The organism is Synechococcus sp. UW106, from assembly GCF_900474015.1.
Taxonomy (GTDB): domain Bacteria; phylum Cyanobacteriota; class Cyanobacteriia; order PCC-6307; family Cyanobiaceae; genus Parasynechococcus.
The window spans coordinates 1-113405 of record NZ_UCNV01000003.1; the positions used below are offsets into that span (position 1 = coordinate 1).

General features: G+C 57.1%; 113 protein-coding genes, 1 tRNA gene and 2 pseudogenes (1 of these 116 running past the window's edge). 51 read left to right on the plus strand and 65 right to left on the minus strand.

Annotated elements, in window-relative coordinates; translation table 11 throughout:
- The first annotated feature begins 162 nt into the window (after positions 1-162).
- Both DXY30_RS01305 and DXY30_RS01310 read left to right on the plus strand, forming a co-directional pair.
- Positions 163-1017 (plus strand): YihY/virulence factor BrkB family protein, encoded by an 855-nt coding sequence (locus DXY30_RS01305; protein WP_244281196.1) that lies wholly within the window; start codon positions 163-165, stop codon positions 1015-1017.
- A gap of 53 nt (positions 1018-1070) precedes the next feature.
- Positions 1071-1421 carry a hypothetical protein gene (locus DXY30_RS01310; protein ID WP_115093063.1) on the plus strand — a complete coding sequence of 117 codons (351 nt, stop codon included), beginning with the start codon at positions 1071-1073 and terminating at the stop codon, positions 1419-1421.
- On the opposite strand, the gene DXY30_RS01315 is transcribed toward DXY30_RS01310, so the two are convergent.
- The 8 genes from DXY30_RS01315 to DXY30_RS01345 form a co-directional block, all read right to left on the minus strand.
- Positions 1397-1750, minus strand: coding sequence for a DUF2834 domain-containing protein (locus DXY30_RS01315; protein ID WP_115093064.1), 354 nt, complete (start codon positions 1748-1750; stop codon positions 1397-1399). The genes DXY30_RS01310 and DXY30_RS01315 overlap by 25 nt on opposite strands.
- Positions 1743-2012: an exodeoxyribonuclease VII small subunit gene (xseB, locus tag DXY30_RS01320; protein ID WP_115093065.1), complete on the minus strand. Its 270-nt coding sequence runs from the start codon at positions 2010-2012 to the stop codon at positions 1743-1745. The genes DXY30_RS01315 and xseB overlap by 8 nt, the downstream gene beginning before the upstream one ends.
- Entirely contained in the window at positions 2012-3175 is a 1164-nt protein-coding gene (gene xseA / locus DXY30_RS01325; RefSeq protein WP_115093066.1) for an exodeoxyribonuclease VII large subunit, read from the minus strand. Before xseA ends, xseB begins: the two co-directional genes overlap by 1 nt.
- Positions 3165-3341, minus strand: a complete 177-nt coding sequence (locus tag DXY30_RS13825; RefSeq protein WP_170952086.1) for a hypothetical protein — start codon at positions 3339-3341, stop codon at positions 3165-3167. Before DXY30_RS13825 ends, xseA begins: the two co-directional genes overlap by 11 nt.
- A gap of 111 nt (positions 3342-3452) precedes the next feature.
- Entirely contained in the window at positions 3453-3593 is a 141-nt protein-coding gene (locus DXY30_RS01330; protein WP_115022585.1) for a chlorophyll a/b-binding protein, read from the minus strand.
- A 96-nt stretch (positions 3594-3689) separates the two neighbouring features.
- Positions 3690-6194, minus strand: coding sequence for an ATP-dependent helicase HrpB (gene hrpB, locus DXY30_RS01335; RefSeq protein ID WP_115093067.1), 2505 nt, complete (start codon positions 6192-6194; stop codon positions 3690-3692).
- A gap of 220 nt (positions 6195-6414) precedes the next feature.
- Entirely contained in the window at positions 6415-6798 is a 384-nt protein-coding gene (locus DXY30_RS01340; RefSeq protein ID WP_115093068.1) for a hypothetical protein, read from the minus strand.
- A gap of 33 nt (positions 6799-6831) precedes the next feature.
- Positions 6832-7104, minus strand: a complete 273-nt coding sequence (locus DXY30_RS01345) for a DUF2973 domain-containing protein (protein ID WP_115022579.1) — start codon at positions 7102-7104, stop codon at positions 6832-6834.
- A 140-nt stretch (positions 7105-7244) separates the two neighbouring features.
- Here DXY30_RS01345 and DXY30_RS01350 point away from each other — a divergent pair, with 140 nt between their 5' ends.
- On the plus strand, positions 7245-8378 hold the full coding sequence (locus DXY30_RS01350) for a trypsin-like peptidase domain-containing protein (protein WP_170951086.1): 1134 nt from the start codon (positions 7245-7247) through the stop codon (positions 8376-8378).
- A gap of 17 nt (positions 8379-8395) precedes the next feature.
- Here the strand turns inward: DXY30_RS01350 and DXY30_RS01355 are convergent, their stop codons facing one another.
- Positions 8396-8584, minus strand: a complete 189-nt coding sequence (locus DXY30_RS01355) for a hypothetical protein (protein ID WP_115093069.1) — start codon at positions 8582-8584, stop codon at positions 8396-8398.
- A 113-nt stretch (positions 8585-8697) separates the two neighbouring features.
- A complete protein-coding gene (locus DXY30_RS01360) occupies positions 8698-10422 on the minus strand; it encodes an ATP-binding cassette domain-containing protein (protein WP_115093070.1) in 1725 nt (574 codons plus the stop codon).
- Between the two features lie 70 nt (positions 10423-10492).
- On the opposite strand from DXY30_RS01360, the gene DXY30_RS13830 reads away from it, so the two are divergent.
- Positions 10493-10669 carry a hypothetical protein gene (locus DXY30_RS13830; RefSeq protein ID WP_170951087.1) on the plus strand — a complete coding sequence of 59 codons (177 nt, stop codon included), beginning with the start codon at positions 10493-10495 and terminating at the stop codon, positions 10667-10669.
- Here DXY30_RS13830 and DXY30_RS01365 read toward each other — a convergent pair.
- A complete protein-coding gene (locus DXY30_RS01365) occupies positions 10647-10877 on the minus strand; it encodes a hypothetical protein (protein WP_115093071.1) in 231 nt (76 codons plus the stop codon). The genes DXY30_RS13830 and DXY30_RS01365 overlap by 23 nt on opposite strands.
- A gap of 47 nt (positions 10878-10924) precedes the next feature.
- Positions 10925-11224, minus strand: a complete 300-nt coding sequence (locus DXY30_RS01370) for a hypothetical protein (RefSeq protein ID WP_115093072.1) — start codon at positions 11222-11224, stop codon at positions 10925-10927.
- 105 nt (positions 11225-11329) lie between these two features.
- Here DXY30_RS01370 and DXY30_RS01375 point away from each other — a divergent pair, with 105 nt between their 5' ends.
- Entirely contained in the window at positions 11330-11623 is a 294-nt protein-coding gene (locus DXY30_RS01375; protein ID WP_115093073.1) for a hypothetical protein, read from the plus strand.
- Positions 11624-11639: 16 nt separating this feature from the next.
- Here the strand turns inward: DXY30_RS01375 and DXY30_RS01380 are convergent, their stop codons facing one another.
- The 6 genes from DXY30_RS01380 to DXY30_RS01405 are packed head-to-tail and all read right to left on the minus strand — an operon-like array spanning position 11640 to position 19581.
- Positions 11640-12779, minus strand: coding sequence for an anhydro-N-acetylmuramic acid kinase (locus tag DXY30_RS01380; RefSeq protein WP_115093074.1), 1140 nt, complete (start codon positions 12777-12779; stop codon positions 11640-11642).
- A 4-nt stretch (positions 12780-12783) separates the two neighbouring features.
- On the minus strand, positions 12784-13488 hold the full coding sequence (locus tag DXY30_RS01385; protein ID WP_115093075.1) for a TrkA family potassium uptake protein: 705 nt from the start codon (positions 13486-13488) through the stop codon (positions 12784-12786).
- 24 nt (positions 13489-13512) lie between these two features.
- Positions 13513-14928 (minus strand): TrkH family potassium uptake protein, encoded by a 1416-nt coding sequence (locus DXY30_RS01390; protein WP_115093076.1) that lies wholly within the window; start codon positions 14926-14928, stop codon positions 13513-13515.
- 29 nt (positions 14929-14957) lie between these two features.
- Positions 14958-16775, minus strand: coding sequence for an SLC13 family permease (locus DXY30_RS01395; protein WP_115093077.1), 1818 nt, complete (start codon positions 16773-16775; stop codon positions 14958-14960).
- The gene (gene hflX / locus DXY30_RS01400) at positions 16763-18439 is read right to left on the minus strand and encodes a GTPase HflX (RefSeq protein ID WP_115093078.1); all 1677 of its coding nucleotides are present in this window, start codon (positions 18437-18439) and stop codon (positions 16763-16765) included. The genes DXY30_RS01395 and hflX overlap by 13 nt, the downstream gene beginning before the upstream one ends.
- Positions 18436-19581 carry an NAD(P)/FAD-dependent oxidoreductase gene (locus tag DXY30_RS01405; protein WP_115093079.1) on the minus strand — a complete coding sequence of 382 codons (1146 nt, stop codon included), beginning with the start codon at positions 19579-19581 and terminating at the stop codon, positions 18436-18438. Before DXY30_RS01405 ends, hflX begins: the two co-directional genes overlap by 4 nt.
- Before the next feature lie 67 nt (positions 19582-19648).
- Between DXY30_RS01405 and DXY30_RS01410 the strand changes: the two genes are divergently transcribed.
- Positions 19649-20416, plus strand: coding sequence for a phosphoadenylyl-sulfate reductase (locus DXY30_RS01410; RefSeq protein WP_371638543.1), 768 nt, complete (start codon positions 19649-19651; stop codon positions 20414-20416).
- Positions 20417-21142 (plus strand): type III pantothenate kinase, encoded by a 726-nt coding sequence (locus DXY30_RS01415; RefSeq protein ID WP_115093080.1) that lies wholly within the window; start codon positions 20417-20419, stop codon positions 21140-21142.
- On the opposite strand, the gene bcp is transcribed toward DXY30_RS01415, so the two are convergent.
- Entirely contained in the window at positions 21120-21587 is a 468-nt protein-coding gene (gene bcp, locus DXY30_RS01420) for a thioredoxin-dependent thiol peroxidase (RefSeq protein ID WP_115093081.1), read from the minus strand. The two genes, DXY30_RS01415 and bcp, sit on opposite strands and share 23 nt — an antisense overlap.
- Before the next feature lie 108 nt (positions 21588-21695).
- Between bcp and DXY30_RS01425 the strand changes: the two genes are divergently transcribed.
- Both DXY30_RS01425 and DXY30_RS01430 read left to right on the plus strand, forming a co-directional pair.
- Complete coding sequence (locus tag DXY30_RS01425; protein WP_115093082.1) at positions 21696-22193, plus strand: thymidylate synthase; 498 nt, start codon at positions 21696-21698, stop codon at positions 22191-22193.
- Between the two features lie 162 nt (positions 22194-22355).
- Positions 22356-23018 carry an alpha/beta hydrolase gene (locus DXY30_RS01430; protein ID WP_115093287.1) on the plus strand — a complete coding sequence of 221 codons (663 nt, stop codon included), beginning with the start codon at positions 22356-22358 and terminating at the stop codon, positions 23016-23018.
- Between the two features lie 48 nt (positions 23019-23066).
- On the opposite strand, the gene DXY30_RS01435 is transcribed toward DXY30_RS01430, so the two are convergent.
- Positions 23067-25232 carry an AAA family ATPase gene (locus DXY30_RS01435; protein WP_115093083.1) on the minus strand — a complete coding sequence of 722 codons (2166 nt, stop codon included), beginning with the start codon at positions 25230-25232 and terminating at the stop codon, positions 23067-23069.
- A gap of 156 nt (positions 25233-25388) precedes the next feature.
- Here DXY30_RS01435 and DXY30_RS01440 point away from each other — a divergent pair, with 156 nt between their 5' ends.
- From DXY30_RS01440 to DXY30_RS01450, 3 genes are read left to right on the plus strand one after another with little or no spacing between them, the layout of a single operon-like run.
- Positions 25389-26504, plus strand: coding sequence for an efflux RND transporter periplasmic adaptor subunit (locus tag DXY30_RS01440; RefSeq protein WP_170951088.1), 1116 nt, complete (start codon positions 25389-25391; stop codon positions 26502-26504).
- A 9-nt stretch (positions 26505-26513) separates the two neighbouring features.
- Positions 26514-29945 carry an efflux RND transporter permease subunit gene (locus DXY30_RS01445; protein ID WP_115093084.1) on the plus strand — a complete coding sequence of 1144 codons (3432 nt, stop codon included), beginning with the start codon at positions 26514-26516 and terminating at the stop codon, positions 29943-29945.
- Positions 29945-30238 carry a hypothetical protein gene (locus tag DXY30_RS01450; RefSeq protein WP_115093085.1) on the plus strand — a complete coding sequence of 98 codons (294 nt, stop codon included), beginning with the start codon at positions 29945-29947 and terminating at the stop codon, positions 30236-30238. Before DXY30_RS01445 ends, DXY30_RS01450 begins: the two co-directional genes overlap by 1 nt.
- Positions 30239-30343: 105 nt before the next feature.
- Here the strand turns inward: DXY30_RS01450 and DXY30_RS01455 are convergent, their stop codons facing one another.
- A complete protein-coding gene (locus tag DXY30_RS01455) occupies positions 30344-32002 on the minus strand; it encodes an alpha-D-glucose phosphate-specific phosphoglucomutase (RefSeq protein ID WP_115093086.1) in 1659 nt (552 codons plus the stop codon).
- Here DXY30_RS01455 and DXY30_RS01460 point away from each other — a divergent pair.
- Positions 31995-32465: a hypothetical protein gene (locus DXY30_RS01460; RefSeq protein ID WP_244281198.1), complete on the plus strand. Its 471-nt coding sequence runs from the start codon at positions 31995-31997 to the stop codon at positions 32463-32465. The genes DXY30_RS01455 and DXY30_RS01460 overlap by 8 nt on opposite strands.
- Positions 32466-32482: 17 nt before the next feature.
- Complete coding sequence (locus DXY30_RS01465; protein WP_115093087.1) at positions 32483-32722, plus strand: hypothetical protein; 240 nt, start codon at positions 32483-32485, stop codon at positions 32720-32722.
- Between the two features lie 13 nt (positions 32723-32735).
- On the opposite strand, the gene DXY30_RS01470 is transcribed toward DXY30_RS01465, so the two are convergent.
- The 8 genes from DXY30_RS01470 to DXY30_RS01505 form a co-directional block, all read right to left on the minus strand.
- A complete protein-coding gene (locus DXY30_RS01470) occupies positions 32736-33110 on the minus strand; it encodes a hypothetical protein (RefSeq protein WP_244281199.1) in 375 nt (124 codons plus the stop codon).
- Positions 33111-33142: 32 nt separating this feature from the next.
- Positions 33143-34519, minus strand: a complete 1377-nt coding sequence (locus tag DXY30_RS01475) for a phospholipase D-like domain-containing protein (protein ID WP_244281200.1) — start codon at positions 34517-34519, stop codon at positions 33143-33145.
- 63 nt (positions 34520-34582) lie between these two features.
- Positions 34583-34789, minus strand: a complete 207-nt coding sequence (locus tag DXY30_RS01480; RefSeq protein WP_115022537.1) for a hypothetical protein — start codon at positions 34787-34789, stop codon at positions 34583-34585.
- Positions 34780-35856: a DUF4912 domain-containing protein gene (locus DXY30_RS01485; protein ID WP_115093090.1), complete on the minus strand. Its 1077-nt coding sequence runs from the start codon at positions 35854-35856 to the stop codon at positions 34780-34782. Before DXY30_RS01485 ends, DXY30_RS01480 begins: the two co-directional genes overlap by 10 nt.
- A gap of 185 nt (positions 35857-36041) precedes the next feature.
- Positions 36042-36830 carry a phycobilisome rod-core linker polypeptide gene (locus DXY30_RS01490; protein ID WP_115093091.1) on the minus strand — a complete coding sequence of 263 codons (789 nt, stop codon included), beginning with the start codon at positions 36828-36830 and terminating at the stop codon, positions 36042-36044.
- A 90-nt stretch (positions 36831-36920) separates the two neighbouring features.
- On the minus strand, positions 36921-37520 hold the full coding sequence (locus tag DXY30_RS01495) for a phycobiliprotein lyase (RefSeq protein WP_115093092.1): 600 nt from the start codon (positions 37518-37520) through the stop codon (positions 36921-36923).
- Between the two features lie 62 nt (positions 37521-37582).
- Positions 37583-37921: a hypothetical protein gene (locus tag DXY30_RS01500; protein ID WP_115093093.1), complete on the minus strand. Its 339-nt coding sequence runs from the start codon at positions 37919-37921 to the stop codon at positions 37583-37585.
- On the minus strand, positions 37921-38565 hold the full coding sequence (locus DXY30_RS01505; RefSeq protein WP_115093290.1) for a metalloregulator ArsR/SmtB family transcription factor: 645 nt from the start codon (positions 38563-38565) through the stop codon (positions 37921-37923). Before DXY30_RS01505 ends, DXY30_RS01500 begins: the two co-directional genes overlap by 1 nt.
- Positions 38566-38723: 158 nt before the next feature.
- Between DXY30_RS01505 and DXY30_RS01510 the strand changes: the two genes are divergently transcribed.
- Genes DXY30_RS01510 through DXY30_RS01530 form a run of 5 tightly spaced genes read left to right on the plus strand, consistent with a single transcriptional unit; the run spans position 38724 to position 43814 of the window.
- Entirely contained in the window at positions 38724-39080 is a 357-nt protein-coding gene (locus DXY30_RS01510; protein ID WP_115022527.1) for a ferredoxin-thioredoxin reductase catalytic domain-containing protein, read from the plus strand.
- Positions 39081-39085: 5 nt separating this feature from the next.
- On the plus strand, positions 39086-40525 hold the full coding sequence (gene sufB, locus DXY30_RS01515) for a Fe-S cluster assembly protein SufB (RefSeq protein WP_115022526.1): 1440 nt from the start codon (positions 39086-39088) through the stop codon (positions 40523-40525).
- Between the two features lie 42 nt (positions 40526-40567).
- A complete protein-coding gene (sufC, locus tag DXY30_RS01520; protein ID WP_115093094.1) occupies positions 40568-41356 on the plus strand; it encodes a Fe-S cluster assembly ATPase SufC in 789 nt (262 codons plus the stop codon).
- 2 nt (positions 41357-41358) lie between these two features.
- Complete coding sequence (sufD, locus tag DXY30_RS01525) at positions 41359-42537, plus strand: Fe-S cluster assembly protein SufD (protein ID WP_115093095.1); 1179 nt, start codon at positions 41359-41361, stop codon at positions 42535-42537.
- The gene (locus DXY30_RS01530) at positions 42534-43814 is read left to right on the plus strand and encodes a SufS family cysteine desulfurase (RefSeq protein WP_115093096.1); all 1281 of its coding nucleotides are present in this window, start codon (positions 42534-42536) and stop codon (positions 43812-43814) included. Before sufD ends, DXY30_RS01530 begins: the two co-directional genes overlap by 4 nt.
- Before the next feature lie 6 nt (positions 43815-43820).
- On the opposite strand, the gene DXY30_RS13835 is transcribed toward DXY30_RS01530, so the two are convergent.
- The 3 genes from DXY30_RS13835 to DXY30_RS01540 all read right to left on the minus strand — a co-directional run bounded on the left by DXY30_RS13835 (position 43821) and on the right by DXY30_RS01540 (position 46482).
- A complete protein-coding gene (locus DXY30_RS13835) occupies positions 43821-43994 on the minus strand; it encodes a hypothetical protein (RefSeq protein ID WP_170951089.1) in 174 nt (57 codons plus the stop codon).
- A 258-nt stretch (positions 43995-44252) separates the two neighbouring features.
- Positions 44253-44393 carry a hypothetical protein gene (locus DXY30_RS14365; RefSeq protein WP_244281202.1) on the minus strand — a complete coding sequence of 47 codons (141 nt, stop codon included), beginning with the start codon at positions 44391-44393 and terminating at the stop codon, positions 44253-44255.
- A 175-nt stretch (positions 44394-44568) separates the two neighbouring features.
- Positions 44569-46482 (minus strand): prolyl oligopeptidase family serine peptidase, encoded by a 1914-nt coding sequence (locus DXY30_RS01540; protein WP_115093097.1) that lies wholly within the window; start codon positions 46480-46482, stop codon positions 44569-44571.
- 49 nt (positions 46483-46531) lie between these two features.
- Here DXY30_RS01540 and def point away from each other — a divergent pair, with 49 nt between their 5' ends.
- The 4 genes from def to DXY30_RS13840 all read left to right on the plus strand — a co-directional run bounded on the left by def (position 46532) and on the right by DXY30_RS13840 (position 48187).
- Complete coding sequence (gene def, locus DXY30_RS01545; protein WP_115022648.1) at positions 46532-47137, plus strand: peptide deformylase; 606 nt, start codon at positions 46532-46534, stop codon at positions 47135-47137.
- Positions 47138-47140: 3 nt separating this feature from the next.
- Positions 47141-47338, plus strand: coding sequence for a hypothetical protein (locus DXY30_RS01550; RefSeq protein ID WP_115022517.1), 198 nt, complete (start codon positions 47141-47143; stop codon positions 47336-47338).
- A gap of 50 nt (positions 47339-47388) precedes the next feature.
- Positions 47389-47952: a DUF3747 domain-containing protein gene (locus tag DXY30_RS01555; RefSeq protein ID WP_115022515.1), complete on the plus strand. Its 564-nt coding sequence runs from the start codon at positions 47389-47391 to the stop codon at positions 47950-47952.
- An 85-nt stretch (positions 47953-48037) separates the two neighbouring features.
- Positions 48038-48187, plus strand: coding sequence for a hypothetical protein (locus DXY30_RS13840; protein ID WP_170951090.1), 150 nt, complete (start codon positions 48038-48040; stop codon positions 48185-48187).
- Here the strand turns inward: DXY30_RS13840 and DXY30_RS01560 are convergent.
- Positions 48181-49728 carry a YifB family Mg chelatase-like AAA ATPase gene (locus DXY30_RS01560; RefSeq protein ID WP_115093098.1) on the minus strand — a complete coding sequence of 516 codons (1548 nt, stop codon included), beginning with the start codon at positions 49726-49728 and terminating at the stop codon, positions 48181-48183. The genes DXY30_RS13840 and DXY30_RS01560 overlap by 7 nt on opposite strands.
- 75 nt (positions 49729-49803) lie before the next feature.
- Between DXY30_RS01560 and DXY30_RS01565 the strand changes: the two genes are divergently transcribed.
- The 3 genes from DXY30_RS01565 to DXY30_RS01575 are packed head-to-tail and all read left to right on the plus strand — an operon-like array spanning position 49804 to position 52387.
- Positions 49804-50145, plus strand: a complete 342-nt coding sequence (locus DXY30_RS01565) for a histidine triad nucleotide-binding protein (protein WP_115022512.1) — start codon at positions 49804-49806, stop codon at positions 50143-50145.
- Positions 50146-50200: 55 nt separating this feature from the next.
- Positions 50201-52177 carry an ABC transporter ATP-binding protein/permease gene (locus DXY30_RS01570; protein ID WP_115093099.1) on the plus strand — a complete coding sequence of 659 codons (1977 nt, stop codon included), beginning with the start codon at positions 50201-50203 and terminating at the stop codon, positions 52175-52177.
- A gap of 9 nt (positions 52178-52186) precedes the next feature.
- On the plus strand, positions 52187-52387 hold the full coding sequence (locus DXY30_RS01575) for a chlorophyll a/b-binding protein (protein ID WP_115022509.1): 201 nt from the start codon (positions 52187-52189) through the stop codon (positions 52385-52387).
- On the opposite strand, the gene DXY30_RS01580 is transcribed toward DXY30_RS01575, so the two are convergent.
- The 4 genes from DXY30_RS01580 to psbX are packed head-to-tail and all read right to left on the minus strand — an operon-like array spanning position 52388 to position 54483.
- Positions 52388-52864 carry a hypothetical protein gene (locus DXY30_RS01580; protein ID WP_115093100.1) on the minus strand — a complete coding sequence of 159 codons (477 nt, stop codon included), beginning with the start codon at positions 52862-52864 and terminating at the stop codon, positions 52388-52390.
- Entirely contained in the window at positions 52861-53391 is a 531-nt protein-coding gene (locus DXY30_RS01585) for a hypothetical protein (protein ID WP_115093101.1), read from the minus strand. The genes DXY30_RS01580 and DXY30_RS01585 overlap by 4 nt, the downstream gene beginning before the upstream one ends.
- 5 nt (positions 53392-53396) lie before the next feature.
- The gene (locus DXY30_RS01590) at positions 53397-54311 is read right to left on the minus strand and encodes a Ycf66 family protein (RefSeq protein WP_115093102.1); all 915 of its coding nucleotides are present in this window, start codon (positions 54309-54311) and stop codon (positions 53397-53399) included.
- 49 nt (positions 54312-54360) lie between these two features.
- A complete protein-coding gene (psbX, locus tag DXY30_RS01595; RefSeq protein ID WP_115022502.1) occupies positions 54361-54483 on the minus strand; it encodes a photosystem II reaction center X protein in 123 nt (40 codons plus the stop codon).
- 62 nt (positions 54484-54545) lie between these two features.
- Here psbX and DXY30_RS01600 point away from each other — a divergent pair, with 62 nt between their 5' ends.
- A complete protein-coding gene (locus tag DXY30_RS01600; RefSeq protein ID WP_244281204.1) occupies positions 54546-54893 on the plus strand; it encodes a YggT family protein in 348 nt (115 codons plus the stop codon).
- Positions 54894-54895: 2 nt separating this feature from the next.
- Here DXY30_RS01600 and accC read toward each other — a convergent pair whose 3' ends face one another.
- A complete protein-coding gene (gene accC / locus DXY30_RS01605; RefSeq protein ID WP_115093103.1) occupies positions 54896-56242 on the minus strand; it encodes an acetyl-CoA carboxylase biotin carboxylase subunit in 1347 nt (448 codons plus the stop codon).
- Positions 56243-56361: 119 nt separating this feature from the next.
- On the opposite strand from accC, the gene DXY30_RS01610 reads away from it, so the two are divergent.
- The 3 genes from DXY30_RS01610 (at position 56362) to msrB (ending at position 58166) form a co-directional block, all read left to right on the plus strand.
- Positions 56362-56443, plus strand: a tRNA-Leu gene (locus DXY30_RS01610).
- A gap of 9 nt (positions 56444-56452) precedes the next feature.
- Positions 56453-57736 carry a glycosyl transferase gene (locus tag DXY30_RS01615; RefSeq protein ID WP_115093104.1) on the plus strand — a complete coding sequence of 428 codons (1284 nt, stop codon included), beginning with the start codon at positions 56453-56455 and terminating at the stop codon, positions 57734-57736.
- 28 nt (positions 57737-57764) lie between these two features.
- A complete protein-coding gene (msrB, locus tag DXY30_RS01620; protein ID WP_115022496.1) occupies positions 57765-58166 on the plus strand; it encodes a peptide-methionine (R)-S-oxide reductase MsrB in 402 nt (133 codons plus the stop codon).
- Positions 58167-58190: 24 nt separating this feature from the next.
- Here msrB and DXY30_RS01625 read toward each other — a convergent pair whose 3' ends face one another.
- From DXY30_RS01625 to DXY30_RS01635, 3 genes are all read right to left on the minus strand, one after another.
- Positions 58191-59321, minus strand: a complete 1131-nt coding sequence (locus tag DXY30_RS01625) for a PRC-barrel domain-containing protein (protein WP_371638545.1) — start codon at positions 59319-59321, stop codon at positions 58191-58193.
- A gap of 90 nt (positions 59322-59411) precedes the next feature.
- Positions 59412-63017: a chromosome segregation protein SMC gene (gene smc / locus DXY30_RS01630; RefSeq protein ID WP_115093106.1), complete on the minus strand. Its 3606-nt coding sequence runs from the start codon at positions 63015-63017 to the stop codon at positions 59412-59414.
- Between the two features lie 50 nt (positions 63018-63067).
- On the minus strand, positions 63068-63433 hold the full coding sequence (locus DXY30_RS01635; protein WP_115093107.1) for a hypothetical protein: 366 nt from the start codon (positions 63431-63433) through the stop codon (positions 63068-63070).
- Positions 63434-63492: 59 nt separating this feature from the next.
- Between DXY30_RS01635 and DXY30_RS01640 the strand changes: the two genes are divergently transcribed.
- The 3 genes from DXY30_RS01640 (at position 63493) to DXY30_RS01655 (ending at position 65187) form a co-directional block, all read left to right on the plus strand.
- On the plus strand, positions 63493-63915 hold the full coding sequence (locus DXY30_RS01640) for a YqjD family protein (protein ID WP_115093108.1): 423 nt from the start codon (positions 63493-63495) through the stop codon (positions 63913-63915).
- A complete protein-coding gene (locus tag DXY30_RS01645) occupies positions 63915-64301 on the plus strand; it encodes a phage holin family protein (protein ID WP_115093109.1) in 387 nt (128 codons plus the stop codon). The genes DXY30_RS01640 and DXY30_RS01645 overlap by 1 nt, the downstream gene beginning before the upstream one ends.
- Positions 64302-64692: 391 nt before the next feature.
- Positions 64693-65187: a hypothetical protein gene (locus tag DXY30_RS01655; protein WP_137006762.1), complete on the plus strand. Its 495-nt coding sequence runs from the start codon at positions 64693-64695 to the stop codon at positions 65185-65187.
- A gap of 53 nt (positions 65188-65240) precedes the next feature.
- On the opposite strand, the gene DXY30_RS01660 is transcribed toward DXY30_RS01655, so the two are convergent.
- The gene (locus DXY30_RS01660) at positions 65241-66383 is read right to left on the minus strand and encodes a class I SAM-dependent RNA methyltransferase (protein WP_115093292.1); all 1143 of its coding nucleotides are present in this window, start codon (positions 66381-66383) and stop codon (positions 65241-65243) included.
- Positions 66384-66776: 393 nt separating this feature from the next.
- Between DXY30_RS01660 and DXY30_RS13845 the strand changes: the two genes are divergently transcribed.
- From DXY30_RS13845 to DXY30_RS01675, 3 genes are all read left to right on the plus strand, one after another.
- Positions 66777-66953: a hypothetical protein gene (locus tag DXY30_RS13845; protein ID WP_170951085.1), complete on the plus strand. Its 177-nt coding sequence runs from the start codon at positions 66777-66779 to the stop codon at positions 66951-66953.
- The gene (locus tag DXY30_RS01670; RefSeq protein WP_244281206.1) at positions 66953-67306 is read left to right on the plus strand and encodes a hypothetical protein; all 354 of its coding nucleotides are present in this window, start codon (positions 66953-66955) and stop codon (positions 67304-67306) included. The genes DXY30_RS13845 and DXY30_RS01670 overlap by 1 nt, the downstream gene beginning before the upstream one ends.
- 898 nt (positions 67307-68204) lie before the next feature.
- Positions 68205-69053 (plus strand): hypothetical protein, encoded by an 849-nt coding sequence (locus DXY30_RS01675; RefSeq protein WP_115093113.1) that lies wholly within the window; start codon positions 68205-68207, stop codon positions 69051-69053.
- Between the two features lie 31 nt (positions 69054-69084).
- Here DXY30_RS01675 and DXY30_RS01680 read toward each other — a convergent pair whose 3' ends face one another.
- The 5 genes from DXY30_RS01680 to DXY30_RS01705 all read right to left on the minus strand — a co-directional run bounded on the left by DXY30_RS01680 (position 69085) and on the right by DXY30_RS01705 (position 75576).
- Entirely contained in the window at positions 69085-70335 is a 1251-nt protein-coding gene (locus tag DXY30_RS01680) for a beta-ketoacyl synthase (RefSeq protein ID WP_170951091.1), read from the minus strand.
- 47 nt (positions 70336-70382) lie between these two features.
- Entirely contained in the window at positions 70383-71435 is a 1053-nt protein-coding gene (locus DXY30_RS01685; protein WP_115093115.1) for a hypothetical protein, read from the minus strand.
- Between the two features lie 267 nt (positions 71436-71702).
- Positions 71703-73475 (minus strand): AAA family ATPase, encoded by a 1773-nt coding sequence (locus DXY30_RS01690; protein WP_137006764.1) that lies wholly within the window; start codon positions 73473-73475, stop codon positions 71703-71705.
- 167 nt (positions 73476-73642) lie between these two features.
- The gene (locus DXY30_RS01695) at positions 73643-73954 is read right to left on the minus strand and encodes a hypothetical protein (RefSeq protein ID WP_170951092.1); all 312 of its coding nucleotides are present in this window, start codon (positions 73952-73954) and stop codon (positions 73643-73645) included.
- 413 nt (positions 73955-74367) lie between these two features.
- A complete protein-coding gene (locus DXY30_RS01705; protein ID WP_244281207.1) occupies positions 74368-75576 on the minus strand; it encodes a site-specific integrase in 1209 nt (402 codons plus the stop codon).
- Between the two features lie 347 nt (positions 75577-75923).
- Between DXY30_RS01705 and DXY30_RS01710 the strand changes: the two are divergent.
- Positions 75924-76025: pseudogene (locus tag DXY30_RS01710) on the plus strand (DUF1651 domain-containing protein); the annotation flags it as partial.
- Positions 76026-76271: 246 nt separating this feature from the next.
- On the opposite strand, the gene DXY30_RS13465 reads toward DXY30_RS01710, so the two are convergent.
- From DXY30_RS13465 to DXY30_RS01725, 3 genes are read right to left on the minus strand one after another with little or no spacing between them, the layout of a single operon-like run.
- Positions 76272-77060, minus strand: coding sequence for a hypothetical protein (locus DXY30_RS13465; RefSeq protein ID WP_137006765.1), 789 nt, complete (start codon positions 77058-77060; stop codon positions 76272-76274).
- Positions 77061-77062: 2 nt separating this feature from the next.
- Positions 77063-77557 carry an SET domain-containing protein gene (locus DXY30_RS01720; RefSeq protein ID WP_170951093.1) on the minus strand — a complete coding sequence of 165 codons (495 nt, stop codon included), beginning with the start codon at positions 77555-77557 and terminating at the stop codon, positions 77063-77065.
- A gap of 24 nt (positions 77558-77581) precedes the next feature.
- The gene (locus DXY30_RS01725) at positions 77582-79375 is read right to left on the minus strand and encodes an SET domain-containing protein-lysine N-methyltransferase (protein ID WP_115093123.1); all 1794 of its coding nucleotides are present in this window, start codon (positions 79373-79375) and stop codon (positions 77582-77584) included.
- Positions 79376-81082: 1707 nt separating this feature from the next.
- Between DXY30_RS01725 and DXY30_RS01735 the strand changes: the two genes are divergently transcribed.
- Positions 81083-82195 (plus strand): hypothetical protein, encoded by a 1113-nt coding sequence (locus DXY30_RS01735; protein WP_115093125.1) that lies wholly within the window; start codon positions 81083-81085, stop codon positions 82193-82195.
- A 332-nt stretch (positions 82196-82527) separates the two neighbouring features.
- On the opposite strand, the gene DXY30_RS13470 is transcribed toward DXY30_RS01735, so the two are convergent.
- The gene (locus tag DXY30_RS13470; RefSeq protein WP_137006766.1) at positions 82528-83385 is read right to left on the minus strand and encodes a hypothetical protein; all 858 of its coding nucleotides are present in this window, start codon (positions 83383-83385) and stop codon (positions 82528-82530) included.
- Between the two features lie 641 nt (positions 83386-84026).
- Between DXY30_RS13470 and DXY30_RS01740 the strand changes: the two genes are divergently transcribed.
- From DXY30_RS01740 to DXY30_RS01750, 3 genes and pseudogenes are all read left to right on the plus strand, one after another.
- Positions 84027-86468 carry a DUF4347 domain-containing protein gene (locus DXY30_RS01740; protein WP_115093126.1) on the plus strand — a complete coding sequence of 814 codons (2442 nt, stop codon included), beginning with the start codon at positions 84027-84029 and terminating at the stop codon, positions 86466-86468.
- 214 nt (positions 86469-86682) lie between these two features.
- Positions 86683-87632, plus strand: a pseudogene (locus DXY30_RS01745) (carbamoyl-phosphate synthase).
- 851 nt (positions 87633-88483) lie between these two features.
- A complete protein-coding gene (locus tag DXY30_RS01750; protein WP_115093127.1) occupies positions 88484-89335 on the plus strand; it encodes an SDR family NAD(P)-dependent oxidoreductase in 852 nt (283 codons plus the stop codon).
- 673 nt (positions 89336-90008) lie between these two features.
- Here DXY30_RS01750 and DXY30_RS13475 read toward each other — a convergent pair.
- The gene (locus tag DXY30_RS13475) at positions 90009-90773 is read right to left on the minus strand and encodes a hypothetical protein (RefSeq protein ID WP_137006767.1); all 765 of its coding nucleotides are present in this window, start codon (positions 90771-90773) and stop codon (positions 90009-90011) included.
- Positions 90770-91825: a GSCFA domain-containing protein gene (locus DXY30_RS01755; protein ID WP_115093128.1), complete on the minus strand. Its 1056-nt coding sequence runs from the start codon at positions 91823-91825 to the stop codon at positions 90770-90772. The genes DXY30_RS13475 and DXY30_RS01755 overlap by 4 nt, the downstream gene beginning before the upstream one ends.
- A 930-nt stretch (positions 91826-92755) precedes the next feature.
- Between DXY30_RS01755 and DXY30_RS13480 the strand changes: the two genes are divergently transcribed.
- From DXY30_RS13480 to DXY30_RS01790, 5 genes are all read left to right on the plus strand, one after another.
- Positions 92756-93232, plus strand: coding sequence for a hypothetical protein (locus DXY30_RS13480; RefSeq protein ID WP_137006768.1), 477 nt, complete (start codon positions 92756-92758; stop codon positions 93230-93232).
- A 328-nt stretch (positions 93233-93560) separates the two neighbouring features.
- Positions 93561-93755: a hypothetical protein gene (locus tag DXY30_RS01765; protein ID WP_115093130.1), complete on the plus strand. Its 195-nt coding sequence runs from the start codon at positions 93561-93563 to the stop codon at positions 93753-93755.
- Positions 93756-94841: 1086 nt separating this feature from the next.
- On the plus strand, positions 94842-94988 hold the full coding sequence (locus tag DXY30_RS13855; RefSeq protein WP_170951096.1) for a hypothetical protein: 147 nt from the start codon (positions 94842-94844) through the stop codon (positions 94986-94988).
- A gap of 54 nt (positions 94989-95042) precedes the next feature.
- Entirely contained in the window at positions 95043-95186 is a 144-nt protein-coding gene (locus DXY30_RS13860; RefSeq protein ID WP_170951097.1) for a hypothetical protein, read from the plus strand.
- Between the two features lie 1475 nt (positions 95187-96661).
- Entirely contained in the window at positions 96662-96934 is a 273-nt protein-coding gene (locus DXY30_RS01790; protein ID WP_115022469.1) for a DUF3303 domain-containing protein, read from the plus strand.
- Positions 96935-97172: 238 nt separating this feature from the next.
- Here the strand turns inward: DXY30_RS01790 and DXY30_RS01795 are convergent, their stop codons facing one another.
- Positions 97173-97358 (minus strand): hypothetical protein, encoded by a 186-nt coding sequence (locus DXY30_RS01795; protein WP_115093135.1) that lies wholly within the window; start codon positions 97356-97358, stop codon positions 97173-97175.
- Positions 97359-97656: 298 nt separating this feature from the next.
- Here DXY30_RS01795 and DXY30_RS01800 point away from each other — a divergent pair, with 298 nt between their 5' ends.
- Both DXY30_RS01800 and DXY30_RS01805 read left to right on the plus strand, forming a co-directional pair.
- Positions 97657-98175 carry a hypothetical protein gene (locus DXY30_RS01800; RefSeq protein WP_115093136.1) on the plus strand — a complete coding sequence of 173 codons (519 nt, stop codon included), beginning with the start codon at positions 97657-97659 and terminating at the stop codon, positions 98173-98175.
- Positions 98176-98273: 98 nt separating this feature from the next.
- Positions 98274-98780, plus strand: a complete 507-nt coding sequence (locus DXY30_RS01805) for a DUF2808 domain-containing protein (RefSeq protein WP_115093137.1) — start codon at positions 98274-98276, stop codon at positions 98778-98780.
- A 10-nt stretch (positions 98781-98790) separates the two neighbouring features.
- Here the strand turns inward: DXY30_RS01805 and DXY30_RS14510 are convergent, their stop codons facing one another.
- From DXY30_RS14510 to DXY30_RS01815, 3 genes are all read right to left on the minus strand, one after another.
- Positions 98791-98925, minus strand: coding sequence for a hypothetical protein (locus DXY30_RS14510; protein WP_255453091.1), 135 nt, complete (start codon positions 98923-98925; stop codon positions 98791-98793).
- 68 nt (positions 98926-98993) lie between these two features.
- Positions 98994-99530 (minus strand): PAP/fibrillin family protein, encoded by a 537-nt coding sequence (locus tag DXY30_RS01810; RefSeq protein WP_115093138.1) that lies wholly within the window; start codon positions 99528-99530, stop codon positions 98994-98996.
- A 27-nt stretch (positions 99531-99557) separates the two neighbouring features.
- Complete coding sequence (locus DXY30_RS01815) at positions 99558-99773, minus strand: Nif11-like leader peptide family natural product precursor (protein WP_115093139.1); 216 nt, start codon at positions 99771-99773, stop codon at positions 99558-99560.
- Between the two features lie 83 nt (positions 99774-99856).
- Here DXY30_RS01815 and DXY30_RS01820 point away from each other — a divergent pair, with 83 nt between their 5' ends.
- Positions 99857-100543: an SDR family oxidoreductase gene (locus tag DXY30_RS01820; RefSeq protein WP_115093140.1), complete on the plus strand. Its 687-nt coding sequence runs from the start codon at positions 99857-99859 to the stop codon at positions 100541-100543.
- 26 nt (positions 100544-100569) lie between these two features.
- Here DXY30_RS01820 and DXY30_RS01825 read toward each other — a convergent pair whose 3' ends face one another.
- The 8 genes from DXY30_RS01825 to DXY30_RS01860 are packed head-to-tail and all read right to left on the minus strand — an operon-like array spanning position 100570 to position 109778.
- Positions 100570-101421 (minus strand): sulfotransferase domain-containing protein, encoded by an 852-nt coding sequence (locus tag DXY30_RS01825; RefSeq protein WP_115093141.1) that lies wholly within the window; start codon positions 101419-101421, stop codon positions 100570-100572.
- Positions 101405-102181, minus strand: a complete 777-nt coding sequence (locus DXY30_RS01830; RefSeq protein WP_115093142.1) for a sulfotransferase family protein — start codon at positions 102179-102181, stop codon at positions 101405-101407. The genes DXY30_RS01825 and DXY30_RS01830 overlap by 17 nt, the downstream gene beginning before the upstream one ends.
- 3 nt (positions 102182-102184) lie before the next feature.
- Positions 102185-103102: a hypothetical protein gene (locus DXY30_RS01835; RefSeq protein WP_115093143.1), complete on the minus strand. Its 918-nt coding sequence runs from the start codon at positions 103100-103102 to the stop codon at positions 102185-102187.
- A complete protein-coding gene (locus DXY30_RS01840) occupies positions 103099-105384 on the minus strand; it encodes an N-acetylneuraminate synthase family protein (protein ID WP_170951107.1) in 2286 nt (761 codons plus the stop codon). Before DXY30_RS01840 ends, DXY30_RS01835 begins: the two co-directional genes overlap by 4 nt.
- A gap of 38 nt (positions 105385-105422) precedes the next feature.
- Positions 105423-106742, minus strand: coding sequence for a DUF6716 putative glycosyltransferase (locus tag DXY30_RS01845; protein WP_115093144.1), 1320 nt, complete (start codon positions 106740-106742; stop codon positions 105423-105425).
- Entirely contained in the window at positions 106739-107767 is a 1029-nt protein-coding gene (locus tag DXY30_RS01850) for a DUF6716 putative glycosyltransferase (protein ID WP_115093145.1), read from the minus strand. Before DXY30_RS01850 ends, DXY30_RS01845 begins: the two co-directional genes overlap by 4 nt.
- Positions 107764-109071 (minus strand): DUF6716 putative glycosyltransferase, encoded by a 1308-nt coding sequence (locus DXY30_RS01855; RefSeq protein WP_115093294.1) that lies wholly within the window; start codon positions 109069-109071, stop codon positions 107764-107766. Before DXY30_RS01855 ends, DXY30_RS01850 begins: the two co-directional genes overlap by 4 nt.
- A 26-nt stretch (positions 109072-109097) precedes the next feature.
- The gene (locus DXY30_RS01860) at positions 109098-109778 is read right to left on the minus strand and encodes a cytidylyltransferase domain-containing protein (RefSeq protein WP_115093146.1); all 681 of its coding nucleotides are present in this window, start codon (positions 109776-109778) and stop codon (positions 109098-109100) included.
- 32 nt (positions 109779-109810) lie between these two features.
- Here DXY30_RS01860 and DXY30_RS01865 point away from each other — a divergent pair, with 32 nt between their 5' ends.
- Positions 109811-111808 carry a capsular polysaccharide biosynthesis protein gene (locus DXY30_RS01865; protein ID WP_115093147.1) on the plus strand — a complete coding sequence of 666 codons (1998 nt, stop codon included), beginning with the start codon at positions 109811-109813 and terminating at the stop codon, positions 111806-111808.
- 40 nt (positions 111809-111848) lie between these two features.
- Positions 111849-113405, plus strand: partial view of a capsular biosynthesis protein gene (locus DXY30_RS01870; protein ID WP_115093148.1) — the 5' portion only. The gene runs 462 nt beyond the window's last position; the window shows 1557 of its 2019 coding nt (coding positions 1-1557); the start codon lies at positions 111849-111851; its stop codon lies beyond the right edge, outside the window.

A 113405-nucleotide genomic window follows, 5' to 3' on the forward strand; every position in this document is an offset into this window, starting at 1 on the left:
ATCACCATCGCCAACCATGAAAAAGCCACCTCGAAAGAGGTGGCTTTTTTGTTGTAAGGTTTTAGAAGTCTTCTGAGCGAATCTGTGCCAAGACGTTCGCTTGTTCGACAGTTGGGTGGGCGGATATGGAATGCCTGTCAGCGCTGGAACAACGCTGAATGTGTGGATTTGAGTGCTGCTTTTGCTTATTTCGTCCTTCAGTCTTTTTTCCCGCTGCTGCTCATCGCCTTGTCTGTGGCAGCCAGGGTGTTTGGTGAAACAGATAGTTTGGATAATGTTTTGGCGTCAGTCACCCAAGTCCTCCCGCCTTCCGCAACCAATCTGGTGGATTCCACCCTGCGTGGGTTGGTGAATCAGGGATTTGGTGCAGGAATTCTTGGCGTGATTGTTTTGCTTCTCACTGCAAGTAATGCCTATTTAACATTGCAGCGCGGAGCTGATCGCCTTTGGTCAGACATTCTCCCGGAACCGGCAATTGATCTTCCTTGGTGGCAACAAGTGGTGCAGTTCTGTAGAACGCGTGTTGAAGCTTTTTTGACCGTCTTTGTTATATCAATTCTGATCGTCTTTCAGCAATTGGTTCTCAGCATCAGACAGCTTCCGGAAGACATCCTTGGTGCTCTGGATGGTTTTATTCCTGGGTTGATGGCTCTTGTGCAATCCAGTCCCATTCTTCCCCTTGGGAGGATCCTTGTTCCAGCCTTGATCTTGTCTTTGATGGCCCTGCTACTTCAGGTGGTACTTCCCAGCCGGCGAGTTCCTAGAGCGCCTTTAATTCCTGGCTCATTATTGATTGGTTTTGGATTGGCTTTGCTTAACAAAATTCTGAGCTTAAGTATCGTTTCTCTTGGTAATCGCTATCAGGCTTATGGGGTGATTGGTGGTGTTTTAGTGTTAACGCTTTGGGTCTGGTTGGTGGGTGTGATTCTTTATTTTGGTCAGTGTTTGAGTGTGGAGTTATCCGCAGTTCGTCTTGCTAAGCCTCGGCTCGGAGAACCGAACACCCTGACGCTTTGAACTTCGATACCCCTCTGCGAAGCTGATCCAACGGACCATTTCCGTTGAGGCAAATGAATCGACCGCCAGCAGTGTTGTGGATTGCAGTTGTCTTGCTGTTGCTTGTGCCAACAGCGGCTGGTCGTCTGTTACTCGATCTCGCAGGCGGTCTGCTGCTCACGCTCTTGGCACTTCCGTTGATCCTTTCTGGTCTGGGGTGGATTGGCTGGAAGCTGTTGCAGTCGAGAATGATCACCTGCACTGCTTGTGGGGCTACTGGTCTGAAGGGCGCTGGCGTTTGCTCGTTTTGCGGGACGCCTTATTCCACCGCTGCAGACAACACTGGAGTTTCAGCTGCCCAGTCCACACCCGCGAGGGATCTCACGATTGATGTGATCGCTCAGGACGTGGATTCCGATTCCTGAGCCTGCAGCTGTCGTTCCCGAAGGAACAGAAAGAATGGTGCAGCACAGGCAAAGGCAACGCCAAAGCTCAGAGGAATGGCCAGCCACCAGCCTTTGATCTTTTGGCGTGGACCCTCTACACAGATCCACAAGGTGACCGCACTGGCCCCCACCAGTAGGTCAGCGCTCAATGAGCGTGAGGCCGCTGTGCTGTTCGCATCGGCGATGAACCGTGCCAAATCGAAGGCCTGACCGCCACCTTCAGCAATGAACTCCAGATTGGCTTTCCAGGGCAGGATCGCCCCCGCAACTGCAAGGAGGAGATAGATCCAGGGCAGTGCCTTACGCATTGTTCGTGGGTTCAAGGGTTGTGGGGTCGAGTTCGACAATCGACTGTTCGACGTTGTCGAGCAGGCTCTGGCAACGGCTCAGGTAAACCTCACCGTGGAGAACCTGTTGCTGCAATTCCGCCAGGGGCACACTGTCGTTCTGCAGCTCAGCGAGCAGCAGATCAAGGGCCTGCATGGCCTCTTCGTAGTTGAGGCCAGCGGCATCGCTGCGCCAGCGTTCCATGCGATCGCGTAGCTCTTTGCTGGGTTGGCGCTTGCTCATCAGGAGGTGGTTTTTGGGGAACTGCGTTGGATCTGATCGACCCGGGCGTCAAGCGTTCCGTCGCTCATCCGAATGCTGAGCTGATCCCCGATCTTGACGGATTGAAGGTCCGGGATGGCATCGCCGGAAGCATTGCTGACCAGGGCGAGGCCCCGTTTCAGCCAGCGTTCCGGCGACAGCGCTTGGAGCAACAGTTGTTTCTGCGCCAGCTCCTGGCGATGGCGCCTGATCCGCTCGAGAGGAGATTGTTGCTGCAGCACAAAGGCCCGATCCTGGAGCCTTTGACGTTCGCGAAGGATTCGCCCCAGCAGTGCGTCCCTCAATCGGCTTTGGCGTTGAACAAGCCCCTGGCGTGCAGCATCGCGGTCGGGCAGTAGCGCCACAATGGCAGCCGTGGGGGTGGCTGCGCGATGGTCTGCAACCAGATCTGCGACGGTCAGATCGTCTTCGTGGCCGAGGCCCGTCACTACAGGTACGGGGTAGCGCGCCAGCACGCGGCAGAGCGCTTCGTCATCGAATACCGCCAGGTCCTCCCGGCTTCCGCCGCCGCGCGCCAGCACCAGGGCTTGAATCCCTAGGTCAACCGATCGTTCGGCCAGACCCTTCAGCGTGCTGAGAATCTTGGAGGCCACTGCTCCCTGCACTGGAATCGGCACCACGATGAGTTGCGTCAGCGGCCAGCGTTCAGCGGCGGTGCGCAGCATGTCAGCCAAGGCGGAACTGGGCACACTTGTGAGCACTGCAATGGTTGAAGGTTGGCTAGGTAGCCGCCGCTGACGGCTTGGGTCAATCACCCCCTGCTCTTCCAGCAGCTGACGCACCCGTTCAAAGTCCCTCAGCACGGTGCTCAGGCTTGGGCGGATGTCCAGCGCCTGAACGGTGAGGCTGGCCCTTGCTGCCCAGAAATTCAGCTTGCCCACCACAGTGACGCCGTCACCGTCCTCGGGTTTGTAGCTCAGCTGGGCCAGTTTCGAAGCCCACACTACGCCCGAAATACTGGCGGCGCCGTCGGTGAGGGTCAGCCAGAGGTGGCCTTTCTTGAGTTGAGGTCGCGAGACTGTTGCCTCCAACAAAAAACGTGGCGCAAAGCCGCGTTCCAGCAGGCTTCCGATGGCTGTGTTCAGTTCAGCAACGGAGTAAGTCGGAAGGCGATCAACGCTCAAGGCGGCTGTAGGCGTAACCCCAGTAGATGCAGACAATGGCCGAAATGCTGGTTACAAGAACGCCCCAGTGCTGGTGAATCTGAGTGGCGCCGATCGTGCAGATCACCAAGGCGCTGCTGAGCAGCCTTGATCCATCGCGTCTGTTCTGTACGTAAAGCGGTGCCAACGACTGTCTCAATGGAATGCACCTACTTTGATGCATCAGCGATGGTTGATACCCAGGCAACAAAAAACCCCCCGTTAAGTCGAGGGGTTCTCTAGGTCCGCGGTGCGGAAATCAGCCGAGGCCGATCTGGGACAGAATGCCTTGGCCTGTCAGGAGCTCGGTGCCGAGACCGATCACGATGCCCATCATGGCCAGACGACCGTTCCAGGTTTCAGCGAAGTTGACGAAGCCGAAGCGCGCGTTGTCAGACATGGGGAAGGACCGATTTGGTTTGGAAACAATGTAACAAAGGTTGGAGTTTTGTTGCGAGTGCTAACGGCTACATGAAGGGGGATCCATTTCCATTGTTTACCCCTGCCCTCCGCTTGCCCTGCGTTTTGTGCGGGCGGTCGGCAGTGCCTGGCGGGGGTCGTCGGGCCAGGGGTGCTTGGGGTAGCGCCCTCGCATCTCGCGGCGCACGTCCTGATAGCTGCCTTGCCAGAAGCCTTTGAGATCCCGGGTGCGTTGCAGGGGACGTCCAGCCGGTGAGAGCAGTTCCAGGGTGACGGGGATACGACCATCCAGCACGTGGGGCCCGTCGTCACATCCGAACATCTCCTGTAATTTCACGGCAAGGATGACCTCATCCCCTGTGTAAAGCAGTGTGGCCTGCCGGCCGGATGGGATCGGGACGCGACGCGGCAAAAGCGCATCCAGCTGTTGTCTGAGGCTCCAGTCCAGATCGCCCCAGAGCGCTTCTCCCAGCGCTGCTGTGCTGATGTCGCCCCAACCCAGGCAGCCCTCCAGGGTTGGACCAAGCCAGGTTTCAGCCTGCTCCAGCAGCGTCGTGAGATCTCTGGCCGGCCATGGGCTGCCCACCTGCTGATGCATCCATTCCAGTCGTTGGCGCAACTGGTGGGTGCTGTCCGTCCAGGGCAGTGCGTCAAGGCTGGAGTTCTTCTGCAGCTGTTCGATGAGCAGGCTCCGGCATAGCGGCGCTGCTGGCGAAGGCTGTGGCGTGCGGCGCACCACCAATTCACCCAGTTTCAGCAGTCGCTCGGCGCGGATCCTCTGGCGTTCAGGATCCCAGCTGACTAAGTCCTGCCAATGGCCGTTTTGTTCAGCGATGGTCAGCAGGGTGCTCTGGCTCAGGGCCACTGCCATCTGGATGCGGGTGTCTCTGTCGCCCATGTCGACCCTGGCGACAGCCAGGGCCGGGCTCCCCTGAAGCGGATCCCAGGGAAGCAGCACGGCGCCGCGTCCCTGGCGCAACTGATAGCGACCGGTCTGGTCCGGTCGCTCTTGCGCTAGCCATTCCGGAAAGGCCGCCAGGATCAGATCGCCAGCGCTGACGGACGATCCCTGGTTCTGGGGTGAAGGGCCAAGTCGCTTGAGTTGGCGGCGAAGCTGCTGGCTGAGTGCCCGAAGCGAGTGATGGCGTTGGATACCGCTCAATCGGACCCCCAGATCACTGCCGATTTGGCGGCGATCGAAGGGATCCCGTTCGCTGAGGATTGCAGCCAGATCGCATCCCAGCTGGGGGACGCCCCGTTCATGGGCTTCCAGCAGCAGCATGCCGATGCGGGGGTGAACGCTCAGGCCGCTGATCAACCGTCCCCGTCCACTGATGCAGCCGTCCTCCTCCAACAGGCCGAGCTGTTGCAGTCCGCGCTGTCCCTCCTGCATGGCGGCTGCAGGTGGTGGGTCCAGCCATGGCAGTTCTTCGCCCAGTCCAGCCCCCCACTGGGCCAGTTCCATCAATACAGGCTGGGGATCCGCCAGCAGCAGTTCGGGAGGGTGGAACTGTGGTCGTCGCTGTTGCTCCGCGGGTGACCAGAGGCGGATGCAGCTGCCTGGGCACTGTCGGCCTGCTCGGCCCCTGCGCTGCTCCGCACTGGCCAGGCTGGAGGCTGTCGTCTCCAGGCCTTCCATTCGGGTGTTGGGGTCGTAGCGCAGTTGACGGCTGAGGCCGCTGTCAATCACCAGCCGCACACCATCGATTGTGAGGGAGCTTTCGGCAATGGCACTGGCCAGGATGATGCTGCCGTCCTGGTTCGGATCGCAGCGCTCGAGGGCTGAACTCTGCTGTTGCAGTGGGAGTTGCCCATGCAGCACTTGAATGCGCCAGTTCTGCAGAGCCGCTGCTTCGGTCAGGGTCTGCCTGCAGCGTTCAATCTCCGCCAGTCCAGGCAGGAAGACCAGTACACCGCTTCCCTGAGGTTGCTCGAGGGCATGGTGCTCAATGGCGCGTAACACCTGTCGAGGCAGGGGTTCGTCTGGTCGTGGCGATTGGTGATGGGTCTCCACCGGGTAGCAGCGGCCCGGGCTTTCCAGCACTGTCGCTTCGGGCAGGCGTTCTCTCAGGTCGGACAGATCCAGCGTGGCGGACATCAACATCAACGCCAGGTCTGGATTCAGCAGCGGACGCGCTTCGCGCAGCAGCGCGAGGGCCAGATCCGCATCACGCCCCCTCTCATGAAATTCATCGAAAATCACGCAGCCCACCCCATCCAGTGAGGGGTCGCTCTGCAGGCGCCTCAGGAAGAGGCCGTCGGTGATCACCTCCACCTGGGTGCGGCTGGATCGTTTCTGTTCCCCGCGTACCGCATAGCCGATGCGGGCCCCCACGTCTTCTCCCAGGCTCCTGGCGAGGCGGGCGGCGGCGGCCTTGGTGGCCAGTCGCCGCGGCTCAATCATCCAGATTTTTTGCTTCCCTGCGAAGACCCCCGGCCCTTCCGTCAGGGCCCCGATCAGAGCCAAGGGCACGCGCGTTGTCTTGCCTGCCCCGGGTGGCGCCTGCAGCAGAACTGTTTGTCCCGGGCGAACTTCAGAGCAGATCCGCGCCAGCAGGGCGTCGATCGGGAACTGGCTCAAACCGGTGCTGCCGCTCGATTCATGGGACGAGATTCATCAGGCCCAGCAGAAGCAGGCTGCTGATGGCGCCAACAGCGGTCAGCAACCGCACAAGCGGGCCGATGGAAACAACGAGGGAGGCCATAAAGACTTTCTTAAAGGCCGAATTGATTCCGGTCTAGTCCCTTGGTTTTCGCTCCGCTGCATTCATTCGCACGCCTTTACACACACTGTGTCTCGATCAACGCACGTGGCGTGTTCCATCAACGGGGTGGTACTCCTCGCCGGTGAGTTCTTCGAACACGATCGCCGGCAGGCCGGTTTCGAACATGGTTTGCAGCGCCTCCTTGAGATAGGGGTTCCAGCCACCGGTGCTGACCTGTCCGTGGCGCACGGTCCAGTCCCACGTGCCCTGCAGATCCCTGGGGACCCGGCCTTCTCGGTCACGGCGGGCTACCAGATCAAGTGATTCCACAAGCCCCACCGTGATGGGCGCTTTGCCGTAGGCGGGGGTGAGGCTCAGTTCCAGGCGAACCGGATCTTCTTTCATCAGCCGAAGCCGAAACCGGGGAGGCAATTTGAGGCCCTTGATGACCGCGGCAACGATGCGTGTTCTCTGATCCACTCAGACGACCCCTGTCGACTCCAAGATCCCAATTTATTCAGTGCCGGGTCCGGCAGCCGTCGAGGTCTCGTCATCGTCACCGCCGAAGCGCACCGTCAGCAGGTCTTCTTCTGTAATGCGTCCCTCGCTGTCCAGCAGTTCCGGGTGGATGGTGACCTGGCCAGTGCGGTCGATGGGATCGCTGCTGGGGCCACTGCTGATCGGACCACTGGCAGCACGAAAACCCTTGCTCATGACGCGGAAGGCCTGCCAGAGCAGGGCCACAAACAACGCGCCGTAGAGCAGCGGAAACAGTGAACCGAGCATGACCCTCCACCCAACTGAATCTCTTCATTCTCACGCTATCGGGATCCCGGTTGCACGTGGTCACAGCTTTGACATAGCTGGTGGCTTTTTTGGCGTCTGCTCTGCGTAGCGTCCAGTCACCCGATCGCCCTGCAGCTGTGATGACATCTCAGTCCCGCTCGCTCGTCGCCTCCGCTCTGGCAGGAGGGTTGTTGTTGGCCGGTGTTGGATCGATCCCGTTCATCGTTGGCCTTCAGGAGGCTGAGGCGCGGCCAGCGATCCGTCGCGATTCGTTTGTGGCCGCCGCTGTCAAGCGCAGTGGTCCAGCTGTGGTCACTCTGGAGACAGCTCGGACCGTGAATCAGTCCGGTGCTGCGGGGGTGCCGCCAGCCTTGATGCGGGACCCCCTGTTTCGCCATTTCTTTGGCATTCCACGCTCCACAGCACCGCGCGCCAGGGTTCAGCGCGGCCAGGGGAGTGGGGTCATTTTCGATGCCAAGGGTCTGCTCCTGACCAATGCCCACGTGGTGGAGGGGGCGGATCAACTCACCGTGGGGCTTTCCGACGGGAGAAGGGTGCCTGCCCGGGTGGTGGGCAAAGACAGCCTTACGGATCTCGCGGTGGTGCGTCTGGAGGGGGCTGGACCCTGGCCAGTCGCTGATTTAGGCGATTCTGATCGGCTCAGCGTTGGCGACTGGGCGATTGCCGTTGGCAACCCCTTTGGCCTGGAGAGCACAGTGACATTGGGAATCATCAGCAACCTCAACCGCAACGTTGCTCAGCTCGGGATTTCGGGCAAGCGTCTGGATCTAATTCAGACCGACGCGGCGATCAATCCTGGTAATTCGGGCGGGCCGCTCCTCAATGCCGACGGGGAGGTGATCGGGATCAACACCCTGGTCCGCTCAGGACCAGGGGCGGGTCTTGGTTTTGCCATTCCCAGCAATCGCGCCCGTGCCATTGCGGAACAGCTGGTGACCCGCGGCAAGGCCCGTCATCCGGTGATCGGCATTCGTCTTTCTCCAGTGCCTCGGCCCACGCCGACATCACAGGTGCCCGCAGGAGCGGTCATTCGCTCTGTCCAGCCTGGGGGGCCAGCGGACCGCGCCGGGCTCAAGGTGGATGACGTGATCACGAGTTTTGATGGCAAGGCTGTTGCTGACCCTGCAGCCGTGGTCAGTGCCATCGATCGACGCGGTGTGGGAGCCACGGTTGTGTTGGGGGTGCTTCGCGGTGAGGACCAGGTCACGATCGAAGTCAAGCCGGTCGATCTGTCGGCCTTGACCTCAAGCTGAAGTCTCGGCGTCAGACGTCAGGCGTCGTCAGAGTCCCTTAGTTGTTCCACGCATTGGGTGATGCATTCGCCGTCGTCGAGCGAACAGGTGGTGATGCACTGGAAATAGGTTTCAACGGCGTCCCAGGTCTGCTCATGGGTTTCCGCGCCTTGGGCTGATGAACCGCCAACGGGTTCGGTGTTGCCGGGGCCGGAAACTATTCTCATTGGGGCTGGGGATCAGTTTTGTCAGCCTATGCAGACGAAAACACCAGGTAAAGAGAAATAAGTCTTCCTGCCTAAGGGTGTGTGAAGTTTTCGGTGGGGTGGCTCGATGCTCGTCAAGCCGCCTTTTTGCGCCTGGCATCTCGAGCTTTCTGCTTTTCCTTGTTGGCTTTCCGCTTGGCCTCTCGCTCCATGGCCAGTTCTTTCTCCTTGGCTGCAGCCCTTTCCTCCTCTTTTTTCTCGAGGTAGTAGTTGTAATCGCCCCGGTACATCACCAGTTCACCCTCCCGCAGTTCGACGATCCTGTTGGCCACGCGGGAGATGAAATAGCGGTCGTGGGAGACCAGTAGCGCGGCTCCTTCGTAGGCCATTAAGGCGTCCTCGAGCATCTGCTTAGCCGGGATGTCGAGGTGATTGGTGGGCTCATCCAAGACCAGAAGATTGCAGGGGGTCAGCAGCATTAGCGCCAGTGCCAGACGGGCTTTCTCGCCTCCGCTGAGCTTCCCGACCTCCTTGAAAACTGAGTCGTTGCTGAAGCAGAAACTGCCCAGCAGCGAACGAACCTGGGTCTGGGTCCAATCGGGGACCGCTTCGTACATCGTGTCAATCACGGTCTTGGAGAGATCCAGAGCTTCGGCTTGGTTCTGTTCGAAGTAGCCCGCAATGACGTTGTGCTCCCCCAGTCGGGCACTGCCTTCATCGGGAGGTTCCACCCCCATGACCAGGCGCAGCAGGGTGGACTTACCCGCACCGTTGGGACCCACGAAGGCGATGCGGTCGCCCCGCTCCACCTCCAGTTCAGCCCCCAGAAACAGGATCTTGTCTCCATAGCTGTGGGTGACGTTGTCGATCAGGGCAACCTGTGCCCCTGAGCGCGGAGCGGGCGGGAACTGGAAACTCGGCCCTGCCACAGATTCGATCGGTGCCTCCACCCGTTCCACCTTGTCCAGTTGCTTCTCCCGGCTTTTGGCCTGGGTGCTGCGGGTAGCGCTGGCGCGAAAACGATCGATATAGGCCTGTTGGGTGGCGATGTCTTTCTGCTGGCGTTCGAAGGCCGCCTGCGTGGCCTCCCGTTCCATTTGTTTCTGCTCCAGGTGGGCGGTGTAGTTCCCCAGATAGCTGCGGGACACGCCCCTTTCGGTGGAGACAATTTGATTGCAGACCCGGTCGAGGAAGGTGCGGTCGTGGCTGATGACGACGAGGGCAGCGCTCTGCTCCAGCAGGTAGGTTTCCAGCCACTGGATGGTCTCGACATCCAGATGGTTGGTCGGTTCATCCAGCAGCAGCAGATCCGGCTCCTGAAGCAAAATTTTCCCCAGGGCGATTCGCATCTGCCAGCCCCCGGAATAGTCCTTCACCTGCAGCTCAGCGCCCTCAGGGGTGAAGCCGATCGTGGGCAGGAGCTTGTCGATCCGGGCGTCGAGTTCATAGCCATGCAGTGCTTCGAAACGGCTCTGCAGCTGGCCCAGTTGTTGGATCAGCTGATCCAGATGAGCGGGATCTTCAGCAGCGCGTTCCGACCCCATCGCCTCTTCCACCTGCTGTTGGCGGTTCATCACTTCGGCGGCTTCACCAAAGGCTTGGAACAGCTCCTGGCGCACTGTGCGCTCCAGATCCACATCAAATTCCTGTTGGAGATAGGCGATGCGGGGTTCTCCCTGACGCACCACCTGGCCGCTGGTCGGTTCTTCGTGTCCGGCGATCAGACGCATCTGGGTGGATTTGCCGGCGCCATTGACCCCCACCAGTCCGATCCGGTCTCCGGGTTTCACCTCCCAGGTCACCGCGCGAAGCACTTCCCCAGTGGGATAGATCTTGCTGACGTTTTCGAGTCGCAGCACCGGCGGAAGGCGTCCTTCCCCCCATCATCCCTGTCGGCACACTGGTGAAGGTTTCCGGAGGGTGCTCGCCATGCTGAAACTTGAGCAGCTGGCCGCTCTTGTGGTGGCCGCAGGCCTAGCGATCGTGAGTTATTTGCTGTTCTTCAGTTGGGCCGGTGGTGGTGGCTACGAACGCCGGCAGCGCGTCGAGCCCCAGGCTTTATTGAAGTCCGTCTCGCCCAACTTCAAAGACCGCCCCTCGCTTTAACCACCCAGCGGTTGCTGTCTTCGTCGTTCAGGCTTGCCAGATGCTCGCGCACCTCTTGGGCTGTGACCGGCAGGCCCAGTTCGTCGCCCAGATTGCAGATGCTGTCCATGGCGCCGTTGGGGTCCTGGAGAGCTTGGCGGAACAGCGCCTGCGTTTGCTCAGGATTGCTGCTGATGCGGGCGTACAGCGATGCGGCGTTGGAAGACATCGCGGTTTGAGCAACTGTTCAAACGCTATTCAGGACCGAAGGCGTTGTCAGGCGGCCTGTTCGATGCCGTCATCGTGCTGCCCAAGGGCAGAAGCGTCCTCCATGCTGCGGGCATCCATGCACAGCACCTTGCGCAATTGGGCGTAGTTAGCTGCCTGGGTGTTGCGCCCTTCCTGGGAGGCACCGTATTCAGCCCGCTGGAGCACATGGTGCAGGTGGGTCAGCAGGTAGGTGCTGATCACCGCTGACACCAGAACATCGCTGTTTTCAGCGCTGCGACGGGGGCGTCGCGACTGACTGCGTGATCCGGCAGCGCTGCGACGGGAGCGAGATGTGGCTTGTGTCATGGGGTTCTCCGAGGAGGACCAATGCCCCCACCATAGTCATGGATACTACCCTTGACCACCTCTGTACACTTTTTACTAACTGAGCCTCTTTCTGGGGATCCGGTCGTGCCCACCCGTCAGACCTCATCCAGTGGGAAGCCCAAGTCCCCAAGAATTCAGGTGGTTCTGCCTGAGGATCTTTGTGAGCGCTTGACCGCCATGGCCGAGCTGGAATCCCGCACGGTGAGCAACATGGCGCGGGTGCTGATCCAGCAGGGGGTGCAGCGCCACGAGCAGGCCCTGGAGGCGTCTGCTCCCGCCCCAACGCGTGAGGAGCGCCTGCGGTCGGCACTGGAATCACAGCAGCCCCGCCGTCTGCGGGGAGCGCCCCGGCGCTTGCGCCTGCACCGGCCTGGCTAGGCCTAGGCCGCTTCGATCAGGCTGGAGGCACCAGTACGCCCAGCACGGTTTCGCGACTAGCCCCTGTGACGGCAGGAACGTTGCCGGGGTGGTTGCGCTGGTGCCACCAGGCCAGCAGCGCGAAGACCAGGGCTTCTCTCGCCTCAGCCGGTACCCCGAGAGTGCTGCTCTCGTCGACCTGGGCACCCCGGCAGCGTTGGCGCAGCTCGTTTATCAACACTGGGTTTTGGCTTCCACCTCCAGCGGTGATCAGTTCGATCGGTGCGATGCCGCGTGTCTGGCGCAGATGCTCCAGATCCTGGGCGACGATGGCTGCGGAGAAGGCCGTCAGGGTCGCGATGGTGTCGGCCGCTGAGGCTCCATCGAGCTGATCCAGCCGTCGGTTGAGGTCCTCCCGTCCGAAGCACTCCCGTCCGGTGGATTTCGGCGGTGCCATCTGGAAATATTCCTCCTGGAGCCAGCGCTGGATCCGGACTTCATCCACACGGCCCCGCGCTGCCATCGCTCCTCCCTTGTCGAAGCTTTCGGCCCCAGCGGTGAAGTGGCGCATGCCGAGGTCGATCAGGCTGTTCGCTGGTCCGCAGTCCCATCCCAAGACCGAGGCATGGCGGTCCGCGCCACTGCATGGGGGGATCAGGGTGAGGTTGGCAATTCCGCCCAGGTTCAGCAGCGCCCGCCACCCCTCGGTACTCCCCAAAAGCGCTGCATCCGCCCGAGGAACGAGGGGGGCTCCTTGCCCACCGAGGGCCAGATCAGCGGCGCGGAAGTCATGGATCACAGGCCGTTGGAGCAGATGGGCCAGTAGCGGCGCCTGCAGCATCTGCCAGCTCGAACCCCGCGTCCCCTCGGCCGGCGGGCGATGCCAGACGGTCTGGCCATGGCAGCCGATCACCTCGGCTTTCCCTTCGGGATCGCATGCCATCACTGCGTTTGCCTGCGCTTCTGTGATCGTTTCCGCCAGCTCCAGCCAGAGGGATGCGGGCATTGCTGCTCCCTGGCCGGCGGCAACCACCTGTTGCTGCAGCTGGGGCGGATAGGGCTGATGGTGGTGGCGAAGCAACGACCACTGCGGACGTTGGGCAGGGCCGTCGAAGCGCGCCAGCACGGCATCGACACCGTCGGCACTGGTCCCGCTCATCAGCCCGAGGCAGTGCATTGGCTCAGATTTTCGGCAGGCGTTGCAGGTCGTCCACCAGCCCCATTACCACCAGAAGATGACCCTCCTCGAGCACATGGGATGCCGGTGGGTTCACCATCAAGCTGCTTTGCGGCCCAGCCGCCAGCACATTGACCCGGAAGTTCTTGCGCAGATTTAGGTCTCGGAGCGACCGCCCCACAAACGGTTCTGGAACCTTGATCTCCTCGATGCAGTGCTGTTCATCTAGGGCTAAGCGCTCCATCAAGTTGGGGCGTACCAGTTCAAGACCCAGGCGCTCTCCCTGCATTCGCGAGGGGAAGATCACCCGGTCGGCCCCAACCCGTTTCAGCATTTTTTCGTGGAGGTCGCTCGTTGCCCTAGCGATCACCTGGCGCACCCGGCTTCCCTCACTGTCTTTGGCGATCAACGTCGCGGTGATGCTGGCTTCGATCGGTTCACTGATCGCCACCACCAGAGTGCCCATCTCGAGCACGCCAGCCTCCCGTAGAGCTTCTTCGTCGGTGCAGTCGACAACGCGGGCTTCCACGCTGGGCTCCACCTGACGCAGTTCATCGACCGCCCTCTCCGAGCGGTCCACTGCCAGAACGTCGGCTCCGTTCTGGAGCAGTTCCCGGCAAACGGCGATGCCGAAACGGCCGACGCCGATGATCGCGAAGCCGAGACGATCGCTGCCCTGGATCGGGCTCCACTGCCACCACTCCTTCATCGCTTTATCCCCCACTGGTAGTCCTCAGACATACAGATCCTCGCTGGGATAACCGATTCGATTCTGGCGATTCATCTGAATTTGTTCCTGGGTCATCGCTTCCCAGATCGCACTCAATAGAAGCAGGATTCCCAGTCGTCCTACAAACATTCCCACCATCAGAACAGCCTGGCCGAAACGGGGCAGCTCAACGGTTACCCCGAGATCCAACCCCACCGTGGCAAAGGCGGAGATGCAGGTGAACAGCATTTCCATAAACGTGAATGAATCCTTGCCGTTCAAATTGCTGGCGATGCTGATCAGCAGAGCCATGGTCATCACAAACAGCAGTGAGCCCACCGTGATGCCCACGGCACGCAGCACCACCTTGTCGCTGATGGTTCGGTTGCGGATCACCACGGCCTCACGGCCTCGCAGGGTGGATCGCGTGGCCGCCATCAAAGCGGCCACGGTGGTGGTCTTGATTCCTCCACCGGTGCCGCCTGGACTGGCCCCAATGAACATCAGCACCATCAGCAACAGCAGGCTGGATTCGGTGACGTTCTCGAGCGAGAGCGGAACGGTGGTGAAGCCGGCCGTGCGAGCCGTGACGGATTCGAATAGAGCCGTCAGCCAACGCTCAGGCAAGGGCATGCCCGTGAATATTTCGCCCTGGTTCAACCATTCCGTAAGGGCTAAACCGCCCGCCCCGAAGGCGATGAGCAGCAAGGTGGTGCGGAGCACCAGGCGGGAGTGCAGGCTCAGTCGACGTCGTCCTCGCCCTCTGCGCAGGAGCTGCGTGCTCAGATCGCTAGTCACCCGCCAACCCAGGCCACCAGTTACAACAAGCAGCATCATGACGGCATTCACCACACCATTGCTGCGGTAGCGCTCGAGGCTGTCGGCCCAGAGCCCAAAACCTGCGTTGTTGTAGGCCGAGATGCTGTGGAACACGGCGGCCCATAGACGTTCGCTGTTGTTGGGAATGTCGTCGAATCCGAAGTGGTACAGGATCACGGCGCCTATCAGGATCACCAGCGTCGCTGTCAGGGCAATGCCGCGAAAGGTGCGTCCCACGCCTCCTACGCCGAATTCGTCGAGGGTCTGCCCCCGGTCCAGGCGCCGACGCAAAGCTGTCCCTTGCACCACAAATCCCTGCAGAAATGTTGTGATGGCCATCAGGCCAAGGCCCCCCGCCAGGATCATCATGGCCAGAACCACCTGACCGAAGGTCGTCAGGTCTGCGCCGATGTCGATGATCGAGAGCCCCGTCACGGTGATGGCGGACGTGGCTGTGAACAGAGCTTCCCAAAGCCCCACGCTGCTCGAGGAGCACAGCGGAGTGGCCAGAAGCAGCGTGCCGATCAGCACCACCAGCAAACCGGTCACCACGGTGAACTGGGGAACCGTGAGCCGACGATGCCAGCCCTGGCTGCGTTCGATGGCTCTTCCGAGCGGCACAGGCGCGTGCGAGATCTGCCCAGTCTTGTTCAGGATCCGCCGTAATGCCAGAGGATCAAGGCCGGCACCAGAAGGGTCATGATCACCGTCAGGCCAAGTCCATACCGTGTGACATCCAGAAAGCGATAACGGCCCGGACCGAACACCATCAAGTTCGTCTGATATCCAACAGGGGTAAGAAAGGACTGGCTGGCTCCAAACAGCACCGTGATGAGCAGTGCAGTAGGAGAGAGCTGCAGGGAGGGAGCCAGTTGCACTGCCACGGGCGCCAATAGGGCGACCGAGGCGGCATTGCTCATCACCTGGGTTAACAGTGTTGTGCCGATGAAGATCACCATCAGTGCCGAGTAGCTCGGCCAGCCCGCCAGCCCCTGCTGGAGCACCAGAGCCAGGGCGTCGGCCAGGCCAGTGTTCTGCATGGCAACGCTGAAACTAGTCAGTGATCCCAGCAGCAGAATCACGTCCAGGCGGATCGAGCGCTGCAGTTCTCCGAGGCGCAGGCAGCCGGTGGCGACCACGCTCACCATGGCCAATAGCACAGCGGCCACCAGGGGGATCGGGGTCAGACTTGGCAGCAGCAGCATCGCGAGGGCGATGCTGACCGCCACGGGCTTGCGTCGCACTGTGGGGAGGTCGTCTTCCAGTCGATCCAGGACCAACAGGTCATTGCTGGCCTGCAGGCCACGGATGGAGTCGATCGGTGCCTGCAGCAACAGCACATCGCCTTCCCGCAGGATGACTTGCCCCAGCCGTTCTTGGACGGTCTCTTGGCCGCGGCGCAGGGCGAGAACAGTGGCGTTGTGGCGCTGCCGGAACCGCAGTTCCCGAAGACTGGCACCGGCCAGGGTGGAGCCAGCAGGCAATAAAACCTCCACGGTTTTCTGTCCACTGGCCTCTTCGGTATTCAGGCTGAAACCAGCGTTCTGACCTTGGGTTGTGAGCTGAACCGTGTGATCCTGCTGGAGCCGCAGCAGATCAAGGCGGGTGACCCGCAACAGCAGATGATCGCCGGCTTCAAGACGACGGTCTGCCAGGGGTGGCAGGAGTCGCTCTCCACCGCGCTGCAGTTCCAGCACGTCAACGTCGAAACGACGTTGCAATCGACTGTTTAGGAGAGAGCTGCCAACCAGCTCCGACTCGGGTGGGATGCGAACTTCCGTGCAGTAGCTGCTGGTCTTAGGGTCACCGACGAGGTCGTCCGTGCTGGCACCTCGGTCCGGCAGTAGCACCCTTGGAGCCAACACCAGATAAGTGGCCCCTGCCAGCCAAACCGGCAGGCTGATCAGGGTGAAGCTGAATAGATCAAGAGAGCCGTAGCCCAGTTGCTGGCTAATGTCGCTCACCAGCAGATTCACAGAGCTGCCCAGCAGGGTCAGGGTGCCTCCCAGAACCGTGGAAAACGACAACGGCAGTAGCACCCGGGATGGGGAAATACCGCGCCGCTGGCACCAGCCCTCGACCACGGGCAGCAGGGATGCCACCACTGGAGTATTGGGAACCACTCCCGAAACCGGGGCGATGACAAAGGCCATCAGGGCGATCAGGCGGCGCGAGGAACGGATCCGTTCTGATGCGATCAGGGCCCTCAGTCGGTCCAGCGCACCGCTTTTGAAGAGTGCTGCGGAGACAGGAAACAGTCCCAACAGGGTGATCAGTGCAGGACTGCCGAACCCTGCCAGGGCCTCCTGTGGGTTGAGCACCCCAGTCGCGATCAACAAGCTCAGGCTCAGCAATCCTGTGAGCTCCGGTGCAATCACCCCGGTGATGAACAACACCACCGCCAGCCCCAGCACGGCCAGCGTGATCAACGCTTGAGGGTTCTGAAGAGCGCTGCTCAGCTCTGCCATGGAGGCGAGTCGCCGGTCGTCAATTGCGTGGATTCTGCCCTGGGATCAAAAAATTGCTCGCGCATCCACTCCTGCAGGCCTTGCAACCCATCCCCCCGCACGGCTGAGAGGAACAGTGCATCGGGCTCCCGCTGATGAATCGCTTCGATGGCGGTTGCCTCGCAACGGTCGATCTGATTGGCGATCACCCTGCGCAGGGCGGTGCTGCCGAGGTCATCGAGCAAGCGATGCACGGTGTCCAGGTGGCCTTGCCAGTCGGGGTCAGCCAGGTCCAGCACCAGCAACAACACATCCGCGTCCAGTGCCTCCTCCAGCGTTGCGCGGAAGGCTTCCACCAGTGGGGCGGGGAGATCGCGAATGAAGCCCACTGTGTCAGTGAGCAGCAGCCGTTGGGGGCGTGCCCCAGGACAGGGGAGATCGAGTTTGCGCGTGGTGGGGTCCAGCGTGGCGAACAACTTGTTCTCCGCCAGCACGCGATCGCTCGCCCGTTTGCCACACAAGGCATTGAGCAGGCTGGATTTGCCTGCGTTTGTGTAACCGACCAGGGCCACCCGCGGCAGACCACGCCGCTGATCCCGCAGTCGGCTGCGGTGGGATTGGAGCTGGCGCTGATCCCGCAGCAGCCGTTCGATGCGTCGGCTGATGGCCCGACGGTCTTTTTCCAGTTGTGTTTCCCCTGGCCCGCGCGTGCCGATGCCGCCGCCCTGACGCGACAAACTGCTGCCTCGTCCCAGCAGGCGTGGCAGCCGGTAGCGCAGTTGGGCTAGTTCCACCTGGAGGCGCCCTGCAGCACTGCCGGCCCGCTGGGCAAAGATGTCGAGGATCAGCTCACTGCGGTCAGAGACCGGGCAGCTCAGCAGTCGTTCCAGATTGCGGGCCTGCACTGGGGTCAGCTCCCGGTCTGTGATCACCAGTGAGGCCTGGCAACGACGGATCTCGAGGGCGGCTTCCTGAAGTTTTCCGGAGCCCCAGACCGTCTGGGGATTGGCTTGGCCCCGACGCTGGCTGGTCAAAGCCACGGGCTGGGCTCCGGCACTGCGCACCAGCCCCTCCAGTTCAGCTAAATCACGCTGGTCGCGCTGCCCATCCCCGCTGGTGAGCGTGAGTAGGAGCACCCGCTCCTCTCCAGTGGCGGCTCGGATGGTTGAGGCTTGGGGTTCGTCTGGTGTGAGGGAGCAAAGGTCACGCAGGTCGCCCTGTTCGAACTCTCTCCACCCATCGGGCTGCAGCGGATCAGGAATTAAGAGTTCTGCCGGGCGCCCGCCATCGGCTGAGGGGCACGGTGCAAAGCGCAGCCAGTGCCTCGGGGCGATGTCGAGAGCGACAACAGCGTCAGGGGGATCCTGGTGAAGCCCTTTGCGGGCGAAGGGGCAGCTGATCAGCCGCCATCCTCCGCTGCTCCGCCTCGGTGTTGCTGGCAGGTGCTGCAGCGGAGAATCGCTGCCGGTGAGCGGGCCCAACCAGAGCAGGCGGCAGAGGCCACGGCCGTCGAGCACCAGATGCAGGGGCATCTCGAGATCCAGAACCAGATCCGCCAGTCGTTCGAGGCTCAGCAGATCGGCCCCGCAGCCCTCCGGATGACGCCGATGACTCAGGCGCTCCAGCTGACGTTGCTGGCTGGGGCGCAGACCGCGGCAGCGCCCTCCCAGGTGGGATTGCTTCAACGGCTCAGCAACCAGGCGCCGGCGGAGCGCAGTCCCAGGGATAGTCCCGGAAGACGGGTCAGGTACGTGGCCCGTCGCAACTGAAATGCCAGGGGGCCGGCCAGGGTGAATCCCATGCCAGTGAGTGTGGCGTCGCCGACCCCGAGGCTGAGCATTTCGCCACGATCCTCAAACTGGAAGGGTTGCGGTTCCTCCCCCATCCGCAGGCTTGAGATGGCTGCGGCAGTGGCATCCCCTTGTTGCATGGCCACTTGTGCACTGGCGGGCCATGGGCTGTCAGGCCGTGCTGAGAGATCCCCCAGGGCAAAAGAGTTGGCGCTTCCCACCAGGCGCAGGTCAGCGTTGACGGCCAGACGTCCTCTCTCCAGCACTGGTGCAGGCGAGATGGCTGGGATGGAGGGTCTACTCCCTGCAGTCCAGATCAATCCCGCATGACGTAGAACCATGCCATCCGCCAGAACGGCACTGCTGGCCTGCACTTCGCTCACGCTCGTGTTCAGCTGCACCACGACCCCCTTGCGTTCCAGCGCTGCCTGGGCTTTCTCCCGATTGAACGCCGTGCTGCTGGGCAGGATTTCATCGCCCATCTCCACCAAGCGAATGCTGGCGGCCCCTTCGATCAGATCCGCGAGCTTGCATGCCAGTTCCACTCCAGTGGGTCCAGCCCCAACGATGATCAGCCCTGCGTCTCCATCACGCTGCTTGAGAAGATTGTTGAGCCATTGCTTCAGTCGGCTTACATCGCTGAGATCACGGAAACCAGAGCTGTGCTCCTGCACGCCGGGGATGCCGAAATCATTGACTTTCGAGCCTGTCGCCAGCACCAGTTGGGCCCAGCCCAATCGGTCTCTCGAATCGAGTTCGATGGTTTGGCTGGTTTGATCGATGCGAACAACGGTGTTTTGGATCCAGCAGATGCTGTTATTCAGCAGCTGGTCATAACGGGGGGCCACCTCCCAGGTTTGAAGTTCATCGCTGAGTAGTTCGTACAGCAGCGGTTGAAACAGAAACCGATCTCGCGGTTCGATCAGAACGATGGGGCAGCCGGGCTGCCGACGCTGAAGTGCAAGAGCTGTGAAAAGTCCCCCGAATCCACCACCAACGATCACCACGGCATCCGACGTGGACGAGGGTGAACGCATGAAAGAAACCGCTGGTTTGAGAACGATAGGAAGCACAGCCGGTCCCACGACAGGGGAGGATGGCGTGATGACGGAGGCCCCCGACGCAATGGTGCCCATGGCGGTGCAAAACGACTTGCGCGATGGGCGCAAGCTGCTTGAGACCATGGAGCCGCAGGAGCGTCTGGCCTGGGGGCTGGATCAATTCGGCGACCGATTTGCTCTGACGACCAGTTTTGGCATTCAGTCGGCTGTGCTCCTGCACATGCTGAGCACACTTCCCGGAGGTGACGCTGTTCCGGTGATCTGGATTGATACCGGTTATTTGCCCCCGGAGACTTACTCCTACGCCCACCAACTCACCGATCAGCTCAAGATTCGTCTGGTGGTTCGTCAGAGCGAGATGTCCCCGGCTCGAATGGAGGCCTTGCATGGTCAGCTCTGGGAGTCTGGCCGTGTCGAAGACCTGGAGACCTATCACCGGATCCGCAAGGTGGAACCTCTGGAGCAAGCGCTCAATGACCTCCATACGCGCTGCTGGGCCAGCGGCGTGCGGCGTGGTCAGACCGATCACCGTCGCTCGATGACGGCCTTGGACCAGATTCGGGAGCGCTGGTCATTGAGACCACTCCTCGAGTGGACCCAGCGCGATGTCTACTACTACATGCAATCAAACAATCTCCCTCAGCATCCATTGTTCGAGCAGGGCTATTCCACAGTGGGGGATTGGCATTCCAGTGGCCCTGATGTGGGAGACCTGAGTGGCCGCGACACCCGATTTGGGGGGCTAAAGCAGGAGTGTGGAATTCATCTGCCCCAGGACGCTGTTGAAGGGTTGATGGGTGAAGGCATCTGAGTGAAGGCGTTTGAACGGAGTGGTGGCCGCGTTCTGCTGATTGGCAACAGTCGCTGGCATTGGGCCCAGCGGACTGAGCAGGGTGTTCGTATTGATCACGTTGATCCAGACCCTGGTCGAATCGGCCCAGATCCTCCGATCTGGGCAGCGGTGGGAGCGGTGCCCGAGCAGCTCAGGCACCACCAGCACCTGCGCATTCGACTGGAGGATGTTCCTTTGCCGAAGGCACCTCCTTGGTTGGGTGTGGATCGAGCGCTCGGGGCATGGATGGCCTGGCGACGCAGTCAGGAGCAGCAGCTCGACTGTTCCAGGGGGCTGCTTTTGGTGGATGCAGGCACCGTGTTGAGCCTCACCAAGGTGGGTGCGGATGGCTGTTTTGCTGGAGGCCAGTTGCTACCGGGCTATCGCCTGCAGCTCAGGGCCATGGCGGAGGGAACTGTTGGCCTTCCATCAACGCTGGAGCGTCATCAAGATGCCTTCCCACAAGACATCTTTCCCCAAGAAACGGTGGCGGCCATGCAGCAGGGTGTGTTGCAAGGGTTGCTGGCCGCCATCGAAGTGGCCCAGCAGCACTCGCAAGGGTTGCTTTGGATCTGCGGTGGTGACGCTGAGCTGATCAAGATGCACTGGGCCTGTGCAACGGAATTGCTGCAGGTGGAGACTGATCTTCAGCTGCAGGCTCTGTTGGATCTGGCCGCAGGCATCAGCTCAGGTCGAGATCGCTGATCAATGTGTCGGCCATGGTGGCCGCTTTGACCTTGAGATAAATCCGTTCGATTTTTCCGGCTTCATCAATCAAAAAGGTGTGGCGCATCATTCCCATGTATTCGCGCCCCATGAATTTTTTCAGCCCATAGCTTTCGTAGAGACTGGCTACCGCACAGGGCTCTACATCGGTGAGCAGCGTGAAGGGGAGCTCGTGTTTGTTGATGAATTTGCTGTGGGATGTGGCTCCGTCCTTGCTGATGCCCAGAACGGTGATGTTGTTGGCCTTCAGTTGATCCCAGCGATCGCGGAAGTTGCAGGCTTCCTTGGTGCACCCAGGGGTGTCGTCCTTGGGATAGAAGTACAAAACAACCTTCTTCCCACGCAGTGAAGCAAGGCTGACGGGTTCACCATTCTGATCGGGAAGGCTGAAGTCGGGGGCGGCGTCGCCGATTTGCAGGCTCACAGACTGTGCTTTGGCAGTGGCGGCAGCGTACGGCGTTCAGGACAAGCCCGGTTCAGGACAAGATTGTTTGTGGTGCCTACGTTGCAACCAACCTGCAGTTGTTGGGCCATGGTGTCGCGGACTCGGGTGGACCAAATCGGACGTTCCCTGGCTGCTCTAGGTCTGTTGGCCATTGGGGTGAGTGCGCTCGTCGCACCGCGTCACGGTCTCTCGTTGGATCAAGCCGCTCCACGGCCGTCGGAGGAGAATTTGAGCCGGCAGCTGTTGCAGCGCGAAATCACCTTGCATCAACGCAGTGAAGCCGAAACCCTGCTGATGGATTTCACCCGTGCGCAGATGACGCGCCATTACTGGGGTGAATTCGCAGGCTCCCTGCAGGATCTCGGCCTGTCTGCCGGTCAACAGCTGGTGGCAACGGTTGATCGTGATGCCGTTCGAACCCGTCTCTGGATTCAGCCTCATCACGGCACGGAGGCTTACCTGGCCGTGGTGGAGCGCTGGGGCGGTCGCCTGCGGATGCGTCACTGCCGCGGTGAGCGGGATGGCGTGGGTCTGGTGCATGAAGACCGCTGCCCGGATGGCTGGCAAAGGATTTACTTGAATTGATGGGCGATTTCTGCTTTCTTTTGGTCTGAAGAAGGTACAAATCGAGCGGAAATATTGAGTCTTGCGAGACTCCTTTGCGAAAATTCAATTGTCGTCTTGATGGAAGCCTTTCAGGGGGCTCGGCTTTATTGGCGATTTTTCTTTCGGGAGCTATTTTTTCTAATGACGTGCTCCTTTTCGTCCGTGTTTTCTCGTCTCGCCGCTGGCCTTCTGGCCGGTGCATCCCTCGCCGCTCTGGCGGCTCCTGCTGAAGCAGGCACCTCCCGCCCCGTTCGTTGGAACACCGGCGGTGCTGTGTGGACCACCACCTCTTCTGAGTTCAAGACTTTCCTGACCACCGGTGAAGTCACCGATCGTGCTCTGGATGCCGGCATCAACAACTCCGGTTGGACTGCCGAAGAAATCCAGGAAGGCATGACCAAGACCTACGCCGTTGACATCATCGGCGTGTCCCGCTTCCTGTACTCCGACGACGGCGTCAAGTTCCTGAAGGATCAGACCCGTTCCTACTTCCCTTACTGGAAGATGAAGTCCACCTCCGTGGTGGCCCTCCGTTCCGCGATCATCGCCGACTCCATCGACGGTGAAATCTCCTCCGCCAGCATCATGGCTGAACTGCCCGTGGACTTCCGCCTGGCTGACACCTGCGGCACCTACGACGGCATGCAGAACGTCTGCGCCCCCGACAAGTGCGAAGGCGACGCCCAGTGCACCTCCTTGCTGTCCTGGTACGTCTTCCTCCCCGCCTGCGTGCAGGCCAACTCCGTGCTGCCCGAGCCCGCTGCTCGTCCCGCTTACGTCGCTCCTGCCCGTCCCCTCTGGTGATCAGGCCCTGAGCCCTGTTGCATCGCCCCGGCTTCGGCCGGGGTTTTTTTATGGCGTGATTCGGTTGCCTTTGATCAGTTGATGGCGCATGGGCAGTCGCAGGCCGCCGTCGCCTAGGCCGTTCAACCTCCGGCGCAATTCCGCTAGCACCTCCGTTTTGATTGCTCCCATGGCCTGCCGGTAAGGCGACCCCTCGGTCAGCCATCGGTCGGCCAGCTCTTTTCCCCCCGGCAGGATCAGGGGTTCCAGCCAATCGTCGCAACTGAGCTGCCAGCCCGCCTTCGCCAGGAGCTCTTCAGGGCGCTGTTGGAGCTCGAGCCAGCCTTGTTCCTGGGCCACAACAGGGCCTAAGAGCTCCTCTGCGCCCCCGTTCTGCTGCAGAGCACCGGCGGGACCGAGTTCGGCGCGACTGAGCAGCAGCCTTAAGCCCGTCGTCGGGTGGGAATGCCGGTTGATCGCATCCAGTAGCGCTGTCCAGTTCTGCTTTTGCAGGTCTGCTGCGGCGAGCCGTCCTCCGATCCAGTCGAAGGCTTGGGTCGACGACAGGGCGTCGAGGTTGTCGGTCAGCATTTGGGGTCGATGCTCCGGTTCGAGCAGATCCAGCTGCGCTTCCAATCGGTTGCGGTCCGCTTCGTTGTCGCACAGCACGGTCACGCCACCTTCTGGGGCGGCCCGCAAGGGATCGATGGCCCAGATCAGCGAACGCATCCCCACCAGCAGCACTCGATCCCTGCGGGTCCAGGGGATGTCTCGCCAGAGCCGCTCGCGCAGCCGCTGCAGGCGTTCTCCCTCCTGGCCCAGTTGGCGCTGCACCCAGCGGTCCACCCCGGGACGGTCGGGCCCGCTGCTGAGCAGCAAGGGCTGGTCGGCCGCCAGTTCTGCGGCCGCGGCGAGTTGGGCTGTCCGGCGTTCTGCCATCCTCTCCCGCCGTTCCCCCTCCCATCCCAGTTGGCCGGGCTGCCAGAACACCTCCCCTTGCAGTGCCGCGGGGAGGTATTGCTGCTCCACCCAGTGTTCGGCATAGGCGTGGGGGTAGCGGTAGCCCGCGCCGTCGCCAAAGGCGGCTCCGTCCCGGTTGGCATCGCGCAAGTGCCCGGGCACGTCCTGCTGCCGGGCGGCGCGGACCGTTTTCAGGGCATCAAAGAAGCCCAGAACGCTGTTGCTCTTTTCGGTACCCGCCAGGTAAAGGGCGGCCTGGGCCAGTGGATACAGCCCTTCCGGCAGCCCCACCCGTTCGAAGGCAGCGGCACAGGCTTCCACCACAACAATGGCCTGCGGGTCGGCTAGGCCGATGTCTTCCCCCGCTGCGATCAGCATCCGCCGGAAAATGAAGCGCGGGTTTTCGCCGGCCTCCACCATGCGCGCCAGCCAAAACATCGCCGCATCGGCATCCGAGCCCCGCAGCGATTTGATGAAGGCACTGATGGTGTCGTAGTGGGCATCGCCGTGCTTGTCGTAGAGCACCGCCCGCTGCTGGATCGATTCCTCGGCGATGGCCAGATTGATCTGAATCACCCCCTCGCCATCGGGCTCTGAACTTTCCACCGCCAGTTCGAGGGCATTGAGAAGGCTGCGGGCGTCGCCGCCCGCCACGTCCACGAGGTGGTCGGCGGCATCATTGCTGATGACGATTGACTGGTCGCCGTAGCCCCGTTCCCCATCAGCAAGGGCGCGTTGCAGCAGCCGCTTTAAATCCTCTGGCTCCAGTGGCAACAGACGGAACAGCCGTGAGCGGCTGACCAGCGCCTTGTTGACTTCGAAATAGGGGTTCTCCGTGGTGGCACCGATCAGGGTGACGGTTCCGTTCTCCACCCACGGCAACAGGGCATCCTGCTGGGCACTGTTGAAGCGGTGCACCTCATCGATGAACAGGATCGTGCGCAATCCATGCCGTTCCAGCCGTTGGCGTGCAGCATCCACCTCGATACGCAGGTCTTTCACACCTGCGAGAACGGCATTGAGGCTGCTGAAGTGAGCGCGGGTGTGGTTGGCAATGATCCGCGCCAGGGTGGTTTTGCCGACCCCCGGCGGTCCATGCAGGATCAGGTTGCCAACCCGATCGGCCTTGATGGCGCGACGTAGTAGCCGTCCGTCCGCCAAGATCCCGCTCTGACCCTCAAATTCCTCCAGCGTGCGAGGGCGCATCCGGTCGGCCAAGGGGGCCAGCCGCCGCCGTTGCTGCTCACCGTGAAAAGCGAAGAGGTCCTGACCCAACGGACAATCGGCGTTGACCCAGTGTCCCTGACGTTCTCAATCGGCGCTGGAACTGGTCCGAATCGAACGTTTTTTGGCGTGCCGGTTCCCAGAGGTGCAAATCCTGTGCGGCCAGGCTCTCAGGAACGCTGCATAATCCGAGAAAGCCTTTTTGCCGTGCGTCATCCGCAGCGACTCCTGCTCACCCTCGCCGCCCTGATCACGGTCAGTTCCTGCAAGAGCGAAGCACCGAAGCCGCCGCCGCCGAAGGTGCAAGCCGTCTCGACCCAGATGGCTGAATTCACCGAGGGTGTCGACACCGTCAGCACGCTGGAGGCCAGCAATCTTGTCGAGCTCGCCGCCCAGTCGGGAGGTCGAATCCTTGATTTGAAGATTCGCCAGGGCGATGAAGTTGAAGCTGGCCAGCTGCTGGTGGTTCTCGACCAAGAGCAGCAACGGGCCCGGCTTGCTGAAGACAAGGCCAAGGCGGATACCGCCAAGGTGAACTACGAGCGATACCAGTATTTGGCTCAAACGGGAGCTGCCTCCCAGAAGGAGCTCGACCGCTACCGGACTCAGTACATCGCTGCTGAGGAGAAGGTCAAATCCACCGAAGCAACGCTGAACTACAACAACCTGATTGCACCCTCTCCAGGAATGGTGGCCGACGTCACCGTCAAGGTGGGCGATGTGATCCAGCAGGGCCAGGTGTTCACCAGCCTGGTGCAAAACAACGAACTCGAAGCACAAGTCGAGGTGCCCGCAGTGTTCTCCTCTCGTCTGGCCCTTGGGCAGCCGGTGCTGCTCAGTGCGCCGGGTAGTTACGACCTGCTTGCTACCGGAGAGGTGGGATCGATCGACCCCCGGGTCAACAAGCAGACCCAGGGATTGCTGGTGAAGGCGGTCTTCCCAAATGAGGATGGAAAACTGCGGGATGGTCAGCGTCTTCGCACTCGGGTTCAGATCAAGGCTGAAGAAGAACTTGCCGTTCCCTTTGCCGCTGTCACCCAGACGTCAGGCCAGAGCTTCGTGTTCCGCCTCGGCACGTTTGAGGAGCTCAAGGAGAATCCCGGCAAGGCTGATATTGAAACCCTGGAGAAGGGAATCAAGGCCGGCAAGCTTCCCGCCGACGCCAAGTTCGCCCTGCAAACGCCGGTCACGGTGGGCGAATTGGAGAACCAGCTCTACCCGATCACCAAAGGCCTTGAAGCCAACCAGATGGTGGTCACCACCAATCTGCTCAACCTGAAACACGGCATGCCCGTGCAGGTGCAACCCGCCAAGGCGAACTGAGGTTGAACGATGTCTGCTTCCAATAACTTCATTACCAGGCCGGTTCTCAGCACGGTCTGCAGCCTGTTGATCGTGATCGTCGGTTTGATCGCGATTCCGATCCTTCCGATCGAAAACCTTCCAGACATTGCTCCGCCAACGGTGAAGGTGCAGTCCACCTACGTGGGCGCAGATGCGGTTGCTGTTGAGCAGGGGGTGACCTCCGTTCTCGAGCAGCAGATCAACGGTGTGGAGAACATGGACTTCATCACCTCCAACAGCTCGTCTGACGGTGTGAGTTCGATCTCGGTGTCATTTGAAAGCGGCACCGATGGCAACATCAACCAGGTGAATGTTCAGAACCGAGTCTCCCTGGCGGAGCCGCAGTTGCCCGAGGAGGTGCGCAAGTCGGGTGTGACGGTCAACAAGGCCTCCAACTCGATTCTGCTCGTCTACAACTTCGTCAACGAAGACCCCTCCAAGACCGAATACTCGGTGGAGACGATCAGTGGATATCTCGACAAGAACCTCACCGACAATGTCAAGCGGGTGAAGGGCGTCGGCGACGTCACCTACTTCGGCAACAGAAAGATCGCCTTCCGGCTCTGGCTTGATCCGGAGAAACTGACCGCCAACAATCTCTCGGCCACCGATGTGGTCAATCAGCTGCGCAGTCAGAACCGTCTGGTGCCTGCTGGCCAGATTGGCGGTGCCCCTGCGCCTGAAGGTCAGGAGTTCACCTTCACCGTTCAGCTGCAGGGACGTCTGACCAGCACCCAGGAATTTGAGAACATCATTCTGAGAACCACCGACGCCGGTGGTCTGGTGCGGCTCAAGGATGTAGGCCGGGTGGAGCTCGGCGGTGAGACCTACGGCATCGATGCAATGGATCTCAATGGCACGCCTTCGGTGGGTATCGCCATCTACCAGCTCTCCGGCAGTAACGCCATTGAGGTCTCCAACGGCGTCAAGGACGTGCTGGGCGAGTTTGAGAAAACCCTGCCTGTTGGCCTCGGGGTGCAGAAGATCTACGACACCACCGACTTCATCAACCAGTCGATCAAAGGTGTGACCAACTCCCTGCGGGATGCGGTGATTCTGGTGGTGCTGATTCTGTTCCTGTTCCTTCAGAACTGGAAGGCCACGCTTGTTCCCGCCATTGCGATTCCAGTGGCGTTGATCGGCACTTTCGCTTTGGTGCTGGCCTTCGGCTTCTCGCTCAACCAGCTCACACTGTTTGGTTTGGTGCTTGCGACCGGCCTCGTGGTTGACGATGCCATCACGGTGGTGGAAGACACCTCAGCCAAGAAGGCTGAGGGCATGACCTCCGTGCAGGCAGCCATGGAAACCATGGATGAGCTGTTTGGGGCTGTGATCGCCACCTCCCTCGTGAAGATGGCGGTGTTCCTTCCGGTGCTGTTTTTCCCCGGTGCCACCGGCACGATCTACAAGCAGTTCGCCGCCACGATCCTCTTTTCGATCGGCATCTCCACCTTCAATGCGCTGACGTTCTCGCCGATGCTCTCGGCCCTGCTGCTGTCCCGCGAAACCAAGGAGCTCAGCCGCAATCAGTACGCCACGGCCGGTGTTGTTCTTGGTTTCATCTACGGCCTGCTCAGTGCTGGTAATGGAGCCGCCGCCGCCCTGATCCCCACGGTGATCGGTGCTGTGATCGGCTTCATCGCCGGCAAGATCACCGGCCTGCCCCTGCGTCTTCCCTTCACCGCTGGTGGCGCTGCAGTGGGCGTGATCACCACCGGGGTCATCTTCACCAATCCGATCCCTGTGGTGTTGTTCACCGCCATCGGTGGCGGTGTCGGCTACTTCGTTCCCCTGATCTTCACCAACTTCAATCGCCTCTACGGCGGCTTTGAGAAGCGCTACGCCACGATCCTCGATGGCGTGCTCAAAGCGCGCCCGATCGTGATGGCGGCTCTGGCTGCGGGCATCCTGCTCACCGGTTTTGCCTTCACCCGCATCCCTGGTGGTTTTGTGCCGATTGAAGATCAGGGCTACGCCATCGGTTTCGTGCAGGCTCCTGATGGGGTCTCCAACGCGAAAACCCTGGAGATCAACCGTCAGGTGGCCGAGGTGATGCGCTCGGAAGAAGACATCTCATCGGCTGCTCTGTTCAGTGGCGCCAGCCTCGATGGCAACGCCCCCAACAAGGGTCTGTTCTTCATCGGGATGAAGCATTGGGATGAACGTCCCGGTAAGGACCACACCGTGGGTGCTGTGGTGAAGCGTCTCAATGCCAAGTTGTATGCCGCGATTGATGGTGGTCGGGTGTTTGTGGTCGAGCCCCCGTCGATCCCCGGCTACGGCACCGGTGGCGGCTTCGAGTTCCAGCTGCTGGATCAGAGCAGCGGTGTGTATTCGCTGAATGAGTTTTTCGGGTCTGCCCAGCAAATCATTCAGACGGCGAACACCGATCCCGTCCTGAATCAGGTCTATTCGTTGTTCTCGCCGCAGGCTCCGCAATACAAGATCGATGTCGATCGGGAGCAGATGGCGTCCCTCGGTGTCGACTTCGGTTCAGCAATGTCGGCCTTCAGTGTCAACTTCGGTGGTGCCTATGTGAACGACACCTTCCAGGAAGGCAAGGTGCGGCGGGTCTATGTGCAGGCGGATGAGGTGAGCCGGGCCACCCCACAGCGGCTGTCAGCCATCTACGTCGCCAATGCCAAGGGTGAACAGATTCCACTCTCGGAATTCTTCACGGTGAAGCAGACGGTGGGCCCGAGCGTCATTCCTCACTTCAACCTCTATCGCTCGATCAAGATTGATGGCACCCCCAAGGAGGGCAATAGCTCGGGTCAGGCGATCGGGGCGATGAAGCAGATCTTCAACACAGGTAGTTACCAAGGTCTCGGCTTCGACTGGACCGGGATCTCCCGAGAGGAAGTGAAGGCCGGATCCCTGGCCGTTGTGATCTTCGCCCTGGGCATCCTGGCTGTGTTCCTGGTGCTCTCCGCCCAGTACGAGAGCTACACCGATCCGATCATCATCTTGCTGACGGTGCCCACGGCCCTGCTGGGAGCGCTTGTTTTCCTTGGGGCGGCCGGTCAGGTGCTCAACATCTATGCCCAGGTGGGACTGGTGATGTTGATTGGTCTTGCGGGCGGCAACGCGATTCTCATCGTCGACCTGGCCAACCAGAAGATGGGAGAAGGGGCCTCGGCGCTGGAAGCTGCCACGTTCTCGGCCAAGTCGCGCTTGCGCCCCATTCTGATGACGGCGATTTCCTCCCTCACCGGTTTCTTGCCATTGATGTTGGCGAAAGGAGCTGGTGCCCAGAGTCAGTCGTCCCTGGGTTTGGTGGTGTTCGGTGGCTTGCTGGTGGCAACCTTCCTTTCCACCTTGGTGGTTCCTGTCTTCTACGTGGTGATGAAGACCCTGCTGGGACAAGCCGATGCCAAGCCTCCTGAGGATGGCGCAACTCCCACTCCGCAACCAAGCTGATGTCTGAGCCGAAGCCTGAGGTGAATCAGCGCAAGCCCTTCAGTGGCATGCGCGTTTTGATTGCTGTGGCCATTGGTGCTGGCCTTGGCTTGGCTGTTGCCTATTTCCTCAAGGTGCTGATCGACAACAGCCCGGCCGAGATCGATGTTGGCCGCTTGCGTCTCTTCTATCTGATGGTGATCACCTCAGGAAGCTTGGGTGGGTTTGCCATCGAGACGATGCGTCAGCTGCAGGAAGAGGCCACCGATCCGGCCTATCGCCACTACAACTCTCACCGTGGTCGTCGTCGCTGAGGAATCAACAAGAGCCATGAAAAAAGCCACCCAGCGGGTGGCTTTTTTGTTCTCGGTTGTGTTCAGCCGCTTCACGTGATCGCAAGCTTCACGTGATCACCTGCTTCAAGTAATCACGGTGGGGGCATCCATCCCAGTGCGTTGTTTGATCTCCGCCAGGTCGTTGATGGCGCTGATCATGTCGGCGAGGGCGACCTGTGGGTCCTGGTTGAGGTCGCCACTGCTAGGCACATAGCTCTCCAGGTAGATCCGGATCGTGGCGCCTTTGGTGCCTGTGCCGGAGAGACGCACCACCACCCGGCTGCCGTCGTCCAGAAGGATGCGCAGACCCTGGCCCGTGGTGACGGAACCATCCACGGGGTCGGTGTAGCTGAAGTTGTCCGCTTCGCTGATGACGCGTCCGGCAAAGGATTGGTCGATCAGGCTCGGCAACATGGCCTCCAGGCGGTCGTAGAGACCGTGGGCTGCGTCGCTGGCGACGGCTTCGTAGTCGTGACGCGAGTAGTAGTGGCGCCCGAAGCGCTTCCAGTGCTCCGCCATGATCTCGGCGACGCTGCAGCGGCGTACGGCCAGGATCTGCAGCCAGAACAGTACAGCCCAGAGGCCATCCTTTTCGCGCACGTGGTTGCTGCCGGTGCCGAAGCTCTCTTCACCGCAGAGCGTGATCTTTCCGGCGTCCAGCAGGTTGCCGAAGAATTTCCAGCCCGTTGGGGTTTCGAAGCAGTCAATCCCCAGTTCCTTGGCCACCACGTCCACGGCAGCGCTCGTGGGCATGGATCGGGCGACACCCGCCAAGCCGGAGGCGTAGGAAGGAGCCACCGTGGCATTAGCGGTCAGCACCGCAAGGCTGTCGCTCGGATTCACAAAGCAGCGCTGGCCCAGAATCATGTTGCGATCGCCATCGCCGTCGCAGGCGGCACCAAAGCGGTAGTCGTCACTTTCGAGCAGCAGTTCGGCCAGCTCGTGGGCGTAGGTGAGGTTGGGGTCGGGGTGACCGTTGCCGAAGTCCTCTAAGGGGGTGCCGTTGCGTACACTCCCTGCTGGTGCACCCAGCAAGCCTTCGAACAAGCGGGTGGCGTAAGGCCCGGTGACGGCATGCATAGCGTCAAAGGCCAGCGGGAAGTCGCTGCGGATCAGATCGCGGATCTGATCGAAGTTGAACAGCTCCTGCATCAGCGCAACGAAATCGTCGACGCCGTCGATCACCTCCACCTGCATGGCACCGATGCTGTGCAGACCGGGCGTATCCAGGGGGATCGCTCCGGCCTCAACGATCGTGTAGTGCTCCAAGGTCTTGGTGCACTCGTAGACCGCATCGGTGAAGGAAGCGGGAGTGGGCCCACCGTTGGCGCCATTCACCTTGACGCCGAAATCGCCTTTTGGTCCGCCGGGGTTGTGGCTGGCGGAGAGGATGATGCCGCCGATGGCTTGGCGCTGTCGGATCAGGTTGGAAGCAGCAGGCGTGGAGAGGATGCCGCCAGTGGTGACGATCACCTTGCTCAGGCCATGGGCGGCGCCCATCCGCAGGATCACATCAATCGCACGGAGGTTGCCGTAACGGCCATCGCCACCCAGCACTAGGGTTCCCCCTTGCACGCCCGGGAGAGTGCGAAACGACGCCTCGATGAAGCTCTCCAAGTAATGGGGCTCCTCGAACTGAATGCTGCTCTTACGAAGGCCGGAGGTCCCTGGCTTCTGGTCGGTGAAGGGGGCGTCCAGGCGCACCTGGTGTTGGGTCGGTTCTGCAGGGGCCGAAGTGGTCATCACGTCGGATGGGGGGCTTTATGCGGAACCTAAACATGGAAATCCACTTGCGATGCCATGGGCGCGACCAGTTGAGATCGCTACCCTTTGCCTCGCACCAATGCCGACGACCATGCATCGCCTTCTGCTGCTGATGATCGTCAGCACCGCCTGCTTGTCCCCTTCTGTGGGTGCATCGCAGAGTTGGAAGCGGGCCTTGCCTTGGCCTAAGGCGTCTCAAGAGGCGGTCACGGCAGCCAATGCTGTAATCAATCAGTCAGGTTCTGAAGAATGCCTGCGCGGCAAGCTTTCCAATGCCATCGTGCGGTTGTCCAACAGTTGTGATGTCTCAGGCCACTCCTCCAAGGCGTGTGAGTTGGCCTCCGAACTTGCCGGTCAGGAAAGCGAACTCAGCATGGGCGAGATGCTCGCTACATCCGAGACGTTGCTTGATTTGCTCGACGATTCGGCGATATCCGACTGATTGCCTCTGTTTCTTCGATGGACGTCACCCATCCCGGTTCCAATCCTCTCGACGCTGATCAGCAAAGTCTTTTGGAGTCGTTCCGCAAAAAGGTGGACTCCCGAATTTCTAGTCACGGTCTCACCGCTGCCGACGTGCAGATGTTTGTCGACGAGATCAAGAAGCACCCCGACGTGAGTGTGGCGCTCCTGGATGCCATTCGAGGAGAAGTGGCCACACTGATGCAAGGTCAGCGGTTCAGTTTTGACTTTGATTGAGCCTTAAACAGGCTCAGGCCTGACGCGCTTTGGGCTTTTCCTTTTTCTTCACTGGCTCAGCGCAAACCCTCGGGATGCGCCGGGCCGTGTTGGTGATGGTGTCCTTGCGCCGGAAGTCGTTGCTGCTGGCGACCTTGGCTTCATCTATCAAGTTCCACAGCACGTCTTTGCAAAGCCCGGGCAGCCTTTGACTGTCCATAAGAGGGTCAGCAAGCTGGCGAACGCGCGCGCAGGCTTCCGTTGAGTTCTCGCGGGAACAGGCGTAGGCAGCATGTTCGATGCCCTGCAACTGGTCCTTACTGGGCCAGGGCTCATAGGGCTCTGAAGCCATGGATGGAGCGGCAATGGCCAACGCCAAACCGACTCGAATCAAACTTGGGAACTTCATGACATTCATTGTGTCCGGTTTGGCGTGATTTTTCAGCGCCTCTCTTCTCCATCCCCGCAGCGGATCTGCTGACGATCGAGTTTGCGTTGGATGTGCGGTGTGATCCCGAGTTCAGCGGTGTCCCAGAGGCGATACATTTCTCGGGTGAAGTGTTTGGCGAGTTGGGGTGAGTGGATCACCAGCAGCGTTTCATCATTGGTGTGAGCGGCTGAGGGTGACCAGTTGAAGGATCCAGTGATCACTGTGCGGTTATCGATTACAGCGAACTTGTGGTGCAGCTTGTCGCCGCGGGCGAGGCGCGGCGTGCCGATCCCTTGAACGGGCTGATCAAGGGGTTGGTTGCCTGCTTCTACTTCGCAGGTGTGATCCGGAAGGGTAACTCCCAGCAAATCGAGAACTTCAGAGAAAGGGCGGCTGCCAAAACCAGGATCGGCGACCAGCCTGATCTCTACGCCTTGTTTGATCTGTTCCCGCAGCACGTTCGTTAAGTGCTGTGCGGAAAACACAAACAGGGCCATGTCGACGCGCTTCCTTGCAGTTCTCAACTGCTTTGCCAGCAGGTTGAGCCCGTGATTCCCATCTCGCTTGGGATGGGGGGAGAACAGCACATCCACCTGGACGTCACCGATCTGCACGGTTTGAACGCTTTCTCTTGCTTTCTGCAGGCCAAAGCGACTGTCCTGTTCACCACCAGGACCATCCCCCCACATCTGGGCGAATTCCTGGCGGAACACCGATGCCAGCCCAGGGCTGTTGAACTGAATTAGGTGATTCACATTGCCGCGGCTGGATGGCCGCCCCGCATCACCATGCAGGCCGGAGCTGGTGAGATTGGCGCTTCCGGTGATCACCGATGTTTGGTCGATTACCAGAAACTTGTGGTGCATCAGGCCGCTGCCACGGCTGCCGTCTTCGGTGTCGTCAAGCAGTGGAATGTGCGCCGCTTTGAGTAAGGCCACGGCATCACCTCGGAAGGCTTCTTCCGGGCTGGTGGTCCCATCCCCATCGCGATCAGCCAGCTGGTTTAACTGATGCCAACGCTTCCGTTTGCGCTGGTTCAATCGGCTCGGCCGTTGTTCGCTCCAGGCTGGACTGTAGTTGTTCTCAAGGATCACCTGAACAAGAACACCGCGTTGTTTCGCCGCGATCAGTGCTTGGGCAATCCTTGGCAGGCTGAGCTCTTGAACGGCAACCAGCACTTCCTCGTTGGCGGCAGCAATGGCTGCAATCAGCCATTGCTCCAGGTCGTCACCATTTCGCCAGTCCCCTGTGAGGGGTGAGCGGTAGCGCGATGTGGCGTTGTGATTGAAGACCACATCGATTGCTTCAGGCATAGCCAGGCGTGCTGGGCTTTCGCCCACGACCGATCCCGCTTGGCTGCAGCCACTGCAGAGAAGAGCCGCTGCCATCAATGCCAACTTGCTCTTCTGCATCCCGCTCAACCCTGAGCCTTAATCAGAGTTCCCCTGGTTTCAGTGGGGCATCTCCGATGTCTTCAGCATCGCAACAAACCAGATGCCACTCAGAACGAGGGCCACGCCAACACCTGCTCCGATACTCACCCGTGTCATCACCAAGGGCACGACCAATGGAAAAACCATCGCCCCCGCTAGGGGGGTGATGGCCACGAACCAGCGCAGGGATGCTGGAGCTTTGGGATCAGAAGGATTCAGAACCACTCGGCGCGAGCTTCGCTGGCGGGGTTGCTGTTGTCTTCAGGGGTCTCACGCTTGAAATTGAGCGTGATGTTGCGCTTCTGCTCTCCATCAGAGGCTGTGGCCTCGATGGCATACATCTGTTCGCCATCCCGGAAGGGAACCTGAATCCGGAAGGTGCCGTCAGTGGAGAGAGGAACTTCCTCTCCTCCGATGGTGAGGCGGGCCGAAGGGTCGGTGGCGCCGTAGACAATCAGTTCGGCGTCGGCCACCAGCCAGAAGGAGCGTTGGCGAGGTGCCACACCACCCAGGCCGGATTCGTTGCGACCGCTTGCCCAGAGACCAACACCGGAGTCGTTCAAGCCGGTGCTGTCGCCAGAGGTATCAAAACCTTCCTGGAATTCTTCGGAGCCGACCCGGCGCCGGCGGAACTGAACAGTTGCGCTTTGGTAGAGCCGCTCGTGCAGACCACTGTTGCTCGACTCACTTGGTGCGACGGGAGTCGGCGTTGCTGGTGCAGCTGGTGCAGCATCGAGGCTGAAGGGAACGAACTGATCGAGAATCTGTTCGCTGGGGTGGAGAGCAGGCACGCGCGCCACCGAAGAGAAGGCCAGAGACATCCAGGTCGTGCCGATGCGGTAGCCCAGTTCGACCCGGTAATCCCGGTCGCAGAGAGGTACAGGCAGATACCACTCGGTGCTGTGGCTGTCGACCGGCACTTCCTGAAGGGTGTGTGGATGTGCGTTGCCGTCCTGCATGCCGGTGACGTCGGACAGGCGTAGGCAAAGACGGCTGGCTCCATCTTTCTGGGCAACCTTGCGATCGGCTTCCGAGATTTCCCAGAACACGTAGGCCCATTGGGGATCACGGGGCAGAAACACAACGCGGGTATCGCTCGTGCTCACGGCCGGTGCGTTGAGCTCAGCTTCGATGGCTTTCAGGTCTCCACCGCGCTTTTGCTGACGCTGGGCAACTTCGTCAACAAGGGTCTCTTTGCTCTTGCGGCTGTAGAGCGGCACTCCCAGATCACTGGCGATCTGACGCAGTTGACGAAGGGTGAGACGTGCCAGTGATGACAGTGTTTGAGACACGCCTAAAAACTCCAGGTTTCGTTTGGGATCATTGTGATCCGAAAAATTCCTTTTCGAGCCGGTAATGGCCCAAGGGTCAGTGGATCCTGACCACTTGTTGGGCTTCGATCCTGGGGATCACTGTCTCTCACACAAAAAAAGCGGGGCTTAAGCCCCGCTTTTTTTGTGTGAGCCTGGCTCCGGACTCAGCGGCCAAGCGTGCGATAGGGAACCTTTGTCAGGTAGTCGATGTCGGCACTGGTGCTTCCACCGACCCGACGTGGACTGCCGATTTCGCTCACCCAGGCCATGTAGTCCTGAGGGGAACCACCCTTCCGGATCTTTGCGCGTTCCGGCAATTTCTTGGCAGGACCACCGGTAAAGATGAGCTGAGGGAAGCCCAGGATTCCGCGGTAGTACTCGTCGTAGCGAGGGGTGGTGATGTTGAAGGGAGTGTCACCGAGCTCGCGGCCGGGAAGCACGCGGTTCCGCTGGTACGGAACAGTGTCGTAGCCGAAGGTGTCGAGGTACTCGGTGCTGTCGAGGAGAACGTCAACCAGGCCCTCGAGGCCCTTGGTCGCAATCACGATCGACCAAGAGAGCTCCTCGCCTTTCCCGTTGACTTTGCGACCAAGGATTCGCTCGCACAGGTGGCGGACAACCTTGTAGTTGCTGTTGAAGCCGTAAAAGGTGCGCTTGAAGGTGTCGGAGAGCACCAGGCCGCGGATGAAATCACGAACGGTGATTTGGCCATCCTTGAGCTGGGACTCAAGGTTGACGTCCCGATCTGTCTCGAAGGCGTGGAAAAAGATTTGGCGGTAGCCGCTCTCGACCACCGTGTCGAAGTTGTCCCGGTCGTCGGCAATCTCAATGGAGTAGGCCCTCGATCCTTCCTCGGAGCCAACGCGAATGTTTGGAACACCACTCCTGAGGGAGTTTTGGGTGATCGGTGCGTACTCCAGAAGAGGAATGGCCACGCGAGCTACAGCATCCACTGTTCGGGATCGTAGAAGTGCTCGGTCTTGCCCCCTTCAGCAGGTGTTGCAGCGATTACATGCCGTAATACTTCTTCTAAGTATTTCTGCTTACCAGCCGAAGGGGGCGAGGCCTGCTGCGCTGATGGAAGTTTGAGCGTTATGGCTGGACTCCGGAGCGTCATCCAGCTGCCGGGTCTCCATGCAGAAGGAGGCGTTGTTGGAGAGCCCCTGAACCGTGCTGGTGCGCAGCCGCAGATTCGGACCCGCGAACCAGAAGCGCTCGAGGGAGCTCATCATTTCGTAATCAGTGGTGAGGATCAGGCCGTTTTCCTCGTCCATGCGGAACTGGCCCGCCACCGGTGCTTTTTCGGCATAGCCGCGATCCCGCAGCAATAGTCCGCGTCGCCCTGTCTCGTCTTCGGGGATCAGTCCGAACATGGTCTGGTCCTCGTGGGATTCACCGGCGCGGTCCCAGGCCATTGATCCGCTCCAGCGCACCCAGCAACCGCCGACGATTCGCTCAACGCTCTCGTTATTGCGCTCGGCGATCTCCGCGAGTCGCTTGTCTCCCTTCAGCAGTTCCTCCACGACGATGAAGGAGGCTCCGGCTTCGGCTCGGCGATGCAGCAGATGATGCTGGCTGCGCTGCGAGGTCCACCGGCCACAGCTCAGGCGAAAGAAGCTGAGGGCGTCAGAGATATCAAGCATCGCCCGCTTTATACAGATGAATTGATGATGGCAGCTCGACGGCGTTATCCATGACAGCCATGTCAGCCACGACAGCGGGCTTCGGCGGCGTTGATCAGATCGTCGAGGGTCAGTGCCAGGGGTGGCTTGCCCAGTGCAATGGCCAGCTGATCGAGCTGGTCGGCGGCAGCCCTGAGCTGCTGGAGCAGGGTTTCGAGAAAGGCGGGGTCGTCCGCGACGACGGGTTGCTGCCTGCACCAGAGGCGGCGTTGGTCTTCGTCGGGGATCGCGCCTGTGGCCTCGCGTCCTGCCATCGCCTGAAAGCTGTCCAGGCAATGGCTCAGAACCCGCAGGTGATGCCGATCCAGCTGGGGCAGCAAGGTGGCATCGATCTGTTCAATCGTCGCCCGGTCGATGGCCATCAGCCCTGGGCAAGTGGAGTGATTCGGAAGCCGCAGGCGTGACCGCCCTCGAGCCGCCAATGCACGCGTTCGACTCGACAGTCCGGCACGGTTTGCCGGATCAGCAGTAACTCTTGGTCGCACACCGCAGGAAATTCCTCGGCGATGCGCTGCACGGAACAGTGGGCCTCTTCAAGGCGCCAGCTGACGCCGTCGTCATCTCTGCTGCAGACGGTGACGTAGCCCTCGTCACGCCGCAGCCGTGCCAGATGTTCGAGGCGAGCCTCAAGGGAGGCATCGCCCAAGCTTTCTCGGTATTGGCTGGCTTTCGACTCGGCCTGCTGGTTCAACAGCTGACGCACGGTCGCTTCGGGGAGATGGCTGCGCATCGAATCCAGTAACCCCAGGGCGAAGCGGTCACTGCCGTCTGGGAACTGGGCCCGTCCCTGGTCGGTGAGACACCAGCGGTTGCTGGGACGCCCGGGGCCGCTGGAGTTGCTGCTGGCGCACACCAAGCCACTTTCGGCGAGAGAGCGCAGGTGCCGGCGCATGGCCTGCACGGAAATGCCCACGGTGCCGGCCAGATTGCCAGCGTCTTCCTCTCCTCGCTCCAGCAGCAGGGAGAGCACAGCGTCGCGGGTGCTGGCAGGGGCCGAGGCGCTCATGAAGAAGCGAAACCTTCCCACACGATGCCATCGAATTGCCTCGGAATGTCGGCCGGGTTGCGGGTCACAATGGGAAGCCCGCTGACCGGAGGCCTGTTGGCCTAGGCTTCCGATAAGGAAACCGCGGGGTTTCGTAATTCGCCGCTCCCTCCACTTCCATGTCCGACGCCCCTCAAGAGCCGACAGCAGAAAGCCTGGAGGTGATCCGCAAGTTCGCTCAAACCTACGCCCAGCGGACAGGCACCTATTTCTGTGCTGATCCCAGTGTTACCGCTGTTGTTCTGAAAGGTCTCGCGCGTCACAAGGACGACCTGGGAGGCGCTCTGTGCCCATGCCGGCACTACGACGACAAAGAGGCCGAGGTCTCCCAGGCCTTTTGGAACTGCCCCTGTGTTCCGATGCGTGAACGCAAGGAATGCCACTGCATGCTCTTCCTCACCGAGGACAATCCTTTCGCCTGCCCTGACAAGACGCAGTCCATCTCCACTGAAACGATTAACGCCACCGTCGGCTGAACTGAATGACCAGTACCTCCACACGGGATCTCGTCAGTCAGCCGTACAAGTACGGCTTTGTCACCGAGATCGAGACCGACAAAATCGCCAAAGGTCTCAGCGAGGAGGTCGTTCGTCTGATTTCGGCCAAGAAGGAAGAGCCGGAGTTTTTACTGCAGTTCCGGCTTAAGGCCTTCCGCCACTGGCTCACCCTGGAAGAGCCTGATTGGGCTGCTCTCGGCTATCCCGAGATCGACTACCAAGACATCGTTTATTACGCGGCGCCCAAGCAGCAGGACAAGAAGGCCAGCCTCGATGAGGTGGATCCAAAGCTCCTGGAGACCTTCGACAAGCTCGGCATCCCTTTGAGCGAACAGAAGCGCCTCAGCAATGTCGCTGTGGATGCTGTTTTCGACAGCGTGTCGATCGCCACCACTTACAAAGAGAAGTTGGCGGAACACGGTGTGGTGTTCTGTTCTTTCAGTGAAGCGGTGAAAGAGCACCCCGAGCTGATCGAGCGTTACCTCGGCACTGTTGTCTCCAGCAACGACAACTACTTCGCCGCCCTGAACTCAGCGGTGTTCAGCGACGGATCCTTCGTTTTCATCCCGAAGGGGGTGGAGTGCCCGATGGAGTTGTCCACCTATTTCAGGATCAATTCCGGTGACACCGGTCAGTTCGAGCGGACCCTGATCGTGGCCGAAGAAGGTGCCTCGGTGAGTTACCTCGAGGGCTGTACCGCCCCGATGTTTGACACCAATCAGCTCCACGCTGCGGTGGTTGAACTGGTGACCCTTGAGGATGCCTCCATCAAGTACTCCACGGTTCAGAACTGGTATGCCGGCGATGAAAACGGTGTCGGCGGGATCTACAACTTCGTGACCAAGCGCGGCCAGTGCCGTGGTGATCGCAGCCGCATCAGCTGGACGCAGGTGGAGACCGGTTCGGCCATCACCTGGAAGTACCCCAGCTGTGTGCTGCAGGGTGCTGATTCAGTAGGTGAGTTCTATTCCGTTGCACTCACCAACAACTGCCAGCAGGCCGATACCGGAACGAAGATGGTCCATGTCGGACCGCGCACCCGCTCCACGATCGTGAGCAAAGGCATCAGCGCCGGACGCTCCAGCAACAGCTACCGAGGCCTTGTGCAAATGGGGCCCAATGCCAAGGGAGCTCGTAACTACAGCCAGTGCGATTCGATGCTGATCGGCGATCAGGCTGCAGCGAACACGTACCCCTACATCCGTTCTCAGCAGCCGCAGGCGGCCATCGAGCACGAGGCCAGCACCTGTCGCATCTCAGAAGACCAGCTCTTCTATCTCCAGAGCCGTGGCATCGGTTTTGAAGAAGCCGTCTCAATGATGGTCAGTGGTTTCTGCCGCGACGTCTTCAACCAGCTGCCCATGGAGTTCGCTGCTGAGGCTGACAAATTGTTGGCCCTAAAGCTCGAGGGATCCGTGGGCTGATCCCTGTTCCCACCCTGTCTCTGTTTTTCAACGCCTCCTTCCGTGATTCGCCCTGACGCTGAGCTGCTGCTCGACATCCAAGACCTGCATGCCTCCGTTGAGGACAAGCCCATCCTCAAGGGGGTGAATCTGCAGGTGCGGGCTGGTGAGATCCATGCCGTGATGGGCCGCAACGGCAGCGGCAAGAGCACGCTCTCCAAGGTGTTGGCTGGGCATCCGGCGTATCGAGTCACTGCCGGCACCGTTCGCTACCGCGGTCAGGATCTGTTTGATCTAGAGCCCGAAGAACGGGCGCGTTTGGGGGTGTTTCTCGGATTTCAGTACCCGGTTGAGATCCCCGGCGTCAGCAACCTGGAGTTCCTGCGGGTCTCCACCAATGCTCGGCGGGAGAAACAGGGGGAGGAGGAGCTCGACACGTTTGCCTTTGAGGATCACGTGAACGACAAGCTCAAGGTGGTGCAGATGGACCCCGCCTTCCTCGAGCGGAGTGTGAATGAAGGGTTCTCCGGTGGTGAGAAAAAGCGCAACGAGATCCTGCAGATGGCGCTGCTTGAGCCTGTGGTGGCGATTCTCGATGAAACCGATTCGGGTCTCGATATCGACGCCCTGCGCATCGTTGCCGGTGGAGTGAACCAATTGGCGACGGAAGACAACGCCACGCTGTTGATCACCCATTACCAGCGTCTTCTTGATGAGATCACCCCGGACTATGTCCATGTAATGGCTGCGGGTCGGATTCTGCGCACTGGCGGGCGGGAGCTGGCCCTTGAGCTGGAGCAGACCGGATACGACTGGGTGGATCAGGAGCTGGCCACCCAGGGGGCTGCTTGATCATGGGGAGCAGTGTGCTGGCGCCGGTGCAGGAGCGCGGTCGCGCCGCATTGGAGCACCTCGGTCTGCCGAGCCGCCGGGAAGAGTCCTGGCGGCTCACCGACCTCAAGCGTCTTGCGGCTGTGTCGGCGTTGCCGACCAGTGCGTCACCGATGTCAGCACCACTCCCGCCCAGCTTGGAGGGGGTGACCCGTCTGGTGCTCAACGGTTCTGACGATCCCTTGGCAGGGCAGCTCCTCCCGGAGGGGATCACGGTTCTCAATGCTGATGAGCTGAAGCAGGCCCTCGGCCACACCCTTGATTGCTGCGGTTGCGCCCAGGCCTGGCCGGTGGAGTTCAACCACGCCAAAGCCCAGCAGATCCTGGCCCTCAGGGTGCGGGGGCGCGTGGGTTCGTTGGAACTGGTCCTCGCGGCGGGTGCCGGGTTGAACGCCACCCGGGTGTTACTGCTGCTCGAGGAAAAGGCGGAGCTTGAGTTGCTGCAGGTGTTGTTGGCGGAGGGTGCGTCCGCCCATAGCCACGTGCTGGAAGTGCATTTGGGGCAGGAGGCGCAACTTCGGCATGGGGTGCTGGCCACGGCTGATGGCGCTTCGTCGTTGATGGCGCATCTGGCGGTTGAGCAGGAGCCCCGCAGCTCCTATGCCCTCACCTCGGTCGTTCAGGGGTGGAGCTTTGGACGGGTGGAGCCCCGGGTGGTGCAGGTGGATGGACAAGCGCAGACCGTGCTCAAGGGCTTGGCGGTGACCGGCGCCGAACAGCAGCTGGCTACCCATACCGCGGTGCGTTTCGACGGGCCTGAAGGGGAGTTGGATCAGTTGCAGAAATGCCTGGCCGGTGGCCAATCCCACGCGATTTTTAACGGTGCCATCAGTGTTCCCCGCGATGCCCAGCGCACCAATGCGGCGCAGTTGAGCCGCAACCTGCTGCTGTCTGATCGCGCCCGGGTCGACACCAAGCCCGAGCTGGAAATCGTGGCGGACGATGTGCGCTGCGCCCACGGCGCCACCGTGTCTCAGCTCCAGGACGATCAGCTGTTCTATCTCCAGAGTCGTGGGATCGCCGCGGTGGAGGCGACCGCGCTGCTGTTGCGCGGGGCCTGTCAAGAGGTGATCGAGCAGCTTCCTGCTGCTGCGCAGCCCTGGCGTCCCCTGGAGCGCGTGATGGGCAGCCTTGCCCCATGACAATCACCGCAAAAGCGCGATCTGGTGCGGATTTCGTGGATTTATCCTCTCGATATCGTTCCGACTTCCCGATTCTTGAGCAGCTGGCTCCCGATGGCCGGCCGCTGATTTATCTCGATCACGCCGCCACCAGTCAGAAGCCCCGCCAGGTGCTGGAGGCGCTGCAGCAGTACTACAGCTGCGACAACGCCAATGTGCACCGCGGCGCCCACCAGCTCAGTGCCCGCGCCACCGATGCTTTTGAAGCAGCCCGCAGCACGACTGCGGCCTTCGTGGGTGCCGCCAGTTCCCGGGAGATCGTCTTTACCCGCAATGCCAGTGAAGCGATCAATCTCGTGGCGCGCACCTGGGGTGACGCCAACCTGAAGGAAGGGGACGAAATTCTCCTCACCGTGATGGAGCACCACAGCAATCTGGTGCCATGGCAGCTCCTGGTCCAGCGCACCGGTTGTGTGCTGCGTCATGTCGGCATCACCGAATCCGGTGAGCTGGATTTGGAGGATTTCCAGGCCCAGCTCAGCCAGCGCACCCGGCTGGTGAGCCTGGTGCACATCAGCAATGCACTCGGCTGCTGCAATCCCCTCGATCAGGTGATCCCAGCGGCCCATGCCGTTGGTGCCTGCGTGCTCGTTGATGCATGCCAGAGCCTGGCCCACAAGCCGATTGATGTGGCAGCGATGGAGGCCGACTTCCTTGTCGGCTCGTCCCACAAGCTCTGCGGGCCCACCGGCATGGGCTTCCTCTGGGCACGGGAGTCTCTGCTGGAGGAGATGCCTCCCTTCCTCGGTGGTGGGGAGATGATCCAGGACGTCTACCTGGATCACAGCACCTGGGCGGTGCTGCCCCACAAGTTCGAAGCTGGAACCCCTGCCATTGGAGAAGCGGTGGGCATGGGTGCCGCAATTCGCTATCTGCAGGCAGTTGGTCTGGAGGCGATTCAGGCCTGGGAGGCTCAGCTCACCCGGCATCTGTTCAACAGGCTGCAGGCCATTGATGGTGTGCGGGTCTTGGGGCCGACGCCGGATCAGCAGCCCGACCGCGGTGCCCTGGCCACATTCCTGGTGGATGGCCTGCATGCCAATGACATTGCCGCGCTGATTGATGCGTCTGGCATCTGCATCCGCAGTGGTCACCACTGCTGTCAGCCCTTGCACCGTTTGTATGACGTCACGGCTTCAGCGCGGGCCAGCCTGAGCTTCACCAGTACCTTTGAAGAGATCGACCGCTTCAGCGAGGAGCTCGCCTCCACGGTCGCCTTCCTGCGCGAACACAGCTGAGCCGACTCAGGCGGCCAGCTGCTGATCGTTCGATGCTGCCTCGCGTTGCTCCAGGGGGACGACGTTGTCGCTGTGGATGGCGTACTGCACCCAGCGGTAAGACCGCACGCCGGCACGGGGTGCTGCGTTGATCGGTTCAGGGCTGGCGTAGCTGTTGCCGCGATAACGCAGGATCCGCATTAATACTCAGGAAGCTTTTCCCACCATCTCAGGCCCGCTGCAGTCTCATCCGTTCCATGGGGCACAGGTTGAACGTTCCTGTTGGTTGCTCGCTGAAACCATCACATTTGCTGAACCCGGTTGTGTGGGTTGTAACCATCTGCTAGCTCAGCCCTGATTCTTCGGTGGATGCTGAGGTTTGCCGCTCAATCCGTTTGATCGCCTTGAGGATGATGAACAGCATCCAGGCCACCAAGAGGGCTTCGATGATGGTGTCAACTAGCTTCCCAATCTCGATGGCGCCGCCGAAATAGTCAATTTTAAATTTTCGAAGCTGCCCTTGGGAGCCAAGGCGTTCAGGAGTGGCATCAAGAGGTCTTTGGTGGCTGAATCAACAATTCTTGTGAATTGCTGCCCCACGATGAATGCAATCGTGACTGTCAGAGCGCTGCCCTTGGTGAAGAAGAACTCGACGAATTCTCGACGCTAACGTTGAAACATGGCCTGAATATTGATGTCTTTTGATCCTATGGGAAGTTTGTTTTTGTTGCTTATTTGTCGCGATCTGTCGTGATTGGATGATGGCCTCTGGCCTTCACTTCCGCTGTTGCGTCAGGCCCAGTTGACGCCGAAAAAAGGCTTCGGTCTCTTCCAGAACCTGGATTTGTGTGGCTTGGTTGCGGAAGCCATGGCCTTCGTCGTCGAAGAGCCGCACCTCCACCGGTATGCCGTTGCTGCGCAGGGCTTCGGCCATGCGCTCGGTCTGTTCCGGAGGCACCACCTTGTCTTTTAACCCCTGGAAGAACAGCACCGGACAGCGGATTTGATCGGCATGTAGCAGGGGCGATCGCTTCTCATAGAGATGACGTTCCGTTGGCCATGCCCCCACAAGGCCATCGCAGTAGCGCGCCTCAAACCGGTGGGTGTCTTCGGCCATGGCGGTGAGATCACACACCGCATAGCGGCAGGCACCGGCCTGGAACACATCGGTAAAACACAGAGCCGCCAGGGTGGTGAACCCGCCAGCACTCCCACCTTCGATGGCGATCTTGTCGGGATCAGCGCGACCGGAGTCGATCAAGGCCCGGGCTGCTGCGGAGCAGTCGGCCACATCCACCACCCCCCAGCCACCGTTCAGCCGCTCCCGGTAATCCCGGCCGAACCCCGTTGAGCCGCCGTAATTCACATCCACCACGCCCCAGCCACGGGAGGTCCAGTACTGGATCGCCAGGCTGAGGCCGCGGCGGGCCATGGCCGTTGGTCCGCTGTGGCTTTTCACCAGCAGTGGGGCTGCCCCTGGTGGTTTGCCGCTGGGGGGGTAGTACCAGGCATGGGTGCGTTCCCCTTGGTGGCCGTTGAACCACAGCGGTTCGGCCACGCTGATCTCTTCTACCGCCAAGGGTGCTGGTATGGCAGGGCTGTGGCTCCAGATTGGGGTAGTTGGTCGCAGGTCGACTTCCAGCAGTCCGGCCACGCTTGTGCCGTTGCTGGCCACGGCCACGGCGCGGCCGTGGCAGGCGCTCAATCCCGCCAGATCATCAAAGGGCTGCGGCAACGGCTGCACGCTTCCATCCAGGCTGAGCCGTTGCAACGACCAGGCCCCGCGGCTGCACACGGCTGCAATCAGCTGTTCGCCATCCCAAGCCGTGGTGCTCATCCCATAGATCCATTGGGGCATGGCTGTTTCAGCGGCCATCGGCCAGGGCCTTTCCCAGTCGGCATCGGCGCTGGGTTGGAGCATCAGATTCCACCAACCTGTGCTGTCTTCCGCCACAAGCAACTGTCCGTCGGACAGCCACTGGGGTTGAAACACCGAGACGCCGTCGCCCCCGGCCAACTGACGGGGCTGGAAAAGCCCGCCCGTGTCGCTGAACCCCGCGCACCAGAGACTGCTGCTGTCCCAGGGCATGGCGGGTTGCTGCCATTCCACCCAAGCGAAGCGCTGGCCATCGGGGCTCAAGCAGCCATAGCCGGCAAAGTCCGCCGGTTGGTGCAGCAGCAACGGGGTCTGATCGGCCCCGCTCATCGCCAGGCTCACCAGCTCGTCACGGCCCTCGATTTCACGGATTCCGATCCAGCGCTGCCTGGGCAGATCGAGCACGCCATCCGCCAGCGCCCAGTCGCCCTCCCGGCTGAGCCGTTCGGCTGCTGCCAGGGGGGTGGGATGGTCTGTGTTGGTCTTAGGCAGGCGCCAGTCCTGACGCCAGAGGCAGCCGCTGTCGATCCAGGTCATGATCAGCCTGTCCTGCTCCACAGCACTGGCGAGCACCCCGCCGCCGTAGTCATGCACGCGACTGCGCAGGTTGCTGGGGGCCGGCGTCAGCTCCAGAGGGTCCGCTTCGGAATCGCCGAAACGGCGAATCAAGGCTGTGGTGCGGCCCCGTTCCTGCGGACGTTGCTCCAGCCAGATCAGCCACACCGTTGTATCTGGTCCGCTGACCAGTACCGGTTCCTTGAGCCCCGGCAAACGGCCGACGGCATGCTGCGCGGATAACGGAACGGCTCCCATGGCGGCTGAATTAGGCCGCTTACCATGCTGAATCAACGCGGCGTTGGCCTTGGCAGGAAGCTTTGCAGAGTTGGCCCGTCAGGCCGACAAGTCGCGGGACACGATGCTGGTCCCCAAAACCGCCCTTGAAACTCCGCCGTTGGAGATTCACACCCTGGGCGATGAAGTCCTGCGAAAGTCGGCGCGTCGCATCGGCAAGGTGAATGAGCAGGTGCGGGAGCTAGCCCGCGACATGCTGCGCAGCATGTACACCGCTAAGGGCATCGGTCTGGCGGCACCTCAGGTTGGGATCCATCAGCAGCTGCTCGTGATTGATCTCGACTTGGAGAATGCGGCCACACCGCCTCTGGTGTTGATCAATCCGGAAATCAGTGCGGCCAGTGCCGGGCTCGATACCTATGAGGAGGGCTGCCTCAGCATCCCTGGGGTGTATCTCGATGTGGTGCGCCCAACGGCGATTGAAGTGAGCTTTCGCGATGAGATGGGTCGGCCCCGCAAGATGAAAGCCGATGGCTTGATGGCCCGCTGCATTCAGCATGAGATGGACCATCTCAATGGCGTGTTGTTCGTCGATCGCGTCACCGATGAAGACGGTCTGCAGAAAGAGCTCAAGGAGAAGGGCTTCGAGCGGCAACATGTTCGGAGCGTCGCCTGAGCCATGCCAATGAAACCCTTGGCCGGCGTTTTCCTGGCCCTTGCCTGTGTTCTTGGCATTGCCAGCACAGGTTGTGTCTTCGAACTGGCCTATGGCGATCCCGACCTCGGGGTCAAAGCCACCAGTTGGATCTTGGCCCTTGCGGCCCCCGCAACCGTTGGCACCCTGCTGGTCGCCATACGCCTCAATAAACCGGCCTGATCGGGGGCGACCGATTCAGGCATCACTTTTACGATCCGCTCAGTTCCTCCATGGACGTGATGGCACGCTTTCGAACCGTGGCTGCTGCTGGCCTAGCTCTCGCAGCGACCTCGGTACCAGTGGCCTTGGCCCAGGGCTCTCTGTTCACGGCGGTGCCCGTGGAGATGAGCAACTTTGTTCTGGTGTCGGCTCCCATCGGCCAGGGGCAACGCTCGCAGTTGAACATCTACGAACAACGGACCACGAAACGGCCGTGTTTTGCGGTGGGTGCTGGCTCGCCGGCGATGGTGGATCCCCTGCTGTCCAAGTTTGATTTCACCGGGGTCTGCAACCGTTACATCGACGGCAACGGCTATTCCCTGCGCATCGGTGGTGATGACCTTGGCACCCGTTATCGACTCAGCGTGGTGAACAGCGGCAGTGATATTGAGTTGCTGGCGACACCGACTCGGAATCCCTCCCAGCCAACCCTGCTCGTCGCCCGGGCCGGCGGGGCCGCCAGTGGCTTTGTTCAGCTGAAGTTTGAGCCGGGGTGGACCCTGAAGCGACGGGCCTACGGCAAGAAAAGCCTGGGCCATCTCTACGTCTATCGAGACAGCGCACCGACTCCCTGAGCTGAGAGGGGACAAAACCGGTCAAAACACCTGTTGTCGAGACCTGTCAGTGAATTCACACTGAAGGAAGACCCAGGAGGCTGTGATGAAATCGACGGTTGTTCAATGGTTCAACTGGTTTGGTGAAGCGGTGACCCATGCGTTGGGGTCGCTCAACGACCGCCATCTCCAGCCCCCGCCGATCGGCACCCAGCCCTACCGGGATACACCGGACAAGCGGGCGCGCAACTACTGAGGTTCAGGTCCCCTCAGCAGATCGGTGCAGCGGTAGCAGATCGCTTCCGCCACGGCATTGCGGTTAACAGATGACCGATCGTTCAGATCAGCAATGGTCCGTGCCACCCGCAACAGCTGAAGACTGCTGCGGGTGCTCAGGCCGCGTTGTTGGATCAATTGTTCCCATAGATCCAGCGCCGCAGTCTCGATTGCTCCGCTCTGCCGCAGCGCTTTTGCGGACAGTCGGCTATTGCGGCAGCCGGCGGGATTGCGCCTCTGCATCCGCTGGCGGGCCCGTTGAATCCGTGTCGGGCTGCACCAGGTCTCGGAGACTTTCGACGGGCCGTGAGGATTCAGCACGTTCGCCATCTCCTTGGCTGAGCGCCGTTCGAGCCGCAGTTGTAGGTCGAGCCGATCCAGGAGCGGGCCTGAGAGCCGCTGCCAGTACCGCTGGCGCTGGCTGATGCTGCAGCGACAGCCATGGTCGCGATCGCCATGCCATCCGCAGGGGCAGGGATTGGTGGCTGCCACCAAGGTGATCAAGGCGGGGAAGACAGTGCTGTGCTGGGAGCGGCTGATCTGTACGGCGCCTTCCTCCAGGGGCTGCCGCAACTGATCCAGCACTGTTCGCGGAAATTCCGCTAGCTCATCGAGAAAGAGCACACCACCGTGGGCCAGGCTGAGTTCGCCTGGACGGGGCGAGCGTCCTCCTCCCAGCAAGGCGGCTGCGGAGCAACTGTGATGGGGCGATCGAAAGGGGCGTTGCTGCTGCAGTTGATCGATGTCATGGAGATGTCCGGCGATCGAATGGATGCGTGTGATGGTGAGCGCTTCCTTCCGGCTCAGGGGTGGCAGCAGGTGTGGCAAGTGATGGGCCAGGCGGGTCTTGCCGCAGCCGGGGGGACCCACCAGCAGGAGATGGTGGCCGCCTGCAGCGGAAAGGGCCAAGCCGCGTGAAGCCAGGCTTGTCTCAATGGATGGCAAGGGCTCCGGGTTGTTGATGCGGCCTGATGCTCGGGAGCCGTTGCAACCGATGACGGGCCAGGGTTGCTCTCCTTTGAGTTGCAGAACCAGCTCCCGCAGGTTGGGCGCGGTGTGGATTGGCAGCCCCTCAATCAAGCTGGCTTCGCTGGCATTGACGGGAGGGATCACCAGGGCTCGGGCCTGCTGCTGATGGGCCTGGTCGGCGAGGGCGATCACTCCGCGACAGGGCCTGAGGCTGCCGTCGAGACCCAATTCGCCAGGACACCAGAGGCCTTCCAGCTGAGGGCGGGCGAGCTGCCCGCTGGCCACCAACAGTGCCAAGGCAATCGGGAGATCAAAGGAGGGGCCTTCCTTGCGTAGATCGGCCGGAGCAAGGTTGATCACCACGCGAACCAGGGGGCCGCGGAAGCCGCTGTTGCGCAGGGCGGAGCGGACGCGCTCCCGCGACTCCTGAATGGCCTTGTCTGGCAGACCCACCAGCTGGACGCCCGGCAGGCCTGGGGCGAGATCCACTTCCACCACCACAGGCCTGGCCTCCAGACCTTGTAGGGATGCACTGAGACAACGTGCCAGCATTCTGAAGTGGGTGACGCAGGAGATTCATGCCCTTGCTGTCACACCGGTATGGCTGTTTCTTCGTTCTCAAGGCCCATGGCAGACGACACGATCTTCGGCAAGATCCTTCGCGGCGAGATCCCGTGCGATGAGGTCTATAGCGATGAGCAGTGCCTGGCCTTTCGGGATGTCGCCCCCCAGGCACCGGTTCATGTGCTGGTGATTCCCCGCAAGCCGATCGAGAGCCTGCGCTCCGGTGCTGCAGAGGATGCTCCCCTGCTGGGCCATCTGCTGCTGGTCGCTGCTCGGGTCGCCAAACAGGAGGGGCTGGACGACTTCCGCACGGTGATCAACAGCGGTGCCGGTGCTGGCCAGACCGTGTTTCACCTTCATGTGCATGTGATCGGTGGGCGTTCTCTGGCCTGGCCCCCCGGCTGATGCTGACGGCGAAGCAGCGCAATGGCCGCCAGACTGAGCACAGTTCAGCAGTGGCATGACCCACCAGCTTCAGAACCTGCGGGATCAGGCCGCCAAGCTGCGTCGACTTTCGCAGCCCTACTTCTTTCCATACACCGAAGACAACGGTTGGCAGTTCATCGGACTTCTGGTGAGCCTGCTGTTCTGTGTGGCCGGGATCGTGCTGTTCCTGGTCACCGGGCTGATGAACGGCCTGTCGTGGCTGCTGCCGGAGTTGACCGGTCAGTACCTCGGTGGTGTCCAGTCCTCCCTGGCCATGCTCTGGTCCCGTGGATGGGGGACGGGCATCAGTGCCCTGTTCGTGCTGGGGGCTGTGGTGTTCGCCTCCGTGCGGGGCCAGCTGCGGCACCGCCGCTGGCTGCCTTGGCTGTTTCTCGGTTTGATCATCCTGATGCTGTTGAGTGTGAACGGCATTAATGCCGGCATCACATTCATCGCCAGGGATCTCACCAATGCGTTGATCTCCAAGGACGGGGATGCGTCCTACCGCAATCTCTGGGTTTATGGCGCCTGTTTTGCGGTTGCCCTGCCGATTCGCAGTCTGCAGTTTTATTTCACCCAGAAGCTGGGTCTGTTCTGGCGGGAATGGTTGTCGCTGAGCTTGGTGGACGACTACCTCCGGGATCGGGCGTATTACGTCCTCAACCCGAACGATGAGGCGGCCACCAATGTTGATAACCCTGATCAGCGCATTTCAGAGGATGTTCGTGATTTCACGGCTCAGGCCCTTGGCTTCGCACTCAATATCTTTGATTCGATTCTCACCTTTTCTCTCAATATCCTCATCCTTTATTCGGTGAGTGAGGGCTTGACCTTCGCTCTGTTGGCCTATGCCGCTGCTATTTCGGTCTTGATGATTGTTGCCGGTCGCAAGCTGGTGCGTCTGAACAATTTTCAGTTGCGTTTCGAAGCGGATTACCGCTACGGACTTGTTCGGGTAAGGGATAACGCCGAATCGATTGCTTTCTATGCAGGTGAACAGCAGGAAGCTAAGGAGGTGACGCGTCGCTTGGCCACTGTTGTTGAGAACTTCAATCTTCTGATCGTCTGGGAGGTGTTGCTGCGTGTGCTGCAACGTTCCAGTATTTATGCCAGTAATTTCATCCCTTATCTGATTCTTGCCGCGCCGATTCTGGCGGGTGAGATGGATTACGGCGGCTTCGCTCAGGCGAATGTTGCTTACAACCTGGTTGAGGGATCGCTGTTCTTCATCGTCTACAACATCGAAGCGTTGGCCCGATTCTCGGCATCAATTAATCGGCTGGAAGGCTTCCAGTCGAATATCTCGAACCTGGATCGTGAGGAGTGGAGTGATTTCGCTCCGCGGATTGTGCCGTCCGACCGTTTGGCGCTTCAAGGGGTCACGGTCAAAACACCGCGGACCGACAACGTGCTTGTGCGCGATCTCAGCTTTTCGCTCGATACGTCTGAAGGCTTGCTTGTGGTCGGGCCCTCTGGCTGTGGCAAGACCTCATTGCTGCGGGTTGTGAGTGGGTTATGGGGATCACCGACAGGCACTGTGTATTCCCCAGGGCAGGGGGACCTTCTGTTCATTCCGCAGAAGCCTTATATGGCTCTGGGATCGCTCCGCGAACAGCTCTGTTACCCACTGGATCAGGCCCGTTTCAGCGATGAACAGCTGCGGGCCGTTCTGGATCAGGTGATGCTCGGGAAATTGCTGCAGCGTTACCCCGACCTCGACATCAAGCAGGACTGGCCGCGGTTGCTCTCTCTGGGAGAACAGCAGCGGCTGGCGTTTGCCAGGTTGTTGTTGAATTCCCCCAAGGTCGTGGTGCTTGATGAAGCCACCAGTGCCTTGGATGTCGACACTGAATCCCGTCTTTATGAGCTGCTGCGCGAACGCGAGGTGGCTTTCATCAGCGTTGGTCACCGGCCGACCTTGAAAGAGTTCCATGACACCGTTCTCGAGTTGAGTGGAGATCGCGACTGGCGGCTGATCCCGGCGACCAGCTATGACTTCGAGCGTTCCTGAACCGGCCGGATGACCTCCACAAGCGAGACCCCTGACTCCACGTCTGTTCCGGAGACGTCCGCCACCACCAACGATGTACCGGCATTCGGTTGGAGTGGGTATGCCGAGCGCGTGAACGGCCGTTTCGCCATGGTGGGTTTTGTCGCGGTGCTCTTGATCGAGGCCCTCAGCCGCGACACCTTTCTGCACTGGGCGGGGTTGCTGCCCTGATCAGGGCAGACGAATCAGATCCACATCCCAGCGTCCGTTTCGGCTCACCTGCACCGCCAGACGCCGGCCTTCACCGTCCAGGCTGACACTGCGGGGCACGCCCGGTGGATCCAGAGGCAGCCGTTGTGTTGCGCCCACGTTGCGGCGATAGAGCACCAGTTCCGTGTGGCCATCTCGTTGCTGGACGACAGCCAAGCGCTGCCCATCCGCACTGACGCTGACGCTGATGGGTTGGGCCTCTGCACGGTTGAGGCCTGGCAGCGGGACGGGGCTGCGGTTGCGAAGGTCGATCAGTTCGACCCGTTCCCGCCCATTGCGTTGGCCAAGGCTGGCTAACCAGCGTCCCCCCAGGGATGGATCCCGGCGACTGTTCACCGACTGGCGCAGCAAGCCGTTGAGATCGGGCCGGGGTGTGGGCCTGGGACTGCTGCAGCCCGTCATCAGCACCAGGCTGCAGATCAAAGCAACGCGGATCATGGCTCTGACGACAGCGTTGGCGTGGAGAGGCGCTGGCCCGGTGGACGGTCTGGTTCGAGTACTTCACTCAGATCCAGCAGTTCCACTCGCCACCTGCCCTGATCTGTTACCTGGAGGGCGATTTGCTGTGCATCTGGCGCCAGGCTGAGCAGCACTGGATCCCGTCCCCCCGGTAGCGGCAGGGGATGCATTCGTCCATTCAGGCGGTCGGTCACCACCGCGAGTCTGCGGCGACCACGCTGGGTGATGACGGCCAGGTAGCGAGCGTTCCAGCTGAGGGAGGGGGAGCTGTGGGGCTGATGACGGCTCAGCTGCGGAACGGACACCACTGATCCGTCGCTGAGGCGTCGCAGCTGCACCGTGGGTCTGCCGCGGCGATCGCTCACGACCGCCAACCATTCACCACTGCCACTCAGGGCGGGTGCCTGCTGACTGCTGCTGAACAGGGCTCCACCGGCCCGTTCTTGGCGACCGTTGCAGCCCATCAGCGCCAGGCTGGCCAGGAGAAGGAGCAGCGGGCGACGCAAGTGGCTCAGTCGTCAAAGCGGGAGCTGTTGTCCCGAGGGCTGCCGGAAGACGGCCTTGAGCTGCGGGGGGGTTGACGGCTACTGGTCGGGCGGTTCGAGGCCAGCGGCGGTTCAGCAGAACGCCTCGACTCTGTTGTCGCAACCGGGTTGGCCCCAGGACGTCCCCGGTTCAGTGATGCGCTGCGGCTGGGACTGAAGGCAGCATCCTCTGCGTCGGACGGGGCGGGTTCGCCGGCAGGACGTTCAGAGCGGCCCGTAGGACGGCTGCCGCGGCGTTGATCGTCCCGCTCCGATCGTCTGGATCCAAAATCGGGGCGTTGCTCATCACGGGCTTCTCCGGCCCGGAAGCGGGCCATGCGGCGGGAGCGTTCACTGTCTTGCTCCCAGCCGGAATCCGTTTGGTTGCGACCCATGGAGCGACGGCTGGCTGCCTCTTCAGGGATCGCGGCGCGGCTGGTGCGGCGTGGCCGGTAGAACTCCTCTTCAGGTCGCTCTTCAGAGTCGTCGTCGCGGCCGGAGAAACGCCGCCGCACCGGCTGGGGTTCATCGAAACGGTCGTAGCCGTCATCCCAGCCCCCGCGCAGTCCACCAGGACCATCTCCGCGAGCAGGGGCGGGCTCGTCATCGAAATAGGCGGAACGCCGAGCTTGCTCTGTGGCGACGCCGCGCAAGCGCACGCTTTCGTAAGCGAAGAAAACGGTGGTACCCGCTAGGAGGAATTGGCCGAACTGCAAAATCGGGTCAAGACGCCATCCCTGGAAAAAGAGGATGCCTCCGCAAAGCAGTCCAATCGCCGCGAAGAAGACGTCGTAGTCCCGAGCCAGGGCTGGTTTGAACGTCCGCATGAAATAGAGCAGAGCTCCGCCGACGGCCAACACGATGCCGACGATGCTGGCCCAGTTGAGACTGGCGTTAACCAAAACTCTGATCCCGCTAGGGGCTCAGTCTACGAGGGGCGCCAGGGGCAGGTCAGAGCTTGCGGTCGAGACGGTCGGTCTGGCTCAGCAGGATCAGCGCGATGGTGGCGGGAACAACAACGATCACACCTCCCCAAACGAGGCTGCTCAGGAAGTTGGAGAGGGAGGGGGTCATGGGGTTGCTGCTGTCTGCATCAAAGCCGCGCTGATCCTAAGGAGCGATGTCGGCTTTCTACGATGACGGGGCGATTTGCTTTGAGCTTTGTGACGCCGCTGCTGCTGCAGGTCCTGCCAGTTGTTCATCTTCTCCTTGGTCTGCTGTTGGCAGCCTGGACCCTGGCGTTCCTGCTTCGCATCGTGCTCACTTGGTACCCCCAGGTTGACCTGAGCCACGGCGCTTGGCCCGTGGTGGCCTGGCCGACGGAGCCTGTGCTGGCGCTCAGCCGCCGTGTGATCTCCCCGATTGGTGGGGTCGATGTCACCCCAGTGATCTGGGTTGGATTGATCAGCCTCGTGCGTGAGTTGCTCGTTGGTCAGCAGGGGCTTCTGTCCCAAATTCTGATGCACGCTCAGGCGGCAGCCTGAGTTCAGGGGAGCATCTCCTGCTCGACGAACTTGGTGTGGATGTCGCCGTTGATGAATTCCGGCCGATCCAGCATTTCGAGATGAAATTCCACCGTTGTCGGGATTCCGGTGACGGCACATTCATTTAGGGCCCGTTTCATCCGGGTCATGGCGTGGTCGCGGTCTTTGCCCCAGACGATCAGCTTGCCGATCAAGGAGTCGTAGAAGGGCGGGATGTCGTAGCCGGTATAAACGTGGCTGTCGACGCGCACTCCTGGTCCCCCGGGGGGCAGCCATCCTGTGATTCGTCCCGGGGCGGGGCGGAAGTTATGGCGTGCATCCTCCGCGTTGATCCGGCATTCGATCGCATGGCCGGTGAGCTGGATCTCGTCCTGGCGCACGCTGATGGGTTCACCACCGGCGATGCGCAACTGCTCGGCAATCAGATCAACACCCGTGACCATTTCGGTCACCGGATGCTCCACTTGGATGCGGGTGTTCATCTCCATGAAGTAGAAACCTCCGCTTCGATCAAGCAGGAATTCCACCGTTCCAGCGCCCTCGTAATTAATGCTGCGGGCGGCAGCAACTGCGGCTTCACCCATGCGCAGCCGCAGTTCTGGATCCAGGGCCGGGCTGGGGGCCTCCTCCAGCAGTTTCTGGTGACGACGCTGAATCGAACAGTCGCGTTCTCCCAGGTGCACCACATTGCCGTGGCGGTCGGCCAGCACCTGCACTTCCACGTGGCGGGGCCGGTCGATGAATTTCTCCATGTAGAGCCCAGGGTTGCCAAAGGCGGCTTCCGCTTCGCCTTGGGCCGCCTTGTAAAGGCTTTCCAGCTGACTGGCGTCCGGCACGAGCCGCATGCCGCGTCCGCCACCGCCGGCGGTGGCCTTGATCATCACGGGGTAGCCCATCTCCTCGGCAAGGGCCGCCGCCTGGTTCGTGCTGCTGAGCAGACCTTCGCTGCCAGGAACCGTGGGGACACCCACCGATTGCATCGTCGTTTTGGCGGTCGACTTATCCCCCATCGAGCGAATCGCGTGGGGTGACGGTCCCACGAAGGTGAGGCCGTGATCACGGCACATCTCGGCAAACTTGTCGTTCTCGGCCAGAAAGCCGTAGCCGGGATGGATGGCGTCAGCGCCGCGGGAGGTGGCCGCCGCCAGGATGTTGGGGATGTTGAGGTAGCTCTTGCTGCTCAGCGCCTCGCCCACACACACCGCTTCATCCGCGAGCTGAACGTGGAGTGCGTCTTTGTCGACCGAGCTGTAAACCGCCACGGTGGCGATGCCGAGCTCGCGGCAACTCCGAATGATTCGGAGAGCAATCTCGCCGCGGTTGGCGATCAGCACTTTGCCGATGGGCATCCCGCAGCATCTTCAGGCCTGACGCCGGATCGTATCAGCGCCGACCGATCAAGCCGAAAGCAAAGACCCGCCCCGGTATGATCTGACGTCGACAGCGCCCGAGCGGTGAGGTCGACCACGCGGATGTGGTGGAATTGGTAGACACGCACGTTTGAGGGGCGTGTGGCTTCGGCCTTGCGAGTTCAAGTCTCGCCATCCGCACTTTTTCTCTTGGCCCGTCCCCGCGCAGCAGAACCTGGACCGGCCGTCGTTCTTGTTTCAAACGGTCCCGGTGAGCTGACCACATGGGTCCGCCCACTTGCGGAACGTCTGCATGCCAGCCTCCGCCTTCGTCCACGGTCCGCGAAGGCCGCGGCGTCCTTGCATTTGGTCCTGGTTCCCTGTCCCAATGCCACCGGGCAGGAGCCCATGGCGGCAGAGCCCTGGGGATTGTTTGAGCGCATCGTGCCGGCACGGTGTTTCTGGTCGCTGTTGTTGCGCCCGCAGCGGTACGGCCCCTGGCCCCAGCGGGGTGTGGTGGTGTTCCTGGGAGGGGATCAGTTCTGGACAGTTCTGCTCTCGGCCCGACTTGGGTATCGCCACATCACCTATGCCGAATGGGTGGCGCGCTGGCCGGGCTGGAACGACCGGATCGCGGCCATGTCGGAGGCGGTTCAGCGCCAGCTTCCGGTTCGTTATCAGTCCCGATGCCGTGTGGTTGGGGATCTGATGGCGGATTTGTCATCCTTCGCCCGTCGGGAGGATCCCCTGCCTGAAGGCCAGTGGGTGGCCCTGCTGCCGGGCTCCAAGCCGGCCAAGCTGTGCGTGGGTATGCCATTTCTGCTCGATACCGCCGACCGCCTGGCTCGATTGCAACCCGAATGCCGCTTTTTGTTGCCGTTGGCTCCAACCACAAGCGTGGCGGAGTTGCTCCGTTTTGCCGGTGGATCCAATCCGATCGCTGCCCGTTACAGCGCTTCCGTTGCGTCGGTTGACCAAGAGGAGTTGGTCACCGAGTTGGTGACGGCGGCGGGGACGCGGATTCGTCTGTTGCAGCAGCATCCGGCCCACGGGGCCTTGAGCCAGTGCGCCCTGGCCCTGACCACCGTTGGTGCCAACACGGCCGAGCTTGGAGCACTTGCTGTGCCGATGATCGTGATTGTTCCCACCCAGCACCTTGAGGTGATGCAGGCCTGGGATGGTGGGCTGGGGCTGCTGGCGCGCTTGCCGGGCTTGCGGCGTCTGATTGGGGTCTTGCTGACTCTTTGGCGTCTGCGCAACAACGGTCTGATGGCCTGGCCCAACATCAGTGCTGGCCGCGCCGTGGTTCCGGAGAGGGTGGGGGCAATCACGCCGGAGCAGATCGCGCTGGAAGCATGCGACTGGCTGAATGCTCCCGAGCGGCTGGAGGGCCAGCGGCAGGATCTCCAGGCGTTGCGGGGGGATCCAGGGGCGGTGGCTGCCCTGGCTGCAGAGGTGAGGGCATTGCTCCCCCGCGAGCTCAGCTCTTCCTAGGCTGGAGAGGCTGCTAAATCCGACGACCATGACCCCGTCCAATCCGGTCGAACGCAGTGCAGAGGAGTGGAAGCAATCCCTGACGCCGGAACAGTTTCAGGTGGCTCGTTGCGGCGGTACTGAGCGTGCTTTCACCGGTGCTTATTGGAACAACAAGGCCACCGGGATGTATCACTGCATCTGCTGTGGATCGCCGTTGTTCAGTTCTGACGCCAAATTTGACTCGGGCACCGGCTGGCCGAGTTTCTGGGACGGTGTGAGTTCCGATGCGATCACCACCAAACAGGATCTGACCCACGGAATGGTGCGCACCGAAATTAATTGCGCCCGCTGTGATGCCCATCTGGGGCATGTCTTTGCTGATGGCCCCGCCCCGACGGGCCAGCGCTACTGCGTCAACAGCGCATCTCTGGACTTCAAGTCGGCCTGATCGCCTCCCCGCGCTCAGGCTCGTTCACCAGGGGTCGTCTAGATTCTGGTTCCTTCGCTGAGGAGCTGAGTCTTCCATCGGTTCCACATCCAGGGGTTCACCGGACTGCTGAACAGCACGGCGGGAGGCTGGCATGGCGCGCCTCGGCGGCTGTTCCTGATAGGCCGGCTCTTCCTGATAGGCCGGTTGCTCCTGATAAGCAGGCTGCTCCTCGTAAGGGGCTCGTTCGTCGTAGGCGGGGGGTTGCTGCTGCTCGTAGGACCGCGGTCGTTCAGTGGATCGGTCGTCTCTGACGTTGTCCCGGTCGTCGTAGCGGGGACGTTCCTCGTAGCGCCGCTCGTCATACCGCTGGGGCTCATCGAGGTAACGGCGTTGCTGCCTGGCCTCCTGCCGCCGATCCTCCAGTTCCACGTATTCGAGTTCCGCATCAGCATCAAGCCGCTCAGCTTCTGAGGCCTGGAGGCGCCGTTGTTCCTGTTCCTGAGGTTGTCCAGAGGTGAGCTGGTTTTCCACGGGCACCAAATTGACCCGGTAACGCTCCCGCTCCTGCTCTTCCCAGCTGGGACCTCCAACCCCAAGTTTCTCCAGCACACCGCTGTTCAGCTGTTTCAGCTTGTCTTCGGCCCCTTCGTAAACAATGATCCGATCCGGACCACTGCTGACGATCTCCTCCACCGGCATTTCCCAGGTGCTCAGCACTCCTTCCCCCAGTAGGGGCACGCCGAGGGCTCCCATCACCAGGGTGGTCAGTTCTCCGGTTTCGATGTCGAAGGCGAAGCCGAGCACCCGACCCAGCTGCTCACCGGATTCTGTGATCACCTGGCAGTTAATGACCCGGCTGTATCGCTCGGGATTGAAGTTCTCACTAAGGGAATCGGCGGAATCCACCAGGATCACGTCTCCCACCTGACGGATCCGGTCCAGCGGCATCCAGCGCGGCAGACCAGGCAGAAAACGGGTCAGCGGATTGTCCCGCAGACCGACGGCGACCACTTCACGGCGGTCGATATCCACGATCACTTCACCGACCACCCCCAGGCGGCGGCCGGTGTCGCGGGTGATCACTTGGGTGCCCATCAGTTCGGAGCGCAACCAGAGGCGATCGCTGGGTACGCCAGTCGTGATGGCTTCAGTCGGGGAAGGGGTCGGGGTCAAGCGCGGGCCCTCGGCCATGGACAGTCAGGCCATTGTGGCGCAGGGGTTCCGACTGTCACGTTCAGGTTGCACAGCGAAAACGCCGATCGTTCAGGCGGCATCCGGCAAACCCACCACCTGGGTATGGGCGCCGCGGGCCTGTGTCACGCCGATGGTGCGCTGGGCCGCGCCGATCATCGGGCGGCGATGGCTGACCACCATGAACTGTGCCGCCTCGGCCTGACGGGCGATCAGGGCGGCAAGGCGCTCCACATTGACGCCGTCGAGGAAGCTGTCCACCTCATCCAGGGCATAGAAGGGCGACGGCCGGAAGCGCTGCAGGGCAAACAGGAAGCTCAGAGCGGTGAGCGATTTCTCACCACCTGACATCGAGGCCAGGCGCCGTACGGTCTTGCCCTTGGGATGCGCCACCAGGGTGAGACCACCTTCCAGAGGTTCGTCCGGGTTCTCCAGTTGCAGGTGGCCATCACCATCAGAGAGCGAGGCAAAGATCTCGCGGAAATGGCCATCCACGGCGGTGAAAGCTTCCATGAAGGCGTCTTGACGCAGGGTGGCCACTGTTTCGATCCGCAACAGCAGCTCTTCACGCTCGCTGTTGAGCACATCGAGCCGCTCGTTCAGTTCGTGGAGCCTCTGTTCGAGGGCCTCAAGTTCTTCCAGCGCCAGCATGTTGACGGGCTCCAGCGCTTCCATGCGTTGCTGGATGGCCTGCAGATCGGCTTGTAAGGCCTCCAGGCCAGACAGTCGCAAGGCCTCGGGGATCTCAGGCCTGGGGTCCGGCAGGGCCTGTTCCATCTCCTGGAGGCGCACCGAACCGCTGCGCTGCTCTTCGATTAACCCTTCCCGGTCTTCCTTGAGCCGTTCCAGATTCCACTCGGCCTGCTGCAGGGCCTGACGCTGCCGGCCCACCTCGGCTTCCGCGGCATCCCTGGCCCGGCGCTGGCTGCCAAATCGTTCCTGCAGGTCGCTCTGCTGCTGCTCTAGTTGTTGACGCTTCTGCTGGAGGTCGCTCTGCTGCTGGCGCCAGGCGGCATGGGCGCTGGCTAGGGCCTTCACAGCCTCCTGCAGCCGTGCCTCCTCTGCGGCCAGTGCCTTCTCCTGATCCCCCAGCCGTTCGATCGCCAGCTGTCGCTCGCGGCGGGCGTTCAGCAGCTGGTCCCGCTCGCTGCGGGCCGTCTCCAGCCTTTGGTCTGCGCTTTCCTGCTCCTTCTGCAGTTGGGCCCAGGCCGCGGCATCGTCATTGCTGCCGCTGTTCCGCTCCGCCTCATCAAGGGCTTGGAGCTCCACTGTCAGGGGGGCGAGCTCATGGCTGATCGCTTCGAGTCGCTGCTGTTGTTCCGTCTGGTCTTGCTGCAGTTTGCTGAGCCGTTCGGCCCGCTGGCGGCTGCGCTCGAGCAGGGGGCCGTGGTTCCGCCGGGCCGCATTGCGCTCGGCGATCAGAGCGGCTTGTTGCTGCTCGAGCTGGCGCAGCTGGGGTTTCTGCTGCTCCATCAGTTGCGCCAACTTCGACTCCTCCCGCCGACAGGCCACCAGGGATTCACCTAGTTCCAGCAAGCGACGACGCAAGGGCTCGGCTTCGTCCTGATCACTGCTGCGACCGAAACTGAGGCTGCTGCTGCGCTGGGAGAAGCTGCCGCCAGTCATGGCGCCGCTTTTCTCCAGCAGCTCGCCATCCAGGGTCACAGCCCTGGAGCGGCCCAATTGTTGGCGGGCGCTGGCCAAGTCGGAGAACACCTGGGTGTCGCCGAAGACGTAAGCGAACACTTGGTCATAAACAGGCTCGAAGCGCACTAGTTCCACAGCTCGACCGATTAGTCCAGTGCCGCTGTCCCCTCCTGGGCGTGCCCCCCGGGCAAAGGCGGCTGAGCTGCCCCCCCCGGGTGAGCGGATCTTGTTCAGGGGCAGGAAGGTAAGCCGGCCGGCACGGCGGCTCTTGAGCAGCTCGATGGCGCGGGCAGCGATGCGGTCGTCGTCGACAACTACCTGGCCGAGACGGGCCCCAGCCGCCACTTCAAGGGCAAGGCGATGGCGATCCTCCACCTCCCCCAGCTGGGCCACAGGGCCATGGATGCCATCGAGGCCGGCCTCCAGCAGCAGGCGAAGGGCACCGGTGCCGCGGCTTTCCTGAAGGGCATCACGACGGCTCTCCAGACGAGCGATTTCCCGTTCCAAACGGGTTTGTTCCTGTTCAAGCCGGCTGCGCGTGCGCTGTTGGATGGCCAGGGAGTCGGCCGTTTGCTGGAGCTCCTGTTTGCCATCGGCAATGGCTTGAAGAAGGGTTTGCCAGGTCTCCTCCAGGGTCTCGAGCTGCTGCTGCACGGCGGCACCGTCGGAGCCGTCCTGCTGCTGTTCCTGGGTGAGCTCCTCGAGGCGTTCCCGTTCCTGACGCAGCCGTTCCTGCAACTGCTGTTGCTCCTCCAGCAAGGGAGCGACGCTGCTCTGTAATTCCTGACGGCGGCCACTGCGGCGCTTTTGTTCCTCCACCCAGGCGCCGGAGCGGCCGGCAACATCCGCCAGTCGGCGGCGGGACATCTCAACCGACGCCTCAGCGGCTTTGCAGTTGTCTTCAGCAGCGTTCAGGGCGTCCTGGTTGGGGTCGCGCTCCAGCTCCCGCGACTGCAGCTGCAACTGCTGGCGACGGGTGGCGAGGTCATGGCGCTGTCCCTGCAGTTTCTGGCCTTCGTCCTGGTGGAGGGTGGCCTGGCGTTCAAGTTCGCGGCTGCTCGTGTCGAGGCCAGCGAGTTCTGCCTGAACCGCAAGCAGTTGGTCTTCTCCCAGGGCCTTGACTTGCTCCTGCAGCAGTTCCAGTTCGGCCACAGCCTTGTTCAGTTGCTCCCGGCCACTGGCGATGGCCGCAGCGTCCCGCTGTTCCTGGGCTTCCAGAGCCTGTTGGCGCGTGGCCAGATCCTTCAGGGCCTGCTGGGCTGCCTCGAAGGCCAGCATCATTTCCTGGCGCCGTCCCAGCTGCAGCCGTTCCCTTAACTCCTGGTACTGGCGGGCCTTGGCGCAGTCCTTCTCCAACCGTTGGCGGCTGGTCAGCAATTCCTGCTCAATGATCCGGCAACGCTCTTGGCGCTCCTGCACGTCATCGAGCTTGCGGCGGGTCTGTTCGATCCGGGTGTCGAACAGGGCAACACCCGCCAGCTCATCGATGAGGCCGCGGCGGTCCCGGTTGCTCATCGAGACGATGCGGGTGACGTCCCCCTGCATCACCACATTGCTCCCTTCGGGATCGATCCGCAGTCGTCGCAACTGGGTCTGCAGCTGCTGCAGATTGCAGGACACTCCGTCAGCGCTGTAGCTGGAGCTGTAGGAGCCTCCCGGCATCACCCGCAACTTGCGGGTCACCGTCCACTCGGTTTGCCCCGGTTGAATCCAGGGGCCTTCGGCCGGAGCTTCGAGGCCTTCCTCGGCGGCATCGGGTGTCCAGTCGCTGAGATCGAAGCGAACACTTACTGTGGTTTCGGCGGCCTTGCCCGCCTTGAGCATGCCGCTGTTGACCAGGTCCGGTAAGCGGTCGGCCCGCATGCCGCGACTAGTAGCAAGGCCTAGGCAGAAAAGAACACCGTCGAGGATGTTGCTCTTGCCGGAACCGTTGGGTCCGGTCACAACGGTGAATCCCTCCTCAAGAGGGATTGTCATCGCTCCGCCGAACGACTTGAAGTGCGTAAGCCCAACCTGATTGATGTGAACCAACAGGATCTGGGGCTGTCAGCAGGTTGAAACTAGCGGAGCTCACGAAAAGCTCAAGGGATCGTTAACGAGCAGTGTCCTTTGGCGATGCGTAGGCAGCCCTGAAGGTCGCCTTGGAGCTGCAGGGTCACGTCTTTATCCGTTGGATCCGTGGTGTTTGGAAGCACGCCGCTGTAGCTCCCTGCATGGATCCGTTCGGCCCAGCCCCGGTTGCCTGAAACGGCGGCACTGCGTGGTTCCAGCCAGACAAGCCGATGTGGTGGCAGGGGAACCGCCGGTTGTGCCCCTGCGTTCGGGCGCGGCATGGTCGCGAGGCGCCAGGTTCGGCAGGTATCCCCATCCTCAAGCAGCAGATCGATATGGCATCCGCTGGGGTCGTCCGGTGCTCCGGTGTGACGCAGTAGGGCGTATCGCGGCAAAGACTTTCCCTCAGCCTTCAGTCTCCCTACCCTTTTAGAGGTTTCTGCCACTGGTCTTTATGGCCTCGACACCGCCGCAGTCCAACGGCAGATTCGAGCATCACTTCCGTGAGCGGTTCGACAGCCTGCTTCCAACGATCCAAGAGCGTTGGCCGGATTTGGCCCATCACACCCTGGAAGCGACCCGGGGAAGTGTGGATGAGCTTGTTCGTCTGATCGAAGCGAATACAGGCCTGACGCCCCAAGGTGTGCGCGATCAGCTTGAGGATCTTCTCCATAACGCGGGTGATCGCAGCCGCGATTGGGCCGACAGTCTTGACCCCCTGGAAGAGCAACTGGAACAGCTGCTGGATGAGTTGAACAGCACGCTGCGGCCAAAGATCGAGGCGCCTGTGCGTCAGCGACCGCTTCTGGCCGTAGGTGTTGCCCTAGGTGTTGGTTTGCTGCTGGGCAGCATGCTTCGCGGAGGACGGCGTTCCTGATGGCCGATCAAAACTCTCCGCGTGGATTTGGAGCGGCTGCCCGGGTCACGGCGCTGGCGGCTTCGGTCATGGACCTGCATGTGCGTATTGCTCTGCAGGAGGTGGATCGGGAAAAACGCCGATTGATCAGCGGTGGTTTGTTCCTCGCCATCGGAGGTACCGCCATGTTCCTGGCGTTGTTGGCGGGAGAAGCGTCGTTGCTGCTTTGGATTCAGGCCGAGTGGGGGCTGGATTGGATCCGCGCGCTGCTGACCCTCTCCGTTGCCAATCTTGTGCTGGCTGGCATCAGTTTGCGCATCGGTGGGCAGGTTTTGAAGGGGCCTTTCTTGCCCCAGACGCTTGAGGGCCTGATGAAAACCGTGCGTGCGGTGATGGGGCGGGTCTGAACCGGCCCCAGCGCGTTAAACGCGTCATCATCACTTCACCATTCAATTGACAGTTAACCCATGGTTAATACCGGGTTAACTTGCCTTGATTGTTGTTCTGTGATCGTTGCGCTCCCCCTTCTGGCGAAGGCTTCGGCAGGATCTTGTTCCTGATCAGCAATCCGGTTCGCGTCTTGAGCTTGGCTGGGAACAGTCAACTCTTTTCCTGGTGGCCGGACCCTGTGGATCTGGAAAGTCCTCTGTCATCCAGAAAGCGGTCCAATCTGATCTTCCTTTGTTTGGTGATGCACTGAGAGTTGAGTCTCTAGGGTCTGTTTTGGATCGATCCGGTCGTGAATAAGACGATTACGGCCTTGCTTTAGAGCAACATTCCTGTTTTCAGGCCAGTCATGTGAAGCGGTTATCGCGTGAGTCGGCCCTGCCATCTGGTCTGTTACTTCATCTTCATCTTCATCTTCATCTTCATCTTGATCTTTATCAAATACTCCGGGGGATTGATTCGTCCTATTGGCCTAGGGGGCTGAAAAGAAGGGCACAGCATCTTTCAAATGATTCCGACAGATTGCCGGAACGATGCTTTGAAGATCTGCTCAAGCCCCGTCAAAATGATTTGATGATGCAAGCTTTTCTGGTCAAAAAACTGTTCCAACGTTTCAGGCAGGTTGCTGTTGCCACGGTTCATTGCAGCTTCGAGCGAAATGCCTCTCAGTTGGCGGCTTGCAAGCGTTGTTCAAGCGGCAAATTGATGAAATATTTTTCTGCCCCTGATCACATCGCTCGAGCGATTCATTCTGAGATTTATCGCTGCTGGGACAGCGCGTTGGTTCAGATGTCACCCGTCGCCAATATCTCGATCAATGTTGACTCCAATCTGGATTTTCTGTGAACGGAAGCGTTGTCTCCTACGACGGCTGAGGCCCGTGGGTTCGTGTTGTCACATCAGCGAATGTCGTACTGCAACCAGCGGCAATCAATTCCGCCGTTGCTCACAGGAATCCGTCGGGATGCTTTGAGCCGTAGTGCACCCGTGAGCTTCGGATTGCCACTCAACAGCCAAAGCTGCCAGCCGGAGGCTTCTCGGCGTACAAATTGCCCCAGAGCGCTGTAGAGCGCATCGAGCTCCTGTTCGTCACCGATGCGTTGGCCATAGGGCGGATTGCACACCAGGACTCCCGGACCATCGGGCAGTGTTTCGTCTTCAAACGGGCTGGTGGAGATGCGGATGATTCCTCTCAGGCCTGCAGCCTCCACGTTGGCGCGGGCCTGATCAGCGATGGCGGGATCCGCTTCGATTCCAAGCAGGAGGGGGACTGTGAGGTCTCGCCGCCTGCGCTGCCTGGCGCGATCGACTTCTTTCTCCCAGAGTTCGGGCTGGAAATCAGCCCAACCTTCGAGGGCAAAGCGTCGCCCCAATCCAGGGGCTTGCTGCAGCGCTGCCAGTGCTGCTTCGATCAGGAGAATTCCGGATCCACAGCAGGGGTCCACCAGGGGGCTGGTTCCATCCCAGCCCGTCAGGCGGATCAGCCCGGCAGCCAGATTTTCCTTCAAGGGTGCGACCCCCATGGCAGCTCTGTAGCCGCGGCGGTGCAGGCTGCCTCCACTGCCATCAAGGCTCAGTTGTGCGTTTCCGCGGCCAAGGTGGAGATGCAAGGAGAGGTCGGGGTCGTCGAGATCAATGGAGGAGCGTTCCCCCCAGAGATCCCGTTGCGCATCCACAAGGGCGTTTTTGACTTGCAAGGCCGTGAAATGGCTGTGGTTCAGCCCCGGTGCCGTTCCGGTCACATCCACTCGGAAGCTCATGGAGGGATGCAGCCAGCGTTCCCAGTTGAGGGCTTGGCGGATGCCGTCGTAGAGGTCGTCGCGGCCTTGGCAGGGGAAGCAGGCCACTTGACGCAACAGCCGGAAAGGCAGCCGCGCCTGCAAGTGCATCCTGTAAAGGCAGGCCATGTCGGCGTCAAAGCTGACGGCACGTCTGCCGGGCTTCACGGAATGGGCCCCGAGCTCGGTCAGTTCTTCGCTGCCGGCAGCCTCCAGGCCCTGGGGAAGAACTGCAACAGCAGATATCCGGTTTGTTCGACCCAAGGGCGTTGTGCTCCAGGCCACCACTCCTGTCAGAATGACAGGGTCCGGCTTTGTCGGACTAGGTGATCCACACCAGTGTTTCGGACAGCGGTTCGATTCCGCTCAGCTCCATTCCCCCCCTCAAGGGGCTGCAATGGTTTCGACGGGGCATGAGGAGGGTGACTGAAGCCTGCTCGGTGAGAGCAAACCCGTAACTGCGAACAACATCGTTCGTTTCTCCCGTCAAGCAGCCCCTGTTGCTGCCTGACCCTTAGGGGAGATGGGGTGAAGTCAGCCTTATCACCCAAATGACTCATGGGGGCTGGAAGGCCCCCTCAACCATTCCAAGACGAGGGTTCTCGCTAGCCTGAAATTGCTCTGCCTGCTAATCAGGACAAATTTCAGGACAAATCCATGGGTACTTTGGTCGCGGCGGAACGCTCAGAGATCAGTGTTTTGGATTACGCGATCCAGCGGCTGGATCAGAAGGATTTCCGTGTTCGCTTGAGGTCAGCCCTTGATGAGGTGGACCTGGATTCATGCAGCTCTCAAGCTCTCAAGCGTGTCCTTATTCGTCGGGGGCTTCTTTGATGCCGAAGAGGGTCGAGGTCGTTGACCGGGTTCAGGTCGCTCACTGCATGCTCTTGGAGGGCTACAGCTGCACTGCCGTGGTGGCGTACCTGGCGGAGACCAAGGGGGTCAGCCGCAGAACAGCACAACGAACTGTTCAACAGGCTTATGCCCTGATCAGGGAGGACATCGACAAGGCGAACGTCCAACGCAGTGACCTTGTCGCTCAGGCAATCCACTTACTGATGGAGAGTGCGCGCCTGGGCTTGGCTCAGAACAACCCAGGAGCCGTTGTGGGTGCAGTGGCTCAACTCGACAAGCTTTGTGGATTGTCGCCAAATCGAAAAAAACTGGCTGATTCTTTTCGCTCATAAATACCGTATGTAAGTACTGCAGATTAAGGAGAAAAATTTAATGGAATTGCAATATTTACTTGAGAATTAGTGAATGGCGCTTATCCGCCTGATGCATTGACCTTTTGATCGCGGCTCGTTGATGGCTGTGGCGTATGTATATGTACCATCGCAGCTTTTTTGGAGAATTTATCAAAGACACTTTATTGATTTCTCGGCCTGAGTGTGCGATAATAAACATATAGTTTCCTGCCAGCAAATGAGTGACTTGAAGTTATGCATTAGTAACGCAATGGAACTTCTAAGCTCTAAAAATCTTGCCGCAGCGAAAGTAGAGCTTGCTTCAAGTTTAGAAAAATACCCCAATTAATTCAAACTCCTTCTTATTGTAACTGATGTCTACCGTGCATCTGGTGATCGCGAGAAATCTCTGGAATATGCAGAACTTTTAATCACTCATTATCCAGAGAACTGGAATGGATATGGACGTGCAGCACAAGATCTAGTTGCACTCAATCGATTTGAGCAAGCACAAGAGAAGATTCGAGCAGGATTAGAAAAGATCCCTAACCAGGTCAAACTCCTTACCATTGCAACTGATGTCTACCGTGCATCTGGTGAATACGATAAGTCTTTGGAGTATGCGGAAGATTTATTCGAGAGTAATCCAGAGATACCTGCTTCTTACTTTTGTGTGGTGCAAGCTTTACGGACAATGGGAAGGCTTGGTGAGGCACAATTAATTCTAAAAAAAGTTTGAATAGATTTCCTGATGATTTTAGATTGTTGGTAGAAAACGTAGACGTTAATATCGAAGAAAAGAATGAATATCTATTAATGTCTTCAATAGATAGTCTCTTGGCGGCACATCCTGGCAAATCTGTTGGTTATGAATATTTTAGGCGATTAGGTTATCCTGATGAGGCCCTTTGCCTTGCAAAAAAATATTAGCCAATTTCCAGAATCTATAGAGCTTAAAAGATTTATTCAGACTAGTGACTATACTGAGTTCAAAACCTTGCATGAATGCAATGATATGCTTATAAAGGGTATGAAAAACACTGGTAAAGACTGCTTAATTCTTTTCACGGGTGCTGCGCATAGACTTGGCAAGGGCATCGAAATTAATGATGATTGGTTGGATAAAATAGGTATTAAGAACTCAAGTGTCTTCCTTGTTTCTGATCTAAAAAAGAGCTGGTCGAATTGCATCAATATTGATATCCTAAAAAATACTTTCTATTCGTTTGGGAGATTTGACAGAACTATAGCCCTTGGAACTAGCATGGGAGGAACTAATGCTTTGCTACTGGGCCCTTCTCTGGGTGCCGAAACAATCATCGCTTTTGGCCCTCAATACTCTATGCATCCAGATTACGTGTCGCAAATTATTCAAGATGTCGAAAGGAAGACAAAGAGAAATTATTTTGTATTAAGTACCTTGAAAGCCGCGGAAAATATAAGTAATTGGAAGTATAAATGTGTAGACGATTTGCCTTATTCGAATGCAAATGAATACATATTCTTTGGAGATTCTTTCCATGACTTAGCGCAGGCTGAGTTGTTTTTTAATAGTGAAGTATCTAGAAGTAGCTGTATAACATTACAACATGTTGGCCATGATTGTGCGGCAAGCTTTAGTGAAAAAGGAATCCTCGAGGAACTTGTTGGCCTATGCATATCAAGGTCTCGAACAAATGAACTGGTTAATTGCCTTAATTCAGGGGGGTTTGTCGTTGCTCAAGCAAAGTCAAGGGATGAAAGTTGATATAAATTTATTATCAAAGTGGTAAAAGTTGTCATTGTTCTTTGAATTTAGCAAGGCAAAGTGCAGAATTGTGGCCTCCAAAACCAAACGAATTAGAAATTGCAATGTTAATATTCTTCGAAATCCCTGTGTTAGGCGTGTAGTTGAGGTTGCAGTTGGGGTCTGGATTTTTTAAATTTATTGTCGGCAGTATGAAGCTATTTCTAATTGATTGTACACATAAAATAGCTTCCAGTGCACTTGAAGCTCCTAACAAATGTCCAGTCATTGACTTTGTTGAACTCAAATCGAGACTTTTTGTGCTTTCCTGAAACGCAAGTTGAATGCCGCGAGTCTCGGCTAAATCATTGAGAACAGTAGAAGTGCCATGACAATTTATATAATCAATATATTCCCGATTTACCCCTGTTTTGCGCAGTAAGCTTTGGATTAGAGATGCGATAGGTCGACCTGATGGATTAGGTGAAGTGAGATGAAAACTGTCCGTACTCATTTCACATCCGATCACTTCCGCAAAAACCTGATGATTATTCAACAATGCAGTTGATAGTCTTTCTAGGATTAAGATTGCAGCACCCTCTGAAAGAACGAAGCCATCTCTATCTCGAGAAAATGGACAACTCGCTTTTGCTGGATTTGTAAAGTTTCGAGAAAGCACTTTGAGACGATCACAACTTTGAAAAATAATTTCCGATAGTGGAGCTTCTCCTGCACCAACGATTGCAGCGTCAATATCGCTATTCTTAATGGCATTAAATCCTATCCCAATACTGTAATTACCAGTTGAACACGCTGCTATAGGAGCAAACGATGGCCCCGTTATTTGATACTTTAAACCAATTTCGCAGCATGCACTGTTGCTCATGATAGATGTGGTAAACAAAGGCGATACTATGTTCTTTCGAGGTGAGGCCATAGTGTTTTCTATGGTTCCAATAGCTCCTAAACTCGTTCCAACAAAGATGCCTACTTTCTGCAAATCAATTGCCTGAAGGTCCCAGCCGCTCATTGTAATTGCTTCATCGCAGGCAATTAAAATAAGTTGTGTGTATCGATCTAGCCTCCTAAGCTCTTTGGAGGAGAAAAAGGAGTCAAACGAAAAGGATTTAATTTCGCCACATATCCATGGTCTAGAGCTAAATTTTGTTATTTTTTTTGTGACGTCAATGCCACTTAGACCATTTGAAAGATTTTTCCAAATTTCGTTGGTATTGTTTCCATTTGGCGAGATTGCGCCAAAACCTGTTATGACTACCCGATCATGGTCGCGATTGCTATGCAAGAGACTTAAGGCTCGATTGTTATGTGTAAATTCTAAAAAATATTGCCTTACTTGGCCATGTATTCGTTCGTAATGCTTGACAAGCTTTGCCGTGGGTAGTGCATGTTTAAGTAAGCATCTAAAATTCCCTCAAATCTAGTGAGTTTTTTTAAGCTTTTATTTGCAAGGTACTCACGAGTATTGGATATTATCCGTGTATAGACATTTAAATAGCCTCTACATTCAGAGCAATCGACATACGGAGTGCAACAAGCGTTTTTATCGTACTTTTGAGTTGATGAGTAGTGTCTGTACTTTTTGTTGTCCAAGAGTGAGCAGCTTTTTGCCCAATTGGTGGCATCATCAACATTGAAAAGACTTGAAGGATCGGCCGCTTGAGAAAAATACTCGATAGGAGATATGAGTTGAATGCTGGGATGTTTATGATTGTTATTCACGACATATTCTTGAAGTTTTTCTAGTACAGTTGAGTCGACGCTGAGGGGGTCTTTTTCAAGTGTATCTAGCCTTTTCCTGGTGGGGCTGTATATACTTATGCACAAATCAATCCCTAGAGTCTCTGCAAATTGCATAACCTCAGGAAAGCTGTCAATATTTAGACGATTGACGGTAAAGAGAAGGGAGGCCCTGGCGTCATTAGCGTAATGTTTGTAGATAGTATCCCAAGTGTCTTTGCCTCGCAACAACTGGTCTGTTTGCTTATCTCCCCATATAGAAATAATTATTTTAAAATTAATATCTTTTTCTACAGGTAATGTTCCGTTGGTATATATTGCGCCCTGCTTCCATGTCTCCCATGCCTTCAAAAGTAATGCAGGTCTTAGGCTTGGCTCGCCTCCGGCAATGTGAGGAAAATTGACTCCTCTTGCCTTTTCTTCGATGAAAAATGATACCCATTCTTCGTCGGGTAACTGTTTGCTTCCATTTAAATTGCCTTCCCCTTCGTAGTAGTAGCAACCCTCGCAGCTCAAGTTGCAGTTGCTAGTAATATCATAAACTGACGGAAATATGCTTGAAACCAATTTAAGCTTTTTTCTTATAGTAGAATACTTTTCCTTTTCGTCTGCATTCATCTGTAAGGCTTCTGTCGGAGCGAGCATGCTAGCTATATAGCATGGTCATTGCTCCAGAGAACTCCTTGTGTTTGGGGTTTTTGGTGGGTTTTTCTAGGTATTTGCCTTTTGGTGTCTGTCTCTGGGGGGTTGAATTGCATTTTGCGGCCTAAATTTTGATCATTTCTTCATCACCTGCGGAGATGCCCATGGAATTGAAGAAGACTCCATCACAGGCGCTTTCAAGGCTGATGGCTAAGGAGTTTTTGCGTCGGAAAGGGGGAGGTGCGTTCTTTTGCGAGGGGGACCGCTGAATCATCCCCCCGCTGTGACGTCGGCTAGGGGGGTGTGCGCGACATGGGAAAAATCACCAACCCCATAGAGGTATTCGGGACGCCCACGCTTGCCAGTTCTCCGCGGATGGCGCTGCAGCCAACCCTGTTCAAACAGGTCAAAGCAAACCAACCGGGCATGTTCTGCGTTTCCACCGAGAGCTATCACCATCTCGTTGATGGACATGTAGCCGTGCTGTTGCACATGCTTAAGGACCCTCGCTCCCAGCCTTTCTGCGTCGGTGGGTAGTTGCTGGTCTTGTTCATCCGCAAGCCACCAGTTGTAAGTCTCACTGTCCCGATGAAGAAGCCATTTAGTGCCTTCCACGATGTTTCGCTTGCCGAGGGCATGGAGTGAAAACTGCTCGACCTCAAGGCTTGTCAGTCCCCAGCAGTCTTGAACGGCCGCACTGATCGTGTTGATACCGCTGATGTCTTCCCACTGAACTTCCTTCCGCTTTCGTCTGACGCCATTGCCGTCCTGGCGAGTCTTGTTGAGATGGGCAGTCGTTAGAAGTAGTACATCGTTGTTAACCGCTGCTTTGTTGAGCTTGTACACAAGGTCGACAATTTCAAAATCAACTGTCCGCTGCCCTTCGCTGCTCAGCACGGTGGTCAAGCTATCAATCCCGATGGCTTCCCACTTACGCGACTCAATGGCGTCGAATAGTTCTTCAAGTGGGAACGGACCTTCGGGGTAGATGACATCGAAGTTGCGTTTCAGCGCCTGTCGCCGGAACTTCCGTTCAGCGAACTTCTCAGGTTCATCCCCTTGGATCAGTAGTGCTTTCGCTTGTTCTGTCTTGAACGCCCCCAGAAAGGAAGTTCCTTCTTGAATTGCCTCTATGCAGAGGTTCATCAAGGTGGTCTTGCCCGTTCCTGAATCGGCAGCCAGTAAAACGATGCCGCTTGCTGCGAACTGGTTAACCCGCCAGATTTTTCCTAGGTCCCGCACACCCCCCTGGGCAGGTTTTGCGATGAGTTCAGCCAAGTGACTTAGGTCTGGTTCAGGCTCCTGGCTCACAAAGGGGTTGTCCTCCTGGACTCCATTGAGTACGTCCTCTACGGATGCACCTTCTGCAATCCAATCGGCAACGTCCAGCCCGCCATCCTTTGGCATTGCACCATTCCACTCAGGTGTGCCGGGGTAAACCAGTAACCACCGACAGCCGGGATAGGTGCTCGCCACTTTGCGTGCGTACTTCACCCCCGCCTGATCTTGGTCAGCCACCACAACCACTCTTGTTGGATCGAAGTGGCCGCCATCCCGTTCCGGATTGAAACCCTCACAACCGCCAAGGGTGGCCACAGCATTCAATCCGAGTTGCCTCAAAGCATCAGCGCATGGCTCTCCTTCAGGGATGAACACGTAGGGCGCCCCATCTTCAAGGGCTTGCTTCGCCTCACTTAATCCGTAAGGAAGAACCCGATCTGCCAGTTCCCTGGGTCGACAGCCATCAATCAGGCTCTCCTGCCAGATCTTGCGTTTGCCCTTTCCGTCATCTGTGCGGTGCACTTCCAGGGTCGGTTGGCCCTCTTCATTGCGGTAGATCCAGCTGCGGTGACCTTTGGGGCGGCTTGCCTTTTTGGATGGTGCTCTTGTCCCCTTTGTTTCGGATTGGGCTGAACTGTCGTCTTTGCGGCTTTCTCTTGGCTTGATTGCTGGAGATAGAGCTTCACGGATTGCTCGTTTGCCCTTTTCAGTGCTGCTGCATTTGCAGCCATAAGCAGCCCACTTGCCAGTACTGAGGTTCACCTTGAAATTCGGTGCTCCACAGCCAGGCACTGGGCACAGATAGCTGTGATCTCCATTCGGTGTGTTTGTGCCTCCGTCTGGTTACAGACTGGCCAAGTGGTCACGAATTTCAAATTCCATTGCGTCCCCCTACATGTTTGGTGATCGATTGACCGCTGATTGATCTCTTAAACATCCCGGCCTCCATAGGTCTCCACCTCTGCAGGGTCGATGCGTTTGAAGTGCGTGAAGGATTTTTCTGCCACTTCGTACTGCCACTGCAGAGGTGCACGCGTCGAGGCACCAGCAAACCGATAGTCGATGCCTTCCTCGAACATCGCTGTCGTGTTCTTGAGTCGTTTGAGCGTTTTTGGATGCACGCCCAAATGCGCGGCCATGGCGGCCGTATCAATCCACTGAGATTTCATGGTTTTCCCCTTACTTCTTGACTTGTCTGCTGCTCTTGCCGCCGCGATGAAGCACGAAGAAATCGCGTACATGCTGTTCTAGGGCGTCGTAAAACCGCTCCTTGAGGCAGCTTGGGAGCTGGGTGTCGTTCACAAAAACACGTCCGTCTCCCGGGAAGTGAAAGTGACTTCCGTCGTCTAGGAAGGCTTGGTACAGCTCGCTTAACTGTTGTGTCGCGGGCTTTTCAGTCCCCTTTGGAGTGATGACTCCAGACTTTTTGTGTCGTCTAAGTGGCTTGGGCATACCAATCCTGTGTGAGTGGTGACAGGTGCGGCAGACCCCGGTTCGGTTCCTTGCTGGAGGCTCGCTATCCAGTAGGCCCGAATAACTCTTTATGGAGAGTCAGAGCACGACTGCCCGAAGGAATCGTGACGGTTATGTGCATTATAGGGTGCTCAATTCCTTCTGTTCCCGTTTGCTAGTCGAATGTGCTTTCTCGTGGTGCCTAGCTACCAATAGCCTTTTCAAAAGCTGCTCTTGTCGTTGCGTCCGTGGCTGATTCATAGGCTCTGCTATGAGCGGCAAGGCCATGACCCATCGCTCTGCAGATTTGGGCAGTTTCGATGCCATATCGATGGGCCCGCACGCTGTAGCCGTCGCGAAATGAATAAGGTCTGAGCCACATCCCTTTGGCTTCGTATTGCTGCTTCAACTCAAGCCATTCAGGCTGTCGGTTCAAGTGGTTCAGCACGTATCGCCCGTTCAGCTTCCTGAGGTCGCCATCACGGCCAACCGGTAGCTCCAAGAGACCCGCATCCATGGCCTGGCAGAGATTCCAGGAGACTTGCTCTCCTGATGGTTTCTCTAAAGGCAGGGGCAGCAGCCATCTGGGATCGCAACGGTTTGGACCCGAGATCTTGCGGTAGCTGCACCACAGGCCGAGATCGCCTGCTTCTGTTCTCCTTGGAGCTAGGTACTGCAGCTCTACTGGTCTCAGGCCGAATAAGACCATCAGCCGTAAGACATTGCCCCAAGCGTTGTTTCGAGTTTCTACCGCTTCGATCAGACGCAACACCTCTGCATCTGTCAGCGTCGCTTTTGTCTTTTTTTCAGCGGGCCGACCACGCAGTTCCTTGATGCTCGTCTGACTGATTCGCCATGACGCGGGCATTTGGTGGCGGCTTACGGCATGGTCCATGAGATTCCGCAAGGCAAGGCAGCAAGCGGCTCTGCTCGAAGGTTTCCCTGCCCATCGCTTCAGGGTTTGCTTGAGGAGTTCATGGCCATCAGCTGGTGAAGACCTGCTGCGAAGAGCCTTTAGGGTTTCGTTGTAGTAGGGCTCGTAGTTGTCTCTGTAGGTCGAGTCCAGGATTTGGTTCCGACCTTCTTGGAGGGACTCCCGAAAGCTCTCAACTATTGATGGCCACCCTTTGTTGGCGGTTGGCTTGAGCTTGTCGCTCGTGCCGGTCACCTCAGCAATGGCCTGCTTCAGGGAGACGTCACCTTGCATCCACAGCGGATAGACCCGGTTGATCAACAGCAGTGCATCTCCGACGGCTTCAGCAGTCCAGGGGAATGGGAGGTTTGCTGAGTCAGTGCGTAGATCCTTCGCCCGGATTTTCAGCCTGACTTTTCCGCTGTTGTTCCCGACCGTCCAGCCCTGGCGTCCAGTTTTGACCGCTGCTCGGAAGCCTTCTTCCCATTTGGCAGCCATGACCAAGATTCAGGACAAATTCCAGGACAAACTAGCTCCTCTTGCTTCCCCTGTGTAATTCTGCGCTCCTTGTAATTCCAAGCTGTGACTGTCGTATTGTCTAATGTCTGAGTTCTTCCAATTACATGATTAATCCGTATCACCCAAATGACTCATGGGGGCTGGAAGGCCCCCTCAAGCATTCCAGGGCAATGGACCTTAGAAATTGAGTCCGTTGGCAGAATCCAGGCCGTTGACAAGACGTTGACAACGATTTGGGATCTAGCCCGCGTTGACAACGTCTAGGCGTCTATGCGATCCAGCACCATCGCCTCTAGTAGTCGCTTGTTGTCCCACGGTGTCCGCCAGTCCCGCAAACCCGCAGGCGAATGCTTCGGCACAACGCCATAGAGGCGTGGGACAAGATGCTCAGAACGGGTTGGCACAGGTGTAGACCTCCAGTGAGGTGAAAAAGCCCTCCTGACTTCAAAATCTTGCGCCGACCATATAAATCCAAGGTCGAGGTGCATTGTTAGGACCTCAGAGCAACATCTCCTTCTAAGTCAATCCCTTGTTGAAGTGAGACCCGTATCCTAAGTGCTTTGATTATTTCAAAAGAAATGACACTGATCAAGTCTTTGAGCGCACTGTCAGGTGCTGATTTATTGTTAAGTGCTCTTTTACATGTCAAGTCAGAGATTTTAGTCGTTTACAGATTATAGAAAATCATAAATGCCTTCTGCTAAGAACTTGTAATCGTCCATATAATTCGCTATATCACCGGCCCCTTCAGTTTTATTTACGTCAAGAAGAAAAATATTTTCCCCTTGCTGAATATAGTCAATTCTGCCGTAATCAATTTTGAGTTTTTTCCGCCAATGTCGAACTAATTTGGGTAGTTTTACGGGCTCATCTATCTGGGAATTGCTAAACTTGACAATTGGATTTCTTGAGCCTATTCGACCAGAAAATTCTTTAGCACCAAAAAAGTCATAGTAATTTACAAAGTACAGATTTTTTTCTTTGGTGTTTAGAAATGGCTGAACAATTAAATCAGGACATGACCAGACCTCACTAGGCACATCGAGCTTGGATTTGAAGATTGGATAACTAAAAGGGTTTAGTGTACGGATAGCTCTATCAGGACAATTACTATTTTGACTGCGTGCATAAGCTGCTTCAGGAAAGCCACCATAGTTACAATTAGTCTTTACTAAAACAGGCCCAGTGTAAGGCGATTCGGGCTTAAGGATTAAGCCAAATCTTTTTTTGCGAATGTCAAGAATATCTCCATTTAAGACCCGCGGTAGAGACTTGATAGCCTCACAAAAGTCGCTAGGAATTACACTTAAATCAATGTGTAGAATGTATAAATCTGATTCAGGAATATCTCTGCATCCTATATGGTTAATAACTTCAAAGCCCCATGACGACCAAATATTACAATATAGATCAATAACCTGATAACTACTTCTCGCGCTCCTGATTACGGTGATTTTTTTCACTATCAATTCATCCTACTCAACTTAATCGCCTTTAAGGTGTGTGAAGGCAAGCGTTGACCATGCATATGTTGCCACGAAGAAATCAGATAGTCTTTATTGGTGATAGTATTTCTACAGTTCTTGCTGCCACACTGACATTTCATGGTCATCTCAATGTCAATGTCGCAAGTTGAATAATCGTAAGTTATTTCTTCATCTTTTGCAACATCTTTTGCCAAGCAAATTATAGTGCTGCCTTTCCAGTATGTATTTGGATCACATGAGTGATTTGCGTATTTGCAGATTCCCTGGGGATTTGAAAAAAGGTTTTCACCACACTGAAATCCATAGATGCCAAAATGCTCTCTAAATTCATCACTTTGTCGATCAATTTCTTCAATCGTATACACTCTGTCTGTCATCTTCCAAATTGGAGTATTTTTTTCTATATTCTCTGATGCAAAAAGCCCTTTTCCATGGATTGAACTCATATATTTTACAACAATGGATGGATGCAACATTTAATGATTAATTCTTCATGCTCAGGGTAACATACTTGCTAGATGCCTGTGAGGTGTCCAGTATCTTGTTTTGATTTTACGATTACTTAAACGACGTTTTAGTTCTTCAAGATTTAGCAAATTTAAATTGTAACTCTTGGAGGCCACGAAAAACTGATATTCTCCGCAATGATAAGAAGGAATTGTAAGTCTAATGGGCCAAGAGTTCCCTAATGAATCATTAATACGTTTCTTTGTCTTCTCAAGAAACACTTTTTCTAGAGTAGAACCACCCTGTATAGAACAAACACCATCACATTTTAGACTTTCTGCTACGGTTTGGTAAAAGCTTGAGTCGTAGAGGCTTTTATTTGGACCTATCTCGTCAGAGCAATCCAGTATCACAACATCAAATCGATTGCTTTGTTTCCCTAATGCTATGGCTGCATCTTCATATATTAATTTCACTTTAGGGTCATTAAAGGCCCCATCGCTAACTGAGGGTAGGTATTTCTTTGAAAGATCTATAAATTCTTTATCAATGTCTATTACTATTACTTCTTCGGGATCGTGTTTCAATACTTCTCGTAATGTTCCACCATCACCACCTCCAATAATTGCGATTACAAGTGGACTTGGATGTAGAAACAATGCTGGATGAACAAGCATTTCATGATATATATATTCATCATATGTAGACAACTGAACATCGCCGTCAAGGCATAACACTGAACCAAACAAGGGATTCTCAAAGATTAAACACTTCTGAAATTTTGTTTTCACGTCTGCCAGAGTTCTTGAGCTGACGAATGAATGCTTGACATTTTCAAGAAGACCGCCTAATTTTGTGCTCTCGTGAACAAGTTTTTTTTCATTGTTGTCTACGGAGAAACTGTTGTCTGAATGTGATGCCTTCTTGGCTTGTTCGGTAATACTTATACTATGAAACTCGCATTGAAAAAAGTTCTTCAATCTGGAAATAATGTCTGCCATGTTTTCATTGCAGATAACCAGGAAGTCAATGTCGACACGCTTGTTTTCTTTGGACACCTGAATAGAATTAATATTGTCAGGGAGTGCCGGAAAAGGTAATGATATGTTTAAGCCATTGAGATTTGGTATGACTGAGATAAGTCTCTCGCGAATCGTTTCTGATAGTCCAGCCATGCTCTTGCATGTATTGTCTTCATTGACAAAATCAAGAAAGTTGCAATTCTCGCAAATGACTTTAATACGGAACGGTCCCTTCATCTGATTTGAATTTGATCCAAGAATTTCCTTGATATACTTTTCTTGGACATATGGGGATGCTTTTGAAAAAAGACTCTTTTTGTCAGCCTCTTTAAGTTCCTTGAATCCACTTAAAATTCCTCTGCAATTTCTCGACCGACACTGGCAAACTGTTGTATTTGAGTACGAGTATTGTTCTAGAGCATAGTCATATGTGATTTCATCACCTGGCATGATGTCAATGAGTGCCGCAGGTTGAGCTGATTTAAAGTCGTATGGTGATTCTGGTTGATACCTATCATAGGTATTAGGGGCACATGAGTGGTTCATTAAGCACCAGGGAAGTTCTACTAAGTTGGCTAAGCAATCACTACTACTCGGAATTGCAACTTCTGCTACTTTAAGGACTCGGCTTTCTCTGGTCTCTCTCAAGATGATTTCAATTTCGTTAGCCATATTAATTATTTCTTCTGTGACTTCATCATGTGGCATCACAAACTCTCCTGGGCGAATTCTTCGATTTGATAGAACTCGCCAATTGCTGGAGTTAGAAGTATCGATTCTATAGTTTACAGTCTCTTTGTTTAGGAAAAACTTTTTTGGCATTGCTATGCTAAATAATATTATATTAGCTTTTGATTGGCTTCATGGCAAGTATGTATTTGGTTTTCTTTGACGATTGTTGTGGGGCATTGTCAGTATATCTAAGAAGGTTCTTGATAATTGCTTGTTTGAGTTGATTGAGTTTCTTTGCAGCCTGAGATTTGCGCCAGAATACCTTGTGTTCTCTTTTTTACCTGCTTTGCTTCTCCTCTACAAGTTTTGTTGTTGCAGCTGCTTTATCCTCCAGTTGATTTAAGTCTTAAGTCTGATATTTTTGGTGCCGCTGTAATCGCACCGTCCTGCTAGGTTCTTGCCATCGAAATGATGTTGGGAGTGTTATCTGCCTGTAGATTCATACGAATCGTCTTGAGGGGGAGTACCCTTTAGAATGGATAGATACTCTAAAATAAGCGTGTTACGTTTTTCTCAAGTCTCATGAAGAGCTTGGCGGAGAATGGTTAATACGGATTGATCACTGATGGATTTGCCGTCTAGTTCGAGATGAGGAGTCAATGCTTTGTTCCCAAGAAGAATGTACCCAAGACCCTTATCAACACCATTTGCACGATATCTTCCGTTTCCCTCCTTGATTGTCGACATCTGATCACCTTCCGTTTCAGCTACTACTTCGGGCTACCTAGCTCCAGCGGTAGGCCCGTCGCTGAAGTCCATTCTTATTGAGTATTGCTGGACAAAGGAGGATTGGATTCCTTTCTATGTGAGGTCCATTCACCACCTTCACACCTAACAGGATCAGAGTCTTGATCCCTTCAAGGGCGAAGTTCTCTTTGGTCACCATTTTCTTCGTGCTGCTGGTTTGGGGTATCCCTCAACACTGGTCGTGCCCGCTACCAGCGTTCGATCAAAGGAAAGGAGGTGGACATCTACCAACTGGTTGAATCTACTCAATCCAAACCTTGGACCGTCGCGGTTATTGGCGATCCCTCTATCCCTCTGGCTATGCCTCAAAACGGCCTACAAACCCCTTAGGAGCAGGTGTGCGGTTCTCACGCGCGCGAATGGTTCATGCGAACAGCTTCAGGGGTGTGCCCAGCTTGAGGTGAGACCGGAGGATCGTCTGCTGATCGAAACGCCTGGAGGTGGAGGTTGGGGAGCGCCTGATGAGCAGGTTCATCACTGATTTTTTCTCTGTCAAAAACAGCATCCAATCGTTCACAGTGTTGATCAAAAGCCTGCCCGCATCTTCACTGGTGAGAGGTCGAAAGCGAACTGCTCGAAATCGTTTGAAGGGCAACCTTCCGTGGGTTCGAATCCCACCCTCTCAGTTGGAAGAGGTAATACAAGAAAGAAGGAGACAAGCTTGCTTATAGATCTACTAAGAGTCAGCAGATTTCTATCTACCTCACACGCCTCACCCCGTCAGCAATGGCGGGGTTTTATTGCTTGAGCACAGGCACAAAAAAGCCTGGTCATCACACCCGGCCCATGCGCAGATGTCCCTCTTTATCGGCTGAAGTTCAACGCGCAAGAGGGAAGCATGCTCAAAACAGGCTGGCGACGCTGCAGGCCGCCAGTGCGTTGACTGCATATGTATCTGCCACTGCAGCAAAACAAATGTAGGGATTTAGTATTAAAATGCCAACCTCAGCAACAAATTCATCAATACATCATTTCTTAAATAATGATTAAATAAAAATACCCAGCAAAGCGATTTTTGTACAGTAAATATGCTCGCAGTGACTATTAATCATGCCGCCTTTTTCGAGCGCGCTAATCGACTGGGAATGGCACAATGCATTGCAAGACTTCTCTGGAAAAGACAATATCATCGAATACTACATCTTCAGAGAAGCGGGAGATGGTGACGGATATGCTGATAATCAGGTAGCGCTTTCGCTTACTGAAATAGCTCAAATCAAGTTGACTTTTAAGCAATTAAGTGATATTACTGGGACGACTTTTATTGAAACAAATGACTATGACAATGCACCTTTAAATGTGTACTCTGTCTCAGAATATGATGACCCAACTACGTTGGGAGAAGCGAATATGAACGATGGATGGTTTGACATAACTTGGAAGAATCTTGGGAGCAGTTTACTGACTGATGATGAGACTCAGACCATTGTCCATGAGATCGGACATGTTGCAGGGTTAGATCATCCAAATGGCAACGGAGATGAACCAGGCTGGGACCAGACAATCTCTAATATGTCCTATATAGAGGGAGACTTTGTTCCATTTACATTCACTCAATTAGATATTGAAGCACTCCAAACTATGTTTTCTACGGATCCCGTAGACTCCAAGGTGACCAATTTTTATAATGGGGACAATGGAATAAACGACTTGAAGGGAACTCTCCGGCCAGATCAAATAATTGGTCGTGGCGGCAACGATAATCTTGTGGGAGTGCGAGGTGCCGATACCATTCTGGGAGGTCAGGGTGATGACATTGTGCGCGGTGGCAATGGTAAGGACATCCTATCGGGAGGAGAAGACTCTGACACAATCTATGGGGGATTTGGCTTAAATACTTTTCGGGACGAAAAAGATGGATCAATAGACAAAATTTACTTTAAAAGCGATCAATTTGCTTACAATTATCTTTACGATAAAGCCGAAAATAACCCTTCAGGGGACAAAGCTGACAAATTAGAAAAGTTAGACCTTATCGATGAGATCTACATTCAAGGTGCAAATACAAGTCAACTTTGTTTTTCCAATGTAAATCATACAAGTAGATTGGGATCTCTTGATGGCATCGGCATTTACGTTTCTGGATTTCTAGAAGCTGTTTATACCGGTGGTGACTTAACTGCTTTGCAGTTGCAGTCCATGACCGTCGGGGTGGATGCTTGACAAAACTATCTCGTCAAGACAGATGTTCGTTATTTGACACCATGTAAAACCTGCGATGGCAAATCAGGGAACATTTGTCATTGTCGCTATCAATCTCCCGGTAGAACACACACCTCGTCAGCAATGGCGGAGTTTTTATTGCTTGAGCAGAGAGGGGAACACTCAAGGCAGTCACGTCTGGCCCATGCCTCAAGATACCCGCATTTCTCTGTTCCTAATGGGGCAACAACTCACCTCTACAAAACAATTATGCAAATTAAGTGCTCGAAATGCCAAGAAATAGTCTTATCAATGCTCTAAACAGAAGATGCTGCTAGTCCACCAAATAAGAGCTATTTACTTCTGTTATCTATAAAAAGCTTAAATACATTAAGATTAAAATCATCTGGTGTCGATAGGGCGTCACGCAGAAGCGTCCATTCTCCATTCTTTTTGACAATATTTGAGCCCGGTCTTGATGAAAGGCCGATAGTAAAAGAGGGTTTGTTCCAGTAAAGAAGTTGAAAATCTTCATTAATTGATGGGCCGTAACATCCCGTCGAATTCCTCACTTCACCAACATATGAATAGAGTCCACTGCGAGAAAGCTCTGCAATGAGTATTGAAGGCTTGCCATCCATGACAGAAAAGAACATCAAGTCATCGATAAAGGTAGGGCGTTCAATCTCGCCAAAGCGCAGCATGGAATTATCTAATATCGTCTCTCTTGTGATTGACAAGACCGATCCTTGAATATTTACTTCACAGATGTTCCCAAATGTCCCCCATCTCCTGCCTCCTGTCACAACAGCAATTTTACCATTAGGCATTACATGTGGATCTCTGAATGGGATGCGAAGTCTACCGTTGTTTTTTGACATTGAAAAATATTTGTTGGGGTGCTTGATAAAACTAGAGGGGTGAAAATAAGTTGGCTCCATCGTAAACTCATCATCCACAACGAAGAGGAGTTGATCTTCCGGGGATTTTGGATTTGTTTTAACTATCGCGCTACCCAAGTATTTTCCAGAGAAAAATGAACCAGCGCATTGGACAAGTGATTTTTTTGTTATAAAAACGGGCTTAAAGTTTTCGCAGAGTACTGTAGGGCGATGCCAAAAAGGTATATTTTTGTTTGTGAAAGCAGGGGTTGCGAGATGGTAGATTCTTTTTTGGGGTCCCCATGTCGGGTCCCAGGCTGGAACAAACATTGTTTTATTGTGCTTAGGGAGTAGTAAATAAAGTCACATATGATAACAACTCAGAAAGTTGGTCAAACCAGAAGTTTATTTCACCACGCTACCGTGAGGGCTTTTGATTAAGCTGCCAAGCTTGGATTATCTCTGGATCAAAATAGCCGTTTGAGAATTTTTTTTGTGTAAATAACATGGCACTTGCAAGTTCGCTTCCTGATGGGCGAACTTGTCTATGTCCTACGCGCCAATGACCTTGACACTTTCAGGGACTTGCTGTCAGAAGGCATTTAGGAGCTTGGGGCGACAGAGGTGGATGAGCTGCTGCTGGACTGGCTTTATTCGTTCCTGATGGTGGAAGAGCAGGACAGGCTGCTGGGTTGGCACCTGGGGTGAGCCTCTAACCACTTGGGGGAAGAAAGCCCGCTGAATAAATCCCTTGGTTGGGGAAAGTGATCCCTAGTTGAAACGGAGATGGTGTGTTCACGGGGCGAGAGTCCCACACATCACACAGGGATCAAATGACACTCTTCAAGATAATCGCTGCAGGGGGGCTCATTAATCGATATTAGCATTCTGTCAATTTATTCTAAGATCAAGTTTTTGCTATTCCGACTTTGTTATTGAGGTCTTAGTATAAGTAATTGATATTTGAAATAATGGCTCAAGTCTTCCAAGAGAAATTTGACGCGGTGAATTCTGATCCAGCTGGGAGTCTTCTCATAGCAGATGGAGAATGTCCAAAAATTCGTGCTCTTCTTGCTACATCGTTGATTCCTGTTGTGTGGCTTGATGGTCAACAAAATCCACTGGTAGCAGTCAGCGAAATATTGGCCAATCGACGCGCTCAAGGCAGTCCCGTAAAAATATTGCATATCGTTAGTCATGGCAGTCCTGGAATGTTGAAGTTTTCTGGCGAAAATATTGAACAAGATGCTCTTTTAAGGCATCAACATCTTGTCGCTGACTGGAGGCTTAATGATCTTGCTCTTTGGAGCTGCTTTACCGGCTCCGACCATGCATTTGTACGGATTATAGAAAAGCTGACTGGAGCAACCGTGTGGACAACCGATCAATCGCTAGGGAGGCTTAAAGAAGGAGGTAGTTTTTGGAGACTAACAAATGTAAGTAAAACAAAAAGTAAGTCGCACGCTCCAGATTTGCCAATCTGTGCCAGCCAACAATTGGCCTGGAATCATCAACTCGGTAGCTTTATAACAAACACACCCATCCGCCCAATCGAGCCCAGAAGAACTAGCCATGAATACGCTAATGAGGACGCCTTCGCAGCATTGAAATATGACGGCTCCGTCATCGCTTGGGGAAGCGCCGGTAATGGTGGTGATTCTTCCTCAGTTGACCAACACCTTACGTCCGGTGTCGTTTCTATCTTCTCTAACGGCGCTTCCGCCTTTGCAGCACTGAAAACCGATGGATCTGTCATTACCTGGGGGGACGCAGATGACGGTGGCGATTCTTCGGCAGTTGACCTTACGTCCGGTGTGAAACGGATTTTTTCTACTTATGGTGCCTTTGCGGCACTTAAAGATGACGGCGCCGTCATCACTTGGGGTAGTGAAGCATACGGTAGTAATTCCACCTCCGTTGTCTCCTCCCTCTCCTCCGGCATTAGTACGATCTACTCCAACTCTCGGGCCTTCGCGGCACTCAAAGGCGACGGCTCTGTCATCACCTGGGGAGGAGTCGACGAGTACGATCTAATCGATCACGGCGGCGATTCATCTGCTGTTGCTAACTCCTTAACCTCTGGCGTTAGCAAAATCATTTCGACTGGATCAGCCTTCGCGGCACTGAAAACCGACGGCTCTGTCATCACTTGGGGAGTCGCCGAAGCCGGCGGTAATTCTTCCGCTGTTGCCGGTTCCCTAACCTCTGGCGTTAGCCAAATTTTCTCTACCGAAGCCGCGTTCGCGGCACTGAAAACCGACGGCTCCGTTATCACCTGGGGGGACTCCGATTACGGCGGTAATTCATCCGCTGTTGCCGGCTCACTAACCTCAGGAGTTAGTACAATCTTCTCCAATCGGTATGCCTTTGCGGCACTCAAAAACGACGGTTCTGTCATTACCTGGGGGGATCCAGTAGATGGTGGTGATCCCGTTATCTCCTACGACGATGGTCGTGAGCCATTCGATATTTCCGGCTCCCTAACCTCTGGCGTTAGCCAAATCTTCGCTACCGAAGATGCGTTCGCGGCACTCAAAACAGACGGCTCTGTCATTACCTGGGGGGACGCAGATGACGGTGGTGATTCCTCTGTTGTTGCCGGCTCCCTAACCTCTGGCGTTAGCAAAATCTTTTTTTCGCGCGATGCCTTTGCGGCTCTTAAAGACGACGGCTCTGTCATCACCTGGGGGTATAAAGCTGGTGACTCATCGGCTGTCGCTAATCAACTCACATCTGGTGTCATCCAAATCGTCTCAACTCAGGATGCTATGGCGGCACTCAAGGACGACGGCTCCGTTATCACCTGGGGAGATGCCGCCGAGGGTGGTGATTCATCTTCTGTAGAAGACGACCTCGCCTCTGGTGTTGTTGGATTTGCCAATCCATTCACTAATGATTTTTACACGACAAGGTCATTTTCTCAAGTTCTTCCAATCTCAGTTATCGACGAAGAAGAGCCGAATGAAATCACTGGTAGCGATAGTGATGACATCCTCCAGGGTGCCGGTAGTCTCGATGTAATAAAAGGAGGATCAGGTAACGATTACCTGAAGGCAAAAGATCACAACGACATCCTCATCGGTGGATCTGGAAACGATTCACTCTACGGAGGAAAGGACAACGATGAGCTCATTGGTGGGTCTGGTAATGACACCTTGGGCGGCGGTAAAGGAGACGACATTCTGACGGGTGGTTCCAATGCCGATACCTTCAAAATCTCGAGGGGGAATGATATTATTCGCGATTTTTCTATCGTTCAAAATGATCGTATTGACGCTAATGGCTATAGCCTCGAATTCACGCAGGATGGCAGCAGCCTTTTGATCAGTGATGCTGACAACGATGTTCTAACGACTGTGCTCAATCTCAGTCGTGATGACCTTTTTGCTTCGCAACCTGAGTTGGTGGTCTAAGAGCCATACAAAACCCGCAAGGGAAAAGCAGGAGGGCGCTGTGTGTGTCGCTATCCATCTCCCGACAAAACCTCACACACACCACCCCGTCAGCAATGGCGGGGTTTTTTATTGCTTGGCAGAAGGTGATGGGTTGGACGCTTGAGGCTGGGTGACAGCAATGCGTGACGACTGACCATACCTTCGGCATCATTCGTGGAATCGAACCTGTCCGCTGCTCCGCCGTCTTTCCATCGGACTTCTGGCTTCCGCTATCGCTATGGCTCCGTTGCCTTTGAAGGCACAGGAAGGCACTGCAGAAGACCTAGGCGATGTGATGTGCATCAGCCTCAAGGATGTGGTCAAACCCACCATTGGCTTCCAGGGCGCACTGCAAGGTGCTGGTACACCGAACCAAGCAGGGATCGGTGGGTTCCTTCCACTGTCAGTTCGAGGCAACAGCGTTTGGTTCCTTGATGCCTTGGTCAACGCCAGCTTTGGGGACCGCGATGGTGAGAGCAGCATCATCAACACCGATGTCGCTGGTGGATTCTCAACGTCAACCCGCCTCGGTTACCGCTGGCTCAATGGCAACCGCAGTTGGATGTATGGGCTGAATGGTGGTTATGACAGCCGTTCACAGAAATCAGGCAATGCCGATATAGGTGTCAGTGTCACCAACAAGAAGACTGTCGGGTTCCAACAGATCGCACTGAATGCATAAGCGGTCTCCAATAGCTGGACCTTGAACGGGGCTATGGACTGATTCCAGTTGGTGACGTGGAGCAGAGACTTAACAGTATCTATGGCTCTGGTCCGCTGAACACCTATGGCTTGGATGCTGGTTATTTCATTACTCCAGTTCTAAAAGCATCAGTTGGCTATTATTATCAACACCGCGATTAAGAAGAAGTTGATGGTTCTGGTGTGCATGGACGCTTGGCTTATGAGATCAGCAATGGATTAACAGCTGGTGTGAATGTCTCCTATGACGAAGCATTCGATACAAGAGTTTTAGCCGATGTTAAAGTTCGATTTGGTGGTGCACCTACTCCAGCGCAACGCAAATCGGTTCAACAACTACCTGTTGTTAATGCTTTAACATTAACTCCAGCCAACCGAAATGTAAGGGTGCACGGCTGTTTTTTCGACAAATTTTTGTTAATACCGATTCTTGGTTGTTGATTTAATTGCCCCCTTTTGTGTGTAACTCTAAGCTCCCAAAGCCCCAGTAATTGCAGGGGCTTTTTGTTGCTTCAGTATCAGGATTTTGGTCAAGTCCATACTCCTTAATTATGCTGACACTTTTAAGAATCCGAACATTTGTTAGTTTGTTGTAGCCAAATGATGCCCAGCAAATGACTTATGGGCCCTGGAAGGAGCCTTCAAGCATTTCCATAACTGGAATCTCTGCCGTTACGACGGAGGGCAGATTTCAGGTTTTGGACAAATCGTTGGACAAATTGCAGCCGGTTATGGCTGGCTAGATGGCGATTGACACCAGCCACCACAAAGGGTGTTGCTGATGATGCGGTGTTCAACGCAACGGGCGGACCTACGGGATCTACTGCGGGTGATTTCAAGGCAGCTGATGTCCGTTGTTTCGAGCGGGCAAGATGAATGCAAGGGAAGCGAATGGGCTGGCGTTGATCCGAACGATGTTGCAGGCATCATGACGTGATGCGGAAACGCCTGGTTGTTGTGGAGCAAGGCATGTGAAGGGCTGATGGCCACTTGGCCTACGCTGCCGAGACATACACGAGATGTGGGCCGGATTGCTGATGGTTGCGCGAATCACAGCCTGGATACCGTCATGTATGGCGTGCCACCTGCCCACCTATGACCGCGAAAAGGTATCCACCGCTCGCTCACTTTTGATAAGGCATGTTGAGAATAAATGGGCTAAACCTTAGGTTTAGTTCCTGGTAGTTTCGTGTAGTCAGGTTGAATCAAAATCCTACAGATTTTTTTTAATAGCCTCGCTTTGGCTATTTAGACTAGTTTTGGTTAGGCTAGGTTCTGACTTGATCTCTTGAGTGAAAGCATCTAAAATACATTCCAAAGCTATTCTTGTCACAGGGTGTTCTTCCGGAATCGGTGAAGAAATTTCAAATTATCTCCGTGAACTGGGTTGGAACGTATTTCCAACAGCCAGGTCTGAAACTGATCTTCAACAACTACGTTTAAACGGCTTTGATGCCCTGAGGCTTGATCTTTGCGACTCGATATCTATTGACAACTGTGTTTCAGGTTTAATCCGCAAATCACCGCTTGGAATTGGTGCAATAATTAACAATGCAGGTATAGCAATACCCGGAGCCGTTGAGGATCTTTCGCGCGATGATTTGAGGCTTCAATTTGAGGTAAATGTTTTTGGCCTCCAAGAGCTTACGAATAGATTTATTCCTGTTTTCCGCGATCAAGGATGGGGTAGGATAATTAACATTAGTTCGATGTATGGCTTTCTTACAGGGCCAAAGATAGGTGGTTATTGCGCCTCTAAGTATGCACTTGAAGCTCTTTCTAATGCCCAAAGAATGGAGCTCAGCGATACTGGCATTGCATTAAGCCTCATAGAGCCGGGTCCAATCCTCTCAAGTTTTCGCGGAAATGCCTATGATAACCTTCAAAATAGATTGTCAATAGATGATCATTTTTATAGTGACTATAAGCAAGCAATCAAGAGAAAGCCTGCTAAGCCACAAACAAGTTCACGGTTTACCTTAAGCCCTAGGTATGTCGCCGAAAAAGTGCTTCATGCGATTACAAGTGATCACCCTAAACAAAGATACCTTGTTACCTATCCAGCCTATGCAGGATCTCTTATGTCTCGATTTTTGCCGGGGTTTGCAGTTGATTATTTCATGCAGAAAACCGTGAATCTTTGAGTATTATTCCTTTCATCTTGTTTCTGTGTGGAAATCACAGAATATTTTAGATGCCTAGGTGCTTGATGATGCGTTCAGCTGCACCCCAGCAACTTGATCCATGCCTGGACTAACCAGTTGCGTCTCCCTGTATTGGGAATTGTTGACTTCATCCATAAGAAGCATGATTAGTCAAAATTGAACACTGATGGCAATCATGGTTGACCTATGACAAGCGATATTTGTATTACCTTGTTCTTGATGGAGTAACTGATTGCTGAGCTACGGGTCAAAGGCTTGGTTGCCTGAGGGCTGGAACGGATTGTGAAGGTTTTTCCAACTGCCCAAGTTGCACGCCACTTCGTGCCTGCATCCACTCGCGACTTGTCGAGGAGAATACAAAGTAACGACTAGAACCGACTGGCTGAGAAATCCAAACGACCACTATTTATCGATAACCGATAACCGATGAGAAAAGAAGATTTTTATGGTAGAAATATCTGACCCAAGACGGGTCGTTTAAAGGCTCATTCTAAGAGGATATATATCGCACTTAGTAATATGGACATTTGGGATCGTAAAAAACAATTGCGTGCTTCTAAAATGATATTCCGATATCAGTCGCTATAAACAATGACGACAAGAAGATAAAGTCAAGTTTTTTAAACAAGAACTTAGAGCGGAAAGGCCAAAATTAAAGATAATAATGATCTGAGATTTTGCAAAGAATATCAGAAAATATTATTTTGCCATATTCGGTATTGGCGTGAAGTCCATCGGATCCCATTAGATCTTTCTTTGTGAACAAAGTCGTTTCATCGAGAGTGTTGAGCGGCGGGAAATAGTAACGTATTCTAGGATTGACTGACAAAAAAGAATCGCATATAGATTTCAATGATGAATAGTTTTTTTTATGAACTTGACTGCAATAATCTATTGGGCCAGAACTCATGCCTTTATACAAACCTTGCAAAGGAGGGCGAATATTTTTTAGCGGCACTCCGGCATGAAAATTTTCATACAGTGAAACGCAAGGATACGGAGATCCAACTAGTAATATTTTATTAGAACATTCACTATCATTCAATAATGATTTAATGATTGGAGAGTGCTTGGAATGTTGAGATCTTGGGTCTTCGCAAGATTTGACGACCTCAGTTAAAACATTCTTGCTTAGGTACTGAATATTTGTATCATACAGCAATCTAGGATCGCTTACGCTGTAGCCTGCGCATATTATAATTAGGTCATAATTGTCGATATGATATGGAGAATTGTCGCCAGAACGACGATCATCAACTGGATAAACAGCTGAATCTACTAACTTCCATTTATCAAGAATGGGATTTCCAACTCCAGAAATTTTAAATTTAATTGTATCAGGGATTTTATCTCTTAATGCATCATGCCCAAGTTTGAATGTTCCGGTATGAGAATTGCCAATTACTAATATATTCATTTCCCAAATGCTTCCAGCAGTGCTTCCTCACATTGCACGTCATCAATCTTCTGTGGAAGAGATCGCTGTGAATTTGAACTCTTGCTTATTGATTTAATTATGGGATGTTCAGCAAAAAAATGTTTCATTACGGTTTCCACTGTTTCATCTCTCACTGATCTGAGGTTATGGGAAAAGCCACATGAGCTCATTCTTGGATTCGTCACTAGCTCATAAGAGGGAAAGTAGTCAACAAATGGCTTGTCTGCCCATAGACCTGCTATAGAACGCAATGTTGACTTTGAATACATGGTAGCTGCCAAAACATGACGTTCACTTGCTGTTGCAGTTAAAGGCACAGGAGACACAGTCAAAATCATTTTAAAATCCCTGCCTCCTCTAATACGTCTGAGTACCTGCACAAACTCACTCATATCATTATTGATGAATCCAAAATGAGGATTTTGGAACTCAAAAATATCCCCATCAAAATCGCCAGCAAGAGTTCCAGGTGAGGTTGGATAAACAGTACCTGAATCCTTATGAACCCACATTTCAGTGAGGCCAAGTGTGAATATGAAGAAATCAAGATTTTTAAATAGCTCTTTCACTCTTGAAATATGAAACTTGCGATGTTCAGTAACTTCTTCTGATGTGTCAAGACCTCCGGGCTCAACAGCAGGTCTTAATGCGTCATAGAACTTCCCCTTTTTTTTCCATATATAGTTCTGAGGGGCCCACTCACCGGCTGCTTCTTTGGCAAGCTGTAATAACTGACGCACTGTATAGATGTTCCCGTATCTCGCAGAATACATCGAAAATCCAAACATCTGATGCAAATTTTTTGGAAGTCCAGGTGGTGGTGGCTCTACATCTAAGAGGTTGTATCCATTCTTTTTTAGATAGCGAGATATGTGTTGTGCAAAGCAAGACCCCGCAGTAGCGATTCTCGCTTTAGGTGGGATCTTGAATTTCTTCTTATAAATACCTTCTATCGCATATGGATTTTCCTGAGCAACCCCAGTCTTCCAGAAAGCACTCTTAGGAAGATCGGAGTATGGATTCTTTCCCATGGGGTCGGGGTATGAATATTTGTACTATACATCAAATCATTCAACACCTAAAAGATTAATGAACAGAATGAATTCCGAAAACAATTCGTCTATTGTAAAGTGATTGCAAGAAAAACATTCTTTGCCAATCAAGCGGCATGCAATTAATGTATCTATATTCGCTCTTGCACCTGCTATGTTGATTTTAGCTCGTCAACTGATTCCAGTATCTGAGAAAGAAGCTGCTGCGTGGATAATGGAAGCCAGAGCACTAGTCAAGGTAGCGGTCAATCCAAATTTTAGGTATGTTAGAGAACATTGAGCAAATCGAGCAATGTTCGTCTTCGGTAAAAGTGGGAGAACATGGGCGACAAGCTGTTTTTGTGATTAGTTGAATACATTTCGGGAATTTGATGCCTATTGGCTGAAAGCTATATAAGACCCGTAAGGGAAAGGCAGGGGGTGCTGTTGTTATCGCCATCCATCTCTCGACACAACCTCACTTTCCACCCCGTCAGCAATGTCGTGGTTTTTGCTGCATGATGGTGCCTAACCGGATGGGGGACGCGAATTCGTGGGGATTCGCAGGGTAATCCCCATGATGGCGGAGGTGTCGACCGCCATTCCAGCGAGTTTGTTATTAGACGAATCGAATTGATGGAAGGTCTGCATCGAACTGCAGCGGATGCTGGCTCGGTGATTAAGTCCATTCATCAAGCTCTAGACAAGGCGGTTCTGTAAAGGGAAGATCAAGGGGATATGATTTGTCGGTTGCGAAAGGTCGATGTCGGCAAGAGAATCGTCCGAGCAATTTGATTACTTAATCCAAGCTCAGGTGCGCCAATCAGATCATGTTGAGTTCAAATAACTTCAGGATTCATTGAAGCAAGCAGTTTTGCAGTCAAGAGGCTTCATTGAACAGGATATAACATATCGGCGACTTGAGAAGAGATGGTTCAATATAATATCAGGTTGCGTTTTAGTGATATTGAATCATGCCTCGAATGGATTGATAGTCCCGTTCGCAGGCGTTTGCTGAATCAAGCAGAAGCCAGATTTGTTCATTGGTTTCAATCCGGAATTCATCGGCCTTCGTTTGATCTTTGGCTGACATCCCAGCTACCAGATTCACCACCCGTCTGGAAAATGAACTTGTTGGTGTGGCTTGCTCTCTACCCATCCGTGATGCTGCTGAGCTTGATCAGTGTTGACACCTTGGGGAAATTGCCATTGGCTCTAAATTTGTTGTTGAGTACTGCAATCACCGTGGCTTTGACTGGTTGGCTTCTCGTCCCGCTGCTGGCTAAGGCCTATAGGGATTGGCTAAAAACAGATTCATGGCGCTTCAATCTGGCAGGTAGTGCCTCAGTATTTGCCTTGCTCATTGTCAGTTATGTGATTTTTAGTTCGTCTAATCTTTTGATCTGAGTGAATTAATCTCTTGCTGACGCATGATCGCCAGTGCCGCAAATCCACAGGCAAATGCTTCGCCACAACTTTATCGAGGCGTTGGGCAAGGTCCTCAACACAGTTTGGCGGTGCTGCATCCACTAGTGCGGCGAGGGCTTTCCTCAATGACCAGATGGGGGACGGAAACCGCCGAATAACCACTCGTTTAGGGGAGTTGGTTCCCGGGGAAAACGGCGAGGGTTGGTTCAGAGACAAGACAACCCATGTTTGGTTTTGAACTGGCTTTTGCCTCCGCCATCTGGACGCCATTAACCGTGGCCGCCTGCAAGTGGATTGCTGACGCCTGATGACTGACCCCAAAAAGGACATCGACCGCCTGCAACGAGAAATCGATGACGCGCGTTCCGATGCAGATCGTGCGTTCAAGGGAGAACCACCCAAGCCAGTTGTCTACAGACAGCCAAGCCTCGGGCTGGATGTAGTGCTCACAGGCGCGGGAATGCTCTTGGTTCTGGGGCTTTCGGTAAGCCTGGCCAGCTAACTCACCAAGGATCAGGTCACTGCGCTAACGGCGGGGAGTGTTGGAGCTGCGGGAGGCCTGGTCATCGGATACACCGTTGGCCGTAAGAGGCGTAGCTCGTGGAGGTAAGCCGCAGAAGGCTCGTGGATGGGCTCGTTTCGGATTCCAAGTCGCCCTCGTTCAGTGGCTAGGGAGTGGGGTTTTCTTTTTGCTTCTTCCCGTCGACCTTGCTCTTCGAGCTTGCGAACTCCGTATGCATGGCGACTTCATCCCTTGATGAAACGGCTCTAGTTCCTCTTCTCCACTGGATCCAGCTCGAACAGGACTGCTCCATCCTTGCTAAGCACCCTGGTTTTCCTGCCGATCATCCTGGCGATCCTCGTTGCTGATTCAGAGGCAAGTTCCAGCGAAGCTTCAATCGTGTGGAGGTGCCATTCCAAAAAAGGGTTCAGTTCTTCGACTCGGAACTGTCTTTCTGACATGCCCGTCAGTCGCCCTCTATCAGGACTCTTGTAATGGCTCCCCCTGGGAGATGGAACTGGAGTTGAGAGTCGTTTCGTCTACTCCCTCGGACTTTTGCTCTGCTCTTGTCAGTCTCTCCACCAGGCTGAGGGTGTCATTGGGAGACAACTCGCCGTCATTCCCCCACTTGAGACTCGACAGGTCTGGTGGGCACATGAGGAAAAGAGAACTGTTTTAAGGAAGCTATGGGTGCTGAGATGCCTATTGCGGCAATGCTCCCCGAAGATTCACGGAAGAAATTCTGAATTGAGTGCCTAGGCGATACCAAGGGTGCGTCAGCCTCAGTGTCGACGAGCGGGAGCTTTAAGGGAGGTGTGCTCTGCATGGCCTGTCAGTACTTCACCTATGGCGTCGACCAGCTCTGTCACACGATGGTGGGCTGCACTCTCTGGGGACCGACCTGGCCGATACCAATGGGCTGGCCCCTGAGGTCGGTTAGCCCCATGTGTTGCAAGACGATGACGTAAGCATCTTGCTCCCTGGACGTGGGGTGCTGAGTGACTAGGTTTCATCGGTCCTCAGATCTGCAGGCGCCCCCTCGATCGCATAAGGCCATGTGCCTGCCGCCGTCGTGAACGCCAATCGATGACTGACCGCACCCTCAGTATTTCTGGCGCACTGCGCGAAGCGCAGCTTCAGCGCCTGGAAGCCTCTCTGGCCTCCAAGGCGGCCGCCAAGCCTCAGAGGCAGACAGAGGCACCCAAAGACAAGGACGTGAACTCACGCGACTGATCGCAACAGTCCGAACGCATCGCTTGATCAGAACGGCATATTGAGGGGCATCCGGTGCTTGCCGGTGTCCTCAAGAGATGTGGTTTGGAGACACTGCTCTCGATCGTTTTGGGTGTTGCACTGGCGTGGGGGATCACGCGGGTGATCATTGGCCTGAGCGATCGTGCTCGCCGTCGGAAGCGTTCTGCAGAGGATTGAAGCTGCTCATCAGGGCCCGCAGAAAAAAAGGGCGCATGATGTGGGGTAACCCGATGAGCCTTGTGACGACCAAGACGAAATCCTTGTTCAGCTGGAAGTACGCGGGGATCCTGGTGGGGATGAAGCTTGGGATCGTTGCAGTTGTCCTGGGGCTATCGCGTGTGGGTCTTGTCCCCGCGTGGTTTCCGCATTGGGGCTAGTTACAAACAACCCCGGTTGGTATCGAATTTCGCTGAATCGTCTGGCTTCACTGGCTTATTTGTCTTGCGTCCCGGACTCATGCACCTAGCTCGGGACGCGGACCCATGTCAGCGGCAACTGCTGGGTCCGCCTGTCTAGCGCGATGGGCTGGGCTTAGGGAGTTTGCGCCCTTCTGCGGAAGAACTCAGTGATCCAGTCGTCCAAGGGGCCCAAAAGTGAGTTCTGATCATCCTCTGGGGAAGCAGGGAAAACTGACGTCGTCATGCATTCATGAATGGTTCGACATTTTTTTGTTAAGGCGGCTCCACCAGAATGCCGACCTAGATCGAGTTGATGGAATCGAGTTTCGAGCCAATCAAAAGCCTGAAAAGTTGAGTAAGAATTTCACGCATGCCGTTGTGATGACATTCTCTTGTTTGTTGGCTCGTGTCGTTATCTTTTTCATCCAGGGCCTAGAGGTTAGAGGCTGTCTTGTTGGTTCCCTTGGCTGGTTTGATCGTTGTTGATCTTGAATTTGGATCAGAGAATCGTTGATGTTTTGTTTGAGTGGGGTAGAGCCTGCAGGGTCGAACAAGAATGAATTGCTACGGCTGATGGTTCAGCAGTGGGTCGTGGGGCTGGCTCATTTCTGAAAGCTTGGTTTATTGGGGCAGCAGCTCAGGCAACGTGGTTCGCACCCTCAAAGACCAATGGTTCGCTTTGGCAGTTGGCGCCACCGCGCTAACCGCATTGTTTTGGCTTGAGTTGATCGCGTCGTAACAACGATTCCGTCAAATCTGCGAAGAGAGAGCAAGTCAGATCGCCATGTCTGAACCCTGACCCTTGATGCCCTTGTGTTCTCTTGTCATCCCTCCAATTCAGTCAATTGAGACTTAGGTACCCAACAGGCCGATTTGCTTAATCAGGACGTAATCAGGCCTTAAATTTCAATCCGTAGAACAGCCTCGCTGAGTTCAAAAAGCAGCTTTGCAAGACCTTCTCGTGAAATCTCCCTTTTGGCCATGGCTGTTTGCAGCGGGGGTCGTATGGGGACCAGGTTTCGTGGCACTTCACTTACAACAGAACGGCATGCTGCCGATGCCTACCGATCCGCAGATTGATGCCTCCAGACTCTTGGCCTTGCCAAGCACGGACTTGAGCATGAATCCCCTGCCGGAGAAACCGGACTGTGACGTTTGGCTGGCGGCGCTGTTCACTACCCCTGTGGTGACGTGATTTGACTTGCAGACAAGATTTCGGATGTGTGGGAATCTTCGTCGGCTTCAACCATTTCAATGACTTTTTTGATGCACTGGTCGTTCAAGACCGGCTACCACGAAATTGCTGCCAAGAAGTTCCTGGCGACGGGTGCGCCCTTCCCCGAGTGCAAGTCATGGAAGCGTTTTCATGCGCCTGGCTCCGTAGAGGGCTGGATTCTGGTGGAGTCTGACAACGCTGATGCTTGTTATGAGCACGCTGCGGAGTGGGCAGAGTGCCTCGATTGGGACGTCACCCCCGTGCTGGCAGACGAGCAGGCGGGCCCCCTGATCGCGAAGGCATACAGCTGATTTTCAACGAGGAAGGCTGCCCCTCGCAAATGCGGGGGGGGGGGCTTCTCCTCAAGCCCAATACGCACAAAAACCGGCACCCTCAGACCGGTTGATGTATTCAAAGAGCACTGAAGCTTGGCCTGAGCCCATTCCATTGGCCCCTCAGTTGTGGCTTCAGTGTTCCGATGGATTGATGAGCTGCCTCTGCATGGCGCATCGACGGAAAGCCAAATGCAAGTTGAGAGCCAATGCTCAATCAATGGCCCTCAATGCCTGTCTCCGGGTTAATGTCGACATCGTCGATACAGGCTTGCTTGTCCACCTGACACAACAGCTGCATCAAGTTCTGACGATCGAGAGCTGACAGCTCGCCGTTGATTTCCCACTTCAGGCAAGTTCTGCGCTGGCAGCTTCCAGTGTGACCCTTGAGTACCTCGAACATTGCAGCCTCCTCTGGGCTGATGATTCGATTCTTACGACGGATTGACGGTGGGGTTCCAGAGCATCAGTACCCACTCTCGTCCTGCTGTGCTTTGGATCGCCAGCTGTCAAATGAGGTGTGAGAGAGGCGGTAGGTCGTGACACCACCCACCAAATCAAGCAACCACGCCCGAAGAGGTCTCCCTCTCACCTCAGAACCATAGGTCTGCATTGCAATTCAGGCGGCTCTTGGGTGGTGAGCTGACTGGAAGCGGGTTTGAGCGCAGGCCTAGGCTCGGCCTGCGTCTGATGCGTCTCGCTTGCTGGGTTCCCGTCTGCTGCTCCCCATTGCATTGCTGGTTGCCTGGGGCGCACCTGCCCATGCGGTTTCGCTTTCAGCTCGGACGGATCATTTGATCGATCGGCTTCAGCGGCTTGGTGTTGTCATTGATCGCCTTGATCGTTGTGGCCCCGGAGCCGAACGAGCTGCCTACAACATGGGCGTGAACCGACTGTGTTTGTCGCAGGGGCTGCGCGATGAGCCAGGGCTTCAGTTGGATGTGCTGACCCATGAGGCCATCCATGTGGTTCAGGACTGTCTGGCTGGTTTGGACACGCCGTCCTCGTCCACCATCAGCTTGATGTTGCAGTCGCAGGGTGGTTTCAGCCCTGCTCAGGTCGACAAATTTTTTGCCCACCATCTCGACCCGTCCACGGTCGACCATGTGCTGCAGGTGACCCAGTCGCTGGGGCCCCTGCAGCGTCGCCGTGAAGTCGAGGCCTATGCCCTTCAAGGCCACACCGGCATGGTCGAATCCTTGTTGGCCAGGCATTGCTGAAGCCGGTCGATGGCTGACACTTCGGCCTGCAATGTTGACCTGATCACCCTGGCTAATCTTGTTTCATTCGTCGGGTTATTTGGGTGAAGCAACAGTGGATGGCGATGCTTTTACTGGCTCCGATGCTGTTGCTGGAGGCGCCGTCGCTTGCACAATCGTTGTTTGATCGACCCCCAACGCGGGTCATGATTCATAACCCTGAAGCCACAGAAGGATTGCGCAATCGCACCACAATCACTGTTGTAGTTCCTGAGGATGCAGGCAATGCTTTGAGATCGATTGTTTTGCGTCAGTTGCCCAACATTGATCAGTGGGACTGGGGTCAATCAGAACCTCGGGTTTATTTTGGCGACTACTCGCTTCGCGGTAAAGGAGCAACTGGTTTGGCCTCTGCTGTTGTCTCAGATTTGGAAGGGGTTTTGAACATCCAACTCACTCCGGCGGTTCAGCCGGGGCAGACTGTGAATGTTGTGTTCCGTGGCTTTAACCCCGACTCCAGTATTTATCAATGGTCCACGGAACTCCTGGCAGATGGTGAGGATCCCGTCCGTTATGTAGGCCCCACCTTGCGTTCGGCTGTTTACGAACAGGACCCATTTCGCTAGTTGGTACCGCCTAAAGCATGTTGGGGTAAGCGTTGAAAAGACCCCAGATCACAAGTGCGGTGATCGAGGCAAAGATCACGGCAGTCCATGCCGCCAGATCGGCACTGTTGCTGGATCCCTGCAGAATCTGAAGAAGGCGTGCCATCAGGACGAATTCAAGCCCTTCGGTTCTGGCTCAGGTGGTTGGCAAATTCCAGCCTTGTTTGCGACTCCTCATACGCCCAAGAGTTCACTCAGGTTCAAGTCGTTGCGCCTCAGCAGCGCGAATGTTGTTCCTGCGTTACCGCGGCAGATCCGTAGCTTTTCATCCAGCACGGTGATGTCGAGCCAGGCCGGAGTGCTCTGCTGAACCTGTCGCATCAGGCTCAACTGTTGCCGGTTCGGCAGGAATGGCCCCATCCAGCCTCCCCGTCGAAAGCGCACCTCGACCCTCTTGCTGTCGGCGATTTGCAGCTCGGCTTGCAGATTGATGCCGCCGAGTGCGCCGAAGGGGGCGCGAAGCCGCAGCAGATTGCAGCCGCGCCCCTGCTCTGGATCCAGCGCCTGCAGGTTCTCCAGCCCGGCGGTCTGTTTCAGCCATGGTTGTTTGGAACTGCTCCAGCGCAATTCCCAGACCCCTCGCAGCAAGCTCGCTGAGGTTGTGATGTCGGCGGGATCCTCCTGTTCCACTTGGTTGATCAGCCTCTGGAGGCCTGGATCGCTGGGTCTCTCCTGCAGCAGGCGCACCAGTTGGTCGCGGTGATGCCCCACGGGATGGCTTGAACTGCTGCAGCTGTTCTAGTGGTATTCGCCGGGGTGCTGAATCTTGGTGACGCTGACGCCCGACGCGCTCTTGCCGGAGAACCGCAGCAGTTCATCGCCAGAGACTTCGTAGCCCAGCTTTTGGGCAATTTGGGCGGCAGCATCGGCACTCACGGCCTGCAGCACCTGCTCCTTAAGGGATGGATCCCTGGAGATGTGAGCAAAAAATTGCCGGAGTTGATCCGTACTCATGCGGCTAGGGCTTTCGCGCTGATTCTGACTGGTCTGGTTTTGACGCTGGTCTGTTGACTGGTGGGGAGACGAGTTTGGATGGGATGACTCAACTGGCGGTGTCAGGCGCCTCTGGTAAAACCGGATGGCGGGTTGTCGACGAGGCGCTCAACCGGGGGCGATCGGTCAGAGCCATCGTTCGGCCCGCTTCCGTGCTGCCCCCTGCCCTTGCCCAAGCCGAGCAGGAGGGGCGCCTTGATGTGCGTCGGCTGGAGCTGGACACGGCGGAAGCACTGCTCCATGCGCTGCAGGGTTGTACTGAGTTGGTGATCGCCACCGGTGCTCGCCCTTCGATCAACCTGGCGGGCCCCTTGCAGGTGGATGCCTGGGGGGTGCAGGCCCAGCTGCAGGCCTGCTGCTCCCTGGGTTTGCAGCGTGTTGTGCTGGTGAGCTCTCTCTGTGCCGGCCGTTGGCTGCATCCCCTCAACCTGTTTGGCTTGATCCTGATTTGGAAGCGGGTTGGTGAGCGCTGCCTGGAACGGAGCGGTCTGGACTGGACCGTGATCCGGCCTGGAGGCCTCAGCGAAGACGACAGCCGCAGCACCACGGAGGGCGTGCTGGTGACGGAGGCGGATCAACAGCAGAGCAACAGCATTCCTCGGCGCCTCGTGGCCCAGGTGTGTCTAGACGTTCTGGAGCAGCCGCGTGCCTGTGGTCGCATCCTCGAAATCACCAGCTCGCCTGCCCAGCCTCAGCAGCCGCTTGGCCAGTGGCTGGATCAGCTCTATTGATCCGAGGATGGATTCAGTGGATTGATTTAGTCCCACTCCCATGTGGTGCTGGGCCGGCCTGTGCTGGCTAGGAACTGTTCGCTGTCGGGCCGAATGAAGGCAATCGTCTGCTGTTTGAGCTCGTCGTTCCAGCTGGGGGCAGCAACCTCGCGTCGCCCTTTGGATCCCGCTGGATTCATCAACGGCAGTTCGCCTTTTTCCAGCAGACTGGAGCAATCCGGGGTTGCACCAATGAAGCTCAGGATGCGTCGCAGGCTGGTTTGCGGGTGCGCGCTGAGTTCTTCGGTGGTGATGCTCAGCATCGACTGCTGCGGAAACCAGCGTCGGTAGCGCTGCCATTGCTGGTGATAGAGCGAGGCCTCCACAACGCGTTGCCTCAGGCGAGGCGAGCGGAGGAGTTGATCAAATGACGGGCAATTCTTGATGCGTCCGCGCCAGTGCCGCCAGTGGGATTCAATCCGTCGCAGGGGATGGCGCACCAGGTAGATCAGCGGAATGGGGCCGAGGTGGTGGTGGATCAGCTCCGGCGTTCTGGCGTAGGAGCCATAGGACGAGGTGTACATCGTGCTGGCTTCACCCCGCAGGGGCCGCCGCGGATCCGCCGCAAATTGATTCGCATACCACTTCCAGCCCCGCAGATAGTGCCGGCCGAAGAATTTCGGCTCCATCGACTTGCTGATCTGAATCTGGGGATGGCGTCGCAGCGCCGTAGCCAGACTTGTGGTGGCTGATTTGGCCGCTCCAATAATGATGAAGGTGGGCAACTGAGAGCGGTAGACCGCCGCTATTTGGTCGTGCCGTCCCTGCAGGCTGCGATTGATCTGATGCCTGCAACGCCAGGTGTCCAGCCAACCTGTCCGATCAGCGACGGAAGCCATGGGTCCTGAGCCAGTTCGACAGCTTCAATCCGGTACTGCGCAAGGGATTGATCGTCGGCAGGGGCGCATTTTGGATCAAGTGATCCACAGACACATCATTGTAAAAAAGGCGCACATCATCCCCATAAATGCGCATTGTTTTTTCGATCAGAGCATCACTGTTGAAGTGATTCTGCAGGCCGCTGCGATCACTGCGCCGCACATTCTTCTGAGGTAAAGACTCCATCACATCGATCCCACGTCGGGCCAGGATGTTGCGCAGTTCAGCCCAGTGTTCGTTGATCTGTTCAACGCGTCCCACAAACTTCGGCACGATCTGATTGCCGATGCAAAGCAATTGGTTCTGGGGCAAAACGTGAACGTCATAGTGCTTGAAGGGAGTCTCGATTAAGACATCGAGAAAAGCGTTAAACGACATGCCATGGGTGATTCCCATGTTCTGCATCGGCAGAGGTGGCTCCTCGATTTCGATCACTTTGTTGTTGTAAGCCGCGATCAGTCGATCGAACGGGTTGCGCACGAAGCTGAAGCTGAAATGGCTGCGCCGGTACTTGCGGGCACGGCGCAGTGTGATCAGCTCTGTTTCCTGATTGGTTTCGTGCTGCCAGAACTTGTCAGAGGTCGTTTTGGTGCCTTTGGGAGGCCTTTCGCTGAGCAAGCGGCATAGGGCCGCTTTGATCGAGGAATTTGCCGCCTTTGGTACCCGCCCATAGAGAAGGCTGTGGCGTTTCATCCGGATGAAGTGATGCGGTTGTGCCATGGATTAACGGCCTTTGGCGAAATTTTTTTCGAGGAATTTACGAAATAGCTTCCATTCGCTGCGGCTGAACAGTGGTCGCGCCTGGATCGCCAGTTCAATCCCCCGTTCGTTCAGCCCTGGATTGGTGGTTTTGTGCAGGTTGACGTTGTCCGTGTTCGCTTCCAGCTGCTGTTTGAGCTGGTCGGCTTGCTCGGGCAGGGCCTGCTTCAGCACATTCCACAAAAAGGTCTTGGGCTCATGAGGATCGCTGGATTGTTCATAGTTGATGCTCACGAAACTAAGGTCGCGTTTTCCACTCAGCTTTGAGAGGCTCCCCTCCAGGTGGTTGGGGTCGGTGTAAGAGAAATCGGCTGTTCGTCGGAACGTTTCGAAGTGGCTTGTTTCGGGAGTGTGTCGCCCTTCCTTGAGCAGCTGGGTATGGCATGAGCGGATAAACGCTTCATGGCTTCTGCTGGCAAACAGGATGGTCCACGCGATAGAACGTTCTTCAAGACTGTCTTCCAACCCGATCATCAAGCGTTTGGTGCGCGACTTGGCATAGCGATACAAGCCCGTCTTGTGTTCCTTATTGCGAGGTTTTCTGCGTGGGGGCTCCGCAAGGCCGCTGCGCAATGTGCCGAAAATGGCCTCGAAAGACAGAACAAGGGTGTGGATCGATTCTGGATGGTCCCCTGCCAGCTCAAGCAGAGTGGCTCTGGTCTGTGACCTCAGGCTTTTGGACGTTTTGCGATCCCAACGGCCCCATTGCAGGTGACGCCACAACTCGGAGCAACGCTTTTTGAAGGTCTTGGGTCCGAGATACAGCACCCCCTGCTCCAGTAGCAGCTCGCGGTTGGTTTGAAGGTTCCGCTGGATATAAGTGCTGCCCGTTTTATGCAGCCCGCAATGCAGAACAATCCGGCTCGGTTTGAGCTGAATCACGCGACCTGCCGTTGCGGGCTGGACTCAATACAGCCTTCCAGACGTTCGAGCGCGAGCCAGGCGCCTTCGCCGTTGTTTTTGTGGCCCTGCCAGATTTCGGGAATGAAGCTTGCCTTGGGGGCGAACTGGTCCATCAGGGCAAACAACTGGACCCAGTCGATTTCACCATCGTGGATCTGCAAGCCTTCACCATCGACGCCTTTCGCATCGGCCAGGTGCATGTGCGCAGTAAAAGGAAGGATCGCCTTGAGGAAGGTGCTGAAGGAGGCATTGAGGTGGGTGCAGGCGAGCTTGGAGTGGGACACATCCAGGCAGACGCGCATGCCCGTTTCTTGACAGAACTTTTGGATGAAGTCGGTGTCGACAAATAGGTTGTGATACCGCTGCCCACCGAAGTGCCAGGGGAAAGGAGGCATGGTCTGGGGAATGATCTCCACTTCGCCAGCTGTGTTGATCTGCTGAAGGCTGTCAATCAGGCGTTGCCGTAGCGGTTGCAACTCAGTGCGCTCGAGATGGTGGTGCTCTGAGAAGCCACCAACGTTGGTCACCAGAAGGACGGGATCGGGGCAGTCGAAGCGACGGCGTAGGTCACGGGAAATGTCGACCACGCGCTGGAGTTCCTCAATCGAGTGACGCCGATAGTCGTGATCAGCGCTGCAGAGGTCGAGGGTGTGATCGCCTGCAAAGAGTTCAGGGGCGTGCACCACCAGGCCGAGCTGTTGTTGTGTCGGCAGCACCTGATCAAGGTTGATCTCGAGGTCCTTGTAGCTGAGGTGGATTTCAACGAGGTCGAGATTGCTGGTGGCTGAAAAACTCTCAATGTCGTGATACCTAACCGGAACACCGAAGTGATGTTGGAAGCGGTACGCGCGCGGGGCAGCTGCCGGGGTCTCGAGGTCTGAGGGGAAGAAGAAGTCCCCGGAGGTTTTGCTCACCGGCAACGTCTTCCCAATCAGATCCTCCAGACGGTTGGGCTGCAGCCCCTGCCCCGGGCTTTGGATGCCGACCATCGTTTCGGTGATCTCCATGCCGGCGGGGATGTCGCAGGTCGCGACCAGGCTCTTGGCGAGTACCTCGCGGTTCATCATTTCGCCCTGGCTGATGCTGCGTTCGCCGCTGCTGCCCATCGATTCCTCCACCCGGCGGATGCCGTGGATCATCTGGGCGAATTCATCGGGCAGCAGGCTCACCTTGTGATCGTTGCCTTCCATGGAGCGATCGAGGGTGATGTGTTTCTCAATCACCACGGCGCCAAGGGCGGCGGCGGCAATGGGCACTTCGATGCCCCGCTCATGGCCGGAATAGCCCACGGGAGCCTCGGCCAGGTCACGCAAACGCTCGAGGTAGCGCAGGTTGACGTCCTTGAATGGGGTCGGATAGGTGGAATTGCAGTGGAGCAGCACGTACCCGGCCCCCTCATTTTGGAGATGACGGATGCCGGAGCGGATCTCCACCTCGGAAGCCATGCCGGTGGAGCAGATCAGGGGCTTGCCTGTGGCCGCAAGGCTGGAGAGCAGGGCGTGGTTGGTGAAATCTGCCGACGCCACCTTGAAGCCTTCCATCCCCCAGCGGTTGAGCTTGTCGAGGCTGGTTTCATCCCATGGGGTGCAGAGGGGTACCAGCCCCTTGCTGGCGGCGTGATCAAAGCAGCGGAACAGCTCATCGTCGCTGAGCTGAAAGCGCGCCAGCAGATCCAGGGTGTATTGGGTGCCCAGATCCGAGGCCATGTCGTTGCTGTCTCCCGCATTGCGGTAGAGCCGACTCATGTCCCGCATCTGGAACTTGGCGCAGTCCGCTCCCGCTGCGTGGGCTGCATCGATGAGTTGGAGAGCGGTGACGAGATCGCCGTTGTGGTTGTTGCCGATTTCGGCGATCAGGAAGCAAGGGGCGGCATCGCCGATGCGATGGGAGCCAATTTGGAGCCCATCGGTGGCACGTCGGGCCACCGCGACAATGCGGCCATGGCTGTCCAGCAGGGGCAGCGCGATGATGCGTGAGTTGAGTAAAGCGCTCAGATCACCTGCGCTGGTGCCCTCGGCAGCCGAGCGGCAGTTGGCGTTCATGGCGGCGGTGACCGGCCGGTTCAGGTCGATCTCGCCGCAACCGGCAATCCAGCGGCGGAAGTCGCCATCAGTGAGGACACCCTGGAGGATGCCGCTTTCAGAGACAACAAAGATCAGGCGTGACTGGTTGGCCGTGATCTTGCTCAGCGCCGACAGGATGCTGTCTTCCGCGAAGACAACAAACTGGGTGAAATTTCGCTCAATCAGGATGCCTCTCACCGTGCTGTCGGCCACCTGGGTTGAGTTAGTCGTCGAACTTACTTCAGATCTCTGTAGGAGATCACTAGTGCGATCTGCCGCAGCAGTGCGTTGGGCTGGCGGACAGCCCAATATCGACGGGCGACGCCGCGGTGGAGCGGGCGCATCAGGGCCGCCTGGCACAGCAGCTCCTGAGCACTGCTCCAGTCGCCAGTGGCGATGGCGGCTTCCGCTCCCAACCGCAGTTGGTTGAAGCTGGACTGGGCATTGCCCGGGTAGCCGATCGTGCTGGGGAGGAATTGCGGTGGCTGGCCTTTCTGCTCCTGCAGGGCCTGGAGCAGGGCGGAGGGGCTGAATTGCTGCCCGTAGCCCATCCACTCCAGCCAGCGCGGATCCGGGGATGGCCCTTCGGCATCAAGGGAATCCAGGTTGGGGATGGCTTCCAGGGAGCGCCACACCCCGCTGCCCGCATAAACGTGGCCTCCGTAGTTCGGTTGCAGGCCCAGATCGCTAATGGCAATCGTCCGGCAGCCGAAGTCGAGGGCGTCGAAAAAAGCTGTCGAGGAAAGGGTGGCCAGCAGCCTGGCTTGCTTCAGCAACACCGGCAGCGGGCGATAGTCCAGCCGCAGATTTGCGGGAGGCACCCCTAGGGTCTGCTGCAGGGTCGTGCTGATGTGGGTTTCGACGTCATGAAAGGTGGCGTCTCCCGGCGCGATTCGGGGTTTGATCAGCACCTCCCAGTTAGGAGAACGGATAGCAAGATCGCTGAGCAGCCGCACCAGCCGGGCCCGTTCGGGGGGCGATGCGGGCATGATCACTTGCTCGGCAAACACCAGGCGCCGCGGACGCTGGGCGACAGGAACCAGGTCTGAGCTGGGGGCGTTGCGCCGCAGACCGGTGAGCACGGTGCGCTGATGTGTAAATGGGGTCCCCTCCACCAGCTGGGCCAGGGCCTCCTGATCTCGCGGTCCGCTGAGGCAGATCAGGTCGTAGCCAAGCCGCCAGCTCACCCCTTCGATGAAGTGGTCCAGCACCACGCCGTTGAAACCACAGAACAGCAAGGGGCGTTTGGGATGCCGTTGCAGGGCAAGACGGATGTCATTGAGCTTGCTGCCCGTCAAGAACACGCCGATGGCATCAAAGCTCTGCAGACGCTGATCGCTCAGCAGCCGAGCCAGGCCCTGATGGCGCAGGGTGATGTGCTGACCGAGGCGTTGCAACAACCCCTGGGGTGTTCCATCCCGTGGAATCACGTTGAGGGTCCAGTGCACGTTCAGCGCGGTCGGAGCGCCGCAGAGGGCCTCGCAGGCCAGCAGTTGGCTGTCACTGTCAGCGATCAACAGCACGTTGAGCGTGGGCCGTGTCGGTGTCGCTGTCATCTCACGTCCCGGCGGGTAAGCTCGCTCAGGGCTTCGATCAGGCGCTTCGGTCCGTCTTTGATGTCAGCGCCCATGCCATCGAGCCAGGTTCGGTTCGCCGTTGGCAGCGCGTTCACGGCATCGAGGTTGGGGATGCTGCGCAGGCGATGCATGGCACCGCAGCCGAAGAAGCCCGTCGTGTTTTGTTCATCATGGATGCCGTAGTCGCCCACGATGATTGGGATGCGGCCCCAATCCATCGCCGCCAGGCTCCAAGGGGAACTCACCGTTAGGCAGGCGGTGCAGGATCCCAGCAGTGGCAGTAGCTGGCCTGGTGAGGCTTCCACCAGGTTCTCGGCGAGGGGCGCGTCGCCTGGCATTAGCGCCGTCGTCGAGCTCCAGCTGTGGTCGCGTTGCAAGATCACGGTCCATTTCGGCCGTTGCCGCGCCCAGGTGTTGAGTTGGCGCAGCAGTTGATCGCGGGCTCCAATGTGGGTGGGGATCCTCTCTTGGATCAATGCGAGCAGCAGGGGCTGCTGGGCTGGAGCGCAGGGTGTGGTCTGGGGAAACCAGAAGCCCGTGCTGATCACGGGCGGCGTCGGCAGGCTGGCGGGCCAGTTGAAGGTGAGTGATCGAAGTTGACGGCGCTGGTGTTCGCCGCTCACCAGAAGAAGATCACAGCCCATGCGCAGCGTGAGATCGCGGATCAGGGCATCGCCCACCAAGGGCACGAGGGGGCCGCTGAATAGCTTCGCCGCGCGCCGACCGCGCGCATTGCAGAGGCCTTGATAGGTCTCGATGAAGTGCTGAACCTGCTCTGGCTTCTCCAGGAACAAGCCAATGGCTGAGACCTGATCCAACAGAGGGTGTGCGGGCAGATGCTGCAGATCGATGTTCAGCTGCTGTGCAGGTGTGGCCAGGGGCTGGTGTCCATGAAGTTTTGGCCCAGCCGTGATGCAGCGCTGACCCTGGTGTTCAAGCGCCTCTGCCATCAGCAAGCAGGCGGAACGCTCCAGCCCTCCGTCGCTGATCAGCAGAAGGGTCATCGTTCCCGCAGCAGTTTCGACAGCCAGCCGAACCCCACCACGCTGTCCCGCAGGCTGCGCAGCATGCGCCGGGTGCGGTGCCGTTTGCGCTGGCTGGAGCGGGCGCCACCACTGCTCAGCATCCTTCGGCCCCCGTTGCGCAAGGCGGCCTTCTGCCAGTCACTGCTGCCCCAGCTCAGGGGACCATGGTTTGAGGTTCCAAGGGGTGTGGTCGGTCTGTTCAGTCGGTCGACCAAGGCCGTGATGAAGCGATCCTCACCGTCCCGCTGCAGGCCTTGCTGCTCGAGCCATTGAGCGTCATGGGTGACGTCGAAGGGGTTGGCCTTGATCGCAGCGAAGCTGGCAATGGCGCCCGAACTGGCGAAGAAGTGGTTGCCGAGGGTTTCGGTCACGCCCAGATCACCAACGATGCGTGTGCTGATCCCCATCGCCATCGATTCCATGGCGGCCGTCGAGGAGACGGTGATGGCGCAACCGCACTGGCGCAGCAGTCGGGTCGCGGGCTTGAAACTGAGGCGAAGATTCGGCTGATCGCGCGTCATCTTGTCGATCACACTCGCCATCTCCCCATGGCGCCGGTGCAGGGTGCTCTCGATGCTCGACGTTCGCGGTTTGAAGATCACGGGGTGATCGGGCCAGGCCGCGGCTAGCTCTTTGATCTGCTCACAAAGGAACCGGCGCTGTAGGGGATGCACCGGAATCGAGGGCTGTTCGAAGAACACGATCGAGGGGGTTTCCGGGGCTGATGTGCGCGGTTTTGTATGCCAAAGAATCGGCAGGCCCGTCACCACGGCATTGCTGCTGTCGAGGCCGAGGGCCTTGCGACCTCGCCCATAAAGGGCCAGGTCGTCAGCACTGTTGAGACAGAGCAAGTCGGCGCCCGACCGATCCATCATCCCTTCGAGACCAAACCGGAACAGGATTCCCGGGTAAGCGCTGATGAGGCGTGGCCGTTGCTCTTGATGCGCCCAAATGTTCTGGAGTTGCAGCAGAGCATCGCGGCTGCGCTGGCCATCCAGACCCAAGATCAATCCATCCACGTCCCCAGCCATGGCGCCACAGAGCTGGCGCAGATCGTTCCAGTTGTGTTTTTCAATGCGGATCTTGGGATCGATCCGCCGAATTTCGAGGCGCTGCCGCCTGGACAGGGCCCGGTTGTTCAGCTGCAGGAGCAAAAGGGTGGTCTCAGCTCCCTCCCGCCGGCAGGCAGCCAGCATGGTCATCGCCAGCTTCCCGAAGGAGTCGAAGCAGGCAACGGCTGTGACCTTGCGGCCGAGGAGGCGCTTGGATTCTGCGGGCGCCATCGACTCCGACACTTTGCCGAGCAAAATTACTCGGCTTTCTGTGCCGCGATGCTGCGGCATAGGGCCAGATCGTCGGGCGTGTCGATTTCTGGCCCCACCTGCTCCAGCACCACCGGGATTGACGGACGGCAAAAGCGGCTGCCGCAGCGCCGGAAGTCGGCGACGCGCATGGCGTAGATCGCACCGGTTTCCAGAAAAGCTGGTTCCAGGTCCTGGCGGCGTTGGCGGGGTTGCTCAGGGTCGTGGTTAATGCCCCGCCCATCGGCGCGCCAGAGGAAGCCATGCCATGGGGTGACGGCGAAGCTGCTGTTGCAGCGTTCTGGGCTCAAGGCAGTCAGCACCGCATCGATTTGCGCCCCAGTTGTGAACGGGGAGGTGCATTGCAGGAAAACCAGCTCGGTTTCCAAGGGACCCTCCTGTTCCAGGACGTCGAGAGCATGCAACAGCGCCGATTCCGAACTGGCCGTGTCGCCAGCGATGACTGCGGGGCGCCGAATGACACCCGCGCCCTCGACTTCGGCGGCTGCCGCGATGGCGTCATCGTCGGTGCTCACCACCACCCGGCCAACGCCATGGCTGGCCTGGGCAGCACGAATGCTGCGGCAAATCAGAGACACACCGCCCACCTTTTGTAGGTTCTTGCCCGGAATTCCCTTCGATCCACCCCGTGCGGGGATCAAGGCCAGCGCACCACGGGGGACTGCCATCGGTGAGGATTCAGTGCGTCCTGTCTTACCCGATGACCAGGCCTGCTGCTCTGCGGCTCGGTGTTCCTGCCCGGGGCATGCTTGCGCACCGCTCACTGCCGCAGCTGATGGCGCCGGATCGTTTGGTGCCGGGCCGTCGCCGTGATGTAGACGTGCTGCTGGCCTGGGGGCGGCGGCCCAGTGCGCTGCGGGTAGAGCACCTCGCCCGCCGTTGGGGCCTACCGGTGTGGCATCTCGAGGACGGTCTGCTGCGTTCCGTGGCCAAGGGCCGGGCTCACCCACCGCTTGGTCTGCTGGTGGATGAGCTGGGGGTGCACTTCGATGCAACGGCCCCCAGCCGAATGGAGCAGTTGATCGCGGCGCCGATTACCGGGGCTGAGGCCGATCGTTCCCGCGCACTGCAGAGGCTCTGGCGCGAGCAGCGGCTCAGCAAGGTGAACCCTCCCGTGGAGGCGGAAGCTCCCCAGGAGCCCTATGTGCTGGTGGTGGATCAATCCGCCGGGGATCGATCGATCGCTCTCGGACTGGCCGATGCCAATTGTTTTCAGCGGATGCTTCAGGCCGCTTTGGTCGAACATCCTGACTGCACGGTGGTGCTGAAGGTGCATCCGGATGTGATCTCCGGCCGCGCCCGGGGTCATTTCAATGCCCGGGATCTGGCCCAGCCCCGCGTTCGCTTGAGTGCGGATGGTGGCCATCCCGCGCAGCTGCTCGAGGGGGCTCGGGCGGTGTATGTGGTCACCTCCCAGATGGGATTTGAGGCTTTGCTGTGGGGGCGCCCTGTTCACTGCTTCGGCATGCCCTTCTATGCCGGATGGGGGCTGACCCATGACCGATGTGAAGCCCCGGCCCGGCGACGCCAGGGAGCCAGCCTGGAGGCCCTGGTGCATGCCGCACTGGTAGGTGCCTGCCGCTGCATCGACCCCCACCGGCATCAGCCCTGCAGCATCGAAACCTTGATGGATGCGATTGGTTTACAGCGGCGCCTGCAGAGGCAACAGCCGCGGCGATGTGTGGTCTTCGGCTTCACGCCCTGGAAACAGCGCAGTTTGCGTCGTTTCATGGCGGGCGGTCAGCTGCGGTTTCGCGCTCCATGGCGGCGGATTCCGCAGGGCGTTGATGCTGTGGTGGTCTGGGGCCGCCGCGCCAGGCCGCGGCTGCTCGAGGCCGCTGCGCGTCGGCAGCTGCCTGTGCTGCAGGTGGAAGACGGTTTTCTCCGCTCGGTCGGACTGGGGGCTGATCTGGTGGATCCGGTGTCCTGGGTGGTGGATCACCAGGGCGTTTATTACGACGCCACCAGACCCAGCGATCTGGAAACACACCTGGCAACGGGGGAGTGGACCTCTGCACAACGGCAGAGGGCTTCAGCATTGCGTCAGCGGTTGGTGGAGGAGGCGATCACCAAATACAACCTCCAGGCCGAGCCTTGGCTTCGTCCTGCTGGTCAGCGCCGGGTTGTGCTGGTGATCGGACAGGTGGAAAGCGATGCGTCAATCCGCTATGGCGCCCCTGGCCTGCGCAGTAACCGTGCCTTGCTGGCGGCGGTGCGGGCGGCGGAGCCGGAGGCTTATCTCGTTTACAAACCGCATCCGGATGTTGTGGCCGGCCTCTGCCGTGCCGGTGCTGGCGAGGAAGATGCCGCCGAGCTCTGTGATGTTGTGCTGCCGCAGGGCTCGATTCAGCAGCTTTTCACTCAGATCGATGCTCTGCACGTGCTCACATCGCTGGCGGGGTTTGAGGCGTTGCTGCGCGGCCTGGAGGTGCATTGCTGGGGCTTGCCGTTTTATGCCGGCTGGGGACTCACCCACGACCGCGAGCATTGCGGCCGCCGTCAGCGGCCCTTGTCCCTGGACGAGCTGGTTCATGCCGCACTGATCGACTATCCCCTCTATGTCAGCCGCGACAGCGGCTGGTTCATTACGCCGGAGCAGGCCATCGACGAACTGGTGGCCTGGCGCGCCGCTCCACCGCAGCGGCGCACGCTTGTGCAGGCCCTGTTCCGCCACTGGGGCCGGATCCGGCGCCGTTGAGGCGTGTCAGGATTTTGCTCATTCATGGGCGGGATGCAGTTTGGCCAGGGGACGGGCGCCAGCTCTAGTGCAGGTGCGGATCGACGGACCGGTTCTGCTGTTGATGGGCCCCATCGGTCTGTTCTTCGCTCGCTTCTGTCGCTACCTGCAGGGGTGCGGCATTCCTGTCACCAAGGTGGCGTTCCCCCTGCGGGAATTTGGCTTCCCGGCCGATGTCTGTGTGCCGTATGGCAAGGGAATGGAGTCGTGGCGGCCCTTCCTTCGCCGGCTGATCGAAGAGCGGGGAATACGCCACATCTTTATGTATGGCGACTTCATCATTCCCCACCGGATCGCGATTGAAGAGGCGCAGAACCTCGGCATTGAGGCCTGGGTGTTTGAGCTGGGTTACCTGCGCCCGAACTACGTGACCCTGGAACGGGACCGGGTGAATGCTCGCTCCAACCTCAACCAGCCAGCAGCCTTCTATAGGGCGTTGCCCCAGTGCGACCAGCTGCCGCAAAACATCGTGCTGGATCCGGGCTGGCGCTGGCGCAAGGCTTGGAAGGCTCCGACATTTATTCAGCACGCCTTTACCCGCTACCCGATTATTGAGGGGGAGCACAAGCTTCAGCCCTCACCAGGGTTCCTCTGGTGTCAGGTGCGCGGCACCTGGCGTTATTGGCTTTATCGCTGGCAAGAACGATCGGTGAAGCAGCGGTTGCTAGAACACCTCTCTTTTTTCCTTGCTGTTCTGCAGGTCTCGAGTGATTCGCAGATTCAGATGGGGTCGCCTTATCGCGGCATGCATGACTTCATTGAAGATGTCATCCGCTCTTTCGCCGGTCATGCTCACGCTTCCGACCATCTGGCCTTCAAGCACCATCCTCGGGATCGGGGCTACAACAACTACGCATCTCTGATCCGGCTTCTCGCCAAGCAATACGGCGTCTCGGGCCGGGTCCATTACATCCACGATGGCCCCCTCAGCCGATACCTGCGGACTTGCCGTGGGGTGATCACGGTGAACAGCACCGTGGGTCTGCAGGCTTTGTTCCATGCGGTGCCCACCAAAACGATGGGGAACACCTTCTACAACTTGGAGGGTCTGACGGATCAGAAACCGCTCAATGCGTTTTGGTGTGACCCGCAGCCCAGTGATCGAGCTCTGTTTTATCGCTTCTACAACCATTTGGTGCTCACCACGCAGGTGAATGGAAATTTCGATGGAGATTTCCCCTTCCGCACCACGTTCCCGATCGGTCCGGAAGCCCGTAAGCTCCCCCCCAGCCCCAGACTTCCGATCCCGAAATCAGGGACGCTCAGTAACCCCGTGCTGTTGCTAGGGCGACTCATGGCACGGCTGGCTTGGGCCGCTCTGGGTTTCACGCTTTACGGCTTGCAGCTTCCGGCCATGCTGCTGCGACGACCGGACTGGGCAGCAGCCTTGATGACTCTGGCGTCCTCTGTGGCTCTTCGGGCCCTGGGCATTCAGGTGGTGGTGGATGACAGCCAACCCTCGGAACCGGCCGACATCCCCTTGGTGCATATCTTTAATCACCGCAGTCCCTGTGATGGCCTTGTGACTCAAGGGGTTTTGCGCTTGCCGGGGTTGACC

Bases quoted from the DNA above. Each gene is read 5' to 3' on its own strand.
- DXY30_RS01310 (WP_115093063.1), top strand. From the start codon at position 1,071: ATGAATCGACCGCCAGCAGTGTTGTGGATTGCAGTTGTCTTGCTGTTG.
- DXY30_RS01315 (WP_115093064.1), bottom strand. From the start codon at position 1,750: ATGCGTAAGGCACTGCCCTGGATCTATCTCCTCCTTGCAGTTGCGGGG.
- xseB (WP_115093065.1), bottom strand. From the start codon at position 2,012: ATGAGCAAGCGCCAACCCAGCAAAGAGCTACGCGATCGCATGGAACGC.
- DXY30_RS01330 (WP_115022585.1), bottom strand. From the start codon at position 3,593: ATGTCTGACAACGCGCGCTTCGGCTTCGTCAACTTCGCTGAAACCTGG.
- DXY30_RS01345 (WP_115022579.1), bottom strand. From the start codon at position 7,104: ATGCTCGGTTCACTGTTTCCGCTGCTCTACGGCGCGTTGTTTGTGGCC.
- DXY30_RS01350 (WP_170951086.1), top strand. From the start codon at position 7,245: ATGACATCTCAGTCCCGCTCGCTCGTCGCCTCCGCTCTGGCAGGAGGG.
- DXY30_RS01355 (WP_115093069.1), bottom strand. From the start codon at position 8,584: ATGAGAATAGTTTCCGGCCCCGGCAACACCGAACCCGTTGGCGGTTCA.
- DXY30_RS13830 (WP_170951087.1), top strand. From the start codon at position 10,493: ATGCTGAAACTTGAGCAGCTGGCCGCTCTTGTGGTGGCCGCAGGCCTA.
- DXY30_RS01365 (WP_115093071.1), bottom strand. From the start codon at position 10,877: ATGTCTTCCAACGCCGCATCGCTGTACGCCCGCATCAGCAGCAATCCT.
- DXY30_RS01370 (WP_115093072.1), bottom strand. From the start codon at position 11,224: ATGACACAAGCCACATCTCGCTCCCGTCGCAGCGCTGCCGGATCACGC.
- DXY30_RS01380 (WP_115093074.1), bottom strand. From the start codon at position 12,779: ATGCACTGCCTCGGGCTGATGAGCGGGACCAGTGCCGACGGTGTCGAT.
- DXY30_RS01385 (WP_115093075.1), bottom strand. From the start codon at position 13,488: ATGAAGGAGTGGTGGCAGTGGAGCCCGATCCAGGGCAGCGATCGTCTC.
- DXY30_RS01395 (WP_115093077.1), bottom strand. From the start codon at position 16,775: ATGGCAGAGCTGAGCAGCGCTCTTCAGAACCCTCAAGCGTTGATCACG.
- DXY30_RS01405 (WP_115093079.1), bottom strand. From the start codon at position 19,581: ATGCGTTCACCCTCGTCCACGTCGGATGCCGTGGTGATCGTTGGTGGT.
- DXY30_RS01410 (WP_371638543.1), top strand. From the start codon at position 19,649: ATGACGGAGGCCCCCGACGCAATGGTGCCCATGGCGGTGCAAAACGAC.
- DXY30_RS01425 (WP_115093082.1), top strand. From the start codon at position 21,696: ATGGTGTCGCGGACTCGGGTGGACCAAATCGGACGTTCCCTGGCTGCT.
- DXY30_RS01430 (WP_115093287.1), top strand. From the start codon at position 22,356: ATGACGTGCTCCTTTTCGTCCGTGTTTTCTCGTCTCGCCGCTGGCCTT.
- DXY30_RS01445 (WP_115093084.1), top strand. From the start codon at position 26,514: ATGTCTGCTTCCAATAACTTCATTACCAGGCCGGTTCTCAGCACGGTC.
- DXY30_RS01450 (WP_115093085.1), top strand. From the start codon at position 29,945: ATGTCTGAGCCGAAGCCTGAGGTGAATCAGCGCAAGCCCTTCAGTGGC.
- DXY30_RS01455 (WP_115093086.1), bottom strand. From the start codon at position 32,002: ATGACCACTTCGGCCCCTGCAGAACCGACCCAACACCAGGTGCGCCTG.
- DXY30_RS01465 (WP_115093087.1), top strand. From the start codon at position 32,483: ATGGACGTCACCCATCCCGGTTCCAATCCTCTCGACGCTGATCAGCAA.
- DXY30_RS01470 (WP_244281199.1), bottom strand. From the start codon at position 33,110: ATGAAGTTCCCAAGTTTGATTCGAGTCGGTTTGGCGTTGGCCATTGCC.
- DXY30_RS01475 (WP_244281200.1), bottom strand. From the start codon at position 34,519: ATGGCAGCGGCTCTTCTCTGCAGTGGCTGCAGCCAAGCGGGATCGGTC.
- DXY30_RS01495 (WP_115093092.1), bottom strand. From the start codon at position 37,520: ATGCTTGATATCTCTGACGCCCTCAGCTTCTTTCGCCTGAGCTGTGGC.
- DXY30_RS01500 (WP_115093093.1), bottom strand. From the start codon at position 37,921: ATGGCCATCGACCGGGCGACGATTGAACAGATCGATGCCACCTTGCTG.
- DXY30_RS01505 (WP_115093290.1), bottom strand. From the start codon at position 38,565: ATGAGCGCCTCGGCCCCTGCCAGCACCCGCGACGCTGTGCTCTCCCTG.
- DXY30_RS01510 (WP_115022527.1), top strand. From the start codon at position 38,724: ATGTCCGACGCCCCTCAAGAGCCGACAGCAGAAAGCCTGGAGGTGATC.
- sufB (WP_115022526.1), top strand. From the start codon at position 39,086: ATGACCAGTACCTCCACACGGGATCTCGTCAGTCAGCCGTACAAGTAC.
- sufD (WP_115093095.1), top strand. From the start codon at position 41,359: ATGGGGAGCAGTGTGCTGGCGCCGGTGCAGGAGCGCGGTCGCGCCGCA.
- DXY30_RS01530 (WP_115093096.1), top strand. From the start codon at position 42,534: ATGACAATCACCGCAAAAGCGCGATCTGGTGCGGATTTCGTGGATTTA.
- DXY30_RS13835 (WP_170951089.1), bottom strand. From the start codon at position 43,994: ATGCGGATCCTGCGTTATCGCGGCAACAGCTACGCCAGCCCTGAACCG.
- DXY30_RS01540 (WP_115093097.1), bottom strand. From the start codon at position 46,482: ATGGGAGCCGTTCCGTTATCCGCGCAGCATGCCGTCGGCCGTTTGCCG.
- DXY30_RS01550 (WP_115022517.1), top strand. From the start codon at position 47,141: ATGCCAATGAAACCCTTGGCCGGCGTTTTCCTGGCCCTTGCCTGTGTT.
- DXY30_RS01555 (WP_115022515.1), top strand. From the start codon at position 47,389: ATGGACGTGATGGCACGCTTTCGAACCGTGGCTGCTGCTGGCCTAGCT.
- DXY30_RS13840 (WP_170951090.1), top strand. From the start codon at position 48,038: ATGAAATCGACGGTTGTTCAATGGTTCAACTGGTTTGGTGAAGCGGTG.
- DXY30_RS01560 (WP_115093098.1), bottom strand. From the start codon at position 49,728: ATGCTGGCACGTTGTCTCAGTGCATCCCTACAAGGTCTGGAGGCCAGG.
- DXY30_RS01565 (WP_115022512.1), top strand. From the start codon at position 49,804: ATGGCAGACGACACGATCTTCGGCAAGATCCTTCGCGGCGAGATCCCG.
- DXY30_RS01570 (WP_115093099.1), top strand. From the start codon at position 50,201: ATGACCCACCAGCTTCAGAACCTGCGGGATCAGGCCGCCAAGCTGCGT.
- DXY30_RS01575 (WP_115022509.1), top strand. From the start codon at position 52,187: ATGACCTCCACAAGCGAGACCCCTGACTCCACGTCTGTTCCGGAGACG.
- DXY30_RS01580 (WP_115093100.1), bottom strand. From the start codon at position 52,864: ATGATCCGCGTTGCTTTGATCTGCAGCCTGGTGCTGATGACGGGCTGC.
- psbX (WP_115022502.1), bottom strand. From the start codon at position 54,483: ATGACCCCCTCCCTCTCCAACTTCCTGAGCAGCCTCGTTTGGGGAGGT.
- DXY30_RS01600 (WP_244281204.1), top strand. From the start codon at position 54,546: ATGACGGGGCGATTTGCTTTGAGCTTTGTGACGCCGCTGCTGCTGCAG.
- accC (WP_115093103.1), bottom strand. From the start codon at position 56,242: ATGCCCATCGGCAAAGTGCTGATCGCCAACCGCGGCGAGATTGCTCTC.
- msrB (WP_115022496.1), top strand. From the start codon at position 57,765: ATGACCCCGTCCAATCCGGTCGAACGCAGTGCAGAGGAGTGGAAGCAA.
- DXY30_RS01640 (WP_115093108.1), top strand. From the start codon at position 63,493: ATGGCCTCGACACCGCCGCAGTCCAACGGCAGATTCGAGCATCACTTC.
- DXY30_RS01645 (WP_115093109.1), top strand. From the start codon at position 63,915: ATGGCCGATCAAAACTCTCCGCGTGGATTTGGAGCGGCTGCCCGGGTC.
- DXY30_RS13845 (WP_170951085.1), top strand. From the start codon at position 66,777: ATGGGTACTTTGGTCGCGGCGGAACGCTCAGAGATCAGTGTTTTGGAT.
- DXY30_RS01670 (WP_244281206.1), top strand. From the start codon at position 66,953: ATGCCGAAGAGGGTCGAGGTCGTTGACCGGGTTCAGGTCGCTCACTGC.
- DXY30_RS01675 (WP_115093113.1), top strand. From the start codon at position 68,205: ATGAGGCCCTTTGCCTTGCAAAAAAATATTAGCCAATTTCCAGAATCT.
- DXY30_RS01685 (WP_115093115.1), bottom strand. From the start codon at position 71,435: ATGCTCGCTCCGACAGAAGCCTTACAGATGAATGCAGACGAAAAGGAA.
- DXY30_RS01695 (WP_170951092.1), bottom strand. From the start codon at position 73,954: ATGTACGCGATTTCTTCGTGCTTCATCGCGGCGGCAAGAGCAGCAGAC.
- DXY30_RS01705 (WP_244281207.1), bottom strand. From the start codon at position 75,576: ATGGCTGCCAAATGGGAAGAAGGCTTCCGAGCAGCGGTCAAAACTGGA.
- DXY30_RS01725 (WP_115093123.1), bottom strand. From the start codon at position 79,375: ATGCCAAAAAAGTTTTTCCTAAACAAAGAGACTGTAAACTATAGAATC.
- DXY30_RS01735 (WP_115093125.1), top strand. From the start codon at position 81,083: ATGCCGCCTTTTTCGAGCGCGCTAATCGACTGGGAATGGCACAATGCA.
- DXY30_RS13470 (WP_137006766.1), bottom strand. From the start codon at position 83,385: ATGTTTGTTCCAGCCTGGGACCCGACATGGGGACCCCAAAAAAGAATC.
- DXY30_RS01740 (WP_115093126.1), top strand. From the start codon at position 84,027: ATGGCTCAAGTCTTCCAAGAGAAATTTGACGCGGTGAATTCTGATCCA.
- DXY30_RS13475 (WP_137006767.1), bottom strand. From the start codon at position 90,773: ATGAATATATTAGTAATTGGCAATTCTCATACCGGAACATTCAAACTT.
- DXY30_RS01755 (WP_115093128.1), bottom strand. From the start codon at position 91,825: ATGGGAAAGAATCCATACTCCGATCTTCCTAAGAGTGCTTTCTGGAAG.
- DXY30_RS13480 (WP_137006768.1), top strand. From the start codon at position 92,756: ATGGTTCAATATAATATCAGGTTGCGTTTTAGTGATATTGAATCATGC.
- DXY30_RS01765 (WP_115093130.1), top strand. From the start codon at position 93,561: ATGACTGACCCCAAAAAGGACATCGACCGCCTGCAACGAGAAATCGAT.
- DXY30_RS13855 (WP_170951096.1), top strand. From the start codon at position 94,842: ATGACTGACCGCACCCTCAGTATTTCTGGCGCACTGCGCGAAGCGCAG.
- DXY30_RS01790 (WP_115022469.1), top strand. From the start codon at position 96,662: ATGACTTTTTTGATGCACTGGTCGTTCAAGACCGGCTACCACGAAATT.
- DXY30_RS01795 (WP_115093135.1), bottom strand. From the start codon at position 97,358: ATGTTCGAGGTACTCAAGGGTCACACTGGAAGCTGCCAGCGCAGAACT.
- DXY30_RS01805 (WP_115093137.1), top strand. From the start codon at position 98,274: ATGGCGATGCTTTTACTGGCTCCGATGCTGTTGCTGGAGGCGCCGTCG.
- DXY30_RS14510 (WP_255453091.1), bottom strand. From the start codon at position 98,925: ATGGCACGCCTTCTTCAGATTCTGCAGGGATCCAGCAACAGTGCCGAT.
- DXY30_RS01815 (WP_115093139.1), bottom strand. From the start codon at position 99,773: ATGAGTACGGATCAACTCCGGCAATTTTTTGCTCACATCTCCAGGGAT.
- DXY30_RS01820 (WP_115093140.1), top strand. From the start codon at position 99,857: ATGACTCAACTGGCGGTGTCAGGCGCCTCTGGTAAAACCGGATGGCGG.
- DXY30_RS01825 (WP_115093141.1), bottom strand. From the start codon at position 101,421: ATGGCTTCCGTCGCTGATCGGACAGGTTGGCTGGACACCTGGCGTTGC.
- DXY30_RS01830 (WP_115093142.1), bottom strand. From the start codon at position 102,181: ATGGCACAACCGCATCACTTCATCCGGATGAAACGCCACAGCCTTCTC.
- DXY30_RS01845 (WP_115093144.1), bottom strand. From the start codon at position 106,742: ATGACAGCGACACCGACACGGCCCACGCTCAACGTGCTGTTGATCGCT.
- DXY30_RS01850 (WP_115093145.1), bottom strand. From the start codon at position 107,767: ATGACCCTTCTGCTGATCAGCGACGGAGGGCTGGAGCGTTCCGCCTGC.
- DXY30_RS01855 (WP_115093294.1), bottom strand. From the start codon at position 109,071: ATGGCGCCCGCAGAATCCAAGCGCCTCCTCGGCCGCAAGGTCACAGCC.
- DXY30_RS01860 (WP_115093146.1), bottom strand. From the start codon at position 109,778: ATGGCAGTCCCCCGTGGTGCGCTGGCCTTGATCCCCGCACGGGGTGGA.
- DXY30_RS01865 (WP_115093147.1), top strand. From the start codon at position 109,811: ATGACCAGGCCTGCTGCTCTGCGGCTCGGTGTTCCTGCCCGGGGCATG.